This is a genomic window from Streptomyces roseirectus, assembly GCF_014489635.1.
In the GTDB taxonomy this organism is placed as follows: domain Bacteria; phylum Actinomycetota; class Actinomycetes; order Streptomycetales; family Streptomycetaceae; genus Streptomyces; species Streptomyces roseirectus.
In genome coordinates, this window is record NZ_CP060828.1 from 8,767,424 (window position 1) to 8,882,766 (window position 115,343).

Sequence of the window (115,343 nt, forward strand, 5' to 3'; positions counted from 1 at the left end):
GGACCGGGTGAATTCCTCGATCCCCGCAACGCCCTGAGCGAACGCCCCGGGAAAAGGGGCGCACCGGACGACACGCGGACTGGAGGCAGGTATGACCACGCCGGAGATACACGCGCGCCACGAGATCGAGACCGAGACGTCACCGTCGGCGGTGTACGAGCTGATCACGGACGTCTCGCTGTGGCCGGTGATCTTCCGTCCCACCGTTCACACACAGGTGCTGGAGCGTACGGAGCGAGGCGACCGGTTCGAGATCTGGGCGACCGTGGCCGGCGGCGAGGTCAACTCGTGGCGCTCGCGCCGCGCGTTCGACGCCGCCGCCCGGCGGGTCGCGTTCCGGCAGGACCACGACAACCCGCTGTTCGGCCTCATGGGCGGCGGCTGGACCTGCCTCCCGCTGCCCGGCGACCGGACGAAGGTGGTGCTCGAACACCGCTTCACCCCGCCGCCGGACCAGGCCGACGCCCGGGAGCGGATCGCCCGGGACCTCGACACCAACGGGGCCGCAGAACTGGAGGCACTGCGCACCGTCTCGGCGCTGCCCGGCGGCCTCGACCGGTGGCGGGTGACGTTCACCGAGACGGTCGCGCTGAGCGGCCCGGCCGAAGCCGCCCGCGAGTTCGTCTGGGCCGCGGACCAGTGGCCGCAGCGGCTGCCCCACGTCGCCGGCCTCGACCTCGTGGAACAGGCGAGCGGCGCCCAGGACATGACGATGGAGACCCGCGCCCCGGACGGCACCCTCCACACCACCCGGTCGCTGCGGCTGCTGCTGCCCGACGGAACGATCGTCTACAAGCAGACCCGGCCGCCCCGCGCCCTGCTCGGGCACAGCGGCCGCTGGGAGTTCCGCTCCGACCCGGCGGGCGACTCGATCAGCTCCACGCACACCTTCCTGATGGACCCGGCCGGCGTGGCGGAGGTGTTCGGCCCCGACGTCCAGGCCCCGGAGGCGGCGAAGCGCCTGCAAGCCGCGTTGTCGGCCAACAGCCGGGTCACGATGCAGCACGCGGACCGCTGGTCCGCGTCGGTCGGTGCGCGGTGAGCACCGCACTGCGCGCACCGCTGGGCCGGCTGCGGGAACTCGCGGACGGCGTCCACGCGTTCCTCCAGCCGCCCGGCGGCTGGTGCCTCAGCAACGCCGGCGTGATCGCCGGACCCGACGGGCTGCTCCTGGTCGACACCGCCGCGACCAGGGCGCGCGCCGAGGCCCTGCGGACGGCGGCCGAGGGGCTGGGCCACGGGCCCGTGCGCACCGTGGTCAACACCCACAGCCACGGCGACCACGTCTTCGGCAACTGCGTCTTCGCGCCGCCCGCCGAGGTCGTCGCCCACGAGCTGACCGGGCCGGAGATGCGGGCGACCGGGATGGCGCTGCGGGACCTGTGGCCGGACGTCGACTGGGGCGAGCTGACCCTCACCACGCCCACCGTCACCTTCGGCCGGAGCCTGACCCTGCTGCTCGGCGACCGCCCGGTCGAACTGCACCACGTCGGCCCCGCGCACAGCACCAACGACGTCGTCGTGTGGCTCCCGGACGCGGGCGTGCTCTTCGCCGGCGACGTGGCGCTGCCCGGCTGCACCCCGTTCACCCTGATGGGCTCGGTGCGCGGCTCGCTCGCGGCGCTGGAGCGGCTGCGCGCCTTCGGGGCGCGGACCGTGGTCGGCGGGCACGGCGAGATCAGCGGCCCCGAGGTCTTCGACGACATGGAGCGCTACCTGCGCCGGATCCTCGACCTCGCCCGCGACGGGGTCGGGGCCGGCCTCACCCCGCTGGAGACCGCGCGCGAGCACGGCGTCGGAGACTTCGACGGGCTGCTCGACCCCGAGCGGCTGGTCGGCAACCTGCACCGGGCCTTCCTGGAGATCCGGCGGCCCGACCTGCCGCTCGGCGTGGAGACCGACGTCCCCGGGGTGTTCGACGAGATGGTCCGGTTCAACGACGGGCGCCTGCCGACGTGTCTGGCCTAGCCGGGCCCGGCGGCCGGGACGCGCGATCCGAGGAGGGCTGATGACGATGCCGATCGACTCGCACCGGGGAACCACGGTGTCCCCGGAGACCTACTACGAGCTGAGAAGGTTCTACCTGGACCAACTGGACGCCCGCGACCGGGGCTTCACCCAGGAGTGGCTGGCGGTCTTCGACGACGACGCCACCATCACGACCAAGGTGCTCGGCGGCGGCGCGACGGTCCCCAAATCCGAATTCGCGCCCGAGGTCTGGAAACTGGACGCCTCCTTCCACGAGAAGGGAATCCAGCGCCGCCACTGCGTGCAGGGATTCACCTTCACCCACCACGACGGACTGGTCGTCTCCCGGTTCTACGGCCTCTTCCTGGTCGTCGACGCCGCGCGGGGCGCCTGCCTCCAGTCCGCCGCCTTCATCTCCGACGTCCTGCGCAGGCACGGCACCACCTGGCGGGTCATCTCCCGCGAAATAGAACGGGACGACCTCGGCCGCCTCGACACGGCCGCCCACAGCGTTCCCCTGGGATGAGAGAAGGAGCCATGGATCAGACAGTTACCTTCAGTGACCAGGCCGCGTCGGCCGAGGTCTGCTCCCGCGTCGACCAGTTCTACGCGATGCAGATGCAGGCCCTGGACGACGGCGACATCGACACCTGGGTGGACACCTTCACCGACGACGGCGTCTTCGTCTCCAACGGCCTGCCGGACCCCGTCGAGGGCAGGAGCGCGCTGACCGAACTCGGCAGCGCGGCCGTGGCCCGGCTCGACGAGAAGGGCGCCATCCGACGGCACTTCGTGTTCAACGTCATCATCGACCCCCTCGCGGACGGCGTCCTGCGCACCACGTGCTACGTCCCGGTCTTCGACACCGTCGACGGCGTCACGACCCTGACCACGAGCACCGTCATGCGCGACGAACTGATCACCTCCGAGGGCGGGCTGCGGGTGCGCCACCGCACCGTCACCCGCGACGACCTCGTGGCCGAAGCGGCACCGGGGAGCGGCACATGACAACCTCGCAGCCGCTGCTCGCCGGCCTCGGCGGGGTCGCGCTCGGCCCCGGCGACGCCGGTTACGACGCGGCCCGCAGCGGCGTCCAGCGCTCCTACCTGCACCGGCCGTCGGTGATCGTCCAGGCCGACGGGCCGGCCGATGTCCGGCTCGCGGTCCGGCGCGCCGCACAGCAGGGCCTCACGGTCGCCGTCCAGGCCACCGGGCACGGCCTGAACGTCCCCAGCGACGGCGGCGTCCTCATCGACACGTCACGGATGACCGAGGTCCGCGTCGACCCCGCCTCGCGCACCGCGTGGGTGGCGGCGGGGGCCCGCTGGGAGCACGTGATCGAGGCCGCCTGGGAGCACGGGCTGGCGCCGCTGAGCGGTTCCTCGCCCGACGTCGGCGTCGTCGGCTACACGCTCAGCGGCGGACTCGGGCTGCTGAGCCGCACGTTCGGCTACGCGGCCGACCACGTGCGCCGGGTCGACCTGGTCACCGCCGACGGCGAGAGCCGGACCGTGACCCCCGGCGAGGACCTGTTCTGGGCGCTGCGCGGCGGCGGCGGGAACTTCGGCGTGGTGACCGGGCTCGAGTTCGCCCTGTTCCCCGTCGAGCGGATGTACGGCGGCGGCCTGTACTTCGACACCGAGCACCTGCCGGCGGTCTTCAGGGCCTACCGGGAGTGGACGGCGACGGTCCCGGACTCGATGTCGTCCAGCATCGGGCTGATCCCGATGCCGGACGTGCCCGGCGTGCCCCCGCCGCTGCGCGGCCGGCACCTCGCCCACGTCCGGATCGCCCACCTCGGCACGGCCGACAGCGGGGAGCGGCTGGTCGCGCCGCTGCGGGCGCTGGGGCCGCGGCTGGTGGACACCCTCGGCGAGATGCCCTTCACCGCCTCCGGGACCATCCACAACGAACCGAAGCAGCCCCGGAACTTCTACTGCGCCAACGCGATGCTCGCCGAGTTCGCCCCGGCGCTCCCGGACGCCGTCCTCGACCTGGTCGGCCCCGGCACCGGGGTCTTCGCGGTGGTGCAGGTCAACCACCTGGGCGCGGCGCTCGCCAAGCAGCCCGAGGAGGCGAACGCGGTGGGCCACCGCGGCGCCTCGCACGTGCTGCGCGTGGTGACCCTCCCGCAGGGGCCCGGCCGCGACGCGGCCCACGACGTCGCCCACGGCGTGACGGGCGCCGCGGCGCCCTGGACCCTCGGCCGCTCGCCCAACTTCGTGCAGGGCGACGAGAGGGCCCACGAGCAGACCCGGCAATGTTACGAACCAGCCGCTTTTGACCGGCTGACGGCACTCAAAGCGGTGCATGACCCGCAGAACGTGTTCCGCTGCAACGTCAACATCCCACCCGCCGGCCACAGTGAAAGCACGGCATTCAGGGGCTCGGCGCGTGACTGATGTCCGGGGCGGAGAAGAACCGTAAATCGTTCGTTGCTCAACCACACGGGGGCGGTGGGCTGGTCGGACAGGCGGCGACCGCGAGGTGGCCGCCTGTCCGGTCCCCACCAGTCGGGAAGGACCGGTCCGCGACAGCGCCGTTTTCCCGATCTTTCCGGCGAACGTATACGGGCAGTGACAGGGAAAAAGGGATCTTCATGCAAAGTTGACTGAAAAGAAAACGGGGGGTCGCCAAGACCTACGGCGGGGGTGCAGTGTTGGCGGTCCTCGCTGTATCGGTCATCGTGGCCGCACCTGCGGCCGGCTGCTCCTCCTGTTCTGCCAGAAAGGTTCAATTCCGTACGAGATCAGGAGCCATTGATGGACGTTCGGATACTCGGGCCGTTGGCGTTGACGGAACACAATCGCGACGCAACGCCATCGGCGCGCAAACCAAAACAACTCATCTCACTCCTGCTGTTGAACGAGGGCCGGGTCGTGTCGACTGACTCACTCATCAGCGAGATCTGGGACACACGGCCGCCCAGGAGCGTACAGACCACATTACAGACCTACGTGGTACAGGTACGCAAGCTGCTGTCGCAGGCTCTTCAAATTCCCGTCGGAAAGGTCGCCAGAGATGTTCTCCTCACCCGAAACGGCGGCTATACGCTCGTGCTGCGCGACGCCAACTTCGACCTCTACAGATTCAGGTCACTGGAACAGGCCGGAATGGGCGCCTTCGAAGAGGGCGACGACGAGAACGCCGCCGGAATCTTCGGCCAGGCGCTGGCGCTGTGGCGGGGCAACGCGCTCGCCGACGTCGAGGTGGGACGGATGCTGGAGCCCGAGGTCGCCCGGCTCGAACAGTCCCGTCTGACGGTCGTGGAGTGCCGCCTGGAGATCGAGCTGCGGCGCGGGCGCCACCGCCAGTCGCTCAGCGAACTCGCCTCCCTGACCGCGCGCTACGACGACAACGAGAACCTGCACGCCCTCTACATGCTGGCGCTCTACCGCTCCGGCCACCGGGGCAAGGCACTGGAGAAGTACCGGAGCTTCCACAAGTGGATGAGAGACGAACTGGGCCTCGAACCCTCCCCCCGCCTGCAACGACTCCATCACGCCGTGCTCGACGGGGACCCCGCCCTCGACGAGGAGGCCGCCCGCGCCGACCTGAGCGCCGTCCTGTCCGGTCGCGCGTGAACCCCCGCACCTCCCTCGGTGACAGACCCGCGCCGCCCTGGCCCGCACCCGGACCAGGGCGGCCGGCGGCTAGTAGTTGCCCAGCCCGCCGCACACGTTCATCGCCTGGGCCGTCACCACGGCCGCCTCGTCGCTGACCAGGTAACCGACCATCGCGGCGACCTCCTCCGGGTCGACGTAACGGCCCATGGGGATCTTCGTGTTGAACCTGGTCAGCACCTCGTCCTCGGTGATGTCCCAGATACCCGCGTAGATCTCGCGCACGCGCTGCGCCATCGCGGTCTCCACATAGCCGGGGCACACCGCGTTGACGGTGATCCCCGTCTTCGCCAGCTCCAGGCCGAGCGCCTTGGTGAAACCGACGACACCGTGCTTCGACGCGGAGTAGGGAGCCCCCAGGACGACGCCCTGCTTGCCGCCGGTCGAGGCGATGTTGACGATGCGCCCGCGGTCCAGGCCGAGCATCCCGCCGTCCGTCAGGACCCGCTTGGTCATCAGGAAGACGCTGTTCAGGTTGGTGTTGACCACGTCGTGCCACAGCTCGTCCGGTATCTGGGCGGTCGGGCCCCCACCGCTGCGGCCGGCGTTGTTGACCAGGACCGAGATCGGCCCGTAGCGCTCGGTCGCGGCGGCCACCAGCTGCTCGATCTGCGCGACGTCGGTCACGTCGCACGCCGTGCCGTCGACCTCGTGGCCGTCCTGCCGCATCCCCTCCACCGTGTCCTTGACCGCAGCACCGTCACGGCTGCAGATGAACACCCTGTGCCCGGTGCGGGCCAGCCGGTTCGCCGTGGCCAGTCCGATCCCGCTCGTAGCACCCGTGACAAGGGCCGCGCGGGCGAGTTCCTCTGCCATCTGCTCTCCAAGTCGATCGTGAGAGATCGTGCCGGGGTTTGTTACCCCATCGTCAGACGCTTGCCTTGAATTGATGTCGAGGCCGCCTTGAGGAATCGAGTGCGCGCCCGCGAATCGTTCAAAGATTTCTCGACCGGTTCTTGAGCCGGGGCCCTCAATCATTGACCTTGCGCAGGCCGACAATCGAGGTTGCGAACGGAGCAGGCGATGACGATCCAGGAAAAGGACATCACCGATCACGGTGCGGTCATCGGGGTGCGGGAACTCGCACTCAGCGCCGCGGGGGCGGCGGCGCTTCGGGCCGCCGTACGCATCGGCGTCGCCGAAGCACTCGGCGACCGGCCGAGGACACCGGCGGAACTCGCCGCGGCGATCGGCGCCGACACCGAGATGCTGGGCCGGCTGCTGCGCGCACTGGCCCAGCACGGCGTCTTCACCCAGACCGAGGAGGGATACGCGCACACCGCGACGTCCCGGCTGCTCAGGGAGGACGACCCCAACAGCCTCAAGTACTACACCCTGTGGGTCACCGAGCCCTGGACCTGGGAACTGTGGCCGCACCTCGAAGACGCCGTGCGCAACGGCCGCGGCGGCTTCGAGGAGAAGTACGGCACGGACTTCTTCTCCTACCTGCACCGCATGTGGCCGCAGTCCGCGGACGTCTTCAACAAGGCGCAGACCGAACTGAGCAGGCTCGCCACCCACGCCGTCGCCGCCGCGCTCGACCTGAGCGAGGTCGGCACCCTCGTCGACGTCGCCGGCGGGCACGGCTTCACCCTGGCGACCCTGCTGGAGAAGAACCCGCACCTCAGCGGCGTCCTCTTCGACCTTCCGCCCGTCGTCGCCGAGGCCGACGGCCGGCTGCGCGCCGGCGGGGAACTCGCCGACCGCGCCCGCGTCGTCGGCGGGAGCTGCCTGGAGGAGATTCCCGTACAGGCCGACGCCTACCTGTTCAAGAACATTCTCGAATGGGCCGACGACAAATCGGTGACCGCCCTGCGGAACGCCGCCCGTGCCGGCCGGCCCGACAGCCGTTTCTTCATCATCACCAACATGATCGACGGCAGCCCCGAGATCAAATTCACCACCGGCACCGATCTTCTGTTCCTGCTGAACTCCGACGGCAGGAAACACACGACCGACACCATCACGGCCGTGGTCAGGAAAGCCGACCTGCGCGTGGTGAGCATGCGGCCCGTGAACTCCTACCTGCACCTGCTGGAGGCGGCTCCCTCGACATGAGCGGAATCCTGGAATCAGACGACGTGGCGTACCCCGCCACCCTCCCGGCCGAAACGGTCCCGGAGTGGGTGAGGTGCCCCGGCTGCACGACGATGGTCTACGGGAAACGCTGGCTGCGAAACCTCCGGTGCTGCCCGGAGTGCGGCCACCACGGCGCGCTCACCGCGTGGGAACGCCTCAACCTGCTGCTGGATGAGGGCACGCTCGACCTCCTGCCCTTCTCGGTGGCCCCCGCGGACCCCCTCGACTTCACCGACAGCAAGCCCTACCCTCGCCGGCTGGCCGACGCCAGGACCAGGACGGGACTGCCCGAGGCCGTGGTGAGCGCCGTCGGCGAGATCGACGGAAGCCCGGTGGTGGTCGCCTGCATGGACTTCCGGTTCCTCGGCGGCAGCCTCGGCTCGGTCGTCGGCGAGATCATCACCAGGACCGGCGAGGTCGCGCTCGAATGCCGGGCACCCCTGCTGCTGGTCACCGCCTCCGGAGGCGCCCGCATGCAGGAGGGCGCCCTGTCCCTGATGCAGATGGCCAAGACGAGCGCGATGCTCGCCCGGCTCGACGAGGCCGGACTGCTCACGGTCTCCCTGGTCACCGACCCGACGTTCGGCGGGGTCGCCGCCTCCTTCGCCACCCTGTGCGACGTCACCATCGCCGAACCGCGCGCCCGGCTCGGGTTCGCCGGCCGCAGGGTCGTCGAACAGACCATCAAGGAAACCCTGCCGGCGAACTTCCAGACGGCGGAGTTCCTGCTGGAACGCGGGTTCATCGACTTCATCGCCCCGCGCGAGAGCCACCGCACGGAGCTGGGGAAGCTGCTGCGCGCCGCGCGCCCCCGGCACCCGCAGCCGCCCACGGGCGACGCCGAGCGGGCGGACGAGATCGTCGTCCGCGACCCGGCGCGGCTCGCCCACGACGATCCGCACGGCGTGGTCCGGCGCGCGCGGCGGATCAGCAGGCCCACCACCCTCGACTACGCGGCCCTGCTGCTGGAGGAGTTCCGCGAGCTGGCGGGCGACCGGATCTCCGGCGAGTGCCCGGCCGTCGTCGGCGGACTGGGACGGCTGCACGGCCGGTCCGTCGTGCTGATCGGCCACCAGAAAGGGCACGACCCGGCCGAGCTGGCCCGCCGCAACTTCGGCATGCCGAGCCCGGCCGGGTACCGCAAGGCGGCCCGCCTGATGCGGCTCGCCGCGAAACTGGGCCTCCCGGTGATCACGCTGATCGACACCCCCGGCGCGTTCCCCGGCAAGCAGGCCGAGGAACAGGGGCAGGCCATCGCGATCGCGGAGAACCTGAAGCTCATGGCGGACCTGCCGGTCCCGGTGGTCGCGGTGGTCACCGGCGAGGGCGGCAGCGGCGGCGCGCTCGCCCTGGCCGTCGCCAACCGGGTCCTGATGTGGCAGGACGCCATCTACTCCGTGATCAGCCCCGAGGGGTGCTCGGCGATCCTGTGGCAGGACCCGGCCCAGGCGGGCCGCGCGGCGGCGGCCCTCAGGCTGCGCTCCCGCGACCTGCTGGAACTCGGCATCGTGGACGGCGTCCTGCGGGAACCGGACGGCGGCGTGGACGCCGACCCCACGGCCGCCGCCCGCCGCCTCGCCCTCGCGATCCGTTCCAGCCTCGACGACCTCGACGGGCTGAGCGGCGACAAACTGCGCACCGACCGCCACGCCCGCTTCGCCCGCTACGGCGCCGAGTACGTGACGTCGGCGCCGTACGCCGGCCTCGCGGCGGAACGGACGGCGTCGTGACCTCCCTCAGGCCCGCCTCCGACGGCGACACCGCCGTCGGAGGCGAGGAGAGCGAACTGCTGGAACGGGTCCGGGACGCCGTCGTCGACCTGCTCGCCGAACTCCCCGGGGCACCGGCCCGGCTGCGGGTGCGGGTCCAGGGCGTCGAGATGGAACTCGACTGGGCCGCGCCCCCGGCCGGCCCGGCCGCCCCCGCGCCGCAGGCCGTACAGGCGGCGCCGGCTCCCGTGCACGTCCTCAGCCCGGACACCGCCACCTCCGGCGACGGCGGCCCGCCGCCCGCCTGGGCGAGCGTCACCTCGTCCACCGTCGGCACGTTCTACCGCAGCCCCGAACCGGGGGCCGAACCGTTCGTGCGGGTGGGGGAGCAGGTGAAGCCCGGTCAGCAGGTGGCGATCATCGAGGTGATGAAGCTGATGATCCCCGTCGAGGCCGACCGCGACGCGGTGATCACCGAGGTGCTGGCCGAGGACGGGCAGTCCGTCGAGTACGGCCAGCCCCTGTTCGCGCTCGGCCCGGTGAGCTGACCATGTTCGACACGATCCTCATCGCCAACCGGGGCGAGATCGCGCTGCGGGAGATCCGCGCCTGCAAGGAACTCGGCATCCGCAGCGTCCTCGCCCACTCCTCCCGCGACGCGGACACCCTGCCGGCGCGGCTGGCCGACGAGACGGTCTGTATCGGGCCGCCGCCGGCCAGACAGAGCTACCTGAACGCCGCGGTGATCCTCCAGGCCGCCCTGAACACCGGCGCGCAGGCCGTCCACCCCGGCTACGGCTTCCTCTCCGAGGACGCCGACTTCGCCGACGCCTGCCGGGCGGCCGGGATCACCCTCATCGGCCCGCCGCCCGAGGTCATGGCCGAACTGGGCAGCAAGGTGAGCGCACGCCGGCTCATGTCCCGCAACGGACTTCCCCTGCTGCCCGGCGCCACCGAACCCCTCGACCTGCCCGCCGCCCTCGACCTCGCCGAACGTGTCGGCTTCCCGCTGCTGATCAAGGCGGCGGCCGGGGGAGGCGGCCGGGGCATGGGGGTGGCCTGGGACGCCGGGACGCTCGCGGAGGTCTTCCGCACCACGCAGGCCACCGCCGCGACCCTGTTCGGCGACGCCCGCGTCTACGCGGAGCGCTACCTGCGCCGCGCCCGCCACGTCGAGGTGCAGATCCTCGCCGACCAGCACGGCAACGTCGTCCACCTCGGGGAACGCGACTGCTCCATGCAGCGCCGCCACCAGAAGCTCATCGAGGAGTCGCCGGCCCCGGCGCTGCCCGCCGGCCTCGTCGCCCGGATCCGCGAAGCGGCGGTCACCGGCGCGCGGGCCGCCGGCTACCAGGGCGCGGGGACCTTCGAGTTCCTGGTCGAGTGCGCGGGCGACCTCGACGAGTTCTACTTCATGGAGGTCAACTGCCGCATCCAGGTGGAACATCCGGTGACGGAGATGGTCACCGGCATCGACCTCGTCGCCGAGCAGGTCCGCATCGCGGCGGGCGAACCCCTGCGCCTGCGCCAGCAGGACGTCGTCCTGAACGGCACGGCGATCGAGTGCCGCATCAACGCCGAGGACCCCCGGCGCGGCTTCGCCCCGACCCCTGGCACCATCACCGAACTGAGCCTTCCCGCGGGCCCGTTCGTCCGGGTCGACACCCACGCCTTCCCCGGCTGCAAGATCGCCCCGGAGTACGACTCGATGATCGCGAAGATCATCGCCTGGGCCCCCGACCGGGACACCGCGATCGCCCGGATGCGCCGGGCCCTCGGCGAGACGACGGTACGCGGTGCGGGCATGCACACGACGGCCGGCTTCCTCGCGGACCTGATCGACTCGCCCGAGTTCCGCGCCGCGACGCACACCACGAGCCACGTCGACACGCTCACCACCCGGTAGCTTCCCCGTCCCGCCGGGCCCGGACGACACCGGCCCGGCGGGCTCGGACGACCCCGGCCGCGACGAGCGCCGCGCACGCGACCGCGCTGACCGCCATGACCGTGACGAAACCGTCCGCCAGCGGCTCCACGAGCCGGCGGACGGCCACGTCCGCGACGGCCGGGCGCGGCGGCGCGGACGCCTGGGCCACCGCGAGGAGCAGCCGGGCCGCGCCGACCGCGCAGGCGACGGCCGCGAGCGCCACCGCCAGGGCACGGAAACGGCGCCGGGCCAGGAACAGCCCCGCGACCCCGAGCGCGACGGCGGCGGGCAGCAGCACCCGCGACAGCGTGTCCGTCACCCGCACCGCCTGCTCGCCGCGGTGCATCGCGTCGTTCTCGACCAGCCGGAAGGACAGGTCCAGCTCGCCGGGCAGCACCGACACCAGCGGGCCGGGCAGCCCCGCCTGCTCGCCCAGCCGGTCCACGGCGAGGCGCACGGTGAGGTCGAGCCCGCCGGGCGTCAGGTCCACGAACGAGGCGTCGTCCCGCAGGATCCCCACCAGCTCGGCGTGGCTCGTGCGCAGTGCCGCCCTCCAGGCCCACCGGAAGGCGGCACTGTCCACGACCGCCGGAGCGGCCTCGGCCACCATGCGCCGGACCCGCACGGCGCCGAGGACGGGGGAGACGGCCCCGGGAACCCGGTCCACCGCCTCGGCCAGCTGACGCTCCACCTGGTCCTCGATCTGCCGCTCCGCCGCCGGATCGGTGGGCAGCGGCGCGAGGGCCGCTACGAAACCCGACGTCGACAGCAGCGTGTCCTGCGTCCACGCCGTCGTCCCGTGGACCATGACGAGGCCCGCCGCGCCCGCGACGCAGAGCCCGGCGAAACAGGCTCGCAGTCGTGGACGCGACGGGCGGGATAGCACCGGCGTTAGCCGCCGTGTTTGCCGGGGACCGGACTGCGGTCGTCGTCGGCCGGGGTCAGGGCGTGCAGCCGGCCCGGGGCGGTCGGGGCGTCGGGCGGGCCCTCGACGGACACGTGGGGCAGGATCCGGTCGAGCCACTTGGGCAGGTACCAGTTCCACTTCCCGAACAACTGCATCGCCGCCGGGACGAGGATCGTCCGCACGATCAGGGCGTCCAGCAGGATGGCCACGGCCACCCCGAGCCCGAACTCGGCGATGATGCGCATGCCCATGAACACGAAGGCCGTGAACACGCAGATCATGATGATCGCGACGGCCGTGATGATCTGCCCCGTGATGGCCTGGCCGCGCCGGACGGCGAAGTTGTTGTCACCGGTGCGCAGCCACTCCTCGTGGATGCGGCTGACCAGGAACACCTCGTAGTCCATCGACAGCCCGAACAGGACGGCCAGCATCATCGGTGGCAGGAACGACTCCACCGGCCCGGCCGCACCCGCCCCCAGGGCGGACGAGCCCCAGCCCCACTGGAACACCGCGACCACGATGCCGAACCCGGCACCGGCCGACAGCAGGTTCATCACCGCCGCGGTCAGCGGGATCAGCACACTGCGGAACGCGAGCATCAGCAGCAGACAGCCAAGGAGGACGACGATGGTCACGAACAGCGGCATCTTCCCGCTCAGCGCGGCCGCGAAGTCCTTGTGTACGGCCGTCTGCCCGCCGACATGGACGGAGAGCCCGGCCTCCTCGTGCTCGGGGATCACCCGGTCGCGCAGCGTGTCGATGAGCTTCGACGTCTGTTCCGACTGCGGGGACGTCGTCGGGATGACCTGCATGACCTGCACCGTCGCGCCGGGCGCGGCCGGCGGGACCCGCACGGACGCCACTCCGGGAACGGACTCGATCGCCCGCCCGAGCTCGGTGAAGTCGGTCGCGGCCTGCGGCGACGGCACCTCCGCCACGAGCTGCAGCGGACCGTTGTGCCCGGGACCGAAGCCGTCGGCGAGCAGGTCGTACGCCTGCCGCGTGGTGGTGTCGGACGCGTTGTTGCCGGCGTCGGAGGACCCCAGCCGCATCGAGAAGAACGGGATCACCAGCACCAGCATGGCCACGGTCGCCATGACCGTCAGCGACACCGGCCGCTTCTGCACGAACCCGGCCCAGCGCTCCCAGCCGTGGGAGATCTGCGCCTCGCTCGGGCCCTCGTTCGCCAGCTGGGCGCGCTGGCGGCGGCTGAGCACCCGCATCCTGAACAGCCCGAACAGGGCCGGCAGCAGGGTCACGGCGACCGCGACGGCGAACACCACCATGATCGCCGCCGACAGACCGATCCCGGACAGGATGCCGAACCCGAGCATGAGCAGGCCGAGCATCGCGACCGCGACCGTACCGCCGGCGAAGATGACCGCCCGCCCGGAGGTGTTCATCGCCGTCACGGTCGCCTCTTCCGGACTGAGTCCGGCCCGGATGCCGTTGCGGTAGCGGGCGACGACGAACAGCGCGTAGTCGATGCCGACGCCGAGTCCGATGAACGCGGCGATGATCGGGGCGGTGCTGGGGACGCTCATCGCATGGGTGAGCAGGTCGATCGAGAAGATCGCGCCGCCCAGCGCCAGGACCGCGGCGATCAGCGGAATGGCCATCGCCACGAACGACCCGAACGCGAACAGCATGACGATCGCAGCGGCCAGCAGGCCGATCAGCTCGCTGCTCGACGTCGAGGGCTTGTCCAGCTCCCCGATGGCCGAACCCCCGAACTCCACCCGCAGACTGTCGCTGCGCAGCTCCGAGCCCAGGTCGACGACCTTCTGGATGTTGTCGGTGTCCAGGTTCTGGCGCTGCTTGGTGAAGGTGACCGACGCGTAGGCGGTCTCGCCGTCACGGCTGATCTGCGCCGCGCCCTGCGGGTCGAACGGGCTGGTCACCGCGCCGACCTCGGGCACCTCGGCGACCTCGGCCAGCATCCGGTCCACGTCGGCCTTGACGGCCGGGTCGGTGACCTTGCCGCTGGTCGCGTGCAGCACGATCGTGCCCGAGTCGCCGGAGGTCCGCTTGAACTGACTCTCCATCAGTTCGAGGGCCTTGGTCGATTCGGTGCCGGGGAGGGTGTACTCCTCCGAGAAGGCCGCGCCGCCCGCGGCCCGCATGCCGCCCGCCAGGATCGCGACGAGGAGCAGCCAGCCGCCGATGACGATGAACCGGTGGCGGAAGCACCACCGCGCGATGGCGCTCATCGGCTGCCGCCCGGGAGCCCGGTCTGATGGTTGTCGAAATGGAGCACAACTCTGCCTTCATGACGTAGGTCGGGCTCAGCGCCTTGCCGCGCTGCGCGGTCCGCCCATCCCTGTGAAAACGGACCTTCCCGCAGCTCACAGCCTGCCTCCGGGCAGGCCCCGGCGTCGTCAGGCCACGACCTGATCCGCTTGTCCCGCCAGGGGGGTACGGCCCGGCGGCGTACATCCCTGGTCGTACGCGCGGGTGCGACTGTCGCCCGACGGTCACTCGCCGCCGTCCGGCCTTGTACGGTGGGTGCCTGCAATGCCCCTGACCGACGTCCGCACCCGGAGGCCGGAGATGACGATTCGGGTGGTCGTGGCCGACGACCACATCCTCGTACGGGCCGGTTTCAGCGTGCTCGTCAACGCTGCGGCGGAGATGGAGGTCGTCGCCGAGACCAGCACCGGCCGCGACACCGTGGCAGCCGGCCGCCGGCACCTGCCCGACATCATCCTGATGGACGTCCGGATGCCCGACATGGACGGCATCGAGGCCACCCGGCAGCTCCTGAGCGACCCGGCGACCGACTCCATCCGGGTCGTCATCCTCACCACCTTCGACCTCGACGAGTACGTGTTCGCCGCGCTCAAGGCCGGCGCCAGCGGCTTCCTCCTCAAGGACACCCCGCCCGAGCAACTGCTCGCCGGGATCCGCACGGTCGCCGCCGGCGACGCCCTCCTCGCGCCGAGCGTGACCCGCCGCCTCATCCGCGACTTCGTCAACCGCCCCGCCCTCGACACCGGCGTCTCACCCGCCCTCCTCGACGCGCTCACCGAACGCGAGCGGGAAGTCCTCGTCCACGTGGCCGCCGGGCACTCGAACACCGAGATCAGTGCCCAGCTCAACATCAGCGTCGCCACCGTCAAGACCCACGTCAGCCGGCTCTTCAGCAAGCTGGACGCGCACGACCGCGCCCAACTCGTCGTCATCGCCTACGAGACCGGCCTCGTCGACCGCACCCGTCGCCACCAGGCCGGCCGCGACGGGGGCCGCGCCCACCTGTGAGGGAGCCTCAGCGGCCGGCTTCGGTGTCGCCCAGGGCCTCGTGCAGCCAGCTCCGTTCGGCCGTGCTGATGGCGCGGGCCATCAGGAGCATCCCGCGGCGGTAGGGGTCGGTGACCTCCTCGGCGGGCAGGGGGCGGTCGTCGTCGTAGAAGAAGCTCGCCGGGGTGTCCAGGAACTCCAGGCGTCTGCGCAGCACGGCGTCGCGCTGCTCGGGGTCGGGGAGCAGGGAGAGGAAGGCGAGCAGGGTGAAGAACCGGGCGTGGTCGGTGATGTCCTGCGGCGCCGGTTCCCGCAGCCGCCGCAGCAGCTCCGCGCGGCCGGCGTCGGTGAGGGTGAGGACGTAGCGCTGGGCGGCGGCCGTGCCGGGCTCGGTGTGCCGGGTCAGCAGACCGCGTTTCACCAGGCGGTTGATCGCCGGGTAGAGGCTGCCGTCGCTGACCGGCCTGGTGTGGCCGGACAGCTGTTCGACGCGACGGCGCAGCACGTAACCGTGCAGCGGTCCGTCCGCGAGATGACCGAGGATCGCGAGCTCCAGCACGCCTTCATGGTCGCATGATCGGCGGATGCCTCGGATCGATGTACCTCGAATCGACATGTTAGGTTCTTCGTGACCCGCATACCTTGAATCGAGGTATGCGCCCGCCCGCCGCACACCGACCTCGAAGGAAGACAAGGCCATGCCCGACCCGACCGACGCCCCCCAGCCCCGCCCGGCCGGCCCCGTCACCGCCGCACGGCATGCCGCCGCCGTCGACGCGCTGCCGTGGGACGACCGGCGGGCGTTCGAGGACGTCCGGCGCGGACGCGTCGCCGCCATCGAGCCGCCCGTCGTCCGCGACGCCTCGGGCCGCACGGTCTGGGACCTGACCGCGTACGCGTTCATCGAGGGCGACGCGCCCACGACCGTGCACCCCAGCCTGTGGCGCCTGTCGGAACTGCACCGCAACCACGGCCTGTTCGAGGTCGCCGACGGCGTCTACCAGGTACGCGGCTACGACGCCGCGAACATGACGGTCGTCCTCGGCGAGCGCGGCTACGTCGTCATCGACACCCTCACCTGTGTCGAGACCGCCGAGGCGGCCCTTGACCTGGTCCGCCGCCACCTCGGCGACCGCCCGGTCACCGCCGTCCTGCACACCCACGGCCACCTCGACCACTTCGGCGGCGTCGCGGGAGTCGTCGACGAGAAGGACGTCCGCTCGGGCCGCGTCCCGCTCGTCGCACCCGCCGGTTTCTACGAGCACGCCGTCAGCGAGAACGTCTCCGCGGGCCCGGCGATGAGCCGCCGCTCCGGCTTCATGTTCGGCCCCGGGCTGCCCAAGGGCGCGCGCGGGCACGTGATGAACGGCAGCTGCGCGGCCGTCGCGACCGGCAGGACCTCCCTGATCCGCCCCTCGCACGAGATCCGCCGCACCGGCGAGGAACTGGTCCTCGACGGCGTCCGCCTCGTCTTCCAGTACGTGGCCGACACCGAGGCGCCCGCCGAGCTGACCGTCCACCTGCCCGAACGCCGGGCCCTGTGCATGGCCGAGCTGATCTCCCACCACATGCACAACCTCTACACGCTCCGAGGCGCACCCGTGCGCGACGCGGCGGCGTGGAGCGCCGCGATCGACGAGGCGCTGAACCTGTTCGGGGACACCGCCGACGTCATGTTCCTCGGCCACGGCTGGCCCGTCCGGGGCCAAGACGCCATCGCCGAACTCCTCGGGGCGCACCGCGACCTCTACCGCTACCTCCACGACGAGACCCTGCGCCTGGCCAACCACGGCCACACCCCGGACGAGATCGCCGAACTCATCGAGCTGCCCGAGTCGCTGGACGCCTACTGGGCCAACCGCGGCACCTACGGCGCCACCCGCCACAACGTCAAGGCCGTCTACCAGCGCTACCTCGGCTGGTTCGACGGCAACCCCGCCCACCTCGACCCGCTGCCGCCCGCCCAGGCCGGACGCCGGTACGTCGAGCTGATGGGCGGCATCGACGCCGTGCTCGCCCACGCCCGCACCGCCCACGACACGGGCGAGGACCGCTGGGCCGCCGAACTCCTCGCGCACGCCCTCGCCGCCGACCCCGGACACCGGCCCGCCCGGCTGCTCCAGGCGGACGTCCTCGAACAGCTCGGCTACCGGTCCGAGGCGGCCCCCTGGCGCAACTTCTACCTCGTCGGCGCCCACGAACTGCGCCACGGCGCCCCCGCCGCCCGCCCGTCCGGCGGCCCCGGCCTCGTGTCCGGCATGACGACCGCCATGCTCCTCGACTACATGGCGATCCGCCTCAACGGCCCCGCCGCGGCCGGACTCCGGCTGCGCATCGGACTCGACGTCACCCCGGAACACCTCGGCGGCCCCACCGAGGACCGGCTTCTGATCGTCGTGGAGAACGGCGTCCTGCGCCACACCCCGCCCCCCTCCCTCCCCGAGCCGACCACCACCCTGCGCGCCACCCGCCCCGCCCTCGCGGCCCTCGCCCACGGCACCGCCCACCTCGACGAACTCCTCACCGACAACACCGCCGAGGTGATTGGCGACCGCACCGCCCTCGACACCCTCCTCGGCCTCCTGGACACGTTCACCGGCACGTTCGAGGTGGTCACCCCGACCGGCCGCTGAGGGCGCGGGCGGTTCCGGTGACGCCGGGCAGGGCCGTCCCCCTAACCCGCCGCGCTCCTCCAGAAGTCCCGCATCAGTGGCGACGGCACCGGACCGGTCAGCGCGACCTGGGTCAGGAGGATCGTGACGGAGGACGAGGTGGGGACGATGTGGGCGGCTGTGCCGGTGCCGCCGAGCCAGCCGTAGCGGCCGGGGGTGTTCCAGGGGTCGGTGGGGGCGAGGTCGACCTGGCCGCCGTAGCCCCAGCCCTGGCCGGCGAGGAAGAGGGTGGAGGCGGCGCGCTGGGCGGCGGTGAGGTGGTTGGTGGTCATGCGGCGCACGGAGGCGGGGGTGAGGACGCGGTGGCCCAGGGCCTCGCCGCCGGACAGGAGCATGCGGGCGAAGGAGAGCCAGTCGTCGGCGGTGGAGACGAGGCCACCGCCGCCGGAGGGGAACCGGGGGACGGTCGTCCACTGGGGGTCGTCGGTGGCGGAGGCCAGGGTCAGGGTGCCGTCGGGGTTCGGGAGGTAGGCGGCGGTGAAGCGGTGCTGTTTCGACTCGGGGACGCCGAACCCCGTGTCGCGCATGCCCAGCGGCTCGAAGAAGCGTTCCGCGAGGTAGTCGGGCAGGGAGCGCCCGGAGGCGCGGGCGACCAGGACGCCCTGGATGTCGGAGGAGGTGGTGTAGAGCCAGGACTCGCCGGGCTGGCTCACCATCGGGACCTGCGCGAGGAGGTTCAGCCAGACGTCGGGGGCGGGCCACTCCTGGCGCGGACGGCCGTCCAACTGCACCGTGAACAGCGCCCGCACCGCCGGGAGCGAGAAGTCGGCGGGGAACCCCCAACCCGTGCGGAAGCTGAGCAGGTCCTCGACAGTGACCGGGCGGGCCGCCGGGACGACGTCCTCGACGGGGCCGTCAGGGGTGCGGACGACGTTCGGCTTCGCCAGCTCCGGCAGCCACCGCTCGATCGGCGCGTCGAGGGTCAGCACGCCGTCGTCCACCAGCGTCATGACCGCCGCCGCCGTCACGGACTTGGTGAGCGAGGCCAGCCGGAAGATCGAGTCGCGGGCCATCGGGGCCGTCCCCTCGACGTCCACCGAGCCCGCGGTCACCACCTCGACGTCGTCCCCGCGCGCCACGAGGCCGACGGCGCCCGGCACGCTCCCGTCGTCGGCGTACCGGTGCAGGGTGTCGTACGGAGTGTTCATCGACGGCCTTCCGTTCGCAGGGGTCTCGGCAGGTAGGACCGCCGGGGCCGCGAAAACTCATCGGCCGGTCAGAGTCCCAGCGCCGGGTAGACCGTCGCCTCGCAGTACTTGCGCAGGAACGCCGCGTCGGCGGGCGTGCCCTCGATCAGGGGGTGGATGGCGAGGGCGCCCAGCATGAGGTGGGAGACGTAGGCGAGCGCGGGGGTGTCCGGACGGACCTCGCCGCGGGCCACCCCGCGGGCCAACAGGGCGTTGAGGCCGGTGAGTTCGGGGTCGACGAGGAGGTGGCGCAGGGCGTCGAGGAGGTCGGGGTGGGTGTGGGCGGCGTGCGAGAGACCCCGGAGCAGGGCGATGTCCGCGGCCATCTGATGGTCGCCGACCTGGTCGATCAGGGTGTCGAAGTCGCCGCGCAGGGAGCCGGTGTCGATGCGGTCGAGGGCGATCGGCTTCTGGTGGCGCAGCGCCCGCGCGACCAGCTCCGGCTTGCCCGCCCACTGCCGGTAGAGGGTCGCCTTGCTGCACCGGGTGCGGGTGGCGACGGCCTCCATGGTGAGCGCGTCGTACCCGACCTCGCGCAGGAGGTCGAGGACGGCCGTATACAGCTCGGCCAAACGCTCGGGGGTGATACGGCTGCGGCGGGTGCGGGGCGCCGTGGTCATCGGGTGTCCGGTCGTCGTCATCGTCGCCGTCCCCCTTCGCTCGTGTCCTGGCCTCCACGCTATCGCGGAAGCAGATGAATACGAAACCGTTTCGGTGGCGAAACATGCCTCCTGCGGGAAACAGGCCACCTGTAAGACTGGAACCGCACCGAACCGGGAAAGGGGGCATCCATTGGCCGCCACGTCACCGCCCGCCGCGAGACCCGGCCGGCCCCGCGACCCCGGCGCCGACGCGCGCATCCTCCAGGCCGCCGTCGACGAACTCGCCGAGACCGGCATCGCGGGCTTCCGCACCAACTCGGTGGCCGCCCGCGCGAAGGTCGCCAAGCGCACGCTGTACTCCCGCTGGCCGGAGCGTGACGAGCTGATCCTCGCCGCTCTGAGCACCTTCTCCGGCCGCCTGTATCCGCCGCGCACCGGCAGTCTCGAAGCGGACCTGCGGATCCTGTACGCCGCCATGGCCGAGGTCCTGGAGAGCCCTCAGTGGCTCATCGTCTTCCGCTGTTCCTTCGAGTTCCCCGACTTTCCCGAGCTGTACGCCGGGTTCCTGCGCGACTGCGTCGACCAGCCGCTCGCGGTTCTGGAGGACGTCCTGTTCGACGCCCAGCGGCGCGGGGAACTCCGGCCGGATCTCGACCGGTCGGTGGCCGCGGAGACTTTTGCGGCGGCGCTCAACAACTTCAGCTCGCACATCTCGCGGCGGCGCGGGGTGAGTGTGGCGGGAGCGCGGGAGGACTTCCTCGACCTGTTCCTGAACGGGGTGCGGGCGGGCGGAGCCTGAAGCCCGGCGCCTGAAATCGGCGTCTCGTTCGGTACGGTGTACCGTACGCTGACCCGCATGCCCCGAAGCTCCCCCTCCCTGGACCGCGCGACCCCGGCCCGCATCGCCGAGGCCGCCCTGCGCCTGGTCGACGAGGGCGGCCCCGAGGCGCTGACCTTCCGGGCGCTGGCCGCCCGCCTCGGCATCTCGCTCGCCTCGCTCCAGCGCCGGTGCACCGACCTCGCCGGCCTCCTCGACCTGTGCCTCGACCACCTCGCCGCCGGACTCCCCGAGGTCAGCGGCGACTGGGCGACCGCGACCGAGGCCCGCTTCACCGCGCTGTACGAGGTGCTGTGCGCCCACCCCGGCCTCCTCGCCCTGCGCGGCACCCGGCCCTGGCTCGGCCAGCACCTCCTGGCCCGCCTCACCGAACCCCAGCTCGCCGACAACCTCGCCGCCGGCATGACCCCGGCCGAGGCGATCGCCCACTACCGCTCCCTGTACCTCCTCACCCTGGGCAGCGCCGGCTTCGTCGACCACCGCGACCCCGCCACCGCCCGCGCGGCCACCCGCCGCGCGCTCGCCGCCCTCGACCCGGACGAGTTCCCGGTCCTCACCACCCACCTCGCCGAGATCGTCCCCGCCGTCACCGACCACGCCGTCTACCGCGACGCCCTGCGCCGCCTCGTCCACGCCGCCAAGGAGCCCCGCCCGTGATCTTCAGCAGCGACAACACCGCCGCGACCCCGCCCGAGATACTGGACGCGCTGACCCGCGCCGCCTCCGGCCCCGCCCTCCCGTACGGCGCCGACGAGCACTCCGACTCCGTACGGCGCCGGCTCGCCGACCTCTTCGAACGCGACGTCGACGTCCTGTTCGTCTCCACCGGCACCGCCGCGAACGCCCTCGGCCTCGCCACGCTCACCCCGCCCTGGGGCAGCGTCCTGTGCCACCGCGACAGCCACGTCAACAACGACGAGTGCGGGGCGCCCGAGTTCTACACCGCCGGCGCCAAACTCGTCCCGCTCGGCGGCGCCGACGCCAAGATCGACCCCGACGAGCTGCGCACGGCCGTCCGGTACAAGAAGGGCGACGTCCACAGCGTCGAACCGTCCGTCGTCAGCGTCACCCAGGCCACCGAGACAGGCGCCGTCTACACCGTCGACGAACTGCGGGAGCTGGGCGCGATCACCAAGGACGCCGGGCTGCGGCTGCACATGGACGGCGCCCGCTTCGCCGGGGCCGTCGCCTCCCTCGGCGCCACGCCCGCCGCGCTGACCTGGCGGGCCGGCGTCGACCTGCTGTCCTTCGGCGCGACCAAGAACGGGACGATGACGGCCGACGCGATCGTGGTGTTCGACCGCGCCCTCACCCCCGAACTCTCCTTCCGCGCCAAGCGGGCCGGACAGCTCACCGCCAAGACGCGCTTCCAGTCCGCCCAGGTGGACGCCTACCTCACCGACGGCCTCTGGCTGCGCAACGCCGCCCACGCCAACGCGATGGCCGCCCGCCTCCAGGACGGCCTCAAAGCCGTCCCCGGCGTCGAACTCCTCGGCGCCGCCGATGCCAACATCCTCTTCGTCCGCCTGCCCCAACCCGTCATCGACGGCCTCCTCGCCGACGGCTTCGTCTTCTACCACGACCGGTGGGGGCCGGGCGTCGTCCGGCTCGTGACGTCCTTCGCGACGACGGAGGAGGAGGTCGACGCGCTGCTCGCGGGGGCGGGACGGCACGCGGTCTGAGCGTCGCCGGGAACCGGGCGTCGGCGGCGTTGCTCCGCACGGCCCTGGACCTCTCGGTCACCTCGCCGCCATGGCGCCGCACCGCGACGGCAGCCCGGCGCACCTGCGCGAGGCGGTCGAGGCGAGCCCCCCGCCCTCCTCCACATCGCCGCTCCCACCACGGGCCGACGTCACCACTCGACGACGAGCCTCGACACCCCGCGCGTCACAAGACCCTCCCGCCAGACCAGGGACCCCTCCCGGGAGGAGAGGCGGAGGCCGGGGAAGCGTTGCCAGAGGCGGGGCAGGGCGATGCGCAGTTGGAGGAGGACCAGGGGTGCGCCCAGGCAGCGGTGGACGCCGTGGCCGAACGTGAGGTGGGTGGGTGCTCCGGCGTCGTGGTTGCAGTGGAGGAGGGAGACGATGACGGCCTCGCCCTGACGCACCGTCGTCCCGCCGAGGACGACGTCCTCGACAGCCACCCGGGGAAAACTGATGGGTGTGGACGGCGTCCTGCGCAGCAACTCCTCGACGGAGACCCCGACGGGCACGTCGCCGGTGAGCAATTCGAGGATGGCGAGGCTGAGTTGATGGGCGGTGGTCTCGTAGCCGGCCATGAGGAGCGCCAGCCCGAGGTTGATCAGCTCGGTCCGGGAGATCTCGCCCGCCCGCTCGACCCGCACGAGCGCGCTCAGCAGATCAGGACCCGGCGTCTCCCGCTTCCGGTCGAGCAGCGAGGACATGTAGCCGACGAGCGTCAGGACATGGCGGCGCCGGCCGCGCACTCCTTGGGGCGTCATGTCGAACAGCGCGGTCACGGCCGCGTCGAACACCGGCCGGTCCGCCACCGGCACGCCGAGCAGCGCGCTCAACGCGACCATCGGAAGCGGCGAGGCGTAACCGCTGACCAGATCGGCGCCCGGCCCCACGTCCGCCACCCGGTCCAGCAGGACGTCCACGGCCTCCTCGATCACCGCCGCCCGCGCGGCGACCCGAGCGCTGGTGAACGCGGCGGCGGCGACCCGTCGCAGCCGGGCGTGATCGGCGCCGTCCAGACTCATGACCGAGTTGGGCGAGAGGTCGACGGACCCCCACCTCGGCGCGCCGGGACGGACGGCCGCCGCTCTGCTGAGCCGCGCGTCGGCCAGCGCGGCACGCCCCACGGCGTGGTCGGTGACCAGCCACATGTGATCCCCCGTCGGCATCCGCACCCGCGTGACGCCCGCCCCCGACGGCACCGCAAGGAAGGACGGCAGGGGCCCGAACCGGCGGTGGTCGAACGCCACGGTCAGCGACTCCCGCCGGTCACCCGGGCGTACGCCCCGAACTGCGTCGGCCCGCTGACCCGCACACCCCGGGACAGAACGAGGTCCCGCAGCCGCCGCGGCAACGCGTCGTCGAAGGAGTCGAAGGACAGGTGATCCGGCAACGCGACGCCGGCGGCGCGCAGCGGCGTCGCGATCTCACGGCAGGTGGTGCTGAGCCAGTCGAGCACGGCGGGGTCCCCGTCACGGCCCGCCGTCGCCGTCCACGTGACCACCTCCGGATGCCCGAGCCCGGCGTCGAGGAACGTCCCGGCGAGGCGGGGCCCGAAGTCGGGGACGGCGCCGGTCGCCAGGAACGGCTCGGGCCACAGCGCGTAGTACTGGTCCCACTCCGGCAGCGGCGGCCGGGTCGGCGAGGTGTTGGTGAAGTCCATCTCGTGCATGACGACGATCCCGCCCGGCGCCAGCAGGGACGTCAGACGGCGCAGGGCCGACGCGGGATCGGGGAGGTACATGAGGATGTACCGGCCGACGAGGACGTCGAACTTCTCCGGCGAGGTGAAGCCGGCGAGGTCGGCGACCTCGTAGCGCACGGAGTCCGCGAACCCGGCCTCCCGTGCGAGGAGCCGCGCCTTGCCGACGCTTCCGGGGTCCCGCTCGATCCCGACGACGTGCCCGCCGGGCCCGACCAGACCGGCGGCCAGCAGGGAGACGTAGCCGAGGCCGGAGCCGATGTCGAGGACCCGCATCCCCGGCCGCACCCCGGCCGCCCGCAGGGTGCGTTCGGTGAACGGCGAGACCGCTCTGTCCTGGAGGGTCAGCCGGTGGTGCTCGCTGTCGGAGTGGCCGAGCAGGTAGGGGCCGGGGTGTGTCATGGGGTCTCCAGTTCAGGACGTCTGCCGGAACGCGGCGTGTGCCGCACCGCCTTGCCGCTCGACGTCCGCGCGATCCGGCCCCGCCGCACGAACTCGATCCTGTCGGGCGTGATCCCCAGCTCGGCCACGACCCGCGCGCGGATACGTGCCGTCGACGCCTGGCGCCCGGCCTCGTCCTGCCGCGCCGTCTCGACGACGAGCCCGAGCCGGCCGCCCTCGTCGCTCCAGATCTGCTCGGCCAGGACGCCGTGGACGGGCAGTCCGGGCGTGTCCCGCACCACCGCCTCGATGTCGCTCGCCCAGTGGTTCGCGCCGAAGACGATGATCACCTCTTTCGTGCGGCCCACGACGTACAGCTCGCCGTCGTGCCACAGCCCCAGGTCCCCGGTCGCCACCCAGCCGCCCGGCAGGAGGACGCGACGGCTCTCCTCGGGGCGCCGGTCGTACCCGCTGCTCGTGACGGACGCCCCCCGGACCTCGACGGCCCCGACCGTGCCGGGCGCGGCCGGGGCGCCGCCCGCGGTGGTGAGCCGGACCTCGGTGCGCCGCACCGGCGTGCCCACACTGACCAGTTCCCGGCACGGCCCGGTGGACGCCGGCACGTACCGGCCCCGGCCGAGCGCGTCCCGGTCGGCCCGCAGCACCTTGGTCGGCCGTCCGACCGGAGGGAAGGCGACCGCGAGGGTCGCCTCGGCCAGTCCGTAGGCCGGCAGGAACACGTCCGCCGGCAGCCCGGCGGGCGCGTACCGCTCGACGAAGGCGTCCTGGAGCCGCCGGTCGACGGGTTCGGCGCCGTTCACCGCGATCCGCCAGCGGGACAGGTCGAGCCCGTCCTGCGGTGCCGTGTCGCGCCGCAGGACGTACCGGTAGCCGGAGTCCGGGGCCATGGTGAAGGTCGCCCCGAGCCGCCCCATGGCCTGGATCCACTGCCTCGGGTCGCGCAGGTAGTCCTCGGGCGTCAGCAGGTGGATGTCGACGTCGTGCAGCAGCGGCGTCAGGAAGGAGCCGACCAGCCCCATGTCGTGGAAGAGGGGCAGCCAGGCGCAGCCGACGTCGGCCGTGGTGAGGCGGGTGCCGTGGGCGATGGCCTCGACGCCGGCCGCCACGTTGCCGTGGCTGAGCACGACGCCCCGGGGCTCGCTGCTGGTGCCCGAGGTGTACTGGACGACGGCCGGGTCCGACGCCGTCCGCGCGACGTGGGCCGCCCCCGGCTCGGCGACCTCCGCCACGAGGAGCACGTCAACGGCGTCGGCGTCGGTGTGGACCAGCCCCGGACCGAGCAGCGGGAGCGTCGCGGGAGCCGTCAGCACCGTGCGCACCCGGGAACGGCGCAGCGCGGCGGCCGTGCGCCGCAGGTAGGCGTCGGACGACCCGAAGGGCGCGGGGCCGGGCAGCGGCACCGCGACCGCGCCGGCCGCGAGGACGCCGAAGAAGGCGCGCGCGAAGTCCACCGACGTCGGCAGGACGAGGGCGACCCGCTCGCCGGGCCGCACCCCGCGCGACAGCAGCCCCGCCGCCACCCGCCCGGCCTCGGCGAAGAGGTCGGCGTAGGACAGGGCGTCGCCGTCGCGGCCCCGGCGCAGGACGTGCACCCCCCGCCCGGAGCGCCGTGCGGCGACGTCGCCGAGCGCGGCGAACAGGGTCACGACACCGGCTCCGGGCCGGCCCGCTCGATCAGCCCGGCGACGGCGTCCGCGAACTCCCGCACGGTGCTCGTCTCGAAGACGATGTGGTCCTCCACCTCGATGTCGTAGTGCTGCTCGATCCCCAGCACGATCTGGAGCGCGTGGATCGAGTCGAAGCGCGGCAGGGAGCGCAGGTCGGCGTCGGCGTCCACCTCCTCGACGGGCACGCGCAGTTGCTCGGCGACGAAGCGGCGGACCGTCTGTTCGATGTCGGTGACGTGCGGCTGTGACATGGCGTGGTCGTGTCCTGTTCTGTGGGGCCGGCGGGTCGGGGTCAGCGGGCCAGGGCGCGCAGCTTGGCCTTGATGTCGCGTGGGGTCTCCAGCGAGTCGTCGTCCGCCAGGAGCCGCACGATCGACATCACCTTCGCGTCCGCGGCGTCCACCGAGTCGTGCTGGATCGTCTCGATGCGGCGGATGCCGGCCGTGGACGTGGAGTGCGGATAGAACAGGCCCGCCGGGTGCTTGACGCCGCCGCGCCGGTCGGCGAGCCAGATGTAGGCCATGCGCAGCGCGGCCGTCCGGTGGGCGGGGTCGCCGTCGCACAGCTCGCGCATGAACACGGAGAACGCGCGGCAGTGCCGGGCCTCGTCGCGGGCCAGGAGCCGCCAGATCTTGCGGATCACCGGCTCCCGCACATGCGCCGCGAGCGCCTTGTAGAGGGCGGACGCCCGCGACTCCGAGATGACGTTCATCATGAGCGTGGCGGAGCGCACGTCGCCCTGCGGATACGGCTCCCGTTTGTAGAGCGCGTGCTTCGAACGGAGCTTGACCCCGATCCGGTCCAGATAGCGGGCCTGGATCAGCGAGTGCCGGGACTCCTCCGCGCCCCACTGCAACGCCCAGGACGAGAAACTGGCCTCGCCCTGCCACTCCCGCAGGAAGTTGTGGGCGCCGGGCAGGGTGCCGAACTCGATCACGGCCGCCTCGGTGAGGAAGTCCACGGTCCGCTCGTCGAGCATGCCGTGCTCGATGCCGTCCAGGTCGACCTCGGTCCAGTCCCAGCGCGTCGTCTCGAACCAGTCGAAGATCCGGTTGAACGTCATGTCGAGGTAGTAGTCGGTGTAGAGGTCGTCCGCCATCAGCGCGCGGTGGGCGCGCAGGGCCAGTTCGACCGAGGCGGTGAGCCCTTCGGGCGCGACCGCGCCGGGCTTCACGAAGTCCTCGACGTCGAGCGCTTCCGCCCAGCCCGGCACCGGACCGGCCGTGCCGGGCCCGACGACGTACACCCGGGTCCGGTCGAACCGCGTGTGCGAGCGCAGCGCGCGGACGGCGGTCAGCGGCTCGGCGTCCGCGTCGAGCCACACCGCCGCGAGGTCGGCCGCCGGGTCGAGCTCGTGCAGGTAGCGCTGCCAGTCGGCGCGCGCGGGCCGGTCCACGGCGATGTCGCCGAAGGCGGGGACGGTGAGCCGCCCAGTGGGGGAGTCGGCGGTGGTCGGGGCCGGCAGGGCGATTCTGGGCGTGCTCACGAGGGGCGTCCTCTCTGTGGATCCGCTGGGTCCGCTGTCCGTTCGCTGCTGGTCCGCTGCCGGTCAGCGCGGCCCGGTCTCCGCTGCGGTCTCCGCCGCGGGGCCGAGGAGCACGGGCAGCTCCTCGATGCTGTTGCTGACGAACGAGGGCACCGGCCGCACGGTCCACGTACCGGCCGGCGCGAGCCGCACCTCGGGAAACCGGGTGAAGAACCCGGCCAGCGCCGTCTCCAACTGGAGGCGCGCCAGGTGGATCCCGACACAGAAGTGCGGCCCGTGTCCAAAGCCGAGGTGCCCGGCCTGCCGCCGGCGGACGTCGAAACGCTCCGCGTCCGCCCCGTGGTGCTCCGGGTCCCGGCCCGCCGAACCGAACGACGCGAGGATGGCCTCGCCCCGGCGGATCGTCTCGCCGCCGATGACGACGTCCTCGGTCGGATACCGCATCGGGAACTGGTTCACCGCGCCGTTCCAGCGCATCGTCTCCTCGACCACGGCGCTCCACGGGACCTCCCCGGCGCGGACGGCCGCGAGCTGACCGGGGTGGGTGAGCAGCGCGTGGCAGGCGTTGACCAGGACGTTGATGACGCTCTGGTGGCCGGCGAAGAACATCAGCAGGATCATGCCGTGCAGTTCGCTGTCGGTGAGCCGGTCGTCGCCGGCCCGGCGCGCGGTGAGGAGCGCGCTGATCAGGTCGTCCCCGGGGGCCTCGCGGCGTTCCGCCACGATCTCCCGCAGCAGCGCCTCGATCCGCCCGTCGGTCTCCAGGACCTGTTCGGGAGTGTTGGTCGTACGGGTCTGCATGCCGGTGAGCACGTGCAGCAGCCGCCGCTTGCGCTGCGGGACGCCCAGCAGGTCCGAGATGACGGCCGTGGGGACGGGGTAGGCGAACGCCTTGCGGAAGTCCACGGCTCGCTCCTGCGGCCGGGCGGCGAGGCGGTCGAGGAGCGTGCCGACGAGGTGTTCCACCCCCGGACGCATGGCCTCCACCCGGGCCGGGGTGAGCGCCTGGTCGACCAGTCCGCGCAGTCGGCGGTGGTCCGCGCCGTGTGAGTTGATGACGCTGTCGGTCGCGACGAAGCCGATCAGCGGCCAGCCGTCCGGGACCTCGCCGCGCTGCGCCGCGCCCCAGTGCTCGATCCCCTTGGCGACCCGGGGATCCGTCAGCACCCGGCGCAGGTCCTCGTGACGCGGAATCGCCCATGCCCGCACGCCGCCGGGGAGTTCGACCGGGACGGCTCTGCCGGCCGCGCGCAGGCGGGCGTTCTCCGCGTGCTGGTCCGCGCCGTCGACGTCCAGCGCGAAGGGGCACCGGGATGTCTGGGCGGCGCCTTGCTCGGTCGGGTTCACGTGGTCTCCACCTGAGGGGGCGCGGCGTTTTCGGACGGCTCGTTCATGAGGAATCGCGTCACATCCGTGCTGAATTCCTCGTGTGCCTGGAAAAGGAATCCGTGACCGGTGTCGGGATAGATCTTCAGTTCCGCGTGCGGCAGGTGTGACGCCAGAATGCGGCTCTTTTCCGCGGCGACCATGATGTCGAATTCGCCGTGTGTGACGAAAGTCGGCTGGGTGATGTCCGTCAGCTCCCGGGCGGCCGTCGGGTCAGGTGCTCCCCAGTCCGCCGCCGCCTCCAACTGGGCCCGCCAGGAGGGTTCGGCGACGCTCCCGCCGGGGCCCGGTGAGCGGCGGGACAGGCGGCGGATGTACTCGACGCCGTGCGCGCGGCCGGGCGCGGTCGGCGGGAAGAACAGGTGGACGAGGTCCTTGGGACTGACCAGCTCCCTGGTGATGATCGAACGCACACGGCCCTCCGCCGCGAGGTCCACACCGGATCCGCGCGGCGCGGTGCCGGCGAGGACCAGACGGCGCACCAGATCCGGCCGGATCCGTGCCAACGCCTGGGCCACATAACCGCCCAGGGAGAACCCCAGCACATCGACCCCGGTGAGCCGCGACGACGTCACGAATTCGGCGATCCCCTCCGCCATCGCGGCCACTGTGTCCGGTGTCGTGCCGTCCGACAGGCCGATACCCCTGTTGTCGACGACGATCACGACACGGTCTTTCGCCAGCCTTTCGAGCAGCGCCGGATCCCACATGTCGATGGTGGCCCGGAAATGCGACAGGAGCAGCAGCGGCGGATTTCCCCCGCCGGCGCCGAGCCGGACATAGGCATAGCGGTAGCCGCCGGGGGAGCGGGCGAAGAGCTTTTCCATGAAAAACCCTTCATCGGCATTGAGTATCTGTTGTCATCATGTGAGCAGATATCAGGCGATCCGAAGCTAGCCCTGATCGTCTTCGGGTGTCAACGATCAATACCGGCCAGCCACTTGCTCCGGCCGCTCAGCCCGCCGTGAGGAACGGATAGTCGTTGTAGCCCTCGGCGTCCGCCCCGTAGAAGAGCTCCGGCCGCGGGCCGTTCTCCGGGTGCGCGCCCTGCCAGCGTTCGACGAGGTCGGGGTTGGCGATGAGCGCCCGGCCCACCGCGACGGCGTCGGCATGGGCGGCGTCGATCAGGTGGGCCGCCTCCTCACGGGTGGTCGCCGAGGCCGGGCCGCTGTTGGCGATCAGCGGTCCGCCGAAGCGCCGGCGCAGCTCCCGCACCAGATCGCCGGCCGGCTCCTCGTGCAGGACGGAGAGGTAGGCGAGCCCCAGCGGCCGGAGCTGGTCGACCAGGGCGCCGTAGGTGGCGAGGACGTCGTCCCGGTCGGGCTCCAGGACGTCCAGGGAGCTGCTCTCGGGCGAGATGCGCAGCCCCACCCGTCCGGCGCCCACGGCGTCCGCGACCGCCGTCACGGCCTCGACGGCGAAGCGGGCGCGGGCGTGCGGCGAGCCGCCGTACTCGTCCGTGCGCCGGTTGGTCGCGGGGGAGAGGAACTGGTGCAGCAGGAAGCCGTTCGCGCCGTGGAGTTCGACGCCGTCCATGCCCGCCCCGACCGCCCGGCGGGCCGCGTCGACGAAGCCGTCGACGGTCGCCCGTGCCTCCTCGGCGGTCAGGGCGTGGGGCACCGGGAAGGGCGGCGTGCCCTGCGGGGTGTGCGCCCGGCCCGGGAGCGCGACCGGGCTGGGGGCGACGACGCGCAGGCCGTCGTTGGTGTCGGGGTGCGTGGCGCGCCCGCAGTGCATGAGCTGCATGACGATGCGGCCGCCCCGAGAGTGCACCGCCTCGGTCACCCGGCGCCAGCCGGCCCCCTGCTCGTCCGTGGCGATGCCCGGTTGTCCGACGGAGACCCGTGACCCGGCGACCGGGTAGGTGCCCTCGGTGATGATCAGCCCGACGCTCGCCCGCTGCCGGTAGTGCTCCACCAGCAGGTCCCCCGGGACCCCGGAGGCACCCGACCGGAACCGGGTCAGCGGCGCCATGACAACGCGGTTGGCGAGCTGGATCTCACCGAGGGAGACCGGCGTGAAAAGGGCGGAATTCTTGGAAACGGACGACAGGCTCATAGAACGGAACTCCTTCTGGAAATGAAATGAGTGGAAGCGGCACGGGGGGCGACCCCGCGCTTCATGGCGAGGGCCGGGTCAGAACATCGTGTTGTCGTTGGCCGCCGTCTCCGGCACCTCCTGGAGCACGTCCCAGTGCTCGACGACCTTCCCGTCCACCACCCGGAACAGGTCGACGATGGCCAGGCCCCGCAGCCCCGGTGCGGGCACGCCGTGGCTGTGGACGGCGACGACGTCGCCCTCGGCGACGAGCAGCTTCGGCGCCGAGACGGACAGCTGGGGAAACGCGTCGAAGTACGCGCCCAGCCAGGTCTTGGCCGCGTCCCGTCCGTCAGGGATGTTCGGGTTGTGCTGGTGGTACTCGGGCGTGTAGTACGTGTCGGCCGCCGCGGGGTTCTTGCGCACCAGCACCTGGTCGAAGACCTCGGCCACCAGCTTCTCGTGGTGCGGGGTCAGCCACGCGGGACCGGGCTCGTTCGTCTGCGGCCGGCTGACCGTGGAGAACATGTCGTTGCCGTTCGCGGTGGCCTCGGGCACCTCCTGCGCGACCTGCCAGTGCTCCGCGATCCGCCCGCCCCGGAACCGGAAGGTGTCGACGACGGCGGTGCCCCGCGTGCCCGGCGTCAGCACGAGGTGGGAGTGCGCGAGCACCAGATCCCCCTGCGCGATGACCCGCTGGACGCGGTACTCGGCGTCGGGGAACCGCGCGTGGACGGCGCCCCCGGCGTTCTTCAGGGCCTGCGCCCCGTCGGGCACGAACGGGCTGTGCTGGACGAGGTCCGGCCGCACATGGCGGTCCACGACCTGCGTGTCGCCGGCTTCGAAGAGCCCCTTCAGGACGGCCACGGCGACGGCCTTGTGGTGCTCGACACCGGAGCCGGCCTCCTGGGCGGAGGGCTCGCGGGACATGTCCGGCGCGGTGGCGGTCGGGGCGGTGCCGTCCGGCGTGAGTCCGGCGGCTGCGAGGACGTCGGCGAAGGCGGGTCCTGCGGGTGTGGTGGTGGTCATGACGCTCCTGTCCGAGGTGTGGGGAAGCCCGGTGGCATGGGGAAGCCCGGGGGTAGGGAGCCCGGTCGAATTGCACGCCGAGCACTCACCACAGGAGAGCACTAACTTTTCCGCAGTGTCAAGCTATACGGTGTGAAGTAACTTTACGGCGTACCGGACAGTGACGCTGTATACTCCGTGGCGTGGGAACGAGCATGGGACGCCGCGAGCGGCTGCGGGCCGAGACGACCGCCGAGATCAAGAAGGTCGCCCTCGGGCTGATGGCCTCCGGCGGTCCCGACGCGATCACGCTGCGGGCCATCGCCCGCGAGATGGGCATGACCGCCAACGCCATCTACGGGTACTTCGCCACGCGGGACGACCTGGTCACCACCCTGATCGACAACGTGTTCACCGCGCTGGCCGACACCGTGGAATCCGCCTGGGAGAACGCCCCGACGCAGGACCCGGCCGCCCGCATCCGGGCCTGGGCCCACGCCTTCCGGGGCTGGGCCCTGGAGCACCCCGAGGGCTTCCGCCTCGTCTACGGCGACCCCGTCCCCGGCTACCGCCCCCCGGAAGGCGGCCCCGCCCCCGACGCCGCCCACCGCATGTGCACCAGCATCACCGCGCTCGCGGACACGGCCTGGCCCCACACCGCACACCGCTACGCCGACAGCGACTTCACCTGGTCCGACTTCGACGCCGGCCTCCTCGACAAGGTCCGGCCCGCCTTCCCCGACCTGCCCCCGGCCGCCCTCGCCCTCGCCCTGCGCATCTGGAGCCACCTGCACGGCCTGGTCTCCCTGGAGATCTACGGCCACCTGCGCACCCAGACCCTCGCCCCGGACAAACTCTTCACCGAGGAACTGGCCCAGCTCATCCAGACGCTGGACATCCCGCAGCAGCGGTAGACACGCCCCCCGAGACGTCGGCCCCGACCCCGCCTACTTGATCACCGCGTTCGCGACCACGACGATCACCCCGAGGGCCGCGTCCCCGCAGCCGACGGCGAGGGCGGAGCGCCAGGAGCGCCCGGCGGCGCGGACGGCGGTCACACCCCAGCCGAACAGCAGGGTGATGTTGAAACCGAAGGCGACGTACTCGATGCCCGAGGAACGCCACCAGCCCCAGCCCGCGCCGAGGAGCATGACGACGGTGGGAAGCGTCGCGGCCAGGAGGGGCCACTCGGCGAGCAGGACACGGACGGCGCCGCGCAGCCCCGCGTGGGTGGCGGCACCCCGCCGGGCGATGAGGTGCGCGTACCCGTGCGAGAGGGCCGCCGCGAAGGCCGTCACCAGCAGCCACTTGGCGTCGTACAGCCGCTCGGAGGACTCGGTGGTCCGGTAGGACGTGAGCGCGGCGACGACCGAACTGGCCAGCACCGCCCCGTACACCCCGCCGAACAGCACGTTCGGCCGGGCCATGGCCTGGCGGAGGGCGGGATGATCACGCATGGCTGCTCCCTCGGGACCGGGGACGTACGGGGCCGTTACGGGGCCGTCCTCCCACAACAGCCCACCCGGCCTCCGCCCGCCATCCGGAAGCGTGCGTCCGGCGCGAACAGGTGCTGCTTGACTCTCCTACGGAGGGAGAGTCGAGGGTGGAGCGCATGCGTAGGGACGACGGGGCGCGGCCCGTGTGGAGCATCGGCGCCGTGGCCCGGCAGGTCGGCCTGCCGGTGAAAGTGGTCAGGCACTGGTCGGACGTGGGTGTCGTGACGCCGGCCGGCCGGAGCGCCGGGGGCTACCGCTGCTACGACACCGCCGGCGTGGCCCGGCTGCACCTGGCCCGCACCCTGCGGGACCTGGGGCTGGGGCTCGGCGAGATCCGGGCCGCCCTCGACCACGAGGACGGCCTCGCGGAGGTGGCCGCCGCGCACGCCGAGGCCGTCGAGCAGCAGATCCGACGGCTGCGCACCCGCCACGCCGTCCTGCGCGCCGTCACCCGCCGCACCACCCCCGAAGGACTCGCCCTCATGACCCGTACCGCCCACCTGTCCCCGGACGAACGCCGCGCGCTGGTCCACGACTTCCTCACCGACACGCTCGGCGACCTGGACGTGCCCCACTTCCGCGCCGGGCTCCTCGCGGCGGGCGACGACCTGCCGGACGACCCGACTGACGAACAGGTCGACGCGTGGCTGGAGTTGGGCGAGCTGGTCGCCGGCGGGGAACTGCGTCCCGCCGTGCGGCGCCTAGGGGAGTACGCCGCCCGGCAGGGGCGGACGCCGCAGGACCCGGCGATGGCCGAGGAGATGCGCGCCCTCACCGACACGTGGACCGCACACGTCCGCCGCGCGCTGCGGGCCGGCACGGCGGCGGACTCCCCGGCCGCCGATCACGTCGTCGCGGACGTCGTCGCCGCCTGGCTGCCCAGCCGCGCGAACACCGACCCGGCCGTGAGCCAAGACGGCGCCACGGCACGCCGGCTCCTGCACGACCAGCTCACCGCCGCCGCCGAACCCGCCGTCGAACGCTTCTGGCAACTCCTGTGCGTCCTCGCCGGCCGTCCCGCGCCCGCCGGGATCACCCAGGAGGGCCGGTGGCTGACGGCCGCGCTGCGCGCCAACCCCGTGCCCGGCGAGCGCGACGCCCGGCTCGACACCCTCTACGCGGACGCCACCGACCCCTGGCCGGGCGGTGTCCTGGACGCCTTCACGCGCGTCCAGGACACGGTCGCCGCGCTCGTCCGCGCGACGACACCGGACCGGTTCGACCTGCCGACCCCCTGCGCGGACTGGACCGTCCGGGATCTGCTCGACCACCTGGTGTGGGAGAACGTCATCTGGGGCGGCCTGGCCCAGGGCACGCCTCCCGTCGACGGCCACACCGAGGACCACCTCGGCGACGACCACATCGCCTCCTTCGAGGCCGCCGCCGCGCAGGCCCGTGACGCGTTCCGGCAACCGGGTCTGCTGGACCGCTCCTTCGGGCCCGCCCCCGGCCGGCGCGTGGTCGAGCAGCTTCTCGTCGAACTGCTCGTGCACGGCTGGGACCTCGCGGCCGCGCTCGGCCACGACCGGGACCTGGAGCCCGGCATCGCGCGCGCCGCCCTGCCGGTCGTCCGCGAGATCTACGACGGGCTGCCGCGTACCGCCGGGGGATCCATCGCCCCGGCACGGACCGTGCCCGAGGATGCTCCGGCCCTCGATCAGGTGGCCGCGTTCCTCGGCCGCCGCGTCCCGCGCTGACGAACCGTCGGCTTCAGCGAGGTCTCCGCCGATGCGGTGAGCGCACGGGCCGGACGGGGGATAAAAGTCATTTAAGTGATCAACGTCTCCGGGTTCTGTGAATAACGCGAGGGCTGACATTCCGTCACGTCACGCGACAGGATCTGCGATGCACGAGAAGACCACCCGCCGGCCGGGCCGCATCCTCGCGGCCCTCGTCGTGCTGTTCCTCGGGATCGGCACGGCGCCTGCCCTGGGCGAGCCCACGGGGCCGCGTGACGCGCTGGGCGGAGGCGGCGCCCGTCTGCTGGCGGACTGGCCGGCGGCGTCCGGGTCCTTGGGGGACTCGCTCTCGGACGGCGCCGGGTATCGGGTGGTGTTCGAGGCGGGGGAGCCCCCGGAGGAGCGGCACACGCCGGCTGCGGAGACGCGTGTCGCGGAGTCCCCGGTGAAGGCGCCGGCCTCCCCGGCGGAGGACGCTGACGAGACGCCGGAGAAGAGGACCGCAGGGAAACTTCCGGAGGCACCCGGGACTCCCGTCACCGCCGAAGCTCCCGAGGCCCCCGCGACTGCCGAGACCTCCGAGAACCGCGCGACCTCCGAGAACCCCGAGAGCTCTGAGGCTCCCGCCACCCCCGAGGCCGCTCAGCCCTCGACCCCCACCGACGGCAAAGCCCCCTCACCGAGCCCGCGTTGGCGGACAACCGAACTGTCGCAGGAGATCGCGGGACGCAAAGGCGCACGCGGACTCCGCCTGCCCGCCGCGCCGAACGGCCGCCCCTACACCGTGACCGTCACCCTCCCCGAGGCCCGCCCCGCGTGGCTCACCCTCCTCGGGGACGGCGCGGACGGCGTCTTCGCCGAGGGCACGTCCGACGCCGGTGACGAGATCACCGCACGCCGGGACAACCGCTTCGACCGCGAACAGCGCGGCGCCGACCTGGTGTTCACGCGAGCCGTGCGGTCGGTCGAACTGACCGTCAGCGAGGGCGCCCCGGCGGGCCTGGTGCTGGCGGGACCCTTCGGCTCAGAAGAGGAAACGGAGCGAAAGGCGTCCGGCGCGAAGAAGGACGCCCCCGTCCGCCACCCCGCCCAGCGCACCCGCCGCGCCTCCGCCTGCACCCCGTCCGCCGGGTTCACCGACTGCACGCTGTTCAGCTACACGGGCGGTGACCAGAACTTCACCGTCCCGACGGGGGTCAGCAGCCTGAACGTCCAGGTGTGGGGCGCGGGCGGCGGCGGTGACAACGCCTCGTACTACACCGGCCAGGTAGGCGGCGCCGGCGGCGGCTACACCACGGGGACCGTCGCCGTCACCCCGGGGCAGGCGCTGACCGTGACGGCCGGTCAGGGCGGCGTCTTCAACTCGACCGCGACGACGTACGGCGGTGGCGGCGCGGGCGGCAGAGGGCAGCCGTCCACCGCGACCGGCGCCAGCGGCGGCGGCATGTCCGCGCTGTGGAACGGCGCGAGTTTCACCACCCCGTTGCTGATCGCGGGCGGTGGTGGCGGCGCCTCGCCGGGCGCGGACCAGCAGAGCCCGAAGTCCGGCGGGGGCGGCGGCACCACCGGGGGCGGCGACGGCAACACCAACACCTCCGGCCAGGGCGGCACGCAGTCGGCGGGTGGTACGGCGGGCGCGTACGGCAGCCAGTGCGGTGCCACGAGCAACCCGACGGGCCGTCAGTGGTTCGGCGGCAACGGGTACAACACCCTGACCACCCGGGGCGGCGAGGGCGGTGGCGGCGGTGGCGGCGGCTGGTACGGCGGTGGCGGCGGCTCCTGCCAGCCCTCCGCCCCGACCCTGAACCCCAACGGCCCCGGCGGCGGCGGTTCCGGCTATGTCTCCGGCGCCGGTGTCACGAACGCCTCCACGACCGCCGGCAGCAACGCGACGACCAACAACCAGGGCGGCGCGGCGGCCGGCACCGGCTCCGCCCAGTACCCCTCGGGCGTCGGCGCGGGCGGCGGCTCCACGGCGAACGGCGGCAACGGCGCCGTCGTCATCCAGTGGGTCACCCAGACCAGCCTGAGCGTCACGAAGACCGCCTCCCCGAACCCGTACGTCCCCGGCAACCGGGTCACGTACACGATCACCGTCTCCAACGCGGGCCCGGCGCCCGCCACGAACGCGACGATCCAGGACACGATCCCCTCCGACCTGTCCGGCACGACCTGGACGTGCACGGCGGCCGGCGGGAGCAGTTGCGGCGCCGCCTCGGGCAGCGGGAACAACCTGAACACGACGGCGACGGTCGCGGTGAACGGCACCGTCACCTACACGGTCACCGGCACGACACCGGGCAGCGACACCAGCACCCTCTCCAACACGGTGACGGTGACCCCGCCGTCCGGCGTCAAGGACACGACATGCGGGGCGAGTTGCACGGCGACCGCGACGACCCCGCCGAACCCGCGGGCCGACCTGGCGGCGGCGAAGACGACGAGCACGCAGAACGTGTCGCCGGGCCAGACGTACACGTACACGCTGACCACCACCAACAACGGCCCGTCCTCCGCGCAGGGCGTCTCGATGACGGACACGCTCCCCAACAACGTGACGTTCCAGTCGGGTTCGGGGTGCACGGCGTCGGGCCAGAACGTGACCTGCGGCCCTCTCCAGACGCTGGCCACGGGCGCCTCGCAGTCCTGGACGATCACCGTGCTGCTGGCGTCGTCCTACCGGGGCAACGGCTCCGACATCGGCAACACGGCGACCGCGAACTCCAGCACCGACGACCCCAACCCCGGTAACAACTCGGCGAGTTCGGGCCCGCCCCCGATCGTCCCGCAGTCCGACTACGACGTCACACCGAGCGCCCCCGGCGGAACGGTCGCGCCGGGCACGACGACGTCGATCCCGGTGGTCGTCAGGAACAACGGTCCCGCCGACGCGCAGGGCGACGTGACCGTCACGATCACACTCCCGGCGAACGTGACCGCGTCCGGCACCCAGCCCTCCGGCTGCACCGCCAACTCGGCGGGGACCGTGGTGACTTGCACCCTCGCCTCGCTGCCGAGCGGCGCCTCGCGGAACCTGCCGATCAGCGTCCTCGTCGCCTCCGACGCCCCGCCGAACAGCACGCTCACCCAGCCGGGCGGCATCGTGGTCTCCGGCCCGAACGACAGCGTCTCCTCGAACAACACCGCGCCCGCGACGGTCTCCACGACCGGCGGGACCAGCGACCTCACCGTCGGCAAGACCGCGAACCCGACGGACGTCGGCTACGGCCGGACCACGGTCTTCACGGTCACCGTCACCAACAACGGCCCCTCGGACGCCACGAACGTGCAGGTCACCGACCAGCTCCCGAGCGGCCTCACCTACGTCAGCGACGACTCCAACGGTGCCTACGACGCGGGCACCGGCGTGTGGACGGCCGGCACCGTGCCGAACGGGCAGAGCGCGACCCTCCACATCACCGCGCGGATGACGAGCACGACGTCCCAGACGAACGCGGTCACCCAGGCCACCTCCAGCGGCACCGACCCGTCCCCCTGCGACAGCTCCCACCCCGCCAACTGCGCCTCGGCGACGGTGAATCCGATCGCCGCCGACGTCGTGACGACCAAGGCGGCCACGGGGACGCCGGTCGCGCCGGGGCAGACGTTCCAGTACCGGATCACGACCACGAACAACGGGCCGTCGGCGGCCCAGCAGGTCTCCGTCACGGACACCCTGCCCGCGCAGCTCACGTTCGTGTCCTCGGCCACGGGCTGCACGGCGACCGGCCAGAACGTGACCTGCCCGCAGATCGCGTCCCTCGCGAACGGCGCGAGCCGGACCAACACCATCACGGTCCTGATCAGCCCCTCCTACACCGGCGACGGCTCCGACATCGCCAACACGGCGACGTCCACCTCCACCACGCCCGACCCGACGCCGGGCAACAACACCTCACCGCCGTCCTCGCCCCAGGTGAGCGGGCCCAGGACCGGCCTGTCGATCAGCAAGACGGGATCCTCGACCTCCTACCAGCCGGGGCAGTCCTTCTCCTACACGGTCATCGTGAACAACGCGGGCCCGTCCACGGCCGCCGGGCCCACCGTCTCGGACACGCTCCCCGGCGGGTTCTCCGACTTCGGCTGGAACTGCGCGGCCGGCAACGGCAGTTCGTGCGGCGCCGGGTCGGGCAGCGGCAACATCAGCGACAAGCCGACGATCGCCCCCGGCGGCACGATCACCTACACCCTCACCGGCACGGTCCCCGCCTCGACGTCCGGCAACCAGACCAACACCGCGACCGTCACCCCGCCGACCGGGACGACCGACAGCAACTGCTCCTCGCCGTGCACGGCGTCGGTCACGACCAACGGCCCGGCCGTGCGGATCAAGAAGACGTCCTCGCCCGCCCCCGCGAAGGCCGGACAGAAGGTCACCTACACGGTCACCCTGACCAACAACGGCGGCGGCGACGCCACGAACTTCGCCTACACGGACGACCTTTCGGACGTCATCGACGACGCGACCTACCACAACGACGCCACGGCGACGGCCGGTTCGGTCTCCTACACGGCGCCGAAGCTCACCTGGAACGGCACCGTCCCGGCGGGCGGCACGGTCACCGTCACCTACACCGCGACCGTGAACAACCCGCCGGCCGGCAACCAGGTCCTCAACAACTCCGTGACCGGACCGGCCAGTTCGAACTGCGGCCCCGGCTCCACCGACCCGGACTGCTCCGACGACAACGGCGGCGGCATCCCCCGCCTGACGATCAGCAAGGCGACCGACGCCAGCGGCACCGTCAACCCCGGCCAGAAGGTCACCTACACGGTCACCCTCACCAACCCCGGCACGGCCACCTACCCCGGCGCCTCATGGTCCGACGACCTGACCGGCGTCCTCGACGACGCGACGTACAACGCCGACGCCGCCGCCTCCACCGGCACGACGTCCTACAGCGCCCCCAAGCTGACCTGGAACGGCACGCTCGCGGCCGGCGCCACGGCGACGATCACCTACTCGGCGACCGTCAACTCCCCGGACACCGGCGACAACAAGCTCGTCAACCAGATCACCTCCACCCCCGACGCGAACTGCGCCCCCTGCACCACGACGAACAACGTCGCGGCGCTGACGTTCACGAAGACGGTCTCCGACACGAACCCGAAGCCCGGCGAGAAGGTCACCTACACCGTGACCGTCCAGAACACCGGCTCGGCGACCTACACCGGGGCCTCGTTCTCGGACGACCTCACCGACGTCATCGACGACGCGACCTACGGCAACGACCAAGCGGCGAGCGTCGGTTCGGCCTCCTACGCCGCCCCGAAGGTCACCTGGACCGGCGACCTCCCGGCCGGGCAGACGGCGACGATCACCTACAGCGCGACCGTCGACAACCCCGACACCGGCAACGGCAAGATGGTCAACTCAGTGACCGGACCCGCCGGTTCGAACTGCGCCGCAGGCTCCACCGACCCCGCCTGCTCGACCGGCGACCAGCCCGGCAACGGCATCCCCCAGCTGAAGATCACCAAGTCGTTCACGCCGGCCCGGCCCGCCGCCGGACAGACGGTGACCTACACCGTCGTCGCCCAGAACACCGGCACCGCCACCTACCCCGGCGCCACCTGGAGCGACGACCTGTCCGACCTCACGGACGACGGAACGTACAACGACGACGCGGGCGCCTCGTCGGGGACCGCGAGTTACACCGCCCCGAACCTCACCTGGACCGGTGATCTCGCCGCCGGCGCGAAGGCCACCACCACCTACTCGGTCACCCTCGCCAACCCCCTCACCGGCGACAAGCAGCTCGTCAACAAGGTCACCTCGACCCCCGACACCAACTGCGCCTCCGGCTCGACCGACCCGAACTGCGGCGACCGGTCACCGGTGCCGGTCCAGCAGCTCACGATGACCAAGTCGGCGTCCACGACCACCCCGAAGCCCGGCGACACCGTCACCTACACGGCGACCGTCACCAACTCCGGCACGGCGGCCGTGAGTTCCGCGTCCTTCACCGACGACCTGACCGCACTCCTGGACGACGCGGCGTACAACGACGACGCGGGCGCCTCGACGGGGACGGCGAGTTACACCGCGCCCACCCTCACCTGGACCGGCTCCCTCGACCCCGGCGCCCGGGCGACGATCACCTACAGCATCACCGTCAACGACCCCGACACCGGCGACCAGGTCCTCAAGAACACCCTGGTCAGCCCCACCCCCGGCGGCAACTGCGCCTCCGGCTCCACCGACCCGGCCTGCACGGCGGGCCCGTACGACGTGCCGTCGCTGACCATGACCAAGACCGTCGCCCCGGCGAACCCCCTGCCCGGCGACACCGTCACCTACACGGTCACCCTCCACAACCCCAGCAACGCCGACTACTCCGACGCCGCCTTCACCGACGACCTGACCAGCGTCCTCGACAACGCGACCTGGCTGAACCGCATCACCACCGGGGACGGCGCCCTCACCTACACCGCGCCCAAGGTCACCTGGACCGGCGACGTGGCGGCGGGGCAGACACAGACCGTCACCTACGCCCTGAAGCTCAACAACCCGCCGACCGGCGACGGGAAGATCACCAACACCGTCGTCGGCCCGCCCGGCTCCAACTGCGAGCAGGGCTCGACCGACAACCGCTGCTCCGCCGCCATCGACGGCCTGCCCGAACTGCACATCACCAAGACCCTCTCCCCGGCCGGCCCCGTCGCGGGCGGCACGGCGACGTACACGGTGACCGTGCAGAACACCGGCTCGGCGACCTACCCGAACGCCGTCGTCACCGACGACCTGACCGGCGTCCTCGACGACGCGGCCTACAACGACGACGCCTCGGCGACGGCCGGTTCGGTGACGTACGCGCAGCCGAAACTCACCTGGACCGGCACCCTCGACCCCGGCGCCCAGGCGACGATCACCTACAGCGTGAACGTCACCTACCCCGGCACCGGCGACCAGCGGCTGAACAACGCGGTCACCGGCCCCCAGGGCTCCAACTGCGAGCCCGGCACCACCGACACCGACTGCTCCTCGTCCTCCGGCATCGGCCGCCTGAAGATCGCCAAGAGCTACACCCCGCAGAACGGCGCCGTCCCCGGCTCGAAGGTCACGTACACGGTGACCGTCCAGAACACCGGCACCGGCACCTACCCCGGCGCCTCCTGGACGGACGACCTGACCGGCGTCCTCGACGACGCCGCGTACAACTCCGACGCGAACGCCGACACCGGCGCCGTCTCCTACACCTCCCCGAACCTCTCCTGGACCGGTGACCTCACCGCCGGCCGGACGGCCACCATCACCTACTCCGTCACCGTCGACGACCCCGACACCGGGGACAAGCAGCTCGCCAACACGGTGACCGGCCCGCCCGGCTCCAACTGCGCCACCGGCTCCACCGACCCGGCCTGCTCACCGACCCCGTCCGGTGTCCCGACGCTGTCGATCAGCAAGTCCGCGTCCACCGGCACCCCGACGCCGGGCACGAAGGTCACCTACACGGTGACCATCCAGAACACGGGCACCGCGACCTACGCCGGGGCCTCGGTGTCGGACGACCTCACCGACGTCCTGGACGACGCGACCTACGGCAACGACCAAGCGGCGACGGCCGGTTCGGTGTCGTACGCGGCGCCCGAGGTCACCTGGACCGGTGACGTCCCGGCGGGCCGGACGGTCACCCTCACCTACTCCGCGACCGTCAACACCCCCGACACCGGCAACGGCAAGATGGTCAACTCCGTGGTGGGCCCGCCGGGTTCGAACTGCGAGACCGGTAAACAGGACGCCTCCTGCGCGACCGGCGACCAGCCCGGCGACGGCATCCCGCAGCTTGCCCTGAGCAAGACGGTCTCACCCGCGAATCCGGTCCCGGGCACGAAGGTCACGTACACGGTGACCGCGAAGAACACCGGCACCGCCACCTACACCGGGGCGTCGTTCTCGGACGACCTGAGCGACGTCATCGACGACGCGACGTACGGCAACGACCAGACGGCGACCGTCGGTTCGGCCACCTACACCGCCCCGAAGGTCTCCTGGACCGGAGACCTCACGGCCGGACAGACCGCGACCATCACCTACTCCGCGACCGTCAACAACCCCGACACCGGCGACAAGACCCTCACCAACTCCGTGGTGGGCCCCGCCGGTTCGAACTGCGCGCCGGGCTCCCAGGCCGCCGCCTGCGCCACCAGCACCGGCTCCCCGCAACTGGTCCTGAACAAGACCTACACCCCGAACAACCCGCTGCCGGGCCAGAAGGTGACATACACGATCACCGCGACGAACACCGGCACCGCCACCTACACCGGCGCCACCTGGTCCGACGACCTGACCGGCGTCCTCGACGACGCGGCCTACAACGACGACGCCACCGCCTCCCTCGGCACGACGTCCTACACCTCCCCGAAACTGACCTGGACCGGCGACGTCCCGGCCGGACAGACCGCCACCGTCACCTACTCCGCGACGGTCGACGACCCCGACACCGGCGACAAGTCGCTCTCCAACACCGTCACCGGCACCCCCGACGCGACCTGCGCGAGCGGCGGCACGGCCAACGCCTGCACACCCTCTCCCGCCGGGGTGCCTCAACTGTCGATCACCAAGTCGGCGTCCACCGGCACCCCGGTACCGGGCACGAAGGTCACGTACACGGTGACCATCCAGAACACGGGCACGGCGACCTACACCGGGGCCTCGGTGTCGGACGACCTGACCGACGTCATCGACGACGCAACGTACGGCAACGACCAAGCGGCGACGGCCGGTTCGGTGTCGTACACCGCCCCGAAGGTCACCTGGACCGGCGACGTCCCGGCGGGCCGGACGGTCACCCTCACCTACTCCGCGACCGTGAACAACCCCGTCACCGGCAACCTGAAACTCGTCAACTCCGTGGTGGGACCCCAGGGTTCGAACTGCGAGGCGGGCAAGCGGACCGCGTCCTGCTCGACCGGCGGCCGGTCCGGCGACGGCGTCCCGAACCTGCGCCTGACGAAGACGTCGAGCGCAGCCTCGACCGCGCCCGGTTCGACGGTGACGTACACGATCACCGCGCAGAACACCGGCACCGCCACCTACACGGGCGCCTCGTGGTCGGACGACCTGAGCGGCGTCCTCGACGACGCGACGTACAACGACGACGCCTCCGCCGACTCCGGCAGCGTGAACTACACGGCGCCGAAGCTGAGTTGGACCGGTGACGTGATGGCGGGCCAGACGGTGACCACCACCTACACGGTCACCATCAACAACCCCTCGACCAGCTCGCAGTCCCTCACCAACACCGTCACCTCCACCCCCGACACCAACTGCCCGACCGGCACGACCAATTCCGACTGCACGGCCACCGTCGGCATCCCGCAGATCTCCCTCACCAAGACCGCCTCGACGACAAGCCCGCTGCCGGGCCAGCAGGTCACCTACACCGTGACCGTCCGCAACACCGGCACCGTCGAGTACGAGGGCGCGACGTTCACGGACGACCTGAGCGACGTCACCGACGACGCGGCCTACGGCGACGACGCAGCCGCCACGCTGGGCAGCGTCGACTACGCCGCCCCGCACCTCACCTGGACCGGTGACATCCCGGTCGGCCAGACCGCGACCGTCACCTACAGCGTGACCGTCGACTCGGACCCGGCGAGGCTCGGCAACGGTGTCCTCGCCAACGCCGTCACCTCGACCGGCCCCGGCTCCAACTGCACGACGCCGAGCGTGAGCGGCTGCTCCACGACGTCCGACCCGGTGCCGACCCTCCGGATCACCAAGACCCAGACCACGCCCGCCGCGCTGCCGGGCGGCAAGGTCGCCTACCAGGTGACGATCACCAACCCGACCACCTCCGACTACCCGAACGCCGCCTACACCGACGACCTGACCGGCGTCCTCGACGACGCGGCCTACGCCAACGACGCCTCGGCGACGGCAGGTTCGGTCACCTACACGGCCCCGAAGCTCACCTGGTCCGGCGACGTGCCGGGCGGCGCGACCATCACCCTGACGTACTCGGTGACCGTGGACACGACCAACACCGGCGACGGCGACCTCGCCAACACGGTCGCCGCGAACGTCCCCGGCTCCAACTGCCCCGCCGGATCCACGGATCCGAGCTGCGCGACCGGCGGCAGCGGTACGAGCTACGTCCCGCACCTCACGATCGTCAAGACGGTGAACGACACCGACCCGCTCCCCGGCGACCTGCTGACGTACACGGTCGTCGCGACCAACGACAGCAAGGCCGACTACCCCGGCGCCACCTACACCGACCAGCTCACCGCCGGCGCGAACCTGGTCAACCAGCGGGCGATCGCGCCGCCGACGGCGACCTCGGGGACGGTCACGGCTCAGCAGGGCCACACCTTCACCTGGACCGGCGACCTCGCCGCCGGCGCCTCCGCGACGGTGACGTACACCTACATGGCCAACGCGGTCCCCACCGCGGGCAGCCGTCAGGTCGTCAACCAGATCACCGGCGCCAGCGCGAACACGACGTGTCACGGCAACACCGCCGACGCCGGCTACCCCGCCGGGTGCGGGGCCACCGTCACGACACCGCGGTACGACTTCGGCGAGGCCCCGAACTCCTACGGGACGACGATCTCGGCGAACGGCCCCTACCACGCCATCGTCCCCGGCCTCGGCCTCGGTGACGGCCCGGTGGCCGGCGTCGACGGCACCCCGAACGGCCCCCGCCTGAACCGGACCACCGGGCGCGGCCCGACGTCCCTCCCGGCGGCCTACTCCGGCGGCACCGGCTACCGGACCACCGTCGACCTCACCAACACCACCGGCACACCGACCCTGCTCGCGGCCTGGCTCGACCACGACCTCGACGGCGTCTTCTCGCGCGGCGAGCGCGTCCTGCGGACCGTGCCGGACGGTGCGAAGAGCGTGGCGCTGAGCTGGCCCGACGCGACGTTCACGAAGACCGGCACGACCTACCTGCGGCTGCGGCTGTACGGCGAGCAGGTCCCGCCGGGCGCTCAGCCTGAGCTCCCGGCCGGGGAGACCCGGGCCGTGGTCCGCGTCGGCGGCAAGCTGCGCGCCGTCCCCGTGCGGCGGGCCCTGCCCGCCGACCCCAGGCCCACCGGATACGGCGGCGCGGGCCAGGTCGAGGACTTCAGGATCAAGGTCCGCGCGGGCGAGCTGGCCGTGAAGATCACCGTCGACAACCCGCGCCCCAAGCCCGGCGACCGCGTGACCTACACGGTCACCGTGTGCAGCACGACCGGCGTCCCCTACACGGGCGCGACGGCCTCGGCGAACCTCGCGCAGGTCCTCAAGTACGCGACGTACAACCGGGACGAGCGCGCCTCCACGGGCAAGGCGACCTACGCCTCCGGCAAGGTCTCCTGGACCGGGACCGCGCCCGCCGACTGCTCCCACCCCGCGACGATCACCTTCTCCGTCACCTACCGGGGCACCCCGCCGCCCGGCACGCCCCTTGACGTCCCCGTCACCGGCGGCCCCAGCGGCAGCAACTGCCCGCCCGGCGCCACCGCGCCCGCCTGCCACGCCACGATCACCCCCCACTCCCCGGTCCGCCCCCTGCCCGACACCGGCGGCCGACGGATCTCCCCCCTGTGGGGAGTGGCGGCCCTGGCCCTGCTGACAGCGGGCGCGGCCCTCGTCCTCGGAGTCAGGCGCCGCCTGCGGAACGTCCGGACGTGAGGTAACGAGGTCCTCGCTCCGGACGCACGGAGCCCGCCCGCCGAGCGGCGGCGGGCACGCTCCAACTCGCGAGGAGGGCGAGGGCCTGCGCGGACGGCGTGCCGGGCCCGGCGAGTGCGCAGGAAGTCCGCCGGCTCGGCGTTCGGCTCCCTCTCCCCGGTATCGGCCGGACCGGTTCCGGCCCCGGCGGCCTGTTGAGGGCGACCGGACGGGGTTCAGGGGGGAGGGTCAGGTCCGGCGGGGTGCGGGCGTGTTCTGGTGGAGGTAGAGGTCGCGCAGCAGAGAGATCTCGGCGCCGTGGTGGATCAGCTCGCGGTTGACGTGCAGGACCCTGTTCTCCAGGGGAAACTGCTCGGGGCCTGCCGTGGGCGGGTTGTCGAGGGCGGCGTCCGAGAGGGCGCGGACGCCGGTGTTCCAGCGGCCGTACATCTCGTCGAGCTGGTGCAGCGCCTCGTCGGCGGTGCCCGCGTAGGGGAACGTCTCGGCGTCGACGTCCGGGCCGCCGAAGTACCAGCCGACCCGGTAGCCGAGGCAGGAGACGACGATGTGGGCCAGCCGCCAGGCGATCGTGGTCACCGGCGCCGGCACCGGCTCGGGGAGCGCGAAGTCCAGCGTCCACGCTCCCGAACCCACCGGCGCCGGTGCGGTCGAGGTGCCGCGCGGACGGACGCTCCAGCAGTCGGGCACCGGCTCCCAGAAGTACTCGGCGTCGGTGAGACCGTCCAGCCGGGGCCGCAGGTTCCTGTGCCAGTACCAGTCAAGTTGCTCGGCGAGCCGTTCGCTTCTCGTCATTGGCGCACAGTACATACGCCGGAGAACGGCTCAGAGGTGCGGGGTGATCAGCTGCACCACGTCGTTCTTGGAGGACGGTCCGATCCTCGTGGCGACGATCTTCCCGTTCTTGAACACGTACAGCGTGGGGATGGCGGTGACGTTGTACTTAGGGGGTGTCTGGGGGCTCTTGTCGATGTCGAGCCGGGCGACGGTCAGCCGGTTCGCGTACTCCTGCGCGACCTCGGCGAGGATCGGGTCCAGCGCCCGGCACACGCCGCTCCACTCGGCGCGGAAGACCGCGAGCACGGGACCGGGCGCCTTCACCACCTGGGTCTCGAAGTCGGAGTCGGTGACGTCGACGACGGTGCTGCTCATGAGAACGCTCCTGGGAGTCGGGTCCGTTTCTCGGACGGGGGTCAGGGGGTGGTCAGGCCGAACCAGTACTCGAAGGTCTCCAGCAGCCCGTTCAGGGTGTCGAGGGGAGCCAGCGTGCCGTTGTCGACGGTCAAGTCACCGTCGTCGACGAGCTGTTGCGGGGTGGCCGCGCCGATCGCGAAGCGGTTCAGCCCGGACCGGGTGACGGTGTACGCGGCGTCGAGGCGCCCGGCGTCGACCAGAGCGGCCGTGTGCACCAGGACGCCGTTGCGGACCTGGACGACGTACTGGGTGGGATCGTCGGGCAGCCCGCCCGTGACGGTGAACCCCAGGGCGAGCGGATGGCGCGCGGCCTCGGGGCCGTCGAGGCGGATGCCGAGGTAGTCGAAGAGCATGTCCAGCGGCATGGCCTCCAGCACGGGCTGGGTGATGATCTGCGGCGAGGGCAGATCGTGCTCGCCGTCGACGGGCCGGGTGCGCAGCTCGTGAGCGGCGGCGAGGTAGAAGTTGCGCCACGGCCCGCTCTCGGCCTGGTAGCCGAGCTGTTCGAGGACGTCGGCCTCCAGCGCGCGGGCCGCGTCGTGCGCGGGGTCGGCGAACACGGCGTGACTGAGCAGTTCCGCCGCCCACCGGTAGTCCTCGGCGCTCTTCGCGTCGCCGTACGCCTGCCGGGCCAGCTCCACGACCTTGGCGACACCGCCCAGCGCCTCGACGTAGCGCCGCCCGGCCTCCTCGGGCGGCAGGGGGTGCAGATGGGCGGCGTTGCCGTCGTACCAGCCGAGGTAGCGCTGGTAGACGGCCTTGAGGTCGTGGTTGACGGTGCCGTAGTAGCCGCGGTTGAACCACTCGCGCGCCAGGCTCGGCGGCATCCGGCTGTCCAGGTCCTCGGCGATCTCGGTCATGGTGCGCCCCCGGTTGGCCAGCCGCAGCGCCTGGTCGTGCAGGAAGCGGTAGAGGTCGGCCTGGCTGGTCAGGAACGAGGTGACCGCGTCCGGGGTGTCCTCGGTGTTCCAGCGGGGCCAGAAGTGCGAGGCGAACAGCGTCCGCGTCCGGCTCCCGTACCACTCGACGGACTCGTTGAGGTACCGCGACCACGCCTTGGCGTCCCGGACCTGCGCGCCGCGCAGGCTGTAGAGGTTGTGCAGGGTGGGGGTGGCGTTCTCGGCGACGCACAGCGCCTCGACGTCGGGCAGGTAGAAGTTCATCTCGGCGGGTGCCTCGGTGCCCGGGGTGAGCTGGAACTCCAGGTTCACCGGCCCGAACGTGACGACGTGTCCTGGCCGCGCGACGCGGGGCGTGACGGTGAACGTCGGCGGCAGCATGCCCGAGGAGCCCGAGGACATGGTCTTGCCCAGTCCGGCGTCCACCTGGCCCTGGGCGGAGCGCTCCAGCAGGGTGCCGTACATGAACAGGGCCCGGCGCTGCATGGCGTTGCCCGCGTAGACGTTCTCGCTCACCGAGTGCTCCAGGAACCCCTCCGGCGCGATGACGTCCACCCCGCCGGGCAGTTCGCCGCCGTCGAACAGGCCGAGGACGCCGCCGTAGTGGTCGAGGTGGGAGTGGGTGAAGATCACCGCGCGGATCGTGCGGTCCCGGCCCCGGTGCTCGCGGTAGAGCTTCAGGGCGGCCGTCGCGCACTCGGCGCTGATCAGCGGGTCGACCACCACGATCTCCCGGGAGGCGCCGGTGGGGTCCTCCAGGAAGGAGATGTTCGACAGGTCCATCCCGCGCACCTGGTACACCGCGTCGGGGACGACCTCGAACAGGCCGGTCACCATGTTCAGCTTCGCGTTGCGCCACAGGCTGGGGTTGACCGTGTCCGGGGCGTCCCCGGTCAGGAAGTCGTACGGCCGCAGGCTCCACACCGGCACCCGGCCGCTGTCCCGCTCCACGGTGAAGTCGGGGGGCAGCGCCACCAGTTGGCCCCTCTCGGCGAGCCGGCCCTCCGCGTCCTCCCGGGGCAGCAAGGCTGCCGTGGCGGCGTTCAGTTCCCTCGTGAGCGACGTCGCCGGCTGGGACGCGCCGCGCGGTGAACCGGTCACCGGTTTCTCCCTCCATCGGGCCGGGCGGGCACCCGGCATGACACGGGTGGTCCGGACCGCGCACCGACGGAGGAACAGCCGACCCCAATCCATGGCGGACCGGTCATGGGGAGCGTCGCACCGCGTCGTCGGCGCGGGCAGTCGTCGAACGGGTCAACCCCGACGCGGCGCACCCGGCCGGAACCTGCCTGCCCGGTACACCGATTGACGGCCCATTACCATGCGGACTGCTGTTCGCGCAAGGTGTCGCCGCGCCGTGATCCACTTCCGGAGCCCTCTCCGCCCGGCCGGGGTGGCGCCCACCGGTCACCGGCACCCTCACGGTCCGCCGCAAAGGCCGGCCCCACACCCGGGTGACCGGCCGCTTCGGCACCCCGCATCCCTTGCCGGGGACATATCGACCCGCCGGGCGGACGCCGCGTGCACGCCGACTCCGGCTGCGGCAGGCGCTTTTGCCGGACACCCCCGCGTCCGTTCCGGCGGCCGGTCCTCGACTCTGATTCCGGCGAGGGACGGTGCCCGCTCACCCCCGGCAGCCTTGTTGCGTCGATATGCAAGTATGATGAGCGGAACCCGCGAGGGAGAAGGAGGTGAGCGGCATGGATCTCAGCCGGAGTAGTACGGGCCGTCACCGGCCCCGCGTCCCCGTGTCCCGCTGTCCTCCGGGCACCCGGTAGCCGCCACCTCCCGATGCGACGGGGGCGCCTGCCGTGCCCCGCTTCCCTCCGGGAGGTTCCCATGACGAACCTGACCACCTTCGATTTCGTCCTGCGGCTCGCCGCGGGCGTCGGCTGCGGCGCGCTGATCGGCGTCGAGCGCCAGTGGCGCGCCCGCATGGCCGGGCTGCGCACCAACGCGCTCGTCGCCGCCGGCGCCACCCTCTTCGTCCTCTACAGCGAGGCCGTCGGCGACACCGGCAGCCCCACCCGCGTGGCCTCCTACGTCGTCTCCGGGATCGGGTTCCTGGGCGGTGGGGTGATCCTGCGGGAGGGCGGCGGGGTGCGCGGCCTCAACACCGCGGCCACGCTGTGGTGTTCGGCCGCCGTGGGCGTGCTCGCCGCGTCCGGACGGCTGGACCTGTGCCTCATCGGCACGGCCGTCGTCCTCGCCGTCCACCTGCTGCTGCGCCCCGTGGGCCGGCTGATCGACCGCGTCCCGCAGCGCGACCCCGACGGCGAGGACGTGCACGCCACCGTCCACCTGGTCTGCGACCGCGCCGACGAGACCCACCTGCGGGCCCTCCTCTCCCAGGCCCTCACCGGCGACGGCCTGGCCCCCGTCGGACTGAGGGTGCGCCGGGACAGCGACGACGCGACGGTCGTCCGCGCGGCGGTCCGCGTCAGCGGCGAACCCGGCCGCGCCCTGGAACAGCTCGTGACCCGCCTCGCCCTGGAACCCGGAGTCCGGGACCTGCACTGGCACCTGGACGACGCACCCCGCGACGCGGAACGCGAGCCGGCGGCGTCCCCGGCCGGCTGAGGGCGGCTCAGTCGTAGCGGTGCATGACGTGCTTGGTCCGGGTGAACTCGTCCAGCGCGAGGAGCGAGAGGTCACGGCCGTAGCCGGAGTGCTTGAAGCCCCCGTGCGGCATCTCCGACACCAGCGGCAGGTGCGTGTTGACCCAGACACAGCCGTAGTCGAGGGCCGCCGCCAGCCGCATCGCCGTCGCGTGGTCACGGGTGTGGACGCTGGCGGCGAGCCCGTAGGGGGAGGAGTTGGCCCGGCGGACGGCTTCCCGTGGGTCGGTGAACTTTTCCACGGTGACGACCGGTCCGAAGAGTTCTTCCGTGCACAGCGGATCGCCCGGCCGCAGCCCCGTCACCAGGGTCGGGGCGAGCAACCAGCCCTCGTCACCGACCCGTTGACCTCCCGCCACGACCTCCGCGTCCGCGAGGTGCTTGAGGATGTTGTCGAGCTGGCGCTCGGAGTTGAGCGGCCCGTACAGCGCGCCGAGGTCGGTGGGCGGTCCGGTGGTGATGGCCGCGGCCCGCTCCCGCAGCGCGGTGACGAAGTCGTCGTGCACGGCGTCCGCGACGAGGACCCGGGAGGCGGCGGTGCAGTCCTGGCCGGCGTTGAAGTAGGCGGCCTGGGCGACGACGTCGGCGGTGGCGTCGAGGTCCGCGTCGGCCAGGACGAGCACCGGGGACTTGCCGCCCAGCCCGAGGTGCAGGCGTTTGACGTCGCTGACGGCGGCGCGGGCGATGGCCACGCCGGACGCGGTGGAGGCGGTGGCCGACACCTGCCGGGGGATCGCGTGGGTGAGCAGGGTCTCGGTGGCGGCCCGGTCGCCGCACAGGACGTTGAGCACCCCGGGCGGCAGCACCTCGGCGGCGAGTTCCGCGAGCATGAGCGCGGTGACCGGGGTGGTGTGGGAGGGCTTGAGGACGACGGTGTTGCCGGCGGCCAGCGCGGGAGCGGCCTTCCACACCGCCATCAGCAACGGGTAGTTGAACGGCACCATCGTCGCGCAGACGCCCACCGGCTCGCGCCGCAGGTAGGAGGTGTGCCCGGCGAGGTATTCGGCGGCGGCCGGCGCCGTGGCGTACCGGGCGGCCCCGGCGAAGAACCGCAGGACGTCCACGGCGACCGCGATCTCCTCGCGGGCGGTCGCGGCGAGCGGCTTCCCGGTGTTCGCGGACTCGGCCTCGGTGAAGTCGGCGCCGCGTGACTCCAGGGCGCCGGCGAGCCGCAGGAGCAGCCGCTGCCGGTCGGCCGGGCTGACACCGCGCCAGCGTTCGAAGGCGGCCGCCGCGTCCCGGCAGGCGAGGTCGACGTCGTCGGGCCCGGACAGGGCGGCCTCGGCGAACGCCTGGCCGGTGCACGGGTCGAGCAAGGGTGCGTAGGAGCCGGTGGAGGGTGCGGCGGGGCGCCCGCCGATGACGTTCGTGTACTGCTTCACCTGGTGTTTCCTCACTGCTGGGGGTGTCAGACGACGATGCGGCCGGTGCCGTCGTGTCTGAGGTGGCGCCACTTCCAGGCGTGGTCGCGCACCGGCTCGGCGACGTCCTCGCCCCGGAAGCGGACCAGGACGCCGTCGCCGTTCGCGCCGTAGGTCCCGGGCTGGTCCCAGGGCGGCGCGGTGCCCCGCTGCGCCGGGACGACGAGTTCGCCCTCCACGAGCTTGGCCAGGCAGCTCGACTGCCGCAGCACGTGGTGGCCGGTGGTGCCCTGGGTGCGCAGTGCGAGCGCCTTGAACGCCAGCCACAGCCCTCCGGAGGTGTCACCCAAGTAGATGGGGATGTACGGCACGTGCTCCATCAAGGCCCGCGCCTGGGCGATCGCGTCGAAGGACCGCCCGTCGAACTCGTCCCGCATCGACACCCACGGGACACCCAGCCGCAGCGCCTCGGCGGCCGGGTCGACGTCCCAGCGCCGCCAGGCCGCCGCCCGGATGTTGTCGATGACGAGGTCGACGTCCCCGGGCTCCAGCAGCGTGACCTCACGCGCGTGCCGGGCCTCGACCCGCTTGCCCTGGTTGATCCACTTCCACAGCTCGTCGCCGCGGTGCAACTGCTGGATGGGGTCCGGCCGACGCTGCGGATCGGTCCACTTGCGGACCCGGCAGCCCTGCTCGGCCAGGATCATGCCCGCATACCCGGGCAGCACGTACGAACCCAGCTCCAGTACGACAGTCATCCATGCCTCCTCGAGGTGAGACGGACCGCGGCGAGGACGTCCTCGCGCAGCCGGTCGGAGAGAGCGCCGCTCATGCCCGTGCGGACGACGATCCGCCCGGCCAGACCGCCGGCGGGGCCGCCGTGCAGGGCGTAGACCGGCACGTACCAGCCCCGCGCCCGCAGCGCGGCGGCGAGAGGGCGCACCCGGTCGCACCCGGGGCTCGCGTCGGTGAAGGACACCACCGGCAGATCGAGACCGGGGTTGGCGAGCCGCAGCCCCGGCACCCCGGACAAGACCGCGGTGAGGTCGCGTGCGAGCGCCCGGCACCCCTCCAGCGCCGTGCCGTATCCGGGGGCGTCCGGCGAGGTCAGGAGGTAGTGCTGCTGGACGACGGGGGCGGCGGCCCGCGAGAAACTGAGCCCGATCGCCGGCTCGCCGTCCCCGATGTAGTCCACGCCGAGAAACAGGTCGTCCGGGCAGTCCCCGGCGTCCCGCCACAGCAGCCAGCCCACCGACAGAGACGTCCCCCCGTACTTGTGCCCCGACGCGTTCACGGACCTGACCCGGGGCAGCCGGAAGTCCCAGCGCAGGTCCGGCTGGAGGAAGGGGGCGACGAACCCGCCCGACGCCGCGTCCACATGGACGGGGACGTCGAGACCGCGCCGCGACTCCAGCTCGTCCAGCGCGGCGACGACGCCCTCCACCGGGTCGTAGCGCCCGTGCTCCGGGGCACCCAGCGTGGTGATCACACCGACGGTGTCCTCGTCACAGGCGTCCGCGAAAGCGGCCGGCTCGGAGGTCAGGCCCGCGTCACGGGGCGCCGTCCGGGCCTCCACTCCCCAGTACGCGCAGAACCGGTACCAGCACACGTGCGCCCCCGCGCCCACCACCAGGTTCGGGCGGGACCCGGTACGAGGTGCGCCCCGTCTCTGCCGGCGGCGCAGCAGCGCGAGCCCGGCCAGCAGCGCCGCCTCGGTGGAACCGGAGGTCGAGCAGCCGAACGGGGGCCGGCCGTCGGCGTGCCACAGGTTTCCCAGAGCCGCGAGGCAGTCCTGCTCGATGGCCACCAGGCCCGGATATTCCGCCCGGTTCACGAGGTTGTATTCCGCCGCCGCCTCGGAAATACGTTTCAGCTTCGGCTCGAAGAAAGTGGTGCCGTAGGTGCCCAGATTCCTCTCCGGCAACACTCCGAGACCATACTCAGGAGTTTCCCTGTAATGCCCCGCACGTTCATTTTCGAGAATCGTTCCCATGGACCCGCCATGACGAAGGTGGCATTGACGAATACATTCGTAGCGCACGTCGGCCGACCCGTGGGGGTGCCTTTCACTCACTCGGGTAAGCGCTTGCGAGGCGACTCCGAAAAATAACGATCACTATGTGATCCGCGGCGCGAACGCGCACCTGAAAACGCGCCCTCTGCCACCGAACGCTCCCTCGCGCTCCCCCGTGGCTGGCTGGATCGGCCCTGTGGTCGGGCAAGGGGGTGTCGTCCTACCGTGGAAGACGTGATCGCCTACCACCTGGTCTATGACATCCTTCCCGGCAACCCCAGGCGGTTCCGGGTCTTGGTCGCCTACAAGAACGTGCACGGATCCCGCTTCGGAGGCGACGTGAAGCCTAGAAGCATGGTCCTGAACGGGGCGGGGCAGCTTGTCATCCCCGGCGGAAAAGTCGAGGCAGCCGATGAGATCACCGGCGGGCGAACCGAATTCTTCGAGGAGACCGGGATCGACCTCAGGGACCTCGCAGTGCGCCAGCAGATGGGGTGCATGAGGGATGCATGGTTTTATGCCATCGATGAGGAGGCAAAAGCCTACTGCGTCTACCAGCAGGTGCAGGACGTGATGCTCGTTCAGAGGGTCGGCAACGACAACATCCAGGGGCGGGGCCAGCTCCCGCTGGACGAGGAGCTTCATCACATGGAGGTTCATGACGCCTCCGACGCGTGGGGGCGCTTCCGCGCTGTCTGGCCGAACGAGCTCAAAAGCGACTGGCGCGGCGACCAGTACAGGCAACTCACCCGCGGGCAGAAGGACAAGGCTGAACAGAAGGCGAGGGCCTCGTACGGCTGGTACAGGACGGCAGTCGAGCAGCTGACCAAGTCCCTGAGTACAACGCCCCCGGCACCAACGCGCACGTGAGCCCGGCCGCGCGACGCGGGCCGGGCTCTCCTGGTGGGGTCCTCGGGCTTGCGTGAGAGGGGTCAGGCAGCCGGCTGCGCCAGGATCTGCCGGGCGGTATCGGACTGTCGCCGCAGCAGCAGCTCCCAGGTGGGCAGGAGGTCCGGGCTCGTGGTGAGCGCGTGCCGCTGGGCCGCGGCGAGACCGGTGTACGCCGACCGCAGGTAGCCGGTCCGGGACTTGCAGGCCACGTCGGCGCGTGCGGACGGCTCGGCGCTGAACGTCGCTTTGGGAGGGAGCGCGTCCAGCACCTGCGACGGGTCACGGAACGCGAACCCCGCCCGCTTCATGCAGGCGGCCCAACGGGCGTTCAGCGACACGAAGTCCGGGTCACGCTGGAGGAGGTCCTTCGCCCGCACCTCCGCCCTGTAGAGCCCGACGCGGGTGTCCGACCAGCTCTTGAGGTTCTTCCGCTCGCCGAGCAGCCGCACCTCGGCCTGCGTCCGGCAGCCGTCCTCGTCGCCGTAGAGCGCCCGCATGTAGCGCTCGTCGACGGGCCCCGGCTTCTCGGCGACGGGGCTCTCCCGCGTCACCAGGGGCTGTTCGAGGGATTCCAGCCCGAACGGCTTGGGGCGGTCGGGGGCGCCGATCTCGGCGGGGTCCAGGTCCGGGTAGGCGAAGCCCGCCTTCCGCATGCAGCGCGCGATCAGCTTGCCCTGCGCCGTGGTGATCCGGCGGCCCACCTCCGCCGTGTCGTAGACGGCGGCGTAGATCGGCGGGAGCCAGTGGGCCGGGACGGTGTCCGGCGCGGGGGAGGGGCCGGCGGCGGGGGCGCCCGAGCACGACGTGCTCAACGCGACGGCCACCGGCAACAGCAGCATGGCCAAGGGGAGCCTCGGCGACCGACGGCCGCCGAGGTCCTTGCGTCCGTCGACGGTCATCCGCGCACGTTGAAGCACGTGATGTTCGTCGTCCCCCGCAGGAGCAGCGAACTCGCCTTGTCGTTGCTGGCGGCGGGCAGGTACTGGTCGGTCTGCCGGTTGGGGTTCACACAGAACAGGAAGCCCACGTAGTTGACGTCCCGGTAGTAGTGGCTCTCGTAACCGCCGGTCGAGGAGTTGCTTGCCGCGCTGACGCTGTCGTTGACCACGCCACCGCCGCCGCTGTAGAGGTCGTTCGTGAAGCTGGGGTCGCTGTTGAAGTAGTCGTGGCGCTGGCTGCCGCCCTGGACGTTCTTGAACGCGCAGTGGTGGCCGGACGGACAGTTGGGGACGGCCGACGCGGGCGAACCGCCGGCCAGGACCCCGCCCAGGGTGATCGCCGCCACCGAACCGAACGCCGTCGCCGCGCGTGCGATGGACAGTTTCCTCATGAGCCTTCTCCTCACAGCCGAGGTCTGGTTGACGTGTGCGGCCCAACGCCCGTCGGACCGCACGCCCCACGGTGTGACACGAAGGTGGGAGGGAACCTTGTAAGAACCTTGCTCTACCGGTCAGCACCGACTCGGGGTGAACATGGCGGACTTCCTGCTGCTGGGGACGGTCGAGTCACGGAGCGCGGACGGCACGGCCGTGGACCTGGGTCCGGCCAAACAGCGCACGGTCCTCGCGGCGCTCCTCGTGGACGCCGGCCGCTGGGTGACGGTGGAGACCCTGATCGACCGGGTCTGGGGCGAGGACCCGCCCGCCCAGGTGCGCCCCTCGCTGTACGCCTACGTCGCCCGGATCCGCCGGCTGCTGGCGAGCACCGCCGAGGACGCTCCCGCGCGACCGCACCTGCGGCGCGGAACCGGCGGCTACCTCCTCGACGTCCCGCTCGACCACGTCGACGTGCACCGCTTCCGGCACCTGGTCGAACAGGCCCGCCGCGCCGACTGCCCGCCCGCCGAGCGGATCCGGACGCTGCGCGAGGCCCTTGCGCTGTGGCGCGGCGAACCGCTGGCGGGACTGCCCGGCGCGTGGGCACAGCGCACCCGGTACAGCTGGCAGCGGCACCGCATCGAGGCGGTGGTGGAGCGCACCGACGCCGAACTCGCCCTGGGCCGGCACACGGAGGTGATCGGCGCGATGACCGGCCTGCTCGCGGAACACCCGCTCGTCGAACCGTTCGCCGTGGCCCTCATGAGGGCCCTGCACGCCGCCGGGCGCAGCCCCGAGGCGCTGGCCGTCCACGCCGAACTGCGCGAGCGGCTGGCCGAGGAACTGGGCGCGGACCCGGGCGCCGAGGTGCGGCAGGTGCACGAGGCGATCCTGCGCGGCGAACCCGCCCAGCCCGCGCGGACCCAGCCTGTCCCGGCACAACTACCCTTGGAAGCAAGGGGGTTCACCGGCCGGGCGGAGGAACTGGCCCGGCTGGACGACGTCCTGGCCGCCGGCGCCGAGCGGCCCGCCGCGGTTGTCATCTCGGCGATCGCCGGCGCGGGCGGCATCGGCAAGACCTGGCTGGCGCTGCACTGGGCGCACCGCCGCGCCGAGCACTTCCCCGACGGACAGCTCTTCGTCGACCTGCTGGGCTTCAACCCGTCGACACCGCCCATGCAACCGGCGACGGCCCTGCGCGGCTTCCTGGAAGCGCTGGGCGTCGCCCCGGGCGCCGTGCCGTCCACGCTGCACGGCCAGACCGCCCTGTACCGGAGCCTGCTGGCCGGCAGACGGATGCTGGTGGTCCTCGACAACGCGGGCAGCCCCGACCAGGTCGTCCCCCTGCTGCCCGGCAACCCCGACTGCGTGGTCCTGGTCACCAGCCGCCGCAAACTGACCGAACTGGCCGTCCGCCACGGCGCTCGCCCCCTCGGGCTCGACGCGCTCAACCCGGACGACGCGCGCCGCGTCCTGGACACCCGGCTCGGCGCCGCACGGACCGCCGCCGAACCGGACGCCGTCGACGAACTCCTCGCCCTGTGCGACGGATACCCCCTCGCGCTGGGCATCATCGTCGGCCGCGCGGCCTGCGCACCGAGGCTGCCCCTGGCCCAACTCGCCGCAGAGCTGAGGGAGTCCACGACCAGACTGGACGCGCTCGACGACGACATGCCCACGGCGAGCCTGCCGCAGGTGCTGTCCTGGTCGTACCGGGCCCTCGCGCCCGTCCAGGCGCGGCTGTTCGCGCTGCTGGGACTGGTACCCGGCCCCGAGATCGGCCTGCCCGCGCTCGCCTCCCTCGCCGACCTGCCCGGACCGGCCGCCCGCACGGCCCTGCGCGGACTGGAGAACCTGCACCTCGTCGAGCAGTACGCCCCCGAACGCTGGCGCATGCACGACCTGGTGCGCCTGTACGCCGCCGACCGGGGCCGCCATGACCTCCCGCCCGGCGACCGGGACGCGGCGCTGCGCCGGCTGACCGAGTTCTACCTGCACACCACGTGCGCGACCCGCCCGCTGATGCAGGTCCACGAGACACCGCACGGCCTCGGCGACCCCGTACCCGGCTGCCGCCCCCAGCGGCTGACCACCCAGGACGAGGCCGTGCGGTGGCTCGCCGGCGAACTGCCCAACCTCCTCGCCGCCCAGCGCCTGGCGGCCGACCGGGGCTGGCGGCGCCTCGTGTGGCAGTTCGTCTGGAGCCTGGACCACTTCCACAGCCTCCTCGGACACGTCCGCGACCGCATGACGATGTGCACGGCCGCCCTCGCGGCACTCGACCCCGACGACCCGCTCGACGTCCACGTCATGGTCCACCGGCAGCTCGGGCACGCCGCCGCCCACGTCGGAGCGCACGACGAGGCCACCGAGCACCTGACGCACGCGCTGAACCTCGCCGAACAGGCCGACGACCACGCCACCCAGGCCCGCATCCACATCTCCCTCGCGCAGGCGTACGGGCAGCGGGACCACCTTTCCCGGGCGCTGGACCACGCCACCCGCGCCCTGGAACTGCACCGGCACGTCGACCAGCCGGTGACGAAGGCCACCGCGCTCAACTCGGTCGGCTGGTACAACGCCCGCCTCGGCCGCTACGACCAGGCCCGCGAACACTGCGAGGCGGCTCTGGAACTCTCCCGGCACATCCGCCACGGCTCCCTGGAGGCCGACACCCTCGACAGCCTCGGCTACATCGCCCACCACACCGGCCACCACCTCGAAGCGGTGGACCACTACCGCCTCGCCGCCGCCCGCTACCGCGCCCTCGGCGGCGACTACTGGGCCGCCGACACCCTCGACCGCCTCGGCCACGCCTACCACGCCCTCGGCCGCCCCGACCAGGCCCGCGCCACGTGGCAGGAGGCCGCCACCCTGTACCGCGACCAACACCGCCCCACCCACGCCGAACGCGTCCAGCGCCAACTCGACGCCCTCGAACTCGCGGGAGCGCCCTAGGGTCTGTCGTGGTCGCCCGGTGTCTCACCTGACCAGGAACTTCACCGACCCGAAGCGGTCGGGGGCGGTCTGTCCCGGCTCCAGGAAGGTGACGACCGCGCCGTCCTGGCAGTCCGTACCCCGGTACAGGACGGCGAGGCGGTCGGTGTGGTTGGACGGCTGGTGGGCCGGGGCCTGCGTGGGGTAGCAGCGGCCGTCCTCGGGATCGGTCAGGTGCCATCCCTGCCCCGATGCCTCCAGCCGGTAGGCGAAGGACCCGCGCGCCGCCTGAGCGGGCGTCGTGAACATGGCGCACAGGGCCACGGCGGCGGCCACGGCCGACACCTTCCGTCGGTTCTTCATGAACTCGCTCCCTCACAGGACGTCTTGCGGACGGCCAGTGTGTCCGTCCGGGACACGCCCACAGGGCGGCCGTCACCCGAACGGCCGCAGAGGAAACGATCCCGCCTCACCCGCCGGGGTTACGGCGCTGCCGGCAGGTGCGGGGAGCGCAGGACGAGGAGGGTGATCTCGCTGGGGGCGAAGACGCGGAAGGGCGGGCCCCAGAAGCCGGTGCCGCGGCTGGTGTAGAGGAGGGTGCGGGGGCCGTGGTGGGTGAGGCCGGCGAGGGCGGGCTGGTCGAGGCGGACCAGGTGGTGGAAGGGCCAGATCTGGCCGCCGTGGGTGTGGCCGGAGAGCTGGAGGTCGATGCCGGCGGCCGCCGCCCGGTCGACGAACTTGGGCTGGTGCGCGAGGAGCAGGACGGGCAGGTCGGGGTCGGCGCCGGACAGGGCTCCGGTGAGGTGGGCTCGGTGGCCCGCCAGGCCGGAGGACTCGGCGGTGACGTCGTCCACGCCGGCGACCACGAGGGTGTCGCCGCCGCGTTCGAGCAGCAGATGCCGGTTGCGCAGCGGCTCCCAGCCCAGCTCGTCCATCAGGTCGACCCAGCCCTGGGCCTGGCTGTAGTACTCGTGGTTGCCGGTGACGTACACCCGGGCGTGGGCGGCCCGCACGGTCCCGAGCGGGGCGGCCTGCGCGCGGCGCCGTTCGGCCGTGCCGTCCGCGATGTCGCCGGTGTGACAGACCAGGTCGGCGTCCAGGGTGTTCACCGTCTCGCACACCCGCGCCGACCAGCGGGCGCGGTCGAGCGGCCCGTAGTGGGTGTCGGTGATCAAGGCGACGCGCAGACCGTCCAACCCGGCCCCCAGCCGGGGGAGTTCCACATCGAGCCGGCGCACGCGTGGCACGCGGCGGGCTTCGGCGTACCCCCAGGCGAGGAGGACGGTGGTCGTGCCGAGGACGGCCCACGTGACGATGCGGGCCCGGTCCTGGCCCCCGCCGACGCCGGCCACGGCCAGCACGAGCCGCAGGACGACGCCGAACAGCACGGACCAGGTGAACAGCACCCAGCTCGCGCCCAGCAGGGTGTCACCGACGATCGCCGCCCCGTCCTGCTGGCGCCGGCCGTGGCCCCGCGCCATCGCGAGCGGCATCCCGGCCAGACCGAGGACGAACAGCGCGGTGCCGGCCAGGGTGACCGGCAGCGGCCAGTGCTGGCCGGCGTACAGGAGCACCCAGCAGGGCACAGCCCACAGCAGGACCGGGGCGATCAGAGGGAGGTAACGCATCAGCCGGTGCGGCAGACTCGGCTGCTGGGCCTGCGCGTCACTGTCGGCGGATCGGGTGTCGCTGGTGTCGGTCACGCGTTCTCTCCCAGACCAGGTCGCTGTCTCACGCGGGCCGTCCGGACGTCCTCGGGCCCACGTACGCACCACTGCGCGCCTTCGGCACGTCAACCGATGGCCGGCGCAGGGCACTTGAGCGTACCCGCGGCGGTCACGGGCCGAACCGTCCACCACCGGGGACACGGGCCCGAGCTGGGACGCCAGAAGCGGCGGCGTGTGCCCCTGATGCGAGCGAGAAGCCGCGCACCCGGCACCCCTTGACCCCTTTTTGCCCCAACTCGACACTGGGGGGCGGCGCATGCCCGATCGGGCGTCGCCGGGGCTTCACCGGTGGAGAGGTGGGCACATGGGGTTCAAGGCGAGGGGCGACGGAGAGAGCGGCAGCAGGGGAGGGCCCGCCCGCAGAACGGTCCTGACCCGCACCCTGGGAGCGGCGGCGGCCGGACTGACAGGCGTCGCCCTGGCGGCGAGCACCACGGCGAGCCCCGCGAGCGCGGCGGTCCGCGCGAACCAGGCGGACTGGCGGTTCTGCGTGAAGTGCTACGGCATGTTCTTCCGCGGCTACCCCACCGACGGCGTCTGCCCGGCCGGCGGCGGCCACGACTCGGCGGGCTACAACTTCAACCTCCCGCACAGCATCCCCGAAACACCGACGGCCCAGCACAACTGGCGCTTCTGCACGAAGTGTTACGGCATGTTCTTCTGGGGCTACCCGGACAACGGCCGCTGCCCCGCCGGCGCCGCCCACGCGGCGGCCGGATACGACTTCGTCCTCCCCCACGACATCCCGCAGACAGCCAACACCCAGCGCAACTGGCGCTTCTGCCCCCAGTGCTACGGCCTCTACTACTACGGCTACCCGACCAACGGCCGCTGCCCGGCCGGCGCCGCCCACACCATGGCCGGGTACGACTTCGTCCTGCCGTACCTGTGAGCCCCGCCGGTTTCGGGACCGGCCGGCTCACGACCGTCCTCCTGGTGTGATCCGGAACAACCGGCGCGGCCGGTGCTGTTGCATCAGCCGAACGGTGCGCGCCGTCACCCGATACGGGCGCGCCCCCACCACAGGAGGACAGCCACATGGACAACAGGCCGTTGACGCTCATGGCCGTGCACGCGCACCCCGACGACGAGGCGACCGGCACGGGCGGTGTCCTCGCGCGGTACGCGGCTGAGGGCATGCGCACGGTGCTGGTGACCTGTACCGACGGCGGCTGCGGTGACGGACCGGGGGGCGTCAAGCCCGGCGATCCCGGGCACGACCCCGCGGCCGTCGCCCTGATGAGACGTCAGGAACTCCGGGCGAGCTGCGACATCCTGAAGATCAGCCACCTGGAGACGCTGGACTACGCCGACTCCGGAATGATGGGCTGGCCGACCAACGACGCCCCCGACTCCTTCTGGCGGACCCCCGTCGAGGAGGGCGCCGCCCGGCTCGCGGAACTCTTCCGGCGCTACCGCCCCGACGTGGTCGTCACCTATGACGAGAACGGTTTCTACGGCCACCCCGACCACATCCAGGCCCACCGCATCACGATGGCGGCACTGGAGATGAGCCCGCCGGTGCCGAAGGTGTACTGGACGACGGCGCCCCGCTCGATGATGCGGAAGTTCGGGGAGGCCATGCGCGAGTTCGGCGAGGACATGCCGGAGCCGGACCCCGCCGAGGCCGCAGCGCTGGCCGAGATCGGCCTTCCCGACGAGGAGATCACCACCTGGGTGGACACCACCGCCTTCGGCGGCCAGAAGTTCGACGCGCTCGGCGCGCACGCCAGCCAGGGAGAGAACATCTTCTTCCTCAAGATGGGCCAGGAGAGGTTCACCTCGCTGATGGGCGTCGAGACCTTCTTCCGCGTCCAGGACTCCACCGGCGCGCCCGTACCCGAGAACGACCTCTTCGCCGGCCTGCGCTGATCACCGCCCGGACATCATCAATATCAATTCGACCCCAATACAAAGCCTGACCAGCACGGGAAGAAAAGCAATGGAGGCGCCGGAGAAAGCGGCACCTCCTATTCCGCCTCCTATTCCGGGAGGAAGCAAAAGAACGGCTGGCTGGGACGGCGTATCGTGGTATAGTCGGCACGCTGTACTTCGTGCTATATGCGAAGGGTGCTCGGGGGACAATGCCAGCGAAGCCGAGAAATCAGACCGGAAATCCGGACGTGCCGGCCGGCGCCCCGACCAGGGCGCGGCCGTCGCACGAGGACGTCCGGAGGAAAGTGCTGGTGGATGTCCTCGGGGCCGATGTCGGCCCCGAGATCGTGGACTTCGCGGCGGGCACCGGCGGAGATCCGCACCTGCTCACCGAGTTGGCGCTCGGCCTCGCCGAGGAAGGGCTCGTCGAGGAACGCGACGGCGTGGTGCGGCTCACCGAACGGCGGGTTCCGCTCCGCGTACGGACGGCGGCTGGGCGCGAGTTGGGCGGGCTGAGCGCGGCCTGTCAGCAGTTCCTCAAGGTCGCGGCGGTGCTCGGCAGGACCTTCGTGCTGGAGGACGTGTCGAGCATGCTGGACCGCCCCTCGGCGAGCCTGCTCGCGACCTTGGACGAGGCACTGGTCTCCGGAATCCTCGTCGAGGTCGAACACGAACTCGCGTTCCGGAGCGATTTCCTTTTCCTGGGCGTCCTCGATTCCATCCCCGCTTCCGCACGCGGTGCGTTACAGCGCGAGGCGACCGAACTCCCCGGAAAACGCCCCCAGGAAAACGAGGAACACCTCTGGACGGCCGAACACCCGGCGGACATGTGCTACGCGGTCGAGGAGGGTGAGGACTGCGGATGTTCCCGGGCGCACGGCCTGATCATGAACGGGAAGGCGGCGGCCGGCGTACACGTCGCGGAAAGCGTGCTCGCCAGCCCGGGAATTTCACCGACGGTGCGCCGGGACGCGGAGGCGTCGGTGATCCTCGGCTCTTTCCTCCTCGGCCAGGAAAAAGCCGTCGAACTCTCCGAACGGATCCTGCGCGAGCGCGGCACCCGGCCGGGCGACATCGCCGCGCTGATGGCCCTGACCACCCTCTCCAACGAGAGCTGGCGGGCCGGAGACCTCGCCGAAGGACTCAACCTCGGCCGCACCGCCGTCCAGTACGGCGCCGACGCCGCCCCCGTATGGCGCCTGCACGCCCAGCTCGCGCTGGCGGGAAAACTCGCGAACCTCCGCGAATTCGGCACGGCGGAATCACTGATCGACGACGCGGACGCCGGCCTGCGCGGACTGCTCACCCCCGTCTGGACGGCGGCGCCCGCGGCGATGCGGGCCCGGATCTTCCTCCAGTCCGGACGCCTGGGCGACGCCCGCCGGCAGGCCGAGGCGGCGACCGTCGCACGGGAGCGGGAAGCCGTCCCCATGCTCCGCCCCCTCGCGTCCTCCGTGCTCGGCACCATCTCCCTGTACCTGGGGGACCTGCCCGCGGCGATCGAGCACGTGCGGCGGATGCACGCCGACCTGGCGAACGGCCAGGCGGTCCTCAGGTCCGCGCAGTACGCCTGGACGGACATCCTCGTCACGGCGAAGAAGGACGGCCCCCGGGCAGCCGCCGAACTGCTGTCGTACAAGTACGGCCACCTCCCCACCTGGCGCTCCCTCTACATCGAGGACCCCAGCTCCGCCGCCTTCCTGGTCCGCCTGGCACGCGACGTCGGCGACAGCAGCCTCAAGCGCAGCGTCCTCGACACCGTGGACGGACTCGTCAGCGACAACCCCGGCATCTCGATCGTGGCCCTCACCGCCCTGCACGCCAACGCGCTGGCCGACAGCGACCCCGCCGCCCTGGCGCACATCATCGCGGAGTCCCCGGCCCCCGTCTCCGTGGCCCTGGCGACGGAAGAACTCGCCAAGCTGTACGCGGCCCAGGCCCCGGCACGGTGGCGACGGGCCGTTTCACCCCAGTCCGCGGACGCCGTCTCCCTGGGGAATTTCACCTGCTGGGCACGCCTTTCCGAAATGGAGCGGAGAATTTCCTATCTGGTGAGCGTCGGACTGACGAACCGCCAGATCGCAAGGCGTGTGCACCTGTCGGCGCACACGGTGAATTACCACCTGCGGAAGGTCTACCGGAAACTGGGCATCAACACCCGCGTCGAACTGGCACGCCAGGCGGCGACCTATTCGAGCGGCGCCGCCCTCTACACGCTGGACGACGAGGAAAGCGACACCTGAGGCGCCTCGTTCGCGAAGAAGTGCCGGGTCAGCTCGACCCGGCTGTTGATGTCGAGCTTCGAGAACACCCGCCTCAGATGGCTGTCGACGGTGTGGGGCGACAGGAACAGGACGCTCGCCGCCTCACGGTTGGTCCGGCCGTCGACGATCGCCCGCACCACGCGCAGCTCCGCGCCCGTCAGGCTCTCCCAGCCCGACCTGGGCCGGTCGGCGGCGAGCCGGCGCACCGGGTGCACACCGAGCCGGCGCAGCTTGCGCTGCACGCGTGCCGTGTCGCGCGTGGCCCCGCACTCCAGATAGAGGTCAAGGGCGGATTCGAGGAGCTGGACCGCCCGGCCCGCATCCCCCCTGCCCTGCTCCACCCGCGCCGCGTCCTCCAGCGCGTTGCCCGCCGCAGGACCACGCCCCGCGAGCCGGTGAAGGTCCGCCGCACGGCGCAGGGCGTCCGCGTCGTCGCGCAGGACACCCTCCGCGTGCTCGGCACCGGCCCGCAACGACCGCACACCCGGGTTGAGTTCGGCGGCCCGCCGGGCCAGGGCGGCCGCCTGCCCGGCCTCCGCGCCGAGTCCCGCCTGCCTGGCCTGGCGGACCAGCGTCGCCGCCGCCGTCGGAGCCTCGCAGAAGAGCAGCAGATCGGGTGAGGTCCGGGCCTCGGCGCCGAGCACCGTGCGGACCGTCGTCGCCGGACGTCCGCCGACCGCGTGGAACTGCGCGAGCGCCCAGTCCAGCCGGGTCCGGTCGGCCGCCGGCCCCTCGGGCACCAGCCGTTCGGCCAGGCGCAACTGGTCGCCGGCGGTGGCGAGATCATCGCCTTGCGTACTGACGTGGGCGAGCACCAGGCGCGCGGGCACCGCGTCCTCGGACGCCGACCGCTCCGGCAGACGCAGCGCGCTCTCCGCCTCGGCACGGGCCTCGTCGAGCCGGCCCGCCGCCGCGAGCAGTTCGGCCCGATGCCCGTGCCACAGCGCGTCGGGCCCGTCCGCCGCCTCCTCGACGGCGGTGAGGACGGCCGCCGCCGCGTCGAACCGGTCGACCGCGACCAGGGCCCGGACCAGCCACGTCCACAACGGGCGTTCAGGCGTGCCGGAGCCCTGCTGCCCACGCCGAGGAACTGCCGGCACCGTGCCCGCGCCCCCCCGGGCCGACACCGGAGCCACCAACTCGGCGGGCAGAGCCTCCCGCAGCCCCCGCTCCAACTCCGGCACGAGCCGCGCGACTTCGGCGTCCCGCCCCACCGACACGAGCAGCCGCAGCACACACGCCAGCACTCCCGGCGCGTCCTCGCAGTGCCCCACCAGCGCCGAGACGGCCCGCGCCGTCATGGCGTCGTCCCTGCCCCCAGAAGACGGCACGCAGGCCCCACCGTCCGAGGGAGCCGCACCCCGCAACGCCTCCCCGATCACCTCGTGCGTGAACGTCAGTTCCGCGCCCCGCCTGCGCACCAGCCCCACCCGCACCGCCTCCTCGACAGCGCCGGACAACCGCGCCACCTCCTCGGCAGGGCACGGGAGCCCGTGCCCGAGGAGCTGCCGGACCCCCGGCGACATGCCGTCCAGCAGCTTGTCGAGCGCGGGCCGGACCCCGGCGGGCACCTGTTCGGTCAGCACCGAGGCCGTACCGTCCAGGACGACGACCTGTCCGGCCTTCATGAGCCCGAGGAAGACGGTCTTCACCAGCCACGGGTTGCCGTCGCAGCGCGCAGCCCAGGCCAGCACCGACGCGTCCGGCTTGGCGCCGAGGACCCCGGTGCACAGCTCGGCCACCGCCTCGTCGTCCAGCGCCCCCACGTGCAGCCGGGTCGCGGCGTGGCCGGCCAGCCAGTCGAGGGCGTGCCCGGCGACCGGCGTCGGGCGGACCGGGCGGCGGGCGAGCAGCCACAGCACCGGGGACGAGGCGAGCGAGCGGACCAGCTCGCGCAGCGCCAGCGCGCTGACGTCGTCGATGCGGTGGACGTCGTCCAGCACGATCACCAGCGGGTGCCGGCGCGCCGCGTCGCCGACCAGCTCGCCGACGCGGTCCATGAGCCAGAAGGGGTTGCCGTCCGGGCGCGTCAGCTCGTCGAGGCCGGCCGTGCCGGGCAGGGCCCGCCGCAGGAAGTTGGTCAGCAGACGCAGGGGGGTCGGCCGGTCGGCGCCGCCCGTGCGCCCCACGACCGCCGTCAGACCCCGCTCGGCCGCCTCCAGGGTCGCCTCCCGCAGCAGCTGGGTCTTGCCCATGCCGAACGGGCCCTCGAAGACGACGCAGCCCCCGGACCCGCGCGCGGTGGCGTCCAGACGGGCGCCCAGCGCGGACAGGATGTGCTCACGCCCCGCCAATGGATTCATGATTCCCCCGTGCTGCTCGAAAGAGCCGTCCGCGCGGTGTTCAACTGTCCGGACTGGCCAGTTGGATAACCGGCGTCCATCGGTGATCGAGTCAAACGATCGGTGTGGCCCGTCCAGTTATACGGGATGTCATGCGGCGCGGCGGAAATGCTCGGTCGAATTCGCACTACCCGCCTGAGTAGTGGGCAGCGCTGATACTTCGTCATTACCGTTCGTGTCGTTCCGAAATCCCCTTGAAAGGGCCCGGGAAGCGGCCCGTACGCGACGTGACCGATCTCCGCGCATTCCCCTCGACCGGGAGTTGAAGCATGCCCGTCAGCAGTCTCCGAGCCGCCGTGGAACCGGCCGCCATCGACCGCGCGCTCCGTGACTTCTTCGCGGAACGCCGCACCGAGGCCGCCGCGCTCGGCGCGGACTTCGCGGCGACCGTCGCCGAACTGGAGAACTACGTCCTGCGGGCCGGCAAACGCATCCGCCCTGCCTTCGCCTGGCTGGGCTGGACCGGCGCCGGCGGCGACCCGGACGATCCGCTCGCCCCGGCGGTGCTGCGCGCCTGCTCGGGATTCGAGCTGCTGCACGCGTCGGGCCTCATCCACGACGACCTCATCGACGCGTCCGAGACCCGGCGCGGCCGTCCCGCCGCGCACGTCGTCTACGCCGAGCGGCACCGGATGCGCCGCTTCTGCGGCGACCCGGGCTCCTTCGGCGCGGGCGCCGCCATCCTGGTCGGCGACCTGGCCCTGGTGTGGGCCGACGTCATGGTGCGCGCCTCCGGGCTGCCCCCGGACGCGCAGACCCGGCTCGCACCGGTGTGGTCGGCGGTGCGCTCCGAGGTGATGTACGGCCAGTTGCTCGACCTGATCAGCCAGGCCCGCGAGGAGGAGGACGTCCACGCGGCGCTGCTGGTCGACCGGTACAAGACGGCCTCCTACACCGTGGAGCGCCCCCTGCAGTTCGGCGCCGCGATCGCCGGCGCCGACGCCGAACTCGTCGCGGCCTACCGGGCGTTCGGCGCCGACATCGGGATCGCCTTCCAGCTCCGCGACGACCTGCTCGGCGTCTTCGGCGACCCGGCGGTGACGGGGAAGCCGTCGGGCGACGACCTGCGCGAGGGCAAACGGACGGTCCTGCTCGCGACGGCGCTGAAACACGCGGACGAACGCGACCCGAAGGCGGCGGCGTTCCTGCGGGCCGTGATCGGGACCGACCTCACCGCCGACGACCTCGCCCGCGCCCGCGCCGTCCTCACCGACGTTGGTGCCGTCGACCACATCGAGCGGGAGATCACGCGCCGCGCCGGCCGTGCCGTCGCCGTGCTGGAGGCGAGCGACGCCACCGGGTCCGCGAAACAGCAGCTCGCCGCGATGGCGGTCAAGGCCACGCAGCGGGTGCGCTGATGGAGACGACGGGGACGGCGCGCCGCGCCGACGAGCCGGGCGCGCAGCGGCGGCGCACCGGCAGCGGACGCGCTCACGGCAAGGCCATCCTGCTCGGCGAACACGCCGTCGTGTACGGTGCGCCGGCCCTGGCGATCCCGCTGCCGGGGCTGACGGTCACCGCGACCGCGACGCGCCGCCCGGGTACGGACCGGATCACCTTCGCGATGGGCGACCCACCACGGACGGCGTCCTCCTCGCGCGGATTCCGGGCCCTGGTCGCGGAGTTCGCGCGCTGGTCCGGCGTCGACGGACTGTGCGCGGACGTGGTCATCGACTGCGCGATCCCGCAGGGCCGGGGGCTCGGCTCCAGCGCCGCCTGCGCCCGCGCGGCGGTCACCGCCCTCGCCGACCTCCTCGGCCGCCGCCTCGACGCGCGGGCGGCGTTCGCACTCGTCCAGGCGTCCGAGAAGGTGGCGCACGGCAGGGCCAGCGGCATCGACGCGCTCGCCACCGGAGCGACCGCCCCCCTCCTGTTCCGCGCCGGCACCGGCAGGGAACTTCCCCAGGCGTCCGGCGGGCTGTTCGTCGTCGCGGACAGCGGCGTGAGCGGCGCCACCCGGGACGCGGTGGAGCTGCTGCGCCGCCGGTTCGAGCGCGCGCCACATGCCCGGGACACGTTCGTCGGCCAGGTCACCGACCTCACCGACGCGGCCGTGCGGGACTTCACCCGCGGCCGGTGGAGCGACTTCGGCGCGCGGATGACCGCGAACCACCGGCTGCTGCGCGAGGCCGGGATCAGCACGGACCGCATCGACGCCCTGGTGGAGGCCGCGCTCGCCGCCGGCGCCCTGGGCGCCAAGATCAGCGGCGGCGGCCTGGGCGGCTGCCTGATCGCGCTGGCCGACGACCCCGGCCGGGCCGAGACGGTCGCGAACGCCCTGAGCGCGGCCGGCGCCGTCCGGACCTGGACCGTGCCGGCGGGAGGAGGCACACGGCATGCGCACTGACCGGCACACGAGCGCGACGGCCGTCGCCCACCCGAACATCGCCCTGATCAAGTACTGGGGGAAACGCGACGAACAGCTCATGGTCCCCTGCGCCGACAGCCTGTCGATGACCCTGGACGTCCTCCCGACCACCACCACCGTCCACCTGGCCCCCGAGGCGCCGGCCGACAGCGTCACCCTCGACGGCTCACCCGCGCGCGGCGAGGCACGCCAGCGCGTCGTCGGCTTCCTGGACCTGCTGCGGGAACGGGCCGGGCGCGCCGAACCGGCCGTCGTCGACACCCGCAACGCCGCTCCCACCGGGGCCGGTCTGGCGTCGTCGGCGAGCGGATTCGCCGCCCTCGCCCTGGCCGGCGCCGCCGCCTACGGACTCGCCCTCGACCGCACCGCGCTGTCGCGGCTGGCCCGCCGGGGGTCCGTGTCGGCCGCCCGGTCTCTCTTCGGCGGCTTCGCGATCTGCCACGCGGGACCAGGCAGCGGCGAGGCCGCCGACCTCGGCTCCTACGCGGAACCGGTGGCGGCCCCGGCGTTCGACCCGGCACTGGTGATCGCGCTCGTCGACCCGGGCGCCAAGGCCGTCTCCAGCCGCTCCGCGATGCGGCGGACCGTCGACACCTCGCCGCTCCACCGGGCGTGGGCGGCCTCCTGCGCGGCCGACCTGGCCGAGCTGCGGGCGGCGCTGCCCCGGGGCGATCTCGACGCGGTGGGGGAGATCGCCGAACGCAACGCCCTCGGCATGCACGCGACGATGCTGGCCGCCCGCCCGGCGGTGCGCTACCTGTCCCCGGCCACCGTGTCCGTGCTCGACGGCGTGCTGCGGCTGCGCGCCGACGGCGTCCCGGCCTACGCGACCATGGACGCCGGCCCCAACGTCAAGGTGCTCTGCCACCCCGCCGACGCCGCCCGCGTCGCCGACGCGGTCCGGGACGCCGCCCCCGGCTGCACGGTCCTCACCGCACGGCGCGGCCCCGGCGCCCGGCTGCGGACGGAGGCCGAGCGGTGACCGCCGGCCGCACGGTCACCCGCCGCGCCCCGGGCAAGCTGTTCGTCGCCGGCGAGTACGCCGTCCTGGAACCGGGCCGCCCGGCGATCCTGACGGCCGTCGACCGCCACGTCAGCGTCACCGTGTCACCGGCCGACGGCCCCGAGACCGTCATCGAGACCGACCTCGGCCCACCGGGCACGCGCCCGCGCCCCGTGGTGGAGGCGATCGACGTCGTCGACGGACTGCTGGCCGAGCGCGGACGGCGCCCATCGCCGGTCCGCGTGTCGATCGTGAGCCGGCTGCACCGCGCCGGGACCAAGTTCGGCCTGGGGTCGAGCGGCGCGGTGACGGTCGCCACGGTGGACGCCGTGGCCGCCCACCACGGACTGGAGCTGTCCCCCGGGGACCGGTTCCGGCTGGCGCTGCTGGCCACGGCGCGCCGCGACCCCCGCGCCTCCGGCGGCGACCTCGCCGCGAGCGTCTGGGGCGGCTGGGTCGCCTACCGTGCCCCCGACCGGACGGCCGTGCTCGCCCTGGCCCGGAGCGAGGGCATCGACCGCGCCCTGCGCGCCCCCTGGCCCGGCCTCGCCGTGACCCCGCTGCCCCCGCCCCGCGCCCTGGCCCTGGAAGTGGGCTGGACCGGCGAACCCGCCAGCACCTCCTCACTGACCGCCCGCCTGGAGACGGGGCAGTGGCGCGGCAGCCCGCCGCAGCGCGCCTTCCTCGAAGCCAGCGACACCTGTGTGCGCGCGGCGATCCGCGCCCTCGAACGCGGCGACGACGACGAACTCCTGCACCAAGTCCGCCGGGCCCGCCGCATCCTCGCCGACCTCGACGACGCGGCCGGCCTCGGCATCTTCACCCCCGGGCTCACGGCGCTGTGCGACGCCGCCGAGGCCGTCGGCGGCGCGGCGAAACCCTCCGGCGCCGGCGGCGGCGACTGCGGCATCGCCCTCCTGGACGCCACCGCGGCCCCGAACACCGCACGCCTGCACCAGCGGTGGGCCGCCGCAGGGATCCGCCCCCTGCCGATCCACCCCCGGCCGACGACAGGGAGCACGCCATGAGCGCCGACCGCAAGGACGCCCACGTCCGGTACGCCACCGAACAACACCGCAGGCACAGCGGGCACAACCCGTTCGACGACGTGTCCTTCGTGCACCACGCCCTGGCCGGCATCGACCGCCGCGACGTCTGTCTGACCACCCGCTTCGGCGGCATCACCTGGCCGACGCCGCTCTACATCAACGCGATGACCGGCGGCAGCCCCACGACCGGCGCCATCAACCGCGACCTGGCCATCGCCGCCCGCGAGACCGGCATCGCCATCGCCACGGGATCCGTGAGCCCCTACTTCGCCGACGCGTCGGTGGCGGACACCTTCCGCGTGATGCGCGAGGAGAACCCGGACGGTTTCATCCTCGCGAACGTCAACGCCAACGCCACCGTCGAGAAGGCACGCAGGGCCGTCGACCTGCTCCGCGCCGACGCCCTGCAGATCCACCTCAACGCGATCCAGGAGACGGTGATGCCCGAGGGCGACCGGTCCTTCGCCGCCTGGGGGCCGCGCATCGCACAGATCGCGGCCGGCGTCGACGTCCCCGTCATCGTGAAAGAGGTCGGCTTCGGCCTCAGCCGCGAGACCCTGGCCCGGCTCAAGGAGACCGGCGTGCGGGTGGCCGACGTCTCCGGCAGCGGCGGCACGGACTTCGCCCGCATCGAGAACGACCGGCGCGAGCGGCCCGACTACGCCTACCTCGACGGGTGGGGACAGTCGACCCCGGCCTGTCTGCTCGACGCCCAGGGCATCGGCCTCCCGCTGCTGGCCTCCGGCGGCGTCCGCCACCCCCTCGACGTGGCGCGCGCCCTCGCGCTCGGCGCCTCGGCCGCCGGAGCGTCCGGCCTGTTCCTCAGGACCGTCCTCGACGGCGGAGCACCGGCCCTCACCGCGCTGCTGCGCTCCTGGACCGACCAGCTCACCGCCCTGATGACCGCGCTGGGCGCCCGCACCCCCGCCGACCTGGCCCGCTGCGACGTCCTCGTCCACGGCGACCTGCGCGCCTTCTGCGCCGACCGGGCGATCGACACCCGACGGCTGGCCACCCGCTCCCGCACCACCGACTCCCGCACCACGCACCACGAGACGATCGGAGGCACCCGATGACCGACACCACCGCGGTCGCCGGCGTTCCCATGAAATGGGTGGGTCCCCTGCGCCTGTCGGGGAACGTCGCCGCACTGGAGACGCAGGTACCGCTCGCCACCTACGAGTCACCGCTGTGGCCGTCCGTCGCCCGGGGCGCGAGGCTGTCCACCCTGGTCGAACCAGGCATCGTCACCACCCTGACCGACGAGCGGATGACCCGCTCGGTGTTCGTCCGCGCCCGGGACGCGCACACCGCGCACCTGGCCGCCCTGGAGGTCGACGCCCGCCTCGACGAACTCCGCGACGTCGTGCGCACCTGCGGACGGTTCGTCGAACTCATCGGGTTCCACCACGAGATCGTCGCCGACCTGCTGTTCCTGCGCTTCGAGTTCACCACCGGCGACGCCGCAGGCCACAACATGGCGACCCTGGCCGCCGACGCCCTCCTCACCCACCTCCTGAAGGCCGTCCCGGGCATCACCTACGGATCGATCTCCGGGAACTACTGCACGGACAAGAAGGCCACCGCGGTCAACGGCATCCTGGGCCGCGGCAAACGCGTCGTCGCCGAACTCCTCCTGCCCCGGGACGTCGTCCGCACCTCGCTGCGCACCACGGCCGCCGCGATCGCCCACCTCAACACCGGCAAGAACCTGATCGGCACCCTCCTCGCCGGCGGCATCCGCTCCGCCAACGCGCACTACGCCAACATGCTGCTCGGCTTCTACCTGGCGACGGGCCAGGACGCGGCGAACATCGTGGAGGGCTCCCAGGGCGTCACCGTCGCCGAGGACCGCGACGGCGACCTCTACTTCTCCTGCACGCTGCCCAACCTGATCGTCGGAACGGTCGGCAACGGCAAGGGCCTCGACTTCGTCGAGGAGAACCTGACCCGGCTCGGCTGCCGCGAGGCCCGCGAACCCGGCGACAACGCGCGCCGCCTCGCCGTCATCGCCGCCGCGACCGTGCTGTGCGGCGAACTCTCCCTGATGGCGGCCCAGACGAACCCGGGCGAACTCATGCGCACGCACGTCCGGCTGGAACGCGGCACCGCGACCACCAGGACCGGAGGCCAGTGATGCCCGCTGCCGCCCCCATCGGGATCCACGACCTGTCCTTCGCCACCACCCAGTACGCCCTGACCCACGCGACGCTGGCCGCCCACAACGGCGCCCGCGTCGCCAAGTACCACCAGGGCATCGGCCAGTACGCGATGAGCGTCCCGGCCGCCGACGAGGACGTCGTGACGATGGCCGCCGACGCCGCGGCCCCCGTCGTCGCCCGGCACGGCGCCGACCGGATCCGCACGGTCGTCTTCGCCACGGAGTCCTCCGTCGACCAGTCGAAGGCGGCCGGCGTCTACGTCCACTCCCTGCTCGGGCTGCCGTCCGCCGCCCGCGTCGTCGAACTCAAACAGGCGTGCTACAGCGGGACGGCGGCCCTGCAGTTCGCCGCCGGCCTCGTGCACCGCGACCCGGCGCAGCAGGTCCTCGTGATCGCCGCCGACGTCTCCCGCTACGAACTGGGCTCGGCGGGCGAGGCGACGCAGGGCGCGGCGGCGGTGGCCATGCTGATCGGCGCGGACCCCGCGCTGGTGCGGATCGAGGAGCCGTCGGGGGTGTTCACCGCCGACATCATGGACTTCTGGCGCCCCAACTACCTCACGACTGCCCTCGTCGACGGCCGCGAGTCCATCTCCGCCTACCTCCAGGCCGTCGAAGGGACCTGGAAGGACTACACCGAGCGCGGCGGCCGGACGCTCGACGAGTTCAGCGCGTTCTGCTACCACCAGCCGTTCACGAAGATGGCCCACAAGGCGCACCGCCACCTCCTCCAGCACTGCGGGCGCACCGTCGACGAGGCCGAGGTCACCCGAGCCGTCGGGCTCACGACGGCCTACAACGCCGAGATCGGCAACAGCTACACCGCGTCCCTGTACGTCGGCCTGGCCGCGCTGCTCGACCACGCCGACGACCTGAGCGGCCGGGCCGTCGGGTTCCTCAGCTACGGGTCCGGCAGCGTCGCCGAGTTCTTCGCCGGGACCGTCGTCCCCGGATACCGCGCGCGGCTGCGCACCGCCGCGAACCGTACGGCGATCGGCCGGCGCACGGAGATCGGCTACGACAGGTACCGCCACCTGCACGAACGGTCCTTCCCGTGCGACGGCGGCGACCACCCCACACCGAACGAGACCACCGGGCCGTACCGGCTCGTCGGACTCGCCGACCACAAACGCCTCTACGCGACGCGATAGACGGGGAGTTCACATGTCCGGGAATTCCGGGACGGCGGACATCTACGAGGCCGTCATCGAAACCGCCAGGCGCATGGGCGTCACCCCCGCACGCGACACGGTCCGGGCGATCCTGTCCGCCTACGGGGACGCCTTCACCCACGCCATGCCCCTGGCCCTGAGATCGGCGACCGACGCACAGCACACGGGCGATCTCGACTGCCGCTTCGTCACCCACCCCAAGAACCGCAACCCCTACCCCCTGGCCCTGTCGAAAGGGCTCACCCCGACGACGGACCATCCCGTCGGCGCTCTCCTCTCCTCTATCGAGGAACGATTCCCGGTCGACGGGTACGGCATCGACTTCGGGGTGGTGAACGGCTTCGCGAAGGTCTACGCGGGATTCCCCCCGGACGACCTCCAGAAGCTCCCGGAACTCGCCGCGATCCCGGCCATGCCCCGCGGCCTCGCCGACCGCGCCGACTTCTTCCGCCAGCACGGACTGGACGACAAAGTCGCCTTCACCGCGATCGACTACCCGCACAGAACCGTGAACGTGTACTTCAACGACGTGCCCCCGGCCTGCCGCGAAGCCGACGGCATCCGGACGATGCTCCACGACCTCGGACTGCCGGAACCGAGCGAGCACCTGCTCGCCCTCGCCGGCCGGTCGTTCGGCCTCTACACCACCCTCGACTGGGAATCCCCGGGAATCCGACGGCTCTGCTTCGGCGTGACGACCACCGACTTGTCGAGCCTTCCCGTCCCCGTCGACCCACGGCTGGAGAAATTCGCGCAGAGCGTCCCCTACGGCGGCCCCGGACGCAAATACGTCTACGGCGTCGCGGCGACAGCCACCGGCGAATACCACAAACTCGAAACCCACTACAAGTGGAATCCCGGGACCGTGGCCTTCATCTGAACCACCGCGCGACCAAAAGGAATTCAGTCAGGAATAACCATGAAACCAGTGAACGCATTACAGAAGGCCCTCGTCCCGTGCCCCGCCGACATCGACCCGGAACACCTGCGCACGGCCACCTCCCGACTGATCACGCATGTCAGCGACCAGGTCGACGCCACCGGCGCGATACGCGGCGCATGCCACAGCCGGGTCCTGGAGTCCGCGCTCGCACTGACCCTGCTGACCCGCACAGGCGCGGCCCCGCCCGCCCGACGCCGGGTGCTCGCCTACCTCCAGGAACACCTCGGCTCCGCCCAGGAGTTCGACCGCGTCATCGCCACCCTGGCCGTCGGCCGGGCCACCGGCCGGGCATCGGCGGGCGACGCCGACATCGTCGACAAGCTGACCGGCGCCCTCCTCGGCGCCGCCCCCGCGTTCATCGCCGCCCGCCGCCGCAGAATGCTCCACGCCGTGCTGTCGCTCCTCGGCTGCCCGGTCCCGCCCGACACCGGCCCCGCCGCCGACGAACAGGCCCCGACGGACCCCGCGCACTCCTGGTCCGCCGTCCAACAGGCCGCGGTCACCCTGGTCCTCGCCCACACCACCGGCGTCCACAACGCGGCCACCGCCGCCGCGCTGCGGACCCTGACCGCCGTCCACCCGGAGACCGCCGTCTGGGAGGGGTACGTGCTGCTGCACCTGCTGGCGCTGCACGCGCTCGCCGGCGTCCCCGGGCAGGACGAGACCGTGCGCGGCGGCGTACGGACCCTGCTGCGCCACCAGCGCGACGACGGCGGCTTCCCGTTCGTGACGGACCTCCAGCACTGGTGCTCGGCCACCGCCGGCCTCGCCCTCACCGCGGCCGGCGCACCCCCGGACGTGCCCCAGGCGATGGCACGCGCGCTCGCCGCCCACGCACCCGACCCGGCGCGGCGCGCCCTGTGCCGGTCCCTCTCCCGCGGCACACCGCTCGCGGACGGCTGGTCCTTCGGCCCCCGGGTGGCCCAGAACGACGTCGACTGCACCTCGTGCGCCCTGGAGTTCCTCCAGACGGTCGACCCCGCCGCCCACGCCGGCGCCGTACAGCGCGGGGTGCGCGGCCTGCTGGCCGTCCAGGGCGCCGACGGCGGATTCCCCACGTACGTCGCGGGCGCCGCGTCCGAACCGTGCATGACGGCGGCGGCCGTCAACGCGCTCGCCCCGCACCCCTCCACCGGGCCCGCCCGGACGCGTGCCCTGAGGTTCCTCGCCGACAGCCAACTGCCCGACGGGGGATTCGAACCCGGCTGGAGCCGCAGCCGCTTGCACGCGATGTTCCGCGCCCGCCTCGCGGCCTGCGCCGCGCCCCCGGACGACCACCGCACGGCCCGCATGGCCGAACGCATCGAACGCTCGGCGCGCGAGACACAGAACACCGACGGCGGCTGGGGCATGCGGCCCGGCGACCCCAGCGACGACATCAGCACCGCCTACGGCCTGATCACGCTGTGCTACGGCACCGAGTCCCGCCCGGTCGGCCGCGCCCTCACCTGGCTGCTCGCCCACCAGAACCCGGACGGCGGCTACAGCGGCCCGCCCGACATGGTCGGCCCCCGCCCGTTCCCCTACCACATCCCCGTCCTCACCGACGCCCCCGTACTCCTCGCGCTGGGCCACGTGCGCCACCGCGTGCGGGGCACGGCGTCCCTGCTCCGGTACGCGGCCTGAACGGCGACAGCGGAACGGACGGACCACTGCCGGCGAAGCTTCAGAGCTTCGCCGGCAGCCGCCTGCCGTGGGCCGGGCGGATCAGCCGCCGTTCACCTTGCCCTGGACGAACTCGTAGGCCAGATCGGCGATCTGCGGCGCGTACCGGGACGTCGCCTCGATGGCGGGACGGAAGTTCTTGCCGCCCAGGAGAGGGCTGTCGGCGCAGTCCTTGGCGTAGGCGGTCCAGCTGTCCCAGCGCAGCGTCATGTCCTGGGCCGGGGTGACCCCCGGTTCCACGCGGGAGGCGCCCTTGGCGACGGGATAGGTGATGCCGATCGAGTCGGTGCCGGTGAAACGCCGCGTCAACTGGGCGTAGGCGAGGCATTCCGCCGCCGCCTCGGAGGGGTAGGCGGGGCTGTCGGGGGCCTTGACGGGGTGGTCGGCCGGCCACGCGTCCAGGTAGGCCCGCCACTCGTTCCCCGTGATGTCGCCGACGGTGCCCCGGCCGGGCCCGCCCCACGCCGTCACCTTCTTGTCGCCGTACAGGTGGCGGATCGCGCTGTAGGGCCGCACCGAGTCGTAGGCGCGCTTGAAGTGCCATGTCGCGATGGTGAGGTCGTAGAACCCGATGTCGCGGACGGCTGTGAAGTGCACCGTCTTCTCGGTGTCGTACTTGCCCCCGAGGATGACCGGCAGCCCCCCGACGGTCCCGTAGGCGTCGAAGACGGTGTGGAACAGCTCGGCCGACACCTTCTGACGGTCGTTCAGACCGGCCGACGCCTTCAGCACCTCGTCGGCCTGGGCCTTGTAGGCCGCGCGGTTGCGGTGGTCGCTCTGCCACGGCGGCGGGACCTTGAACCGGGTGGGGCTGTCGTAGGTGAACGGCCGCACCCGCCCGAAGTAGGGGAGGGCGAACTCCTGGGAGGTGAAGACACCCTTCGCCGAGAACGTGTTCGGCTGCCAGCGCGACGGATCGCGCAGCCGCTGCGCGGAGTTGACCGGCGCGTATCCCGTGTAGTCGGCGTAGGGCTGCCGGTTGTACCGGCGACCGCCCTCCGCACCGTCCCGGTTGGTGCCGTCACCCTCGCGGGCCGCGAAAGCGTTCTTGGCGGAGAGGATTCCTATCCCGCTCGGCGTGGCCGGATCCTCCTCGGTGTCGTCCGGGTCGAGACCCGCCCGCTCCATCATTTCGCGCCATTCGGCTTTGTGCGCCGGGTGGACCCTGTTCAATGACGTGAAAGCGGAGTACAGGACGGCGATGTTCTTGTTGCGCGTCGTGTGTTCGGCGCTCGGCCGCCGGCCGAGGTCCGAGAAGATGCCCACGGCCGTCGGGTGGTAGGGGGCGATGGCGTCGAACCACGGCACCTCCACCAGGATGTTCAGATCCCTGTTCACGGGGCTGCTGCCCGTGAAATTCGCCCGCGACACCGGGCTGAGATACGGATAGACGGCCTCGACCACGGCATTTCCGTGGTCGAGGTCGAAAGTCGCCGCCGCTTTCCGGGGGGAGGCTGTCACGGCGCTGGTCAGGGATCCCGTCAGAGCCGCCGCCGTGGCGAGGGCCACCGCGTACCTGAGGCGTTTGCCGCGTGGCCGCCCTGAATCCGTCAGCCGCCTTGAATCCGTCACGGGAATCGTCCTCTCCGTCGATTTCTCGATTCCCGCACCGTAATTCGGGCCCTGCCGCGGTGAAACCGGTCCGGCCGCCTCCGGCCGACCACTACTCGTGTTGGTAGTCGGCACTCTGACGCGGTGTATCAGAGAAGCGACCCGGTCGGGGCGAGGGGCAGCCGTGCCGTGACCTCGAAGCCCCCGCCCGGAGTCGGCGCGGCGTCGAAGTCCCCGCCGAGGAGCTGGCAGCGCTCGCGCATGCCCAGGATCCCGCGGCCCGGCTTGTCCCGTCGGCCCGTGCCGGTGCCGTTCGCGGCGGCGCGGCCCTGGTCGGTGACGCGGATCTCCAGATGGTCGATGCCCGTGTTCACCGCGACCGTCACCCGCGTCGGACCGGTGTGCCGGATGATGTTGGTGATCGACTCCTGGAGGATCCGGTAGGCCGCGCTGTCCACCGCGCTCGGCAGCCGCGCCCCGGGCGCGTCCACCGTCAGCGTGACGTCCAGTCCGGCGGCGCGTGCCTCGGCGGTGAGGTCGCCGATCTGCTCCAGGCTCGCGTGCGGCACGGGCTCGTCGTCGTCACCCCGCAGGACGCCGAGGATGGCCCGCATCTCCTGGAGCGTCCGCGAACTCGTCTGCTCGATCGTCAGCAGCGCCTCGCGCGCCTGCTCCGGGCGCTTGTCGAGGACGTGCGCGGTGACCCCGGACTGCACGTTGATGATCGCGATGGCGTGGGCGACGGTGTCGTGGACCTCGCGCGCGATCCGCAGCCGCTCGGCGTCCACCCGGGCCCGCGCCTCTTCCTCACGGGTCCGCTCCGCCAGCTCCGCCCGCTCCTGGGCGTCGGCGGCGATGACCCGCCGGGACCGCACGGACTCCCCGAGAGTCGTACTCATGACCGCCACACCGATCCGGAAGAACACCCAGCCGATGGCCTCGCGCGGCTCGACGTCGGCCGACGCGTACAGCCACCCGGAGGCCAGGACCACCGTCCCCACCCCGGCGATCGCCAGGGACCGGCGCCCGTCGCCGTAGGCGGTCACGGTGTAGAGGGCGACCATGAGCCCGAGCCAGCCGTACCCGTCCGGGAAGTCGAAGGCGTAGTACACGAGGCTGACGACCGCGGCGACGGCGAACACCGCCACGGGCCACATCCGGCGGACGGCCACGACGAGGCCGCCCACCACCAGCAGCGCGTGTCCGAGGTGCCCGAAGTCGGCGAGCGCATGCTGGTCGGTCCCCCTGGCGGCGGCGAGGGCGACCGTCCCCTGGACCTGCATGACGGTGACGAAGAGCGCGAGCGGCACATCGTGGGTCAGCACCCGCGGCGGGAGTGACCCGGGGCGGAGATTCATACCGTGATCCTACTGTTCGGGCCCTCGGCGGACGCTCCGTCCGGACGCGCGACGTGCTACGTCGACAGGCGCGCCGCAGCACTGCGCACTACGCCCGATTGCGTAGGCACGACCGTCCGTCGGCAGAGGCCGCGGCCACCTCGCCTACGGGACGATCGCCGATGTGACCGGCCGATCTCCCCGTATCTACTGAGGAGCAGTGATGACTACCGAGACTCCACGCACGGATGGAGCTCTGGCGGGACTGGGCCGCTACTGCTACCGCCGTCGCCGCCTGGTCCTGCTGACCTGGATCGTCGGCGTGCTCGTCGTGGCGTTCGTCGGCTTCACCTTCGGCGCCCCCTCCGACGACGACTTCTCCGGCGGCGACTCCGGGTCGGCCAAGGCGCAGGAACTCATCGAGAAGCACTTCCCCGAACGGTCGGGGGACACGCTGACCCTCGCGATCAAGGCGGACAAGGGCATCGACGACCCCGCCGCCCGCCGCACGATCGAGAAGGTCGTCGCCGACATCTCCGACTCGTCCGTCACCGGGCCGGTCGTCTCGCCCTACCAGGACACGAACCTGGTGACGAAGGACCGCCGCATCGCCCGCATGACCATCCCGCTGACCGACAAGGACGTCGGCAAGAGCGACGTCAAACCCCTGGTGGACGTGGTCAAGGACGCCTCCGGCGACGGCGTCGCCCTCGGGCTCGGCGGCTACATGGCCGAGAAGGCCGAGACGCCCCGGCAGGGTCCCGCCGAGAGCGTGGGCATCCTGGCGGCGGCCGTGATCCTGTTCATCGCCTTCGGCTCGCTGGTCGCCATGGGCCTGCCGATCGTCACCGCGCTGCTGGCGCTCGCCGCCGGTCTCGCGCTGATCAAACTGGTCGGGCACCTGGCCCCCGCGCCGGACTTCACCACGATCTTCGGCGTGATGATCGGGCTCGGCGTGGGCATCGACTACGCCCTGTTCATCGTGACCCGCTACAAGGACGGCCTGCGGGACGGCCACGACCCCGAGACCGCGACCGTCACGGCCATCTCCACCGCCGGCCGCGCCGTGCTGTTCGCCGGACTGACCGTCGTCATCGCCCTGCTCGGCCTGATCGTCATGGGCCAGCGGCTGATGACCGGGGTGGCCGTCGCCACGTCCATCGCGGTGCTGGTGACGATGATCGCCGCGGTGACCCTGCTGCCGGCGTTCCTGGGATTCACCGGCCACAAGATCAACTCGCTGCGGCTGCCCCGGCGCACCTCCCGCCGCCGGAAGGCCGAGAACGAGCCCCAGCGCCCCACCAGCGCCGAGCGCTGGGCCGGGGTGGTGCAGCGCAGGCCGCTGGTCGCCGCGCTCCTCGCCGGCGGGTTCCTGCTGGTGCTGGCCGCGCCCATGCTGGACATGCGGCTGAGCCAGCCCGACGCCAGCGTCCAGCCCCGCGACCGCAGCAGCTACCAGTCCTACAAGATCCTGTCCGAGGGCTTCGGGCCGGGCTTCGGCGCACCCCTGATCTTCGCCACCGAGGTCGACTCCGCGGACGCCGATCTCAGCCCCGTCGTCGCCGCGGTCCGCGGGACCGAGGGCATCGCCCAGACCACACCGCCCCAGGTCAGCCAGGACGGGAAGGCCGTCACCTTCACGGCCTTCCCCACGACCGGCTACCAGGACGAGGCGACCGCGGACCTGGTGCACGAACTCCGCGACGACGTCCTGCCGAAGACACCCGGCGGCGAGAAGGTCCTCATCGGCGGACCGAACGCCACCACCATCGACGTCTCCGAGGACTCCGCCGAACGACTGCCGCTGATGATCGGCGTCGTCATCGCGCTGGCCACGCTGCTCATGCTCGGACTGGTCCGCTCGGTCACCATCGCGCTCCAGGCCGCGGTGATGAACGTGCTGTCGATCGGCGCCGCCTTCGGTGTCGTCGTCGCGATCGTGCAGTGGGGATGGCTCGGCTCGTTCTTCGGGTTCCCCACCGAGATGCCGGTCACGAGCTGGGTGCCGATGACGATGTTCCCGGTCCTGTTCGGCCTGTCGATGGACTACCAGGTGTTCCTGATCTCGCGGATCCGCGAGGAGTACGAGCGCACCGGCGACACCCGGCTGTCCGTCACCCGGGGGCTGGCACGGACCGCCCGGGTCATCACGGCCGCCGCCGCCATCATGATCGCCGTCTTCATGACCTCCGTCCTCGGGCCCGACGTCGGCGTCAAGCAGGGCGCCGTGGGCATGTCCATCGCCGTCCTCATCGACGCCACCGTCGTGCGGATGGTCCTGATGCCCGCGGTGATGGAGCTGTTCGGCAAGGCCAACTGGTGGATGCCGGGACGCTGGGGGTCGAAGACGGTTCCCACACCCCCGGCCGAGGTCGGCGGAGGCATCAAGGTCTGACCCGTTTCCGCCCCCGCGCCCAAGCCTCTGGAAAGGAACCCTCCATGTCCGTCCGACGTTCCCTCACCGCCCTGCCGGCCGCCCTGCTCGGCGTGCTCGCCCTCGTCGCACCGGCGGCCGCACAGGTCTCGCTCGCCGAGGAGGACAGCGGCGGCTCCGGCCGGGCGATCTCCGGAGCCGCCCTGCTGCTCGCCCTGGCCGGTGTGGCCATCGGCATCTGGGCCCTGCGCTCGGCCAACACCCAAGGACCACGCCGGGCCCTCATCGCCGTGGCCCTCGGCCTCGCCGGCGCCGTCGTCGCCGCCATCGCCCTGGCCTCCTCGGACGCCGACGCGGGCACCGGCAACGGACAGGGCGGAGGCGTCGTCGCGGTCGTCCTCGCCCTGATCGCCATGGCCATCGGGGGCGTGGCGGCGGCCCGCTCGCGCCACACCGTCTGACCGGGCGGGGATCAGCGGCCTGGGGCCGGGGTGAAGAGTTCGACGAGGTTGCCGGCGGGGTCGGCCAGGAGGAGCTGGCGTCCGCCGGGGCCCGAGACGATCTCGGTGCGGAGCGGTACACCGGCTTTGTGGAGCCGGTCCCGCTCGGCGTCGAGGTCGTCGACGACGAGGTGGATGCGGTTGCGTCCGCTGCCGGCGAGGTCCGGGGGAGTGGCGCGGGCGCCTGAACTGGGCGGGCCGGACAGGAGCAGGCGCAGCGGCCCTCGGACCACGTCGGCGAAGGCCGGCGGGTGCGCGGTGAGGACGGTGAAGCCGAGGTGTGTGGTGTAGAAGTCGATCGCGGCTTGGACGTCGTCGACGATGTAGCGGACGCTCGCCAGGGCGCTCTGGCTCTCGGTGCCGGTCATACAGACCCCTCCTCGCGGCCGTTGACGGTCAGAGCATAGGCCGCGTCCCGGGCGCTGTCCCCCGGTCGCGATGGCGTGACGGAATCCCGTGAATGGGCCATGCGCGTGGGGGCGGGCCGGGCCGAGAGTGCTGTAGCGCGCACCCACGACGACATTCGTCATCACGACGTCCCGGACAGCGGAGGTGTCATGGGCACGATCGAGCCATCTGCGGATGGTGATCGCTACGTCGCGCTGCACGAGAGCCCCCGGTTCAGGGCCCTGCGGCGCACCTCGAATACCTTCATCGCCTGGGCGAGCGGCATCTTCTACGGGTGGTGGTTCCTCGTCATCCTCCTCGCCGCCTTCGCCCCGGACCTCTTCCGGAAGGAACTCGTCGGCCCCCTCAACGTCGGCCTGCTGGCCGTGTTCCTGTCGCTCAACCTGGTCGTCCTGGTCACCACGGCCTACCTGCGCTTCGCCCGGACCCGGCTGGATCCGCTCAGTGACCGGATCCGGGCGGACGTCGAAGGAGGCGTCCGGTGACCGGGATCCTCGCGGCTCCGCACCTGCCGCCGGTCGACAACACCTGGGCGGCGCCCGGCATCGCCGCCGGGGTCGCCGTCGTCCTCACGGCCGTGGTGTTCCTCGTCGTACGGTCGGCGCGCGACAGCGCACGGACCCCGGACGGCTTCCTCCTCGCGGACCGGAGCGTGCCGACCGGGCAGAACACCCTCGCGCACCTCGGCGCGTTCATCATGTATTCGACCGTGATCATCATCGTCGGGCACATCGCGCTGAACGGCTACGACGCCATCCTGATGATGACGGCGTTCACGATCGGCTCGGTGCTCGGGGTGCTGATCTACGCCTCGCCCATGCGGAACGTGGGCGGCCACACGATGGGCGACCTGTTCGTGCTGCGCGCCCGCAAGCGCCCCGCGCGGATCGCGTCGGCCGTGATCACCCTGACCACCTACACCATGTTCATGGTCTCCATGCTGGCCGCGATCGGACAGGTCGCCATCCGCATGTTCGACACCGGCAGCGAACCGAACCTGGCGTTCGGCGGGCTGGTCGTCGCGGTCGTCGGCGCCGTCGCCATCGCATGGGTCCATATGGGCGGGATGCTCGGCGTCACCCGGCTGCTCGCGCTCAAGACGGTGCTGATGGGCGCGTTCGTGGTGCTGCTGACCGCGGCGGTGCTGGTCAAGTACAAGATGAACATCCTCGGCCTGCTCGACGACGCCGAGGCCAACGCGAAACCGGACGCCCGCGGCTTCGACCTCCTGGGCCCCGGCCGCCTGTTCGGCGACGGCTCGACCCCGCTCTCGGACCAGGATCCGTGGGTCCACCTGTCGAAGCTGTTCTGCATCGCCGTCGGCGGGATGGGGATGCCCTGGGTCTTCATGCGCTTCTACGTGGCGACCAGCGCGCGCAACGCGCGGAAGGCGGCCGGCTGGGCGTCGATCGTCGCCGTCGGCTTCTACCAGTGCATGGCGATCCTCGGGCTCGGCGCCGTCGCGATCCTCGGCGCGAACAACTTCGGCATGCGCTCCGAGCACCGTGACATCACCCTGCCCAAGCTCGTGGACGACCTCGGCGGGCCATGGGCGTCCGGGGTGTTCGGCGGGCTCGCCCTGATCTCGGTCGCCGGGATCTTCGCCGGGCTGCTGATCAACGGGGTGACGTCCTTCACCAAGGACCTCAACGCGGCGCGCGACCGCACGCCGCAGCCGGCCGACGAACTGGCGGAGATCCGGCGCAACGTGCTGGTCATCGGGGCCGTCTCCATCGTCGTCGGCGGCGCGATGGTGCCCCTGTTCACCCACCTCTTCATCCCGACCGCGGTCGACCTGGGGGCCGCGACGGTGCTGCCGGCGATCCTCTACTCGCTGTACTGGCGGCGCTTCAACACCCGGGGACTGCAGTGGACGGTCTACGGAGGGATGGCGGTCACCCTGGTCATGGTCGTCTTCTCCAACGGGGTGTCGGGCGATCCGACCACCGCCATGTTCCCCGACCTCGACTTCAAGCTCTTCGACATCGAGCCCGGACTGCTCTCGACGCCGATCGCCTTCCTGCTCGGCTACCTCGGCACCGTCAGCAGCGACGAGCGCGACGACGCGGGCTTCGCCGAGTTGCAGGTCCGCGCCTTCACGGGCATCACCGTCCCCGCCCACGAGGACCCGCACGCGGACCTGCGGGACCTGGACGGCCCCCCGACCCCCAGCGCGGCCCGCTGAGACGCGGGGAGTCCGGCAGCCCGCCGCCGGACTCCCCGCACTACCGTGGACCCCATGGCCGAGTCCTCCGCGCGGGATTTCTACGACGATCTGGCCCACGACTACCACCTGATGTTCCAGGACTGGGACGCGAGCATGACCCGCCAGGCCGAGGCACTGGACGGACTCGTGCGCGCGTCCCTCGGCACGGGCCCGCACACCGTCCTGGACTGCGCGTGCGGCATCGGCACCCAGGCCATCGGGCTGGCCCTCGCCGGGCACCGGGTCATCGGCGGCGACCTGAGCCCGGTCGCCGCCACACGCGCCGCCACCGAGGCGGCGGCCCGGGGCACCCGGCTCCCGACGGCAGCGGCCGACATGCGCCAACTCCCTTTCAAGGAACGGTCGTTCGACGTCGTCCTCTGCACGGACAACTCACTCCCGCACCTCCTCACCGGGCCCGACCTCCGCACCGCACTCCTCGGCATGAGACGGGTGCTCCGCGACGACGGACTGCTGCTCATCACCGTCCGGCCCTACGCCGAGACACGCCGGACCAGACCCACCACGACACCCCTCCAGGTCTCGCAGACCCGCGACGGCCGAGTGATCACCTTCCAGCTGTGGCACTGGCACGAGGACGGCGAGCGCTATGACCTGGAACACGTCCAGCTCATCCCCGAGGCGCACACCTGGCAGGTACGGGTCCGCCGCACCACCTACTGGGCGCTCACACCGCCGGAGCTGACGGCGTTCGTGACCGAAGCCGGCTTCACCGGCATCACCTGGCACACGCCGGCCGCCAGCGGCTACTACCAGCCCGTACTCACCGCACGGCGTGCGCCCTAGGGGGTGACCAGCCCCGTCCGGTAGGCGATGACGACCAGTTGGGCGCGGTCGCGGGCGCCGAGTTTCACCATCGCGTGGCTGACGTGGGTGCGGGCGGTGGCCGGGCTCAGGCACAGCTCGGCGCCGATCTCGTCGTTGCTGAGGCCCTGGCCGACGAGGGCCAGCACCTCGCGTTCGCGCTGGGTCAGGACGGCCAGTTGTTCCTCGCCGGCCCGCGCGGTGATCCGCTGCGCGGTGTACTGGGCGATCAGGCGCCGGGTGATGCGGGGGGCGAGGAGCGCGTCGCCGGCGGCGACGACCCGGATGGCGTGGAGGAGTTCGGCCGGTCCCGCGTCCTTGAGCATGAAGCCGCTCGCACCGGCCTGCAACGCCTCGAAGACGTACGCGTCGGTCTCGTAGGTCGTGAGGATCAGCACCCGCACCTGCTGGAGCCCCGGTGTCCGGACGATCTCGCCGGTCGCCCGGATCCCGTCGAGCTTCGGCATCCGGATGTCCATCAGCACGACGTCGGGACGGGTCGCACGGGCCCGCTCGACGGCCTCGGCACCGTCGGTGGCCTCGCCGACCACCTCGATGTCGTCCTCGACGTCGATCAGGACCTTGAAACCGGAGCGCACCAGACGCTCGTCGTCGGCGAGCAGGACTCTGATCGGGGAGGTGCCGGGCGAGGGGGTGCCTGCCGTGTTCATGGCCCAGGATCATACTGCCGGGCAGGTGACGCCGACCGCCCGTCCCGTCCCGTCCGGCTACGACGCAGAGCGCGCTTCGACGCCGGCCCCGTACGCAGGACTGCGTACGGGGGGCCGTCCGCCGTCGGAGGACGTCGCGGGGCGCCGGCGCGACGATTTCCCCGTGCGCCCGCCGACGGAAACGCGCACGTCCGTGACCACACCGACCCGAAGGGCGCTCTTCGATGCGTAAAGCCATCGCCGGACTGGCGGCAGTGATCATGCTGGCGATCGTGGTCCAGTTCTTCCTGGCCGGCAGCGGGGCGTTCGACACCGCGCCCGTCGACGAGGCGTTCCGGCCGCACCGGGCGCTGGGCTACCTGATCGTCCTGCTCACGCTCGTGACCATGCTGGTCGCCGCGCTGGCCCGGGTGCCCGGCCGGCTCGTCGGCATGACCGGTCTGCTCGCCGGGCTGGGCATCGCCCAGCCCCTGATCGCGACCCTCGCCAACGCGTTCAGCGACACGGACGACTCCTCGACCGCCGGGCAGCTCGTCTTCGGCCTGCACGCGGTCAACGCGCTGGTCATGATGGCCGTGGCCGTCAGGATCCTGCGCGTGGCGCGCGACCTGTCGAACTCCCCGGCCCTCACCGCGCCGGTCACCGCCCCCACCACGCCGACCACCGCCGCCGACGAACCCGCCCCGGGACCGACTCCGTGACCACGGCGCGGCTGATCCTCCTGGACCACGCCGTCGCCCTGCTGGACGTCGTGGCGTGGTTCGGGACCGGCGTCGCGGCGGCCCTGCGGCGCCACCGGCTCGCCCGCGCACTGCTCCTCACCGCGCTCCTGGTCACGCTCGCCCGGATCGCCACCGTGTCCGTCCTGGCCGGGCGCGGCTGGTGGTTCGTGGCGGAGAAGGCGCTGCTGGGGCTCCCGCTGCTGGGCGTCGCGGCGGTGATCGCGGCGCTTGTGGCGGGGCCTCGGCTGTGGACGGCGAAAAATACGACCGGCGAGCGCCTTCCGGCGCGCTGCGTCGTCGTCCTCCTCACCCCCGCCTACGCCGCACTGGCCGGCCTCCTGGTGACCTTCCTCGCCGGCTACCCCCTCACCTGGTCGACGGCGCTGATGACGGTCGCCCTGGTGTCGGCCGGCGCCGCGCTGACCGCCCGGGTCCTGGCGCGCGAGGCGGACGGCGAGGAGGCGCGCGAGCCGACGGCACGTCATACCGCCGTCCCCCGACCCGCCGTCCCCCGGCGCAGGTTCGTCGGTCTCGCCGCCGGCGCCGGTGTCGTGGGCCTCGGCGGAACCGGCGTCGGCCTGTTGTTCCGGTCCGCCGACCCCGTCGTCACCGGAGGCGGCCCGGCTCACTCGTCCGGCGCCCGGCAGGCCCGTTCGGTGGCCGGTCTGCGCGGCCCCGCCGAACCGGCCCCCGGCGGTGCCCTGCGCCGGTACACGCTCACTGCGCGGAGGGCCACGGTACGGCTGGCGTCCGGCCGCGAGATCGACGCGTGGACGTACGACGGCCGGCTTCCGGGCCCGGCGCTCACCGCGACCGAGGGCGACCTGATCGAGGTGACGCTGCGCAACAGCGACATCCAGACCGGGGTCACGGCGCACTGGCACGGCTACGACGTGCCGTGCGGCGAGGACGGCGTCCCGGACCTGACCCAGCGTCCGGTGGAGCCCGGCGAGGAGTTCGTCTACCGGTTCCGCGCCGACCAGGTCGGCACGTACTGGTACCACACCCACGAGGCGTCGGACCCGGCGGTGCGCAAGGGGCTGTACGGGACGCTCGTCGTCACACCGCGGGAGGGTTCCGGCGCGCGGCGGCTCGACCTCACGCTGCCCGTGCACACGTTCGCCGGGACCGTGGCCGTCGGCGACCGGGACGGGCGCACCACGCACACCGCCGCGCCCGGGACGGAGGTACGGCTGCGGCTGGTCAACACCGACTCCGACCCGCACCGGCTCGCGCTCACCGGAACCCGTTTCCGCCTCGCCGCCGTCGACGGCCGGGACCTCGAACAGCCCCAACAGGTCCGTGACGTCGCCCTGCGACTGGCCGCCGGCGGGCGCCACGACCTGGAGTTCGTCATGCCGGACACGGCCGTCGCGCTGGTGCTCGACGACGACCCCGACACCGGCGTGCTGCTGCGCCCCGACGACGCCGAGGACGAGCCGGCGATCGAGGACACCTCCGACTGGCCCGAACTCGACCTCCTGCGGTACGGCACGCCCACCCGCGCCCCCTTCGACCCGGACGCCGCCGACCGGCACTTCACCCTCGTCCTGGACCGCGCGCTCGCCATGGTCGACGGACGGCCGGCCTACGCGCAGACGGTCGACGGACGGGGGCACCCCTCGATCCCGGACCTGCTGGTCGCCGAAGGCGACGTCGTCCGGTTCACGGTCGTCAACCGGAGCCTGGAGACCCACCCCTGGCACCTGCACGGCCACCCCGTGCTGGTCCTGTCCAGGGACGGGCGGCGCGCGTCCGGCAGCCCGCTGTGGACGGACACGTTCGACGTGCGGCCGGGGGAGGTCTGGGAGGTGGCGTTCCGGGCCGACAACCCCGGGATGTGGATGAACCACTGCCACAACCTGCCCCACGCCGAGCAGGGCATGATGCTGCGCGTCGTCTACGACGGGTTCACCACGCCCTTCGGCGACGCGCACGCCGGCCACGGGGCGTGAGCAGCAGCGCGGCGGTGCGCTCCCGCCGTCCCCACGCGAGCACCGCGACGAGCGGGAGCAGGACCGCCGCCAGCAGCGAGGGCGTGCCGCCGACGAGGTTGGTGATCACCGCGCCGGTCATCAGACCCGTCAGTCCGAGCGCGGCGAGCCCCGCCAGCCGGGGCACGAGCAGACCGAGGGCGCCGGGGATCTCGACGGTGCCGGCGAGGTACCTGAGCCAGTGGCCCGCCCCGATCCGGTCGAAGAACTCGACCATCTGCTCCGCGCCGGCGAGCTTCGCGGATCCGGCGGCGAGGTAGAACGGCACCAGGAGCGCCTGGATCACGAGCAGGGCGACGCGCACGGCCCGGCTCCCATCGGCAGGCGCCGTCCCGCTCACGGCGTGCCCTCCCCGTCGCCGAGCAGCGGGACGAGCAGGTCACGCAGGATGCGCGGGCCGTGCTGGGTGAGGATCGACTCCGGATGGAACTGCACGGACCGCAGTCCCGGGGCGCGCAGGGCGTGCACCTCGCCGGAGCCGGGATCGCGACTGACCTCGACGGGCCCGCGCCGCCCCCACCGCCCGGTACCCGGGACGACGTCGTGCGCCGAGCGGGCGGCGTACGTGTTGTAGAACCCCACGAGCTCGGGGCGGTCGAACAGGCTGATCCGCCGCTGGACGCCCTGAGCGGGCACCGCGCGCCGGACGAGGTCGAACCCCAGCTCCAGGGCGAGTACTTGATGGCCCAGGCAGATGGACAGGAACGGCACGGAGCCGGCCAGCAGCTCACGGGTGAGCGCACGGAGCGCGGACATCCGGGGCTCGGCCGCATCACGCGGGTCCCCCGGACCCGGGCCGACCACGACGAGGTCGTACCCGGCCGACGGCAGCGGGCGGTCGAAGCGCGTGACCGTGGTCTTCAGACCGAGGGCGCACAACTGGTGGTCCAGCATCCCCGTGAACGTGTCCTCGTGGTCGACGACCAGGACCCGCCGCCCCTCCAGCGCCGGGTCGGGTCCGCCGCGGTCCGCGCCGGCGAGCCAGAACCGCGACAGCGTGGCGTTGCGGCCGTCCAGCGCCCGGCGCACCTGAGGGTCGGCGGCCCAGGACGTGGACGCCGCCCCGGGGGCGGGCCGTCCGTCGCCGGGCGGTGCGAGGCCGAGCGCCGCGAGCATGCCCGCCGCCTTGGCCCGGGTCTCGGCGGCCTCGGAGCCGGGGTCGGAGTCGCGGACCAGGGTGGCGCCGACGCCCAGCCGGAGCCGGCCGTCGGCGTCGATCTCGGCGGTCCGGATCATGATCGCCGAGTCGAGGGCGCGCCCGCCCGCCGCGTCACGGCCGATGAGGGCGAGGACGCCGCCGTAGTGCCCGCGCCCGGTGGCCTCGTGGCGGGCGATGACCCGGAAGGCGTTCTCCAGCGGGGCGCCGGTGACGGTCGGCGCGAGCAGGGTCTCCCGCAGCACGTCGCGCACGTCGAGTCCGCTGTCGCCGGTCAGGACGTACTCGGAGTGGGTCAGGCGCGCCATCTCCTTGAGGAACGGGCCGTGCACCCGGCCGCCCGTGGCGCACATGCGGGCCATCATCTTCAGCTCCTCGTCCACGACCATGTAGAGCTCGTCGGCCTCTTTCGGATCGCTGAGGAACCTCAGCAGCCCGGCCCGGTCCGGGCCCGTCGGGGGGTGCCGGTAGGTCCCGCTGACGGGGTTCATGGAGATGGTGCCGCCGGCCATGCCGACGTGCCGCTCCGGGGAGGCCCCGATGAACGTGCCCGCGCCGGTGTGGAACAGGAACGTCCAGTGCGCTCCGCTCTCCCCGGTCAACAGCCGCCGGAACACGGCGAGTTCGGTGCGGACCGAGCAGTCGTCGAGACGCGCGGTGAAGGAACGCCGGATCACGAAGTTGGAGCCGGCGCCCTGCCCGATCTCCTCGCGCAGCACCCGCCGCACGGTCGTCGCGTACTCCTCGTCGCCGATGTCGAAGCCGGCCTCGCGCACCCGGACGTCCTGCTCGGGCAGCAGGGCCAGGGCCTCGTCGACGCCGATCGAGGTCTGCCCGGTGACGCGCAGGGCGAGCAGGGGCGCCCGGTCGTCGCGGCAGGCGAAGCCCCGTTCGGTGATCTGCCGGTAGGGGACCGCCACGAGCAGGTCGTGCCGGGCGCCGTCCACCGGCCCGTCGGGCAGGGGCAGTTCGGCGAGACCGGCCACGGCGTGGACGTCGCCGGTCAGGATCTCCACGCGCGCGTCCGCCGCCGTGCCGGGCCGGTGGAGCAGGGCGAAGGCACGCCCGTCCGCACCGAGGCCGGCCGGTACACCGCCGGTGCTGTCGGTGCTGTTCATGAGTGCTCCCCTTCGCACGAGACCGGATCACCTTTCGGATGGTGCGGCGGCGCCCGGCACCGGACATGACGTGAAGCCGCCACCGCTCACGCCCGGCGGCATGGCGTGAACCGCTGAATGCGGCCCACTACCCGGGTGAGTAGTGGGCCCCGGCACGACGGCCGCCCTACTGTCGAGCCCGATCCGACATGACGTGCGGCGAGGGGCGGTGACATCGGCTGTGGACGTACTGGTCCAGAAGTTCGGCGGTACCTCCCTCCAGACGCTCGACCGCGTCCGCCGCGCCGCCCTGCGCGTCTCGGCGGCGCGGCACGCCGGACGGGCGGTGGCCGTGGTGGTCTCGGCGCGCGGCAGCCGTACCGACGACCTGCTGCGGCTGGCCGCCGACGTCGGCGCCGCCGGCCCGTCCCGCGAACTGGACCAGCTCCTGGCCGTGGGCGAGTCCGAGTCGGCGGCGCTGATGGCCCTCGCCCTGGGCGGGCTGGGCGTGCCGGCGATCTCCCTGACCGGGCACCAGGCCGGGGTGCGCACCACCGACCGGCACGGCGACGCCCTCATCACCGGCATCGGCGCCGGCCGGGTGCGGTCGGCGCTGGCCGCCGGCCAGGTCGCCGTCGTCACCGGCTTCCAGGGCACGGCCCGCACCGGGGACGTCGCCACGCTCGGCCGCGGCGGCTCCGACACGACCGCGGTGGCCCTCGCGGCACGGCTGAACGCGTCGGTGTGCGAGATCTACACCGACGTCGACGGCGTCTTCAGCGCCGATCCGCGCGTCCTGCCCGCCGCCCGCCGCCTGCCGTGGATCGCCCCCGGCGTGATGGCCGAACTGGCTTTCGCGGGCGCCCGGGTGCTGCACACCCGCTGTATCGAACTGGCCGCCATGGAAGGGGTCGAGGTGCACGTCCGCAACGCGTCGACGCAGGCACCGGGCACGACCGTCGTCGACCGGCAGGACGCCGGACCGCTGGAGACCCGGCGGGCCGTCGTGGCGGTGAGCCACGACACCGACGTCGCCCGGGTGCTGGTGCACTGCCGGGGAGTCCGCCGGGACCTGGCTCCCGACGTCTTCGAGGTGCTGGCCGCCCAGGGGACGGTGGTGGACCTGGTCGCCCGGTCGGGGCCGCACGAGAGCGAGTTCCGCATGGGGTTCACCATCCGCCGCAGCCAGGCCGGACCCGTCCGGGAGGCGCTGCACGAGCTGGCGGCCGGCTTCGGCGGCGGCGTGCACCTCGACGAGAGCGTCGGCAAGGTGTCGGTGGTCGGGATGGGCCTGCTCAGCCGGCCCGAGTACACCGCCCGGCTGATGTCCGCGCTGGCGGCGGCCGGGATCCCGACGAGCTGGATCTCCACCTCGCAGATGCGGCTGTCCGTGGTCGTGCCGCGCGAACGCGTCGTCGACGCCGTCGAGACCCTGCACCGCGCGTTCGGCCTCGACCGGCCCGCGCCGGCCGGCGTCCCCTCCGCGACGAACCCCGGTCGTTCCGCGACCGCCTGAGAGAGGCAGGACACCCGTGGCAGTACACAACGCGCCGTTCGCCCGGAGTCTGCGGCTGCGGCGCCTCTTCCGGCAGGGCGACGGACGGCTGTTCGTCGTCCCCCTCGACCACTCCGTCACCGACGGCCCGCTGCGCCGGGGCGACCTGGACTCCCTGCTCGGCGAACTCGCCGGCACCGGCGTCGACGCCGTGGTGCTGCACAAGGGCAGCCTCCGCCACGTCAGCCCCGGCTGGTTCCGTGACATGTCGCTCGTCGTGCACCTGAGCGTGAGCACCCGGCACGCCCCCGACCCGGACGCGAAGTACCTGGTCGCGCGGGTGGACGAGGCGCTGCGGCTGGGCGCCGACGCGGTCAGCGTGCACGTCAACATGGGCTCGCCCCAGGAGGCCCGGCAGATCGCCGACCTGGCGGCCGTGGCGGGGGAGTGCGACCGCTGGAACGTCCCGCTGCTGGCCATGGTGTACGCCCGGGGACCGCAGATCACCGACTCCCGGGCCCCGGACCTCGTCGCCCACGCCGCCACGCTCGCCGCCGACCTGGGCGCCGACGTCGTCAAGACCGACTACGCGGGCACCCCCGAGGAGATGGCCGACGTGGTCCGGGCGTGCCCGATCCCGCTCGTCGTGGCCGGCGGCCCGCGCTCGGCCGACACCGCCGCCGTGCTGGCCCACGTCTCCGACGCGCTGCGCGGCGGCGCGGCCGGTGTGGCGATGGGACGCAACGTCTTCCAGGCCGACCACCCCGGCTGGATGGCCGCCACCCTCGCCCGCCTGGTGCACGAACCGTCGCACGTCCCGGACGCCGGCACCGGTGACCGGCTCGCCCTCACCCCCTGACCCCTTTTCCGCGCCCCTTGAGCCGAGGAGACACCTGTGAAGCTGTGCTGGCTGGACATCCGTGACGTCACCGGGCCCAAGGAGGCCATCGTCGAGGAGGCCGTCCACCAGCGGGTGGACGCCGTCGTCGCGGCCGATCCCGCCGACCTGGAGACGCTGCCCCCGACGGTGAAGAAGGTCCTGTTCCCGCGGGAGGGGCCGCTGCCGGACAAACTCGCCCCCGCCGACCTCGTCGTCGTCGACCCGGCCCGGCACGGCGAACCCGCCGAACTGGCCCGGCGGCACCCCGAGGTCGAGTTCGGGCGGTTCGTGGAGATCACGGACGCCGACAGCCTCGAAGACGCCTGCCGCTCCGCGCGCCACGACCGGTGGAGCCTGCTGTCCTTCCGCGACCCCACCAAGATCCCGCTGGAGATCGTGCTGGCCGCCGCCGCCGGCGCGAACGGCAGCATCATCACGCGCGTGGCCGACGTCGAGGAGGCCCGCATCGTCTTCGGCGTCCTCGAACACGGCTCCGACGGCGTGCTGCTCGCCCCGCGCACCGTCGGCGAGGCCACCGCCCTCAAGGCCGCGGCCCTGAGCGAACACGCCGACCTGGAACTCGTGGAGCTGGAGGTCACCGGGATCAGCCGGGCCGGCATGGGCGAGCGGGCCTGCGTCGACACCTGCACCAACTTCCGGCTCGACGAGGGCATCCTCGTCGGCTCCCACTCCACCGGCATGATCCTGTGCTGCAGCGAGACCCACCCGCTCCCGTACATGCCGACCCGGCCGTTCCGGGTCAACGCCGGCGCGCTGCACTCGTACACGCTCTCCGCCGACCGGCGCACCAACTACCTCAGCGAACTGCGCTCCGGCGGCCGGGTCCTGGCCGTCGACGCGCAGGGCAGGTCCCGGCTCGTCACCGTGGGCCGCGTCAAGATCGAGACCCGGCCGCTGCTCGCGATCGACGCGGTCGCGCCCTCCGGCGTGCGGGTCAACCTCATCGTCCAGGACGACTGGCACGTACGTGTCCTCGGACCGGGCGGCACGGTCCTGAACGTCACCGAACTGACGGAGGGCACGAAGGTGCTCGGCTGCCTGCCGGTCGAACAGCGGCACGTCGGCTACCCGATCGACGAGTTCTGCATCGAGAAGTGACCGACGGCCGCGAGGGGGAGTGAGCGGTGAACGCACAGCCTGTGCTGGACTTCCACGTCCGCCTGGCACCCCGCCCGGGGGCCGCGCGGCGCCTGCTGGCGACCCTGGACGCGTGCCGGCTGACCCGGGCGGTGGTCTGCGCGGGCGGCACCGTCGACCTCGACCGGCTCTCCCGCCAGCTCGTCGACGGCGGGCACGTGGAGAGCGACGCCGACAACGACGCGGTGCTGGACGCCTGCGCGGGCAGCGGCGGACGCCTGGTGCCGTTCTTCTTCGCCAACCCGCACCGCCCGCCCGAGGCATACCGGGCCAGGGCCGCCGACTTCCGTGGCCTGGAGATCTCACCCGCCGTGCACGGCGTCGCCCTGACCGATCCGCGCGTGGCCGAACTCGTCGCCGCGGCAGCGGAGTTCGCGCACCCGGTGTACGTGGTGTGCCTGGCCCGCGACGGCGCGACCGTGGCCGACCTGGTCACCCTCGCCCGCCGGTTCCCTCAGGTGAGCCTGGTCCTCGGACACAGCGGCGTCGGCAACATCGACTTCCACGCGCTCACCCTGATCCGGGACCAGCCCAACATCCTGCTGGAGACCTCCGGCGGCTACACCCGCGTCGCCGAGGCGGCGGTGGACCGGCTCGGCGCCGGACGCGTCCTGTTCGGCTCCGAGTACCCCCTCCAGCACCCGGCCGTGGAACTGGCCAAGTTCCGGGTGCTGGACCTGCCGCCCGAGCAGTGGCGGCGGATCGCCTGGGACAACGCACACCGACTGCTGGGAGAGGAGAAGCGATGACCGACCCACACATGAACCTGCCCCGGCTCGGCCAGTGGCACGGCCCCGAGGACCTGCTGCGCATCCAGGAGAAACAACTCCCGCGCACCGTGGCCCAGGCGGCCCGCTCACCCTTCTACCGCCGACGCCTGGAAGGCGGCGCCCTGCCCGCCACCGCCGCCGACCTCACCGGCCTGCCGCTGACGACGAAACAGGACCTGCGGGACCACTACCCCTTCGGGATGCTCGCCGTCCCGAAGGCACACCTGGCCACCTACCACGAGTCCAGCGGCACCGCCGGCCGCCCCACCCCCTCCTACTACACGGCCCAGGACTGGACCGACCTCGCCGAGCGCTTCGCCCGCAAATGGATCGGCATCTCGGACGAGGACGTCTTCCTCGTGCGCACCCCCTACGCGCTGCTGCTGACCGGCCATCTCGCGCACGCCGCCGCCCGGCTCAGCGGGGCCACCGTGGTACCGGGCGACAACCGGTCGCTCGCCATGCCGTACGCCCGCGTGGTGCGCACCCTGCACGACCTGGGCGTCACACTCACCTGGTCGGTGCCCACCGAATGCCTCATCTGGGCCGCCGCCGCGACCGCCGCGGGCCACCGCCCGGACACCGACTTCCCCGCGCTGCGCGCCCTGTTCGTCGGCGGCGAACCCCTCACCCCCGCCCGCCGTCGCCGCATCAGCCGGCTGTGGGGCGTCCCGGTGATCGAGGAGTACGGCTCCACCGAGACCGGCAGCCTCGCCGGCGAGTGCCCCGCCGGCCGCATGCACCTGTGGGCGGACCGGGCCCTGTTCGAGGTGTACGACCCGCACACCGGCAAGGTCGCCCAGGAGGGCGAGGGGCGGCTCGTGGTCACCCCGCTGTTCCGTGAGGCGATGCCCCTGCTGCGCTACAACCTCGACGACGACGTGGTGGTCTCCTACGACGACTGCGACTGCGGCTGGCACCTGCCCACCGTCCAGGTGCTCGGCAGGGCGGCCTTCGGCCACCGCGTCGGCGCGGCCACGATCACCCAGCACCGGCTGGAGGACCTGGTCTTCTCCCTCCCGGAGTCCCACGGAGTGCTGTTCTGGCGCGCGAAAGCGGAACCCGCCCTCCTGCGCATCGAGATCGAGGTGGCCGAGGAACACCGCAGGGCCGCCGTGGCCGACCTGACGGCCGCCGTACGGTCCGCGTTCGGCGTCGACAGCGAGGTCACCGGCCTGCCCCCGGGCACGCTGATCCCCCGCGAGGCGCTGACCGCCCTGCCCGACGTGGTCAAACCGCGCGGCCTGTTCGGGCCCGACGAGGACTGGGGCAAAGCGCTCCTCTACTACTGAGATGGACGGCATGCCGCAGCTACGGGTGGCCGTCGCCGGAGCCGGGATCGCCGGCCTCACCCTCGCCCTCGCCCTGCACCGGGCGGGCATCGACTGCCACCTCTACGAACAGGCCGAGCACCTGACCGAAGTGGGGGCGGGCGTCCAGGTCACCCCCAACGCCGCCCGCCTGCTGCACCGGCTGGGACTGCGCGAGAGGCTGCGCGCCGTCGCCGTGACCCCCCGCGCGATCGAGATGCGCCGCTGGGACGACGGCGGCCTCCTGAAGCGCACCGAACTGGGCGACCTGTGCCACCGCCGCTTCGGCGCGCCCTACTACGCCGTGCACCGCGCCCACCTGCATGACGCCCTCCTCTCCCACGTCCCGCCCGAACACGTCCACCTCGGCGCCCGCCTCACCGCCGTGACCCAGAACACCGACGCGGCGCGGCTGCACCTGTCCGACGGGACGACGGTGACGGCGGACCTGGCCGTCGGCGCCGACGGCATCCGGTCGGTGACCCGCCAGCACCTCGCCGCCGACCGGCCGCGCTACTCCGGGCAGACGATCTACCGGGGCCTGATCCCGGCCGCCCGGCTGCCCCACCTCACCGCCGACCCCCGGGTACGGCTGTGGTTCGGACCGGGCCGGCACTGCGTGTGCTACCCGGTCTCCGCGGGCCGCCAGGTCAGCTTCGGCGCGACCGTCCCCGCCTCCGACTGGGGGGAGGAGTCCTGGTCCGCGCCGGGCGACCGCGCCGCGCTCGCCGCCGCCTACCAGGGCTGGCATCCGGACGTCACCCGGCTGATCGGCGCGGCGGACACCGTCAGCCGGTGGGCGCTGTACGACCGCGACAACCCGGGGCGGCTCAGCGCCGGACGGGTGGCCGTCATCGGGGACGCCGCGCACCCGATGCTGCCCTTCCAGGCCCAGGGCGCCAATCAGGCCGTCGAGGACGCCGTCGCCCTCGCGGCCTGCCTGGCCGGCGCGGGCCCCGGCGGCCTCGGCGCGGCCCTGCACCGCTACGAACGCGTCCGCCTGCCCCGCACCACCCGTATCCAGCGGCAGTCCCGCGCCAACGCGACCACCTTCCACCTCGCCGACGGCGCCGGACAGCGCCGCCGCGACGCCGCCGCACAGACCTCGCCCGGCCTGGAGGAACACGCGTGGCTGTTCGGCTACGACGCCGAACGGGCCGCCACGAGCAGCAGGAGCCGACGATGGAACTGACCGGAATCGAATCCACGGTCGCCCTGGTCACCGGCGCGGCGCGCGGCATCGGCGCCGCCGTCACCGCCACCCTGGCCGGCGCCGGGGCTCAGGTCGCCGCCGTGGACCGCGACACCGGGACACTGGCGACCGCCGTGACCAAGCTGGAGGCCGAGGGGATGGCCGTGCGCGGCTACGCCGCTGACGTGTGCGACAGCACGGCGGTGGACGCGCTCGTGCGGCGCGTCGAGGACGAACTGGGGCCCATCGGCATCCTCGTCAACGCGGCCGGCGTGCTCCACACCGGCCGCGCGGTCGACCTGACGGACCGGCAGTGGAACGAGATCTTCGCCGTCAACGCCGGCGGCGTCTTCCACGTCTCCCGCGCGGTGGCCCGGCGCATGATCCGCCACCGCCGGGGCGCCGTCGTGACCGTGGCGTCCAACGCCGCCGGCGTACCGCGCACGGAGATGTCCGCGTACGCCGCGTCCAAGGCGGCGTCGGCCCACTTCACCCGCTGCCTGGGCCTGGAACTCGCCGGCCACGGCATCCGCTGCAACGTCGTCTCGCCCGGCTCCACGGACACGCCCATGCTGCGCGCGATGCTCGGCGCCGGCGCCGACCCGGCCCACGTCATCGAGGGCGCCCCGGACGCCTACAAGGTCGGCATCCCCCTGCGCAAGCTCGCCCGGCCCCAGGACGTCGCCGACGCCGTCGCCTACCTCGTCTCCGACCAGGCCGGCCACGTGACCATGCACGACCTCTACGTGGACGGCGGCGCCGCCCTGCACGTGTGACGCCCGCCCGACCGCCAGGAGGCGACCACCATGGCCATGACCCCCATCGCGCCCTACCGCATGCCCGGCCAGGACGACCTGCCGGCCCCGGCGCTGCCCTGGCGCCCGGCGCCGGACCGCGCCGCCGTCCTCGTGCACGACATGCAGCGCTACTTCCTGCGCCCCTTCCCGGCCGGCCGCTCGCCGCTGACCGAACTCGTCACCAACGCAGCCGCCCTGCTCGCGACGGCCCGCAAGACCGGAGTCCCGGTGATCTACACGGCACAGCCGGGCGGGATGAGCCGACGGGACCGGGGACTGCTGCACGACCTCTGGGGGCCCGGCATGGGCAGCGAGGAGACCGACCGCGCCCTCGCCGACGAGGTCGCCCCCGAGCCGGGCGACACGGTGCTGACCAAGTGGCGCTACAGCGCGTTCTTCCGCAGCGACCTGGAGGAACGGCTACGAAGCCTCGGCCGCGACCAGCTCGTCGTCTGCGGCGTCTACGCCCACCTGGGCTGCCTGATCACCGCCTGCGACGCGTTCAGCCGCGACATCCAGCCGTTCCTCGTGGCGGACGCCCTCGCCGACCTCTCCCGGGACGACCACCTCATGGCGCTCCGCTACGCCGCCGACCGCTGCGCCGTACCGCTGACCGCCGACGCCGTCCGCGCCGCGCTCACGGCCTGAACCCCTTCGTGGAGGAACCCATGCCCGAACGCACCCGTGTCGTCGTCATCGGCGGAACCTCGGGAATCGGACGCCACTTCGCCCGCTCGTGCGCCGCACACGGCGACGACGTGACCATCACCGGCCGCTCGACGGCACGGACCGAGAACGCCGCCCGCGAGATCGGCGGCCACACCCGCGGCCTCGCCCTGGAACTGGCCGACCCGGAGGGCATCGCCGCCGCGCTGGCCGGCGTAGGGCGCGTCGACCGGCTGGTCCTCGCGGCGCTGGAACGGGACCACAACACGGTGCGCGCCTACCGGCCGGCCGACGCGATCCGGCTGCTGACGGTGAAGCTCACCGGCTACACCGAGGTGCTGCACACCCTCGCCCCCCGCATGACCGACGACAGCGCCGCCGTCCTGATCGGCGGCCTCGCCAGCCACCGGCCCTACCCCGGCTCCACGTCCGTGACGACCGCCAACGGCGGCATCACCGCCCTGGTGCGGACCCTGGCCGTGGAACTCGCGCCGATCCGCGTCAACGCCCTGCACCCGAGCATCGTCGCCGACACCCCGTTCTGGAGCGACAAGCCCGCCGCCCGCGAGGCCGCCGCGCTGGGCGCGCGCACCGGGCGGCCGGTGACGATGGAGGACTGCGCGCACGCGATCCGGTTCCTGCTGGACAACCGGGCCGTCAACGGCGTCAACCTGAACCTCGACGGCGGCGAAGTCCTCATCTGACCCCGGCCGTGACCCGCCACGGCCCCCACCAGCCGGTCGCGCCCTGCCCGTGCTCCCGCTCCGCGCGCGTGTAACGCGTGAGGTCGCGGGCGGAGAACAGGGCCATCCCGGCGTCGAAGCCCGCCACCGCCACCGGAAGCCGGGTGTCGTGGAGGAGCCGGCCGTCGACGTGGAACTCCGCCGACGGCGGCTCGGCCCGGTAGGTGATGGCGTACCGGTGCTCCTGCCCCGGCCGCGTCGGCACGTCCAGCACCACCCGGTGGAGGGAGCGCGCGTGCCCCTGGCCCGCCAGGCGTTCGACCACCGCGAACACGGTGTCGTTCGTCGCGGCCGCGTTGAGGACGACACCGGTCTCCAGGTCGAAGACGTTCACCGTGCCGTAGGCGTCGAGCAGGTCGTAGGGGACCTGGCCGTAGGTGCGCACCCTCATCGAGGTCTCGAACGTCAGCCGCCCCGCCGCCGGCACGGCGAAACGCCGCACCGACCGGTACATCTGCTTGGCGTTGTTCTGCCGAGGATCCGTGTCGTGGAAGCGGGTGAACGGATCGACGGTCAGCTCCAGCCGCCCGTCCCCGGTACGCACCCGGGCGTTGCGGTCCCGGTACCGGTACAGCGTGCCGTCGGCCCCGGTGACCGACATGACCGTCCAGCGGGCGGGGTCGAGGCGCGCGCCGGTGAAGTCGTCGTACGTCCACACAGCGGTTTCGGGCAGCGACGTCATGCCGCCACGATCGGTGCCGCCGCCGGCCACGGCCATCACCCGTTCACGCTCTTCGGCCCGGCACACGCGCCAAGCCGTCATTGGCCGCCGGATTCCCGTGAATGGGCCATGCCCGGGGGAGGGCGCCGCTCCGAGACTGCGTACGGACCGACTCGGGGAGGGGACAACGTGGATCAGGCACCGGTACTGGTCGTGGGCGCGGGCCCGGTCGGGATGACCGCCGCCCTGGCCCTGGCCCGCCAGGGCGTCGCCTGCGTGCTCGCCGAGCAGGGCGTCGAGACCTCCGCCCATCCCAGGCTGGACTACGTCAACAGCCGCAGCATGGAGTTCTTCCGCCGGCTCGGCGTCGCCGACGACATCCGCCGCGCCGGTGTCGCCCCCGAGCACCGGGCCGACGTGATCTGGTCGACCGGCCTCGCCGGCGAGCCCCTCACCACCTGGCGACTCCCCTCGGTGACCGAGGAACGCCGGCGCATCGCGGAACACAACGACGGCACCCAGCCCGCCGAACCCGGCCAGCGCATCTCCCAGACCGAACTGGAACCGGTACTGCGCGCGCACTGCCGGCGCGAACCGCTGATCGACCTCCGCTGCGGCCTGCGCTTCGACACCCTCACCCAGGACGACGACGGCGTGACCAGCCACCTGACCGACGTGACGACCGGCGAACGGACGCGGCTGCGCTCCCGCTACGTGATCGGCTGCGACGGCGCGACGAGCCGGGTCCGCGAGGTCGTGGGCATCGGCGCGGAGGACTTCGACGTCCCCGGGCTGCCCGGCGCCTTCATGGTCCACTTCAAGAGCCGCGACCTCGCCGCCCTGCACCGCCACGGCCGTTTCTGGCACTACTTCGCCTTCCGCTACGTCCTCATCGCCCAGGACGAGACCGACACGTGGACGGCCCACGTCAACGGCGTGACGCCGGACGAGTTCGACACCCCGCCCACCGACCCGGCGGCCTTCCTGCGGGAGACGCTGCGCACCGACCTGACGATCGACAAGGTGCTGCTGACCTCGCGCTGGCGCCCCGGCTTCATGATCGCGGACCGGTACCGCGCCGGCCGGGTCCTGCTCGCCGGCGACTGCGCCCACCGCATGTTCCCGACCGGCGCCTACGGCATGAACACCGGCATCGGCGACGCCGTCGACGCCGCCTGGAAGACCGCCGCCCTCGTCCAGGGCTTCGGCGGCCCGGCCCTGCTGGACAGCTACCCGAGCGAACGCCGGCCGGTGGGCCTGCGCAACCTGCACACCTCCCACCGCCACCTCGGCGTGCACCTCACGGCGGGCGCCCTCCTGCGCGCGGGCGCCCCCCTGGACGCCGTGGCCGCCCACCTCGACGCCGAGCGGGGCGAGAACGAGTACCGGGGCGTCGAACTCGGCTACCGCTACCGCGACTCACCCGTCATCTGCCACGAGGACACCCCCGAACCCCACTGGAGCCCCGGCCGGTACACGCCGACGACCTGGCCCGGCGGCCGCCCGCCCGGCCTCCTCCTCGACGACGGCACCCCGATCCTCGACCGCCTCGCCCCCTCCTTCACCCTGGTCGACTTCACCGGCGACGGCCGCGCCCACCCCCTCCTCGCCGAGGCGACCGCCCAGGGCCTGCCGCTCTCCCACACCGTGATCACCGACACCCACGCCCGCGAACTCTGGGAACGCGATCTGGTCCTCCTGCGCCCCGACCACCACGTCGCCTGGCGCGGCAACCGGCCCCACCCGGACCCGGCCGCGGTGATCCGGCGGATCCGGGGCGCCGGATGAGGCGACGGCGGTTCACCCGGCACCGTCACTCCTCCACCGGGCGGTGCCGACCCTCGACAGGAGCACACATGCAGCCATCAGGCGTGACAACGGACGTCGTCCACGGCGGGCCGTGGGAGGGCAGGCCCGCGGCGCAGCAGCCGGAGTGGCGCGACCACGCCGCCTACCACGAGTCCTGCCGGACGCTGGAGTCGGCCGCGCCCCTGGTGCCGGCCGAGGAGATCCGCCACCTGCGCCGCTCACTGGCGGAACTGCTCGCGACCGGGGCGCTCCTGCTCCAGCTGGGCGACTGCGCGGAGAGCCTGTACGAGTGCACCCCGCACCACACGGCCCACAAACTCCAGGTCGTCGACCGGCTGGGGAACCGGCTCAGCGAACTGACCGGCCGGCGCGTCCTGCGCGTGGGCCGCATGGGCGGACAGTTCGCCAAACCCAGGTCGCGGCCGACCGAGCAGCACGGCACGCAGGTCATCCCCGCGTTCCGGGGACACATGATCAACTCCGAACTCGCCACGCCGCACACCCGGCAGCCCGACCCCCGGCGCATGGTGTGGGCCTACGAGGCCAGCGCCGCCGTCCAGCGGGCGATGCGCGCACACCGGCGCGGAGACCGCGACGGGCCCTGGTCGAGCCACGAGGCCCTGGTCGTCGACTACGAGTCCCGGCTCGTACGCCGCGACCCGGACACGGACGAGCTGTACCTCACCTCGACCCACCTGCCCTGGGCGGGGGAGCGCACCCGCCGCCCCGAACAGGCACAGGTCGCCCTGCTCTCCGCCGTCGCCAACCCGGTCGGCTGCAAGCTCGGGCCGAACGCGACGGCCGACGACGTCGTGCGCGTGTGCGCGGCGCTCGACCCGCGCCGTGAGCCCGGCCGCCTCGTCCTGATCCCGAGGATGGGCCACCACCGGATCCGGCAGACCCTGCCGCCCCTCGTCCGCGCGGTCGCGAACGCCGGACACCCCGTGGTGTGGCTGAGCGACCCCATGCACGGCAACACGGTGACGACCGGCCTCGGCCTCAAGACCCGCCACCTCACCGACGTCATCACCGAGGCCCTGCGGTTCCGCGACATCCTCGACGGACTGCGCCAGCACGCCGCCGGACTGCACCTGGAGGTCGCGGCCGACGACGTGACGGAATGCGTCGGCGCGGGGGTGGAGAACGAGGACGGGCTGCACCGGCATTACACCACGCTGTGCGATCCCCGGCTCAACGCCGGGCAGGCCACCGAACTCATCGAGGCGTGGACCAAGGGGACGGCGGCGGTGCGTTCCTGATGAGGCGACCATGACGGACGCGATACCCCTGACGCACCCGAGTGGCGGCGAGCGTGAACTGGCCGCCGTCGCCGAGGTGTTCTTCGCCGGCCAGGGCCCGCAGGGACAGGCCCTGGAGGCGGAACTGGCCCACCGCTTCGGCGCCGGCGCCGCGTTCGCCGTGCACAGCCCCGGTGACGCGCTCCACCTGGCACTGCGCGGGCTCGGCGTCGGGCCGGGCGACGAGGTGATCGTCGCCGACTACGCCCTCCCCGCACCCGCCCACGCGGTGCGCCGCGCCGGCGCCGTACCCGTCCTCGCCGACGTCCGCGCCGACACCGGCACCGTGGATCCCTGGGCGGTCGCGGACCTGATCGGCCCCCGGACGGCCGGCGTGATCGCGGTGGACACCGCCGGCCTGCCCGCCGACTACACCGAGCTCGAGTGGATCACCGACCGCCACGGCCTGTTCCTCGTCGAGGACGCCACCTGCGCGGCGGGCGCGAGCTACAAGGGCCGCAGCGCGGGCGCCCTCGCACCGGTGGCCTGCCTGTCCGGGGCCCCGAACGGCGAGGGCGGTGAAGGCGCCGTTCTCCTCACCCGCGACCCGGCCTTCGCCACCGCACGGACCCGGTCCGGGACCGGCCGCACACTGTCCGACCGTGCCGCCGCGATCCTGCGCATCCACCTGGCCCGCACAGCCGAACTGCTCCAGCGCCGCCACGCCGTCGCCGCCCGCTACACCGACCTCCTCACCGGCGACGGCCGCCTCGCCCCGCCGCACGTCCCGCAGAACCGCACCCACGCCTGGCACTCCTACCTCGTGACCCTGCACCCCGGCGTGGACCGCACAGCCGTTGTCGCCGGCCTGCGCGCCCAGGGCATCGGCTGCGGCCCCGGCCCACAGGCGGCACACCTCCCCACCTCGGCGGCCCTCGCCCGGCACACCCTGGCCCTCCCCATGCACGCCGAACTCACCCTGAGTCAGATCGAACGGGTCACGGAGGCCCTATTGGCGCTCATTTCTTAAATTCCGTAGGAATCATCGGGAATCGTTTATGGAGGAGCACGGTGAAACAAAAGCTGAAAGTACTCGAAGGGGCGCCCTACGCACGGATCATGGGCGTCGGCGCGTACCGCCCGCGCCGGATCGTCGACAACGAGGAGGCGTGCCGGCTCATCGACTCCTCGGACGACTGGGTGCGCTCCCGCACGGGGATCGTCACCCGGCGCTGGGCGGACCCGGACGAGACCCTGGGGGTGATGGCGGAGCAGGCCGCCCTCAAGGCCGTCGCATCCGCGGGCCTCGGCCCGGCGGACATCACCTGCGTCATCGCCGCCACCTTCACCCACCTCAAACAGACGCCGGCGATCGCGACGGAGATCGCCCACCGGATCGACGCCGAGGGCGCCGCCGCCTTCGACGTGTCGGCGGGCTGCGCCGGCTTCGTCCACGGCGTCGTCCTCGCGGCCGACTCCGTCCGTGGCCGGGGCGGACACGTGCTGGTCGTCGGTGTGGAGCGGATGACGGACCTGCTGAACCTCCGCGACCGGTCCACCGCGTGCATCTTCGGGGACGGCGCCGGCGCGGTGGTGATCGGGCCCGCCGAGACCCCGGGCATCGGCCCGGCGGTGTGGGGCGCGGACGGCTCCCAGGCGGACGCGATCGAGCAGAGCGTGCCGTGGGACGCGCTCAGGGACGGGGCGGGGGAGCACGACTTCCCCCACCTGCGGCAGGAGGGCCAGCGGGTCTTCCGCTGGGCCGCCTACGAGATGGCGGAGGTCGCCCAGCGGGCCCTGGACGCCGCGGGTGTGACGGCGTCCGACGTCGACGTCTTCGTTCCGCACCAGGCGAACGTCCGCATCATCGACACGATCGCCCGGCGCGTCGGCCTGCCGGAGAGCACCGTCGTCGCCAAGGACATCGTGACGGCCGGCAACACCTCGGGCGCCTCCGTCCCCCTGGCCCTGGACGCGGTGCTCTCCTCGGGGCAGGCCCGCAGCGGGGACCTCGCGCTGCTCGTGGGCTACGGGGCGGGCCTGTGCTACGCGGCGACCGTCGCCGTCCTGCCGTAACCGGCGCACAGTCCGGCGGGGGAGGGGACGGGGACGTCACCTCTCCGACGCGGCGCCGGACTCCCCGCCCTGCCGCCCCAGTGGGAAGCCGACCCCGCGCACGGTCACGACCCACCCCGGCGAGCCGAGTGTGCCGCGGATGTTGCCGATGTGCGTGTCGATCGTCCGGCGTGACCACGCGTCCCCCCACACCTCCCGCATGATCCGCTTGCGCGGGACCACGGTGTCGGGCCGCGCGGCGAGCAGGTGCACGAGGTCGAACTCCTCGCGCGTCAGGCCGACGGGACGGCCGTCCGGCGTGACCCGGCGCGCGGACACGTCGACGCGCGCCACCGGCTCACGGAGACCGTAGGGCTTGACGACATAGTCGTCCGCCCCGGCCTGCGGACCGGGCACCCGGTCCGGCTCGCTGCCGCGTGCGGTGACGGCGATGACGGGGACGGCGCTGCCGGCGCGGATACGCCGGCAGACCCCGAGACCGTCGAGATCGGGCAGGTCGAGGTCCATGAGGACCAGGTCGGCACGCTCGTACGCGTCCAGGGCGGCCCTGCCCGTGGCGACCCGCTGCGCCGCGTACCCCTGCCGCCCAGGTCCCTCACCAGCGAGCCCGCTCACGCCACTCCGTGGCCGGATTTCGCCGTCGCCCGCTGTTCGAGCTCCCGGGCGAACTCCAGCCACGCCCCGGCGCACGACCGGGCCAGCTCGGCGACCGAGTCCCGCCAGTGCGGCGGCACGGCGTCGATCAGCTCGCACCACTCGACCGGCTCGATCGCGTGGCCGTCGACCCACCGGACGAAGGCCCGGCCGTTCTCCGCGTACCGCACCGCGGGGTCCCTGCTCAGACTGCTCAGCACCGAACGCCAGTCCGCGCCCGGGGCGTTGTCCGCCGCGCGCCGTGGTGACGTCGCCGGGCCGCCGGACGGCGGGGCCGGCTCCCGGGCGGCCGCGCGGCGCGCGCCCGGCACCGGGTCCCGGCCGGCGCGCAGGCGCTCGCGCACGTCCCGGGCCGTTCCCGTCGAGACGCCGGCCTCGCGGGCGATGGCCCGCAGCGGGGCATCGGGATTCCTGGCGATGACCTCGCTCGCCCGTACCCTCCCCGACGTGCCGTCCACCGGACGGACCCGTCCGTCCCGGCCCACCCGGCCGCCCTCCGCCGCGGCCGGGACGCCGAAGCGGCGTCGGATCGCTCCCACCGTCGTGTGGGACAGCCCGGCCCTGACCGCGACGGTCCGGTCCGACCAGCGCGGGTAGGCCGCCAGGATCCGGCGGGCCGCGGCCTCGCGATCCGCCAGCGACAGCGGCAGCCCGTGCCGGAGGTTGGCGTCGACGGCCCGCAGGAACGCCTCGCTGTCGTCCCCCTCGAAGAACGTGACCGCGATGGACTCCTCGCCCCGGCACCGCGCGGCCCGCACCCGGTGCATGCCGTCGATCACCCGCATCGTGCTCCGCTGCACGAGGATCGGCGGAAGGTCCCGCGCCATCGCCAGCAGCTCCACGTGCTCGGGATTCTCCCCGGTCAGCCGAGGTGAATCGGCGGGCCGCAGCGAGGAAATCGGAACCCGTGCGGGAGCCGCCCTTCGCGCCGCGAATTCACTTTCGGCTTCGGCGGAGTCGTTCGCTAATTTCAGGGTTCCTGGATCGCTCCCCATCGACCATTCACCTTCCAACATCAGAAAGCGATATTCCTTTCCTCCGCATCATCGCCATCCAGCCAGTACGGGAGCAACACCGTCAAGCCTCCAAGGCGGGTAGTGACCACTGCTCGATCGAGTAGTGGACAACCGGATGGATGCGACTCATTCGCGCGATCCCTTGACGGCAGTGGGTCGGGACGCTTCCATGGGGGACGTTTGAGCAACCGGCCGACCCAGATGAGTCGGACTCATTCGAGCTTCACGCGCAGCCCCTGTGTACGGCGAACCCCCCACAACGTAGTGGAGTGGCGTGATGATGAAGTACAGATCCTTACTCCGGTCCGCCCTGGCCGCGGCCCTGCTGGTCGTGGTGGCGGGCGGCACGGCGCACGGCAGTGCCGGCGCGGCCCCGCAGCGAGCGTCCACCGAGCGCGTCGCGGCGAGCCCGGGGTGCGGCAGCGCCCCGACGCTGGCCAGCGGGAACCACACGATCCAGAGCGGCGGCAAGAGCCGCAGTTTCATCCTCAAGGTCCCGGACAACTACGACCGCAACCACCCCTACCGCCTCGCGTTCGGCTTCCACTGGTGGGGCGGCACCGCGGGCGACGTCGCCTCCGGCGGCAGCGACGGGGCCGCCTGGGCCTACTACGGCATGCAGTCCCAGGCGAACAACAGCACGATCTTCGTCGCACCCCAGGGCATCGGCAACGGCTGGGCCAACAGCGGCGGCGAGGACGTGACCTTCACCGACACCATGCTCGCGCTGCTCGGCCGCGGCCTGTGCGTCGACACCTCGCAGGTGTTTTCCGTCGGATTCAGCTACGGCGGCGCCATGAGCTACGCGCTTGCCTGCGCCCGCCCGGCCGCCTTCCGCGCGGTCGCGGCCATCGCCGCGCCGGGACCGATCAGCGGGTGCAGCGGCGGCACGGAACCCGTGGCGTACATGGGCATCCACGGCATCTCGGACAGCATCCAGAACGGGCGCGCGCTGCGGGACCGGTTCGTCCGCAACAACGGCTGCACCCCGCAGAACCCGCCCGAGCCCGCCCGGGGCAGCCTGACCCACACGCTCACCACCTACTCCGGGTGCCGGGCCGACCGTCCGGTCGTCTGGGCCGCGTTCGACGGCGGCCACCAGCAGGGCCCCGTGGACGGGTGCGCCGGCTGCGAGAGCGGCGCCCGGAGCTGGGTCAAGCCGGAAGTGTGGCGCTTCTTCACCCAGTTCGGCTCCACCACGCCCACCCCGACGGTCCCCGAACCCGGGGTCGCCTACGGGCTGACGGCCGTGCACAGCGGCAAGTCGCTCGACATCGAGGGCGCGTCCACCGCGGCCGGCGCGGCGCTCATCCAGTGGACCGCGCACGCCGGGCTCAACCAGCGGTTCGACTTCGTCCCGTCCGGCGACGGCTACTACCGCGTCCGGGCACGGCACAGCGGCCAGGTGCTCCAGGTGGCGGGATCGGCCGGCGGCGCGGCCGTCACCCAACAGCCCGACACGAACGCCGCCGGCCAGCAGTGGCGGGTGGTCGACCAGGGCGGCGGCACGATCAGCCTGGTCAACCGGCAGAGCGGCCTGGCAATGGACGTCGGCGCATCGACCGCCGACGGCGCCCGCGTCTCCCAGCAGGCCGCGAACGGCGCCGCCGGCCAGCGGTTCCAGCTCCAGCGCGGCTGACCGCCCGAACGGAACCAGCAGCCCCGTAACGGCACGGCGGACGGCGGGAACCCCCGGCCCCGAGGCGACGACGGCCACCCGGCGAACGTGCACCGGCAGGCCACCCACGCGCGCACGGACGGCGCGATGCGGACCTCCCTCGGGCCGGCGGCGCCCGCGTCACCCACGCGCGCACCCCCGCCGTCCGCCGTCCGCCATCACCACGCGGGGCGCACCGACCGGTACACGTGGCGCCCCTGGTGCCACGCCCCACGGCACGCCGGACGCGGCTGCTCCGGCGGAGCGAACCAGCGACGGGCACCGCGGTGATCCGTGGGTGCCGAGGAGGGTGAGACCCAGATGCCCGATCTGACGCGACGGCAGGCGATGAGACTGGGCGTGGCCGGCGCCGTGCTCGGCCAGACCGGGTGGACGGCGTCCGCCCGCGCCGACGCGAGCCCGCCGCAGGAGGTGCGCGCGGCGGGCGACCTGGCGCTCTGGTACGACAAGGCGGCCGGCTCGGAGTGGCTGCGCGCACTGCCGGTCGGCAACGGCCGCCTCGGCGCGATGGTGTTCGGCAACACCGACACGGAACGGCTCCAGCTCAACGAGGACACGCTCTGGGCCGGCGGCCCCCACAACTATGACAACCCCCGGGGCGCCGCCTCCCTCGGCCGGATCCGGCAGCTGGTCTTCGCCGACCAGTGGGCGCAGGCGCAGGACCTGATCAACCAGACGATGCTCGGCAACCCCGCCGCCCAGCTCGCCTACCAGCCCGTCGGCGACCTCCGGCTCACCCTCCCGGGCGGCACGGTCTCCGGGTACGAGCGCTGGCTCGACCTCACCACCGCCACGACCGTCGTCACCTACACCGCGAACAACGTGCGGTACCGGCGCGAGGTGTTCGCCAGCGCGCCGGACCAGGTGATCGTCATGAGGCTGACCGCCCAGACCCCCGGCTCGGTCACCTTCACGGCCGGCTTCACCAGCCCGCAGCGCACCTCGGTCTCCAGCCCCGACGGCACGACGATCGCCCTGGACGGCGTCTCCGGCGACATGCGGGGCATCGCGGGCAGCGTCCGCTTCCTCGCGCTGGCCAAGGCGGTCGCCGAGGGCGGCACCGTCACCAGCTCCGGCGGCACCCTGCGGGTCACGGGCGCGAACAGCGTGACGCTGCTGGTGTCGATCGGCACCAGCTACGTCGACTACCGGACCGTCAACGGCGACTATCAGGGCATCGCCCGAACCCACCTGAACGCCGCCCAGGGCGTCGGCTACGACACCCTCCTCGCCCGCCATGTGGCCGACTACCAGGCGCTGTTCGGCCGGGTCGCCCTCGACGTCGGCCGCACCCCGGCGGCCGACCAGCCGACGGACGTCCGCATCGCCCGCCACAACACGGTCGACGACCCCCAGTTCTCGGCGCTGCTGTTCCAGTACGGCCGTTACCTGCTGATCTCGTCGTCGCGCCCCGGCACCCAGCCGGCGAACCTCCAGGGCATCTGGAACGACCAGATGACCCCGTCCTGGGACTCGAAGTACACGATCAACGCGAACCTGCCGATGAACTACTGGCCCGCCGACACGACCAACCTCGCCGAGTGCCTGGCACCCGTGTTCGCGCTGATCGACGACCTCACGGCCACCGGCGCCCGCACCGCGCAGGCGCAGTACGGCGCCCGTGGCTGGGTCACACACCACAACACCGACGGCTGGCGGGGCACCTCGGTCGTCGACGGCGCGGTGTGGGGCATGTGGCAGACCGGCGGCGCCTGGCTGGCCACCCTGATCTGGGACCACTACCGGTTCACCGGCGACGTCGAGTTCCTGCGGCGCAACTACCCGGCGATGAAGGGCGCGGCCCAGTTCTTCCTCGACACCCTGGTGCCCCACCCCACCCTGGGCCACCTGGTCACCAACCCGTCGAACTCGCCGGAACTGCCCCACCACCAGGACGTGAGCGTGTGCGCGGGCCCGACGATGGACATGCAGATCCTGCGGTCCCTGTTCGACGGGTGCGCGTCCGCGAGTGAGGTGCTGGGGACCGACGGCGCGTTCCGCGACCAGGTCCGCGCGGCCCGGCAGCGGCTGGCCCCGATGAGGATCGGTTCACGCGGCAACATCCAGGAGTGGCTGCACGACTGGGTGGAGCTCGAACGCAACCACCGGCACATCTCCCACCTGTACGGACTGCACCCCGGCAACGAGATCACCCGGCGCGGCACGCCCCAGATGTTCGAGGCCGCCCGCCGCACCCTGGAACTGCGCGGCGACGCCGGCACCGGCTGGTCCCTCGCCTGGAAGATCAACTACTGGGCGCGCATGGAGGAGGGCACGCGCGCCCACAAACTCCTGCGCGACCTCGTCACCACGGACCGCCTCGCGCCCAACATGTTCGACCTGCACCCGCCGTTCCAGATCGACGGCAACTTCGGCGCCACCTCGGGCATCGCGGAGATGCTGCTGCACAGCCACAACGGCGAACTGCACGTACTGCCCGCGCTCCCGCCCGCCTGGCCGGCGGGGAGCGTCAAGGGGCTGCGCGGACGCGGCGGCCACACGGTCGGCGCGGTCTGGCAGGGCGGCCGGCTCACCGAACTGACCGTCACCCCCGACCGCACCGGCACCCTCCGCATCCGCAGCCGCATGTTCACCGGCACCTACGAACTGCGCGACACGACGAGCGGCGACCAAGTACGGCCGACGAAGCCCGAGGCCGACCTGATCGAGTTCACCGCCCAGGCCGGACACACCTACCGCGCCACCGGCCAGGGCCCCGGCCCGCTCGTCGAACCCGGCGTGTACTACCGGCTCGTCGCCCAGCACAGCGGAAAGCACGCCGACATCAGCGGCGTCTCCACCTCCGCGGGCGCGCTCCTGCACCAGTGGTCGCCCACCTCAGGACTGAACCAGCAGTTCGACTTCCTCGACTCCGGCGACGGCCACTACCGCGTCCGCGCCCGCCACAGCGGCCTCGTCCTCCAAGCGGCGGGCTCCGCCACCGGCGCCGACATCACCCAGCAGCCCGACACCGGCGCCGCGAACCAGCAATGGCGGCTGATCGACCAGGGAAACGGCGTGGTCAGCCTCATCAACCGGCAGAGCGGCCTTGCCATGGACGTGTGGAACGCCTCCACCGCCGACGGCGCCCGCATCTCCCAGTGGACCCCCGGCACCGCCTCCAACCAGCGGTTCCTGCTGCAACGCGGATAACGCGGATAACGCGGACAGTGCCGCCGCCCCGGTCCCGAGCGCGGGACCGGGGCGGCGGCGGTTTGTCAGGCGGGAAGCGTCCAGCGTTGGTTGGCGCCGCCGTGGCAGCTCCAGAGGATGAGCTGGGTGCCGTCGGCGGTGCCGGCTCCGCTGGCGTCCAGGCACTTGTTCGCCCGGGGGTTCACGAGGGAGCCGCCGGTGCCGGTGGTCCAGTTCTGTCCGGCGCCGCCGTCGCAGGGCGACAGCCGGACGGGGGAGCTGTCGGTGGTGCCGGTGGCGGTCATGCACTGGCCGAGGGCGCGCCAGGTGGTGCCGTCCCGGGTCCAGCGCTGGTTGGTGCCGTTGTTGCAGGTCCACAGCCGGATCGGCGTGCCGCCGGCGTCGACGCACTTGCCGCCGGCGCCCACGATGGGGCCGGGGGTGGGGGTGGTGGTGCCCAGCTCCCGGATCCGGATGTTGCGGAAGG

At 72.6% G+C, this 115,343-nt stretch carries 93 protein-coding genes (2 of these 93 running past the window's edge); 56 read left to right on the forward strand and 37 right to left on the reverse strand.

The window, feature by feature from the left end; translation table 11 throughout:
• From IAG44_RS37975 to IAG44_RS38005, 7 genes are all read left to right on the forward strand, one after another.
• A protein-coding gene (locus IAG44_RS37975) for an acyl carrier protein (RefSeq protein WP_246562394.1) crosses the window boundary here: on the forward strand, positions 1 to 37 show its 3' portion. Its footprint begins 227 nt before the window's first position; the window shows 37 of its 264 coding nt (coding positions 228–264); its start codon lies beyond the left edge, outside the window; its stop codon occupies positions 35 to 37.
• A gap of 54 nt (positions 38 to 91) precedes the next feature.
• Positions 92 to 1,042 carry an aromatase/cyclase gene (locus tag IAG44_RS37980; RefSeq protein ID WP_187751598.1) on the forward strand — a complete coding sequence of 317 codons (951 nt, stop codon included), beginning with the start codon at positions 92 to 94 and terminating at the stop codon, positions 1,040 to 1,042.
• Positions 1,039 to 1,968 (forward strand): MBL fold metallo-hydrolase, encoded by a 930-nt coding sequence (locus IAG44_RS37985; protein ID WP_187751599.1) that lies wholly within the window; start codon positions 1,039 to 1,041, stop codon positions 1,966 to 1,968. Before IAG44_RS37980 ends, IAG44_RS37985 begins: the two co-directional genes overlap by 4 nt.
• A gap of 40 nt (positions 1,969 to 2,008) precedes the next feature.
• On the forward strand, positions 2,009 to 2,494 hold the full coding sequence (locus tag IAG44_RS37990; protein WP_187751600.1) for a hypothetical protein: 486 nt from the start codon (positions 2,009 to 2,011) through the stop codon (positions 2,492 to 2,494).
• Positions 2,495 to 2,505: 11 nt separating this feature from the next.
• The gene (locus tag IAG44_RS37995; RefSeq protein WP_187751601.1) at positions 2,506 to 2,976 is read left to right on the forward strand and encodes a nuclear transport factor 2 family protein; all 471 of its coding nucleotides are present in this window, start codon (positions 2,506 to 2,508) and stop codon (positions 2,974 to 2,976) included.
• Positions 2,973 to 4,370, forward strand: coding sequence for an FAD-binding oxidoreductase (locus IAG44_RS38000; RefSeq protein WP_187751602.1), 1,398 nt, complete (start codon positions 2,973 to 2,975; stop codon positions 4,368 to 4,370). The genes IAG44_RS37995 and IAG44_RS38000 overlap by 4 nt, the downstream gene beginning before the upstream one ends.
• A gap of 360 nt (positions 4,371 to 4,730) precedes the next feature.
• Positions 4,731 to 5,552, forward strand: coding sequence for an AfsR/SARP family transcriptional regulator (locus IAG44_RS38005; protein WP_187751603.1), 822 nt, complete (start codon positions 4,731 to 4,733; stop codon positions 5,550 to 5,552).
• A gap of 69 nt (positions 5,553 to 5,621) precedes the next feature.
• Here IAG44_RS38005 and fabG read toward each other — a convergent pair whose 3' ends face one another.
• Positions 5,622 to 6,407 carry a 3-oxoacyl-ACP reductase FabG gene (gene fabG / locus IAG44_RS38010; protein ID WP_187751604.1) on the reverse strand — a complete coding sequence of 262 codons (786 nt, stop codon included), beginning with the start codon at positions 6,405 to 6,407 and terminating at the stop codon, positions 5,622 to 5,624.
• Positions 6,408 to 6,614: 207 nt separating this feature from the next.
• On the opposite strand from fabG, the gene IAG44_RS38015 reads away from it, so the two are divergent.
• Genes IAG44_RS38015 through IAG44_RS38030 form a run of 4 tightly spaced genes read left to right on the forward strand, consistent with a single transcriptional unit; the run spans position 6,615 to position 11,285 of the window.
• Positions 6,615 to 7,649: a methyltransferase gene (locus tag IAG44_RS38015; protein ID WP_187751605.1), complete on the forward strand. Its 1,035-nt coding sequence runs from the start codon at positions 6,615 to 6,617 to the stop codon at positions 7,647 to 7,649.
• Entirely contained in the window at positions 7,646 to 9,400 is a 1,755-nt protein-coding gene (gene accD / locus IAG44_RS38020; RefSeq protein WP_187751606.1) for an acetyl-CoA carboxylase, carboxyltransferase subunit beta, read from the forward strand. The genes IAG44_RS38015 and accD overlap by 4 nt, the downstream gene beginning before the upstream one ends.
• Positions 9,397 to 9,927 (forward strand): acetyl-CoA carboxylase biotin carboxyl carrier protein, encoded by a 531-nt coding sequence (locus IAG44_RS38025; RefSeq protein ID WP_187751607.1) that lies wholly within the window; start codon positions 9,397 to 9,399, stop codon positions 9,925 to 9,927. Before accD ends, IAG44_RS38025 begins: the two co-directional genes overlap by 4 nt.
• A 2-nt stretch (positions 9,928 to 9,929) precedes the next feature.
• On the forward strand, positions 9,930 to 11,285 hold the full coding sequence (locus IAG44_RS38030) for an acetyl-CoA carboxylase biotin carboxylase subunit (protein ID WP_187751608.1): 1,356 nt from the start codon (positions 9,930 to 9,932) through the stop codon (positions 11,283 to 11,285).
• Here the strand turns inward: IAG44_RS38030 and IAG44_RS38035 are convergent.
• Together IAG44_RS38035 and IAG44_RS38040 are read right to left on the reverse strand one after the other, a co-directional pair.
• Positions 11,272 to 12,114 (reverse strand): hypothetical protein, encoded by an 843-nt coding sequence (locus IAG44_RS38035; RefSeq protein ID WP_187751609.1) that lies wholly within the window; start codon positions 12,112 to 12,114, stop codon positions 11,272 to 11,274. The genes IAG44_RS38030 and IAG44_RS38035 overlap by 14 nt on opposite strands.
• Positions 12,115 to 12,197: 83 nt before the next feature.
• Complete coding sequence (locus IAG44_RS38040) at positions 12,198 to 14,426, reverse strand: MMPL family transporter (RefSeq protein WP_187751610.1); 2,229 nt, start codon at positions 14,424 to 14,426, stop codon at positions 12,198 to 12,200.
• A gap of 340 nt (positions 14,427 to 14,766) precedes the next feature.
• Between IAG44_RS38040 and IAG44_RS38045 the strand changes: the two genes are divergently transcribed.
• The gene (locus IAG44_RS38045; protein WP_187751611.1) at positions 14,767 to 15,474 is read left to right on the forward strand and encodes a response regulator; all 708 of its coding nucleotides are present in this window, start codon (positions 14,767 to 14,769) and stop codon (positions 15,472 to 15,474) included.
• A 7-nt stretch (positions 15,475 to 15,481) separates the two neighbouring features.
• On the opposite strand, the gene IAG44_RS38050 is transcribed toward IAG44_RS38045, so the two are convergent.
• Positions 15,482 to 16,012 carry a PadR family transcriptional regulator gene (locus tag IAG44_RS38050; RefSeq protein WP_187751612.1) on the reverse strand — a complete coding sequence of 177 codons (531 nt, stop codon included), beginning with the start codon at positions 16,010 to 16,012 and terminating at the stop codon, positions 15,482 to 15,484.
• 139 nt (positions 16,013 to 16,151) lie between these two features.
• Here IAG44_RS38050 and IAG44_RS38055 point away from each other — a divergent pair, with 139 nt between their 5' ends.
• Positions 16,152 to 18,086, forward strand: a complete 1,935-nt coding sequence (locus IAG44_RS38055) for an alkyl/aryl-sulfatase (protein WP_187751613.1) — start codon at positions 16,152 to 16,154, stop codon at positions 18,084 to 18,086.
• A 41-nt stretch (positions 18,087 to 18,127) separates the two neighbouring features.
• On the opposite strand, the gene IAG44_RS38060 is transcribed toward IAG44_RS38055, so the two are convergent.
• Together IAG44_RS38060 and IAG44_RS38065 are read right to left on the reverse strand one after the other, a co-directional pair.
• A complete protein-coding gene (locus IAG44_RS38060) occupies positions 18,128 to 19,273 on the reverse strand; it encodes a serine hydrolase domain-containing protein (protein ID WP_187751614.1) in 1,146 nt (381 codons plus the stop codon).
• 68 nt (positions 19,274 to 19,341) lie between these two features.
• Positions 19,342 to 19,953, reverse strand: a complete 612-nt coding sequence (locus tag IAG44_RS38065) for a TetR/AcrR family transcriptional regulator (protein WP_246562396.1) — start codon at positions 19,951 to 19,953, stop codon at positions 19,342 to 19,344.
• Between the two features lie 151 nt (positions 19,954 to 20,104).
• On the opposite strand from IAG44_RS38065, the gene IAG44_RS38070 reads away from it, so the two are divergent.
• Genes IAG44_RS38070 through IAG44_RS38080 form a run of 3 tightly spaced genes read left to right on the forward strand, consistent with a single transcriptional unit; the run spans position 20,105 to position 22,434 of the window.
• Complete coding sequence (locus IAG44_RS38070) at positions 20,105 to 20,713, forward strand: TetR/AcrR family transcriptional regulator (RefSeq protein WP_187751615.1); 609 nt, start codon at positions 20,105 to 20,107, stop codon at positions 20,711 to 20,713.
• A gap of 57 nt (positions 20,714 to 20,770) precedes the next feature.
• On the forward strand, positions 20,771 to 21,409 hold the full coding sequence (locus IAG44_RS38075) for a TetR/AcrR family transcriptional regulator (RefSeq protein WP_187751616.1): 639 nt from the start codon (positions 20,771 to 20,773) through the stop codon (positions 21,407 to 21,409).
• The gene (locus IAG44_RS38080; RefSeq protein ID WP_187751617.1) at positions 21,406 to 22,434 is read left to right on the forward strand and encodes a threonine aldolase family protein; all 1,029 of its coding nucleotides are present in this window, start codon (positions 21,406 to 21,408) and stop codon (positions 22,432 to 22,434) included. The genes IAG44_RS38075 and IAG44_RS38080 overlap by 4 nt, the downstream gene beginning before the upstream one ends.
• A 170-nt stretch (positions 22,435 to 22,604) precedes the next feature.
• On the opposite strand, the gene IAG44_RS38085 is transcribed toward IAG44_RS38080, so the two are convergent.
• The 9 genes from IAG44_RS38085 to IAG44_RS38125 form a co-directional block, all read right to left on the reverse strand.
• Positions 22,605 to 23,699, reverse strand: a complete 1,095-nt coding sequence (locus tag IAG44_RS38085) for a cytochrome P450 (protein WP_246562397.1) — start codon at positions 23,697 to 23,699, stop codon at positions 22,605 to 22,607.
• A gap of 2 nt (positions 23,700 to 23,701) precedes the next feature.
• Positions 23,702 to 24,553, reverse strand: a complete 852-nt coding sequence (locus IAG44_RS38090; protein ID WP_187751618.1) for a methyltransferase domain-containing protein — start codon at positions 24,551 to 24,553, stop codon at positions 23,702 to 23,704.
• Entirely contained in the window at positions 24,550 to 26,199 is a 1,650-nt protein-coding gene (locus tag IAG44_RS38095) for an AMP-binding protein (RefSeq protein ID WP_246562398.1), read from the reverse strand. Before IAG44_RS38095 ends, IAG44_RS38090 begins: the two co-directional genes overlap by 4 nt.
• Positions 26,196 to 26,471, reverse strand: coding sequence for an acyl carrier protein (locus IAG44_RS38100; RefSeq protein WP_187751619.1), 276 nt, complete (start codon positions 26,469 to 26,471; stop codon positions 26,196 to 26,198). Before IAG44_RS38100 ends, IAG44_RS38095 begins: the two co-directional genes overlap by 4 nt.
• A 41-nt stretch (positions 26,472 to 26,512) precedes the next feature.
• On the reverse strand, positions 26,513 to 27,706 hold the full coding sequence (locus IAG44_RS38105) for a ferritin family protein (RefSeq protein WP_187751620.1): 1,194 nt from the start codon (positions 27,704 to 27,706) through the stop codon (positions 26,513 to 26,515).
• A 63-nt stretch (positions 27,707 to 27,769) separates the two neighbouring features.
• Positions 27,770 to 29,053: a cytochrome P450 family protein gene (locus IAG44_RS38110; protein WP_187751621.1), complete on the reverse strand. Its 1,284-nt coding sequence runs from the start codon at positions 29,051 to 29,053 to the stop codon at positions 27,770 to 27,772.
• The gene (locus IAG44_RS38115; RefSeq protein WP_187751622.1) at positions 29,050 to 29,919 is read right to left on the reverse strand and encodes an alpha/beta fold hydrolase; all 870 of its coding nucleotides are present in this window, start codon (positions 29,917 to 29,919) and stop codon (positions 29,050 to 29,052) included. The genes IAG44_RS38110 and IAG44_RS38115 overlap by 4 nt, the downstream gene beginning before the upstream one ends.
• 127 nt (positions 29,920 to 30,046) lie before the next feature.
• Positions 30,047 to 31,150, reverse strand: a complete 1,104-nt coding sequence (locus IAG44_RS38120; RefSeq protein ID WP_187751623.1) for an alkene reductase — start codon at positions 31,148 to 31,150, stop codon at positions 30,047 to 30,049.
• Between the two features lie 78 nt (positions 31,151 to 31,228).
• Positions 31,229 to 32,158: a nuclear transport factor 2 family protein gene (locus tag IAG44_RS38125; RefSeq protein ID WP_187751624.1), complete on the reverse strand. Its 930-nt coding sequence runs from the start codon at positions 32,156 to 32,158 to the stop codon at positions 31,229 to 31,231.
• 182 nt (positions 32,159 to 32,340) lie between these two features.
• On the opposite strand from IAG44_RS38125, the gene IAG44_RS38130 reads away from it, so the two are divergent.
• Entirely contained in the window at positions 32,341 to 33,051 is a 711-nt protein-coding gene (locus IAG44_RS38130; protein WP_246562399.1) for a TetR/AcrR family transcriptional regulator, read from the forward strand.
• A gap of 33 nt (positions 33,052 to 33,084) precedes the next feature.
• Here IAG44_RS38130 and IAG44_RS38135 read toward each other — a convergent pair whose 3' ends face one another.
• A complete protein-coding gene (locus IAG44_RS38135; RefSeq protein ID WP_187751625.1) occupies positions 33,085 to 33,594 on the reverse strand; it encodes a hypothetical protein in 510 nt (169 codons plus the stop codon).
• 155 nt (positions 33,595 to 33,749) lie between these two features.
• Here IAG44_RS38135 and IAG44_RS38140 point away from each other — a divergent pair, with 155 nt between their 5' ends.
• A complete protein-coding gene (locus IAG44_RS38140) occupies positions 33,750 to 35,330 on the forward strand; it encodes a TIGR03086 family metal-binding protein (RefSeq protein ID WP_187751626.1) in 1,581 nt (526 codons plus the stop codon).
• Positions 35,331 to 35,478: 148 nt separating this feature from the next.
• Positions 35,479 to 46,944 (forward strand): DUF7927 domain-containing protein, encoded by an 11,466-nt coding sequence (locus IAG44_RS38145; RefSeq protein ID WP_187751627.1) that lies wholly within the window; start codon positions 35,479 to 35,481, stop codon positions 46,942 to 46,944.
• Between the two features lie 228 nt (positions 46,945 to 47,172).
• Here IAG44_RS38145 and IAG44_RS38150 read toward each other — a convergent pair whose 3' ends face one another.
• Genes IAG44_RS38150 through IAG44_RS38160 form a run of 3 tightly spaced genes read right to left on the reverse strand, consistent with a single transcriptional unit; the run spans position 47,173 to position 50,135 of the window.
• Positions 47,173 to 47,736, reverse strand: coding sequence for a DinB family protein (locus tag IAG44_RS38150; protein ID WP_187751628.1), 564 nt, complete (start codon positions 47,734 to 47,736; stop codon positions 47,173 to 47,175).
• Positions 47,737 to 47,766: 30 nt separating this feature from the next.
• Complete coding sequence (locus tag IAG44_RS38155) at positions 47,767 to 48,093, reverse strand: thioredoxin family protein (protein WP_187751629.1); 327 nt, start codon at positions 48,091 to 48,093, stop codon at positions 47,767 to 47,769.
• 41 nt (positions 48,094 to 48,134) lie between these two features.
• Entirely contained in the window at positions 48,135 to 50,135 is a 2,001-nt protein-coding gene (locus tag IAG44_RS38160) for an alkyl/aryl-sulfatase (RefSeq protein ID WP_246562400.1), read from the reverse strand.
• Between the two features lie 738 nt (positions 50,136 to 50,873).
• On the opposite strand from IAG44_RS38160, the gene IAG44_RS38165 reads away from it, so the two are divergent.
• Complete coding sequence (locus IAG44_RS38165; RefSeq protein ID WP_187751631.1) at positions 50,874 to 51,614, forward strand: MgtC/SapB family protein; 741 nt, start codon at positions 50,874 to 50,876, stop codon at positions 51,612 to 51,614.
• Between the two features lie 7 nt (positions 51,615 to 51,621).
• Here IAG44_RS38165 and IAG44_RS38170 read toward each other — a convergent pair whose 3' ends face one another.
• The 3 genes from IAG44_RS38170 to IAG44_RS38180 are packed head-to-tail and all read right to left on the reverse strand — an operon-like array spanning position 51,622 to position 54,937.
• Entirely contained in the window at positions 51,622 to 53,034 is a 1,413-nt protein-coding gene (locus IAG44_RS38170) for an aldehyde dehydrogenase family protein (protein ID WP_187751632.1), read from the reverse strand.
• Positions 53,035 to 53,060: 26 nt separating this feature from the next.
• Complete coding sequence (locus tag IAG44_RS38175; RefSeq protein ID WP_187751633.1) at positions 53,061 to 53,771, reverse strand: CoA transferase family protein; 711 nt, start codon at positions 53,769 to 53,771, stop codon at positions 53,061 to 53,063.
• Positions 53,768 to 54,937: a pyridoxal-dependent decarboxylase gene (locus IAG44_RS38180; protein WP_187751634.1), complete on the reverse strand. Its 1,170-nt coding sequence runs from the start codon at positions 54,935 to 54,937 to the stop codon at positions 53,768 to 53,770. Before IAG44_RS38180 ends, IAG44_RS38175 begins: the two co-directional genes overlap by 4 nt.
• Before the next feature lie 324 nt (positions 54,938 to 55,261).
• On the opposite strand from IAG44_RS38180, the gene IAG44_RS38185 reads away from it, so the two are divergent.
• Complete coding sequence (locus tag IAG44_RS38185) at positions 55,262 to 55,897, forward strand: NUDIX hydrolase (protein ID WP_187751635.1); 636 nt, start codon at positions 55,262 to 55,264, stop codon at positions 55,895 to 55,897.
• 62 nt (positions 55,898 to 55,959) lie between these two features.
• Here IAG44_RS38185 and IAG44_RS38190 read toward each other — a convergent pair whose 3' ends face one another.
• Positions 55,960 to 56,817 carry a hypothetical protein gene (locus IAG44_RS38190; protein WP_187751636.1) on the reverse strand — a complete coding sequence of 286 codons (858 nt, stop codon included), beginning with the start codon at positions 56,815 to 56,817 and terminating at the stop codon, positions 55,960 to 55,962.
• The gene (locus IAG44_RS38195) at positions 56,814 to 57,248 is read right to left on the reverse strand and encodes a peptidase inhibitor family I36 protein (protein ID WP_187751637.1); all 435 of its coding nucleotides are present in this window, start codon (positions 57,246 to 57,248) and stop codon (positions 56,814 to 56,816) included. The genes IAG44_RS38190 and IAG44_RS38195 overlap by 4 nt, the downstream gene beginning before the upstream one ends.
• Before the next feature lie 142 nt (positions 57,249 to 57,390).
• On the opposite strand from IAG44_RS38195, the gene IAG44_RS38200 reads away from it, so the two are divergent.
• A complete protein-coding gene (locus tag IAG44_RS38200) occupies positions 57,391 to 60,192 on the forward strand; it encodes an AfsR/SARP family transcriptional regulator (protein WP_187753041.1) in 2,802 nt (933 codons plus the stop codon).
• A gap of 24 nt (positions 60,193 to 60,216) precedes the next feature.
• On the opposite strand, the gene IAG44_RS38205 is transcribed toward IAG44_RS38200, so the two are convergent.
• Together IAG44_RS38205 and IAG44_RS38210 are read right to left on the reverse strand one after the other, a co-directional pair.
• Complete coding sequence (locus IAG44_RS38205; protein WP_187751638.1) at positions 60,217 to 60,534, reverse strand: hypothetical protein; 318 nt, start codon at positions 60,532 to 60,534, stop codon at positions 60,217 to 60,219.
• Positions 60,535 to 60,653: 119 nt separating this feature from the next.
• Positions 60,654 to 61,874, reverse strand: coding sequence for a metallophosphoesterase (locus IAG44_RS38210; protein ID WP_187751639.1), 1,221 nt, complete (start codon positions 61,872 to 61,874; stop codon positions 60,654 to 60,656).
• Positions 61,875 to 62,202: 328 nt separating this feature from the next.
• Here IAG44_RS38210 and IAG44_RS38215 point away from each other — a divergent pair, with 328 nt between their 5' ends.
• The 3 genes from IAG44_RS38215 to IAG44_RS38225 all read left to right on the forward strand — a co-directional run bounded on the left by IAG44_RS38215 (position 62,203) and on the right by IAG44_RS38225 (position 66,016).
• Positions 62,203 to 62,790, forward strand: a complete 588-nt coding sequence (locus tag IAG44_RS38215) for a hypothetical protein (protein WP_187751640.1) — start codon at positions 62,203 to 62,205, stop codon at positions 62,788 to 62,790.
• Positions 62,791 to 62,936: 146 nt separating this feature from the next.
• Positions 62,937 to 63,770, forward strand: coding sequence for a PIG-L family deacetylase (locus tag IAG44_RS38220; protein WP_187751641.1), 834 nt, complete (start codon positions 62,937 to 62,939; stop codon positions 63,768 to 63,770).
• Between the two features lie 314 nt (positions 63,771 to 64,084).
• A complete protein-coding gene (locus tag IAG44_RS38225) occupies positions 64,085 to 66,016 on the forward strand; it encodes a LuxR C-terminal-related transcriptional regulator (protein WP_246562401.1) in 1,932 nt (643 codons plus the stop codon).
• Here IAG44_RS38225 and IAG44_RS38230 read toward each other — a convergent pair.
• Entirely contained in the window at positions 65,983 to 68,340 is a 2,358-nt protein-coding gene (locus tag IAG44_RS38230; protein ID WP_187751643.1) for a helix-turn-helix transcriptional regulator, read from the reverse strand. The two genes, IAG44_RS38225 and IAG44_RS38230, sit on opposite strands and share 34 nt — an antisense overlap.
• Before the next feature lie 308 nt (positions 68,341 to 68,648).
• Here IAG44_RS38230 and IAG44_RS38235 point away from each other — a divergent pair, with 308 nt between their 5' ends.
• From IAG44_RS38235 to IAG44_RS38275, 9 genes are read left to right on the forward strand one after another with little or no spacing between them, the layout of a single operon-like run.
• Positions 68,649 to 69,737, forward strand: coding sequence for a polyprenyl synthetase family protein (locus IAG44_RS38235; RefSeq protein ID WP_187751644.1), 1,089 nt, complete (start codon positions 68,649 to 68,651; stop codon positions 69,735 to 69,737).
• Complete coding sequence (mvk, locus tag IAG44_RS38240; protein ID WP_187751645.1) at positions 69,737 to 70,726, forward strand: mevalonate kinase; 990 nt, start codon at positions 69,737 to 69,739, stop codon at positions 70,724 to 70,726. Before IAG44_RS38235 ends, mvk begins: the two co-directional genes overlap by 1 nt.
• Entirely contained in the window at positions 70,716 to 71,729 is a 1,014-nt protein-coding gene (gene mvaD / locus IAG44_RS38245) for a diphosphomevalonate decarboxylase (RefSeq protein WP_187751646.1), read from the forward strand. Before mvk ends, mvaD begins: the two co-directional genes overlap by 11 nt.
• Positions 71,726 to 72,778, forward strand: coding sequence for a phosphomevalonate kinase (locus tag IAG44_RS38250; RefSeq protein ID WP_187751647.1), 1,053 nt, complete (start codon positions 71,726 to 71,728; stop codon positions 72,776 to 72,778). The genes mvaD and IAG44_RS38250 overlap by 4 nt, the downstream gene beginning before the upstream one ends.
• The gene (gene fni, locus IAG44_RS38255) at positions 72,775 to 73,875 is read left to right on the forward strand and encodes a type 2 isopentenyl-diphosphate Delta-isomerase (protein ID WP_187751648.1); all 1,101 of its coding nucleotides are present in this window, start codon (positions 72,775 to 72,777) and stop codon (positions 73,873 to 73,875) included. Before IAG44_RS38250 ends, fni begins: the two co-directional genes overlap by 4 nt.
• Positions 73,872 to 74,936: a hydroxymethylglutaryl-CoA reductase gene (locus tag IAG44_RS38260; protein WP_187751649.1), complete on the forward strand. Its 1,065-nt coding sequence runs from the start codon at positions 73,872 to 73,874 to the stop codon at positions 74,934 to 74,936. The genes fni and IAG44_RS38260 overlap by 4 nt, the downstream gene beginning before the upstream one ends.
• A complete protein-coding gene (locus IAG44_RS38265) occupies positions 74,936 to 76,111 on the forward strand; it encodes a hydroxymethylglutaryl-CoA synthase (protein WP_187751650.1) in 1,176 nt (391 codons plus the stop codon). The genes IAG44_RS38260 and IAG44_RS38265 overlap by 1 nt, the downstream gene beginning before the upstream one ends.
• Positions 76,112 to 76,124: 13 nt before the next feature.
• The gene (locus tag IAG44_RS38270) at positions 76,125 to 77,012 is read left to right on the forward strand and encodes an aromatic prenyltransferase (RefSeq protein ID WP_187751651.1); all 888 of its coding nucleotides are present in this window, start codon (positions 76,125 to 76,127) and stop codon (positions 77,010 to 77,012) included.
• A gap of 39 nt (positions 77,013 to 77,051) precedes the next feature.
• Positions 77,052 to 78,701 carry a prenyltransferase/squalene oxidase repeat-containing protein gene (locus IAG44_RS38275; RefSeq protein ID WP_187751652.1) on the forward strand — a complete coding sequence of 550 codons (1,650 nt, stop codon included), beginning with the start codon at positions 77,052 to 77,054 and terminating at the stop codon, positions 78,699 to 78,701.
• Between the two features lie 81 nt (positions 78,702 to 78,782).
• Here IAG44_RS38275 and IAG44_RS38280 read toward each other — a convergent pair whose 3' ends face one another.
• Positions 78,783 to 80,312 carry a DUF6851 domain-containing protein gene (locus IAG44_RS38280; protein ID WP_246562402.1) on the reverse strand — a complete coding sequence of 510 codons (1,530 nt, stop codon included), beginning with the start codon at positions 80,310 to 80,312 and terminating at the stop codon, positions 78,783 to 78,785.
• A 128-nt stretch (positions 80,313 to 80,440) separates the two neighbouring features.
• Positions 80,441 to 81,649, reverse strand: coding sequence for a sensor histidine kinase (locus tag IAG44_RS38285; RefSeq protein WP_187751653.1), 1,209 nt, complete (start codon positions 81,647 to 81,649; stop codon positions 80,441 to 80,443).
• A gap of 202 nt (positions 81,650 to 81,851) precedes the next feature.
• On the opposite strand from IAG44_RS38285, the gene IAG44_RS38290 reads away from it, so the two are divergent.
• A complete protein-coding gene (locus IAG44_RS38290) occupies positions 81,852 to 84,023 on the forward strand; it encodes an MMPL family transporter (protein ID WP_187751654.1) in 2,172 nt (723 codons plus the stop codon).
• Positions 84,024 to 84,067: 44 nt separating this feature from the next.
• Positions 84,068 to 84,463, forward strand: a complete 396-nt coding sequence (locus tag IAG44_RS38295; RefSeq protein WP_187751655.1) for a DUF6223 family protein — start codon at positions 84,068 to 84,070, stop codon at positions 84,461 to 84,463.
• 11 nt (positions 84,464 to 84,474) lie between these two features.
• On the opposite strand, the gene IAG44_RS38300 is transcribed toward IAG44_RS38295, so the two are convergent.
• Positions 84,475 to 84,870, reverse strand: a complete 396-nt coding sequence (locus IAG44_RS38300; RefSeq protein WP_187751656.1) for a VOC family protein — start codon at positions 84,868 to 84,870, stop codon at positions 84,475 to 84,477.
• A gap of 189 nt (positions 84,871 to 85,059) precedes the next feature.
• Between IAG44_RS38300 and IAG44_RS38305 the strand changes: the two genes are divergently transcribed.
• Genes IAG44_RS38305 through IAG44_RS38315 form a run of 3 tightly spaced genes read left to right on the forward strand, consistent with a single transcriptional unit; the run spans position 85,060 to position 87,923 of the window.
• Positions 85,060 to 85,395 (forward strand): DUF485 domain-containing protein, encoded by a 336-nt coding sequence (locus tag IAG44_RS38305; protein ID WP_187751657.1) that lies wholly within the window; start codon positions 85,060 to 85,062, stop codon positions 85,393 to 85,395.
• Positions 85,392 to 87,095: a solute symporter family protein gene (locus tag IAG44_RS38310; protein ID WP_187751658.1), complete on the forward strand. Its 1,704-nt coding sequence runs from the start codon at positions 85,392 to 85,394 to the stop codon at positions 87,093 to 87,095. Before IAG44_RS38305 ends, IAG44_RS38310 begins: the two co-directional genes overlap by 4 nt.
• A gap of 54 nt (positions 87,096 to 87,149) precedes the next feature.
• Positions 87,150 to 87,923 carry a class I SAM-dependent methyltransferase gene (locus IAG44_RS38315; RefSeq protein WP_187751659.1) on the forward strand — a complete coding sequence of 258 codons (774 nt, stop codon included), beginning with the start codon at positions 87,150 to 87,152 and terminating at the stop codon, positions 87,921 to 87,923.
• Here IAG44_RS38315 and IAG44_RS38320 read toward each other — a convergent pair.
• The gene (locus IAG44_RS38320) at positions 87,920 to 88,612 is read right to left on the reverse strand and encodes a response regulator transcription factor (RefSeq protein WP_187751660.1); all 693 of its coding nucleotides are present in this window, start codon (positions 88,610 to 88,612) and stop codon (positions 87,920 to 87,922) included. The two genes, IAG44_RS38315 and IAG44_RS38320, sit on opposite strands and share 4 nt — an antisense overlap.
• A 224-nt stretch (positions 88,613 to 88,836) precedes the next feature.
• On the opposite strand from IAG44_RS38320, the gene IAG44_RS38325 reads away from it, so the two are divergent.
• Complete coding sequence (locus tag IAG44_RS38325; RefSeq protein WP_223006820.1) at positions 88,837 to 89,313, forward strand: DUF6220 domain-containing protein; 477 nt, start codon at positions 88,837 to 88,839, stop codon at positions 89,311 to 89,313.
• The gene (locus IAG44_RS38330; RefSeq protein ID WP_187751661.1) at positions 89,310 to 91,289 is read left to right on the forward strand and encodes a multicopper oxidase family protein; all 1,980 of its coding nucleotides are present in this window, start codon (positions 89,310 to 89,312) and stop codon (positions 91,287 to 91,289) included. The genes IAG44_RS38325 and IAG44_RS38330 overlap by 4 nt, the downstream gene beginning before the upstream one ends.
• Here IAG44_RS38330 and IAG44_RS38335 read toward each other — a convergent pair.
• Positions 91,246 to 91,632: a DoxX family protein gene (locus IAG44_RS38335; RefSeq protein ID WP_223006821.1), complete on the reverse strand. Its 387-nt coding sequence runs from the start codon at positions 91,630 to 91,632 to the stop codon at positions 91,246 to 91,248. The two genes, IAG44_RS38330 and IAG44_RS38335, sit on opposite strands and share 44 nt — an antisense overlap.
• 32 nt (positions 91,633 to 91,664) lie before the next feature.
• Positions 91,665 to 93,602, reverse strand: a complete 1,938-nt coding sequence (locus tag IAG44_RS38340; protein WP_187751663.1) for an anthranilate synthase family protein — start codon at positions 93,600 to 93,602, stop codon at positions 91,665 to 91,667.
• Between the two features lie 208 nt (positions 93,603 to 93,810).
• Here IAG44_RS38340 and IAG44_RS38345 point away from each other — a divergent pair, with 208 nt between their 5' ends.
• The 9 genes from IAG44_RS38345 to IAG44_RS38385 are packed head-to-tail and all read left to right on the forward strand — an operon-like array spanning position 93,811 to position 102,553.
• The gene (locus IAG44_RS38345) at positions 93,811 to 95,097 is read left to right on the forward strand and encodes an aspartate kinase (protein ID WP_246562403.1); all 1,287 of its coding nucleotides are present in this window, start codon (positions 93,811 to 93,813) and stop codon (positions 95,095 to 95,097) included.
• Positions 95,098 to 95,113: 16 nt separating this feature from the next.
• The gene (locus tag IAG44_RS38350) at positions 95,114 to 95,935 is read left to right on the forward strand and encodes a 2-amino-3,7-dideoxy-D-threo-hept-6-ulosonate synthase (protein ID WP_187751664.1); all 822 of its coding nucleotides are present in this window, start codon (positions 95,114 to 95,116) and stop codon (positions 95,933 to 95,935) included.
• Positions 95,936 to 95,971: 36 nt separating this feature from the next.
• Positions 95,972 to 97,075 (forward strand): 3-dehydroquinate synthase II, encoded by a 1,104-nt coding sequence (locus IAG44_RS38355; RefSeq protein ID WP_187751665.1) that lies wholly within the window; start codon positions 95,972 to 95,974, stop codon positions 97,073 to 97,075.
• A gap of 26 nt (positions 97,076 to 97,101) precedes the next feature.
• Complete coding sequence (locus IAG44_RS38360; RefSeq protein WP_187751666.1) at positions 97,102 to 97,863, forward strand: amidohydrolase family protein; 762 nt, start codon at positions 97,102 to 97,104, stop codon at positions 97,861 to 97,863.
• Positions 97,860 to 99,176: a phenylacetate--CoA ligase family protein gene (locus IAG44_RS38365; protein WP_187751667.1), complete on the forward strand. Its 1,317-nt coding sequence runs from the start codon at positions 97,860 to 97,862 to the stop codon at positions 99,174 to 99,176. Before IAG44_RS38360 ends, IAG44_RS38365 begins: the two co-directional genes overlap by 4 nt.
• A gap of 1 nt (position 99,177) precedes the next feature.
• Positions 99,178 to 100,386, forward strand: a complete 1,209-nt coding sequence (locus tag IAG44_RS38370; protein ID WP_246562404.1) for an FAD-dependent monooxygenase — start codon at positions 99,178 to 99,180, stop codon at positions 100,384 to 100,386.
• Positions 100,377 to 101,162 (forward strand): 2,3-dihydro-2,3-dihydroxybenzoate dehydrogenase, encoded by a 786-nt coding sequence (locus IAG44_RS38375; protein ID WP_187751668.1) that lies wholly within the window; start codon positions 100,377 to 100,379, stop codon positions 101,160 to 101,162. The genes IAG44_RS38370 and IAG44_RS38375 overlap by 10 nt, the downstream gene beginning before the upstream one ends.
• Positions 101,163 to 101,192: 30 nt before the next feature.
• The gene (locus IAG44_RS38380; protein ID WP_187751669.1) at positions 101,193 to 101,831 is read left to right on the forward strand and encodes an isochorismatase family protein; all 639 of its coding nucleotides are present in this window, start codon (positions 101,193 to 101,195) and stop codon (positions 101,829 to 101,831) included.
• 20 nt (positions 101,832 to 101,851) lie between these two features.
• Positions 101,852 to 102,553, forward strand: coding sequence for an SDR family NAD(P)-dependent oxidoreductase (locus IAG44_RS38385; RefSeq protein ID WP_187751670.1), 702 nt, complete (start codon positions 101,852 to 101,854; stop codon positions 102,551 to 102,553).
• Here the strand turns inward: IAG44_RS38385 and IAG44_RS38390 are convergent.
• On the reverse strand, positions 102,546 to 103,274 hold the full coding sequence (locus tag IAG44_RS38390; protein WP_187751671.1) for a DUF6081 family protein: 729 nt from the start codon (positions 103,272 to 103,274) through the stop codon (positions 102,546 to 102,548). The two genes, IAG44_RS38385 and IAG44_RS38390, sit on opposite strands and share 8 nt — an antisense overlap.
• 168 nt (positions 103,275 to 103,442) lie before the next feature.
• On the opposite strand from IAG44_RS38390, the gene IAG44_RS38395 reads away from it, so the two are divergent.
• The 4 genes from IAG44_RS38395 (at position 103,443) to IAG44_RS38410 (ending at position 108,376) form a co-directional block, all read left to right on the forward strand.
• Positions 103,443 to 105,041, forward strand: coding sequence for an FAD-dependent monooxygenase (locus IAG44_RS38395; RefSeq protein WP_246562405.1), 1,599 nt, complete (start codon positions 103,443 to 103,445; stop codon positions 105,039 to 105,041).
• 68 nt (positions 105,042 to 105,109) lie between these two features.
• A complete protein-coding gene (locus IAG44_RS38400; protein WP_187751673.1) occupies positions 105,110 to 106,321 on the forward strand; it encodes a 3-deoxy-7-phosphoheptulonate synthase in 1,212 nt (403 codons plus the stop codon).
• Positions 106,322 to 106,331: 10 nt separating this feature from the next.
• Positions 106,332 to 107,330 (forward strand): DegT/DnrJ/EryC1/StrS family aminotransferase, encoded by a 999-nt coding sequence (locus tag IAG44_RS38405; protein ID WP_187751674.1) that lies wholly within the window; start codon positions 106,332 to 106,334, stop codon positions 107,328 to 107,330.
• 41 nt (positions 107,331 to 107,371) lie between these two features.
• Positions 107,372 to 108,376: a beta-ketoacyl-ACP synthase III gene (locus IAG44_RS38410; RefSeq protein ID WP_425508498.1), complete on the forward strand. Its 1,005-nt coding sequence runs from the start codon at positions 107,372 to 107,374 to the stop codon at positions 108,374 to 108,376.
• A 36-nt stretch (positions 108,377 to 108,412) separates the two neighbouring features.
• Here IAG44_RS38410 and IAG44_RS38415 read toward each other — a convergent pair whose 3' ends face one another.
• The gene (locus IAG44_RS38415) at positions 108,413 to 108,991 is read right to left on the reverse strand and encodes a response regulator transcription factor (protein WP_246562406.1); all 579 of its coding nucleotides are present in this window, start codon (positions 108,989 to 108,991) and stop codon (positions 108,413 to 108,415) included.
• Complete coding sequence (locus IAG44_RS38420; protein ID WP_484604260.1) at positions 108,988 to 109,872, reverse strand: ParB/RepB/Spo0J family partition protein; 885 nt, start codon at positions 109,870 to 109,872, stop codon at positions 108,988 to 108,990. Before IAG44_RS38420 ends, IAG44_RS38415 begins: the two co-directional genes overlap by 4 nt.
• Before the next feature lie 451 nt (positions 109,873 to 110,323).
• Between IAG44_RS38420 and IAG44_RS38425 the strand changes: the two genes are divergently transcribed.
• Both IAG44_RS38425 and IAG44_RS38430 read left to right on the forward strand, forming a co-directional pair.
• Entirely contained in the window at positions 110,324 to 111,685 is a 1,362-nt protein-coding gene (locus IAG44_RS38425) for an RICIN domain-containing protein (RefSeq protein ID WP_187751675.1), read from the forward strand.
• Positions 111,686 to 112,024: 339 nt separating this feature from the next.
• A complete protein-coding gene (locus tag IAG44_RS38430; protein WP_187751676.1) occupies positions 112,025 to 114,877 on the forward strand; it encodes a glycosyl hydrolase family 95 catalytic domain-containing protein in 2,853 nt (950 codons plus the stop codon).
• Positions 114,878 to 114,942: 65 nt separating this feature from the next.
• Here IAG44_RS38430 and IAG44_RS38435 read toward each other — a convergent pair whose 3' ends face one another.
• Positions 114,943 to 115,343, reverse strand: the end of a protein-coding gene (locus IAG44_RS38435) for a ThuA domain-containing protein (RefSeq protein ID WP_187751677.1). Its footprint extends 1,282 nt past the window's final position; the window shows 401 of its 1,683 coding nt (coding positions 1,283–1,683); the start codon falls outside the window, past its right edge; it ends in the stop codon at positions 114,943 to 114,945.

Excerpts from the sequence above, each read along its gene's own strand:
- IAG44_RS37980 (WP_187751598.1), top strand. The coding sequence starts at position 92 with ATGACCACGCCGGAGATACACGCGCGCCACGAGATCGAGACCGAGACG.
- IAG44_RS37990 (WP_187751600.1), top strand. The coding sequence starts at position 2,009 with ATGACGATGCCGATCGACTCGCACCGGGGAACCACGGTGTCCCCGGAG.
- IAG44_RS37995 (WP_187751601.1), top strand. The coding sequence starts at position 2,506 with ATGGATCAGACAGTTACCTTCAGTGACCAGGCCGCGTCGGCCGAGGTC.
- IAG44_RS38000 (WP_187751602.1), top strand. The coding sequence starts at position 2,973 with ATGACAACCTCGCAGCCGCTGCTCGCCGGCCTCGGCGGGGTCGCGCTC.
- IAG44_RS38005 (WP_187751603.1), top strand. The coding sequence starts at position 4,731 with ATGGACGTTCGGATACTCGGGCCGTTGGCGTTGACGGAACACAATCGC.
- fabG (WP_187751604.1), bottom strand. The coding sequence starts at position 6,407 with ATGGCAGAGGAACTCGCCCGCGCGGCCCTTGTCACGGGTGCTACGAGC.
- IAG44_RS38015 (WP_187751605.1), top strand. The coding sequence starts at position 6,615 with ATGACGATCCAGGAAAAGGACATCACCGATCACGGTGCGGTCATCGGG.
- accD (WP_187751606.1), top strand. The coding sequence starts at position 7,646 with ATGAGCGGAATCCTGGAATCAGACGACGTGGCGTACCCCGCCACCCTC.
- IAG44_RS38030 (WP_187751608.1), top strand. The coding sequence starts at position 9,930 with ATGTTCGACACGATCCTCATCGCCAACCGGGGCGAGATCGCGCTGCGG.
- IAG44_RS38035 (WP_187751609.1), bottom strand. The coding sequence starts at position 12,114 with ATGGTCCACGGGACGACGGCGTGGACGCAGGACACGCTGCTGTCGACG.
- IAG44_RS38040 (WP_187751610.1), bottom strand. The coding sequence starts at position 14,426 with ATGAGCGCCATCGCGCGGTGGTGCTTCCGCCACCGGTTCATCGTCATC.
- IAG44_RS38045 (WP_187751611.1), top strand. The coding sequence starts at position 14,767 with ATGACGATTCGGGTGGTCGTGGCCGACGACCACATCCTCGTACGGGCC.
- IAG44_RS38055 (WP_187751613.1), top strand. The coding sequence starts at position 16,152 with ATGCCCGACCCGACCGACGCCCCCCAGCCCCGCCCGGCCGGCCCCGTC.
- IAG44_RS38060 (WP_187751614.1), bottom strand. The coding sequence starts at position 19,273 with ATGAACACTCCGTACGACACCCTGCACCGGTACGCCGACGACGGGAGC.
- IAG44_RS38065 (WP_246562396.1), bottom strand. The coding sequence starts at position 19,953 with ATGACGACGACCGGACACCCGATGACCACGGCGCCCCGCACCCGCCGC.
- IAG44_RS38075 (WP_187751616.1), top strand. The coding sequence starts at position 20,771 with ATGCCCCGAAGCTCCCCCTCCCTGGACCGCGCGACCCCGGCCCGCATC.
- IAG44_RS38090 (WP_187751618.1), bottom strand. The coding sequence starts at position 24,553 with ATGACACACCCCGGCCCCTACCTGCTCGGCCACTCCGACAGCGAGCAC.
- IAG44_RS38100 (WP_187751619.1), bottom strand. The coding sequence starts at position 26,471 with ATGTCACAGCCGCACGTCACCGACATCGAACAGACGGTCCGCCGCTTC.
- IAG44_RS38115 (WP_187751622.1), bottom strand. The coding sequence starts at position 29,919 with ATGGAAAAGCTCTTCGCCCGCTCCCCCGGCGGCTACCGCTATGCCTAT.
- IAG44_RS38120 (WP_187751623.1), bottom strand. The coding sequence starts at position 31,150 with ATGAGCCTGTCGTCCGTTTCCAAGAATTCCGCCCTTTTCACGCCGGTC.
- IAG44_RS38125 (WP_187751624.1), bottom strand. The coding sequence starts at position 32,158 with ATGACCACCACCACACCCGCAGGACCCGCCTTCGCCGACGTCCTCGCA.
- IAG44_RS38135 (WP_187751625.1), bottom strand. The coding sequence starts at position 33,594 with ATGCGTGATCATCCCGCCCTCCGCCAGGCCATGGCCCGGCCGAACGTG.
- IAG44_RS38140 (WP_187751626.1), top strand. The coding sequence starts at position 33,750 with ATGCGTAGGGACGACGGGGCGCGGCCCGTGTGGAGCATCGGCGCCGTG.
- IAG44_RS38145 (WP_187751627.1), top strand. The coding sequence starts at position 35,479 with ATGCACGAGAAGACCACCCGCCGGCCGGGCCGCATCCTCGCGGCCCTC.
- IAG44_RS38150 (WP_187751628.1), bottom strand. The coding sequence starts at position 47,736 with ATGACGAGAAGCGAACGGCTCGCCGAGCAACTTGACTGGTACTGGCAC.
- IAG44_RS38155 (WP_187751629.1), bottom strand. The coding sequence starts at position 48,093 with ATGAGCAGCACCGTCGTCGACGTCACCGACTCCGACTTCGAGACCCAG.
- IAG44_RS38165 (WP_187751631.1), top strand. The coding sequence starts at position 50,874 with ATGACGAACCTGACCACCTTCGATTTCGTCCTGCGGCTCGCCGCGGGC.
- IAG44_RS38175 (WP_187751633.1), bottom strand. The coding sequence starts at position 53,771 with ATGACTGTCGTACTGGAGCTGGGTTCGTACGTGCTGCCCGGGTATGCG.
- IAG44_RS38190 (WP_187751636.1), bottom strand. The coding sequence starts at position 56,817 with ATGACCGTCGACGGACGCAAGGACCTCGGCGGCCGTCGGTCGCCGAGG.
- IAG44_RS38195 (WP_187751637.1), bottom strand. The coding sequence starts at position 57,248 with ATGAGGAAACTGTCCATCGCACGCGCGGCGACGGCGTTCGGTTCGGTG.
- IAG44_RS38200 (WP_187753041.1), top strand. The coding sequence starts at position 57,391 with ATGGCGGACTTCCTGCTGCTGGGGACGGTCGAGTCACGGAGCGCGGAC.
- IAG44_RS38205 (WP_187751638.1), bottom strand. The coding sequence starts at position 60,534 with ATGAAGAACCGACGGAAGGTGTCGGCCGTGGCCGCCGCCGTGGCCCTG.
- IAG44_RS38215 (WP_187751640.1), top strand. The coding sequence starts at position 62,203 with ATGGGGTTCAAGGCGAGGGGCGACGGAGAGAGCGGCAGCAGGGGAGGG.
- IAG44_RS38220 (WP_187751641.1), top strand. The coding sequence starts at position 62,937 with ATGGACAACAGGCCGTTGACGCTCATGGCCGTGCACGCGCACCCCGAC.
- IAG44_RS38230 (WP_187751643.1), bottom strand. The coding sequence starts at position 68,340 with ATGAATCCATTGGCGGGGCGTGAGCACATCCTGTCCGCGCTGGGCGCC.
- IAG44_RS38235 (WP_187751644.1), top strand. The coding sequence starts at position 68,649 with ATGCCCGTCAGCAGTCTCCGAGCCGCCGTGGAACCGGCCGCCATCGAC.
- mvk (WP_187751645.1), top strand. The coding sequence starts at position 69,737 with ATGGAGACGACGGGGACGGCGCGCCGCGCCGACGAGCCGGGCGCGCAG.
- mvaD (WP_187751646.1), top strand. The coding sequence starts at position 70,716 with ATGCGCACTGACCGGCACACGAGCGCGACGGCCGTCGCCCACCCGAAC.
- fni (WP_187751648.1), top strand. The coding sequence starts at position 72,775 with ATGAGCGCCGACCGCAAGGACGCCCACGTCCGGTACGCCACCGAACAA.
- IAG44_RS38260 (WP_187751649.1), top strand. The coding sequence starts at position 73,872 with ATGACCGACACCACCGCGGTCGCCGGCGTTCCCATGAAATGGGTGGGT.
- IAG44_RS38265 (WP_187751650.1), top strand. The coding sequence starts at position 74,936 with ATGCCCGCTGCCGCCCCCATCGGGATCCACGACCTGTCCTTCGCCACC.
- IAG44_RS38270 (WP_187751651.1), top strand. The coding sequence starts at position 76,125 with ATGTCCGGGAATTCCGGGACGGCGGACATCTACGAGGCCGTCATCGAA.
- IAG44_RS38275 (WP_187751652.1), top strand. The coding sequence starts at position 77,052 with ATGAAACCAGTGAACGCATTACAGAAGGCCCTCGTCCCGTGCCCCGCC.
- IAG44_RS38285 (WP_187751653.1), bottom strand. The coding sequence starts at position 81,649 with ATGAATCTCCGCCCCGGGTCACTCCCGCCGCGGGTGCTGACCCACGAT.
- IAG44_RS38290 (WP_187751654.1), top strand. The coding sequence starts at position 81,852 with ATGACTACCGAGACTCCACGCACGGATGGAGCTCTGGCGGGACTGGGC.
- IAG44_RS38295 (WP_187751655.1), top strand. The coding sequence starts at position 84,068 with ATGTCCGTCCGACGTTCCCTCACCGCCCTGCCGGCCGCCCTGCTCGGC.
- IAG44_RS38300 (WP_187751656.1), bottom strand. The coding sequence starts at position 84,870 with ATGACCGGCACCGAGAGCCAGAGCGCCCTGGCGAGCGTCCGCTACATC.
- IAG44_RS38305 (WP_187751657.1), top strand. The coding sequence starts at position 85,060 with ATGGGCACGATCGAGCCATCTGCGGATGGTGATCGCTACGTCGCGCTG.
- IAG44_RS38315 (WP_187751659.1), top strand. The coding sequence starts at position 87,150 with ATGGCCGAGTCCTCCGCGCGGGATTTCTACGACGATCTGGCCCACGAC.
- IAG44_RS38320 (WP_187751660.1), bottom strand. The coding sequence starts at position 88,612 with ATGAACACGGCAGGCACCCCCTCGCCCGGCACCTCCCCGATCAGAGTC.
- IAG44_RS38325 (WP_223006820.1), top strand. The coding sequence starts at position 88,837 with ATGCGTAAAGCCATCGCCGGACTGGCGGCAGTGATCATGCTGGCGATC.
- IAG44_RS38340 (WP_187751663.1), bottom strand. The coding sequence starts at position 93,602 with ATGAACAGCACCGACAGCACCGGCGGTGTACCGGCCGGCCTCGGTGCG.
- IAG44_RS38365 (WP_187751667.1), top strand. The coding sequence starts at position 97,860 with ATGACCGACCCACACATGAACCTGCCCCGGCTCGGCCAGTGGCACGGC.
- IAG44_RS38370 (WP_246562404.1), top strand. The coding sequence starts at position 99,178 with ATGGACGGCATGCCGCAGCTACGGGTGGCCGTCGCCGGAGCCGGGATC.
- IAG44_RS38375 (WP_187751668.1), top strand. The coding sequence starts at position 100,377 with ATGGAACTGACCGGAATCGAATCCACGGTCGCCCTGGTCACCGGCGCG.
- IAG44_RS38380 (WP_187751669.1), top strand. The coding sequence starts at position 101,193 with ATGGCCATGACCCCCATCGCGCCCTACCGCATGCCCGGCCAGGACGAC.
- IAG44_RS38385 (WP_187751670.1), top strand. The coding sequence starts at position 101,852 with ATGCCCGAACGCACCCGTGTCGTCGTCATCGGCGGAACCTCGGGAATC.
- IAG44_RS38390 (WP_187751671.1), bottom strand. The coding sequence starts at position 103,274 with ATGACGTCGCTGCCCGAAACCGCTGTGTGGACGTACGACGACTTCACC.
- IAG44_RS38400 (WP_187751673.1), top strand. The coding sequence starts at position 105,110 with ATGCAGCCATCAGGCGTGACAACGGACGTCGTCCACGGCGGGCCGTGG.
- IAG44_RS38405 (WP_187751674.1), top strand. The coding sequence starts at position 106,332 with ATGACGGACGCGATACCCCTGACGCACCCGAGTGGCGGCGAGCGTGAA.
- IAG44_RS38425 (WP_187751675.1), top strand. The coding sequence starts at position 110,324 with ATGATGAAGTACAGATCCTTACTCCGGTCCGCCCTGGCCGCGGCCCTG.
- IAG44_RS38430 (WP_187751676.1), top strand. The coding sequence starts at position 112,025 with ATGCCCGATCTGACGCGACGGCAGGCGATGAGACTGGGCGTGGCCGGC.